This is a genomic window from Bradyrhizobium sp. HKCCYLRH1030 (genome assembly GCF_051168395.1).
Lineage (GTDB): Bacteria > Pseudomonadota > Alphaproteobacteria > Rhizobiales > Xanthobacteraceae > Bradyrhizobium.
In genome coordinates, this window is sequence record NZ_JBNPUY010000007.1 from 226,998 (window position 1) to 340,201 (window position 113,204).

A 113,204-nucleotide genomic window follows, 5' to 3' on the forward strand; every position below is an offset into this window, starting at 1 on the left:
GTCCGGCTGCGGCAAGACCACCACCCTGCGCATGATCGCCGGCTTCGACAGCCCAAGCGCCGGCGAGATCCGCCTCGACGGCGCCGACATCACCCACGTGCCGGCGCACAAGCGCGACATGGCGATGGTGTTCCAGAACTACGCCCTGTTCCCGCACCGGACCGTAGCCGAGAACGTCGCCTTCGGCCTGCGCATGCGCAAGATCGACAAGGCGACGATTGCCGCGAAGGTGAAGGCAGCGCTGGCGATGGTTGAACTCGGAGGCCTGGAGAACCGCAGGCCGGCGCAACTGTCCGGCGGCCAGCAGCAGCGCGTCGCGCTCGCCCGCGCCATCGTCATCTCGCCGCGCGTGCTGCTCTGCGACGAGCCGCTCGGCGCACTCGACAAGAAATTGCGCCAGCAGATGCAGTTCGAACTCAAGCGGCTGCAAAAGACGCTTGGCCTCACCCTCGTGTTCGTCACCCACGACCAGGAGGAGGCGCTGGCCATGTCGGACCGCATCGCGGTCATGAACGCCGGCCGCGTCGAGCAGATCGGCACCCCGCTCGAGATCTACGATCGGCCGCGGACGCGTTTCGTCGCCGATTTCATCGGCGACACCAACATTTTTCGTGGTCAGCGCGTGACCTTGGACAATGGCGTCGGGATAGCCGTCGGCAACGGTCTGGTACTGTCCCTGGCGGACACAGTTGCAGCAGCCGAGGCCGAGGTTCTGTCGGTCGCGCTGCGGCCGGAGAAGATCTCGGTATCGCCAGCCGAGGTGGCCGATGCCAAGCGGACAGGCATGTCCGCGCGCGGCACCGTCGAGAGCACCAATTTCCTCGGCGGCGCGGTGCTGTACCGCATCGCCCTGGAGAGCGGACAGCACGTGCTGGCGCAACAGCCGAATTCCGGAGCTGGTCCTCTCCATGCGCCGGGTCAAACGGTCACGCTCGACTGGCGTCCGGCCGATCTCGTCATCCTCGAGGATTGATATTGTGAGCGTTATATTCCTATTCCCGCAGCAGTACCGTGCGCCGCAGTCACAGAGCGACGTCGAAGAGCTTGTGCCGTGAGCGCAGCCGGCATGAAGACGATCAGCCTCGACGACATCGAGGCGCTCGCGGTCGGCGCCTGGATCCTCGGCACCGGCGGCGGCGGCAGTCCCTATCTCGGCCTGCTCAACCTGCGCCGGCTCTATGCGGAGGGGCATCGCGTGCAGATGATATCGCCGCTCGACCTCGCCGACGACGACTGGGTCGCGGTGGTCTCCAACATGGGCGCCCCCTTGGTCGGGCAGGAACGGCTGGCCGACAGCCGCAGCATCGCGCGTGCGGTGCGCATGCAGGAGGAGATCAACGGCATCACATTTCGCGCCGTGATGTCGGTCGAGATCGGCGGCGGCAACGGCATGCAGGCGCTGATGGCGGCGGCGCATCTGAACATCCCCGTGGTCGACGCCGACTGCATGGGCCGTGCCTTTCCCGAGGCACAGATGACGTCGGTCGCGATCGGCGACCTCAAGCCCTATCCCTGCACGCTCTACGATCCGCGCGGCATCGAGGCCGTCGTGACCAAGGTGCCGAGCTGGAAGTGGATGGAGCGCGCCAGCCGCAAGATCTGCGTCGAGATGGGCTCGATCGCCTCGACCAGCAAGGCGCCGCGCACGGGCCGCGAGGTCAAGGACTGGGGCATCCATTTCACGACCACCAAGGCGATCGCGATCGGCCGTGCGGTCGAGGCAGCGAACCGGAGCCACCAGGATCCGATCGCGGCGATCCTCGATTGCGAGGGCGGCCAGCGGCTGTTCAGCGGCAAGATCGTCGACGTCGAGCGCCGCACCACCGAGGGCTTTCTGCGCGGCAGCGCCGTCGTGGAGGGCAGCGACGACGATCGCGGCACCCGGCTCAAGCTGTCGTTCCAGAACGAATGGATCGTGGCTTGGCGCGATGGCGAAGCCATCGCGATGTCGCCAGACCTGATCTGCGTGCTCGACAGCGTCAACGGCCACGGCATCGGCACCGAGACGGCGCGCTACGGCCAGCGCGTCACCGTGATCGCGCTGCCCGCGCCCGCCGTATTGACCAGCCCGCGCGGGCTCGAATTCGTCGGCCCCCGCGCCTTCGGTTACGACCTCGATTTCCGGTCGCTGTTTGCGACCCCTGGAGCTCCCTGAGAATGAAGCGGATTGGCATTGACGTCGGTGGCACCAACACCGACGCCGTCCTGATTGCCGACGACCATGTCGTCCACTCCGTCAAGGCTGCGACCACCGCCGACGTCACCTCCGGCATCCTCGCGGCGCTGAAGGCGCTGCGAGAAAATCCCGCGGCGGCCGTGCCGGTCGACGCGGTGGTGATCGGCACCACGCATTTCATCAATGCGGTGGTGCAGCGGCGGCACCTGCAGAAGATCGGCGCCATCCGCATCGGGATGCCCGCCTCCGCCTCGCTGCCGCCGTTCTGCGACTGGCCGGGCGATCTCGCCGCGCTGGTCAGCGGCGAGACCTTCATGCTCGAAGGCGGCCACGATTATGATGGCCGCCCATTCATGCCGCTCGACATCGGCGGCCTGAAAGCCGCCGCGCGCGCGATCAAGGCCAAGGGCCTGCGCGCGGTCGCGGTCGCCTCGTCGTTCTCGCCGCTCGACCCGAGCTGTGAGATCGCGGCGCGGGAAATCCTCGCCGAGATCTGCCCTGATGTGGCCGTCACGCTCTCGCACGACCTCGGCCGCATCGGACTGCTGGAGCGCGAGAACGCCGCCCTGCTCAATGCCGCGCTCCACGACCTCGCGGTCACGACGGTCGCCGCCTTCCGCAAGGCGATCGCGGAGTCCGGCATCGATGCGCCGCTGTTCCTGACGCAGAACGACGGCACCGTGATGCAGGCGGAGATCGCGACCGCCTTCCCGGTCATGAGCTTCGCCTCCGGCGCCACCAACTCGATGCGCGGCGCCGCGTATCTCTCCGGCCTCGACGACGCCATGGTCGTCGACGTCGGCGGCACCACCAGCGACATCGGCCAGTTGCGCCACGGCTTTCCGCGCGAGGCCAACACCGTCGTCGAGGTCGGTGGCGTCCGCACCCTGTTCCGCATGCCCGATTTGCTCTCGATCGGGCTCGGCGGCGGCAGCCATGTCGAGCAGGATCCGGTCCGCGTCGGCCCGCTCAGCGTCGGATACCGGCTGACATCCGACGCGCTGGTGTTTGGCGGCGACCGCCTGACCGCGACCGACATCGCGGTCGCGGTGGGGCTGATCGACATCGGCGACCGATCGCGCGTCGCGCATCTGCCGAAAAGCCTGATCGACGCCGCGCTCGCCGACGCCCACCGCAAGCTCGAGGGCGACATCGACCGCATGAAGACCGAGGCCGGCGACGTGCCGCTGCTCGCGGTGGGCGGCGGCGCCTTCCTGGTGCCGGAGCGCCTTGCCGGCATCTCCACCATCGTGCGCGTCGACCATGGCGACTGCGCCAACGCGGTCGGCGCCGCCATCGCCCAGGTCTCCGGCGAGGCCGACCAGGTCTTCCGCGACCTGACCCGCGACGAGGCCATCGCGGCGGCGCGGGCCATCGCCGAGGAGCGCGCGGTGCAGGCCGGCGCCGACCGCGACACGCTCAAGACGGTCGATGTCGAGGACATGCCGATCGCCTACCTCCCCGGCAACGCGCTGCGCGTCCGCGTCCGCGTCGCCGGCGCCATCGCCGAGCCGACCATCGGCGCGGCGGCGTAGTCCATCGTCGCTACGCCAGCTCGGCGATCCGCTCGACCCCGGCCTCCGCGCCCTGCGCCTTGGCCGCCGCCATCGAGCCGCCGAGGTCGATGCCGCGGCAGGCGTTGTCGATGACGATGGCCGCGAAGCCGAGCCGCCGCGCATCGACCGCCGAATAGTGCACGCAGAAATCGGTGGCGAGACCGACCAGGAAAACCCGCTTCAGGCCGCGCTCGCGCAGGTAGCCGGCGAGGCCCGTGGGCGTGGTCTTGTCGTTCTCGAAGAACGCCGAGTAGGAATCGATCGCGGCACGAAAGCCCTTGCGGATGATGAGCTGCGCCTTGTCGGTCGCAAGCTCGGCATGGAAGGCGGCGCCCGGCGTGCCCTGGATGCAGTGGTCCGGCCACAAGGTCTGCGGCCCGTAGGGCATCGTGACGCTCTCGAACGGCGCCTTGCCGGGGTGGCTCGAGGCGAACGAGCTGTGTCCCGCCGGGTGCCAGTCCTGGGTCAGGACGACGTGATCGAACATCCCGCTCAGCCGGTTGATCGCCGGCACCACGGCATCGCCGTCGGCCACGGCGAGCGCGCCGCCGGGACAAAAATCGTTCTGCACATCGATGATGAGCAGCAAATCCTCGTTGGCCCTGATCTGCATTCCGGTCTGCATCCGTTTCACTCAAACTCCATCAAGGATGGCCCCAGCCCGCGGCGATCTCAAGCCGGGCCGCCGAATAATCCGCGGCAAGCCAGCCCCTCCATTTTGGAATCCCTGCCCTGCAGGACGGGCCTGGAAACGCCAGCCGATTCGTGGATTCTCCCGGCGGGAGAGCGTGGCCGATGCAGACTGCCGTCACACACCATTCCGCGAGCCAGCGCCTCGAGCGCTGGGCGGTCGCCACCCTGCGCGAGGCCGGCGCGATCGTTGAATGCGAACAGCACGGCTGGATGCGCGAGCGCGGCGACCCGCATGCGCTGGCGCGGGCGCTTCGCATCGCACGCGACGATCCGCCACGCGGCGTGTGTAGTTCGGACGCGCTCGCGGCGATCGAGGACGTCCTGGCCGCGACCGGCGACACCTGCCCTGATTGTTCACGGCACGGAGAGCCGGAATATCCGCCGTGATTCAAATAAGTGATTCCGTAGCTACCCCGAGATGCCCTAGCCTGAGGCCTCCACCGGGAGACGCAATCATGCCGAATCATCCGGTCCCGTGGCTGCTGCGCAAGCCATGCCCGACCTGCGGCCGTGCGCTCGCGGTTCGCGAGGGCAAGGGCGGGCGCCGCGAGCTTGCTTGTCCGACCTGCGATGGGCCCGATCCGCTGCACTCGCCCAAGGCGCTCCGCTGGGCGAGGGGATCGCTTCGGCCGCCGGAGCGGCCGAAGCAACATTGACGTCACTGGCGCGTCAGCTTGCGCTCGACTTTCTTGCGGCTGTTGCCGACCTTCTTGACCGCCTTCTTCACCGCGGACGCCGAGCGGCCGCTCTTCTTGGCTTCGTAGCGGACTTCGTGGTCCTGTCCACCCGCGACGCGGGCGCGATCCTGGTTGCGTCCGCGCGCTGACTTTGCGGTCGAGGCTTTCTTCTTCGTTGCCATGGTGCATCTCCTTATCAGCGCGCAACGCACGACGCAGCGAAGCGGTTCCGCCGATGAGAGAGCCCCGTCGCATCGATCAGCCGAGGTCGAACTTGACGCCCTGCGCCAGCGGCAGGCTGCGGCCGTAGTTCACGGTGTTGGTGGCCCGGCGCATATAGGCCTTCCATGAATCCGAGCCGGACTCGCGGCCGCCGCCGGTCTCCTTCTCGCCGCCGAACGCGCCGCCGATCTCGGCGCCCGAGGGGCCGATATTGACGTTGGCGATGCCGCAATCGGAGCCGCGCGACGACACGAACAGTTCGGCCTCGCGCAGATCATTGGTGAAGATCGACGACGACAGCCCCTGCGGCACCGCATTGTGCAGCTCGATCGCGGCATCGAGATCGCGATACGGCATCACATAGAGAATCGGCGCGAACGTCTCGCGCTCGACCGGACCGGATTGCGATTCGATCTCGACCAGGGCCGGCCGCACGTAGTACGCCTCCGCAAAGCCGCCGACCGCGACGCGCTCGCCGCCGAACACGCGGCCGCCGTGATCCCGCGCGGCGCTCAGCGCGTCCTGCATGGCGTCGTAGGCGCCGCGATCGATCAGCGGGCCGATCAAGGTGCCCTGCTCCAGCGGATTGCCGATCGCCACCGAGGCGTAGGCCTGCTTCAGCCGCGGCACGAGCTGGGTGTAGACGTCGGCATGCACGAACAGGCGGCGCAGGCTGGTGCAGCGCTGGCCCGCGGTGCCCATCGCCGCGAACGCCACGGCGCGCAGGGTGAGATCGAGATCGGCCGTGGGCGTGACGATCGCGGCATTGTTGCCGCCGAGCTCGAGGATGGCGCGGGCAAAGCGGCCGGCAAGACAGGCGCCGACGACGCGCCCCATGGCGGTCGATCCGGTCGCCGACACCAGCGGCACCCTGGCATCGTCGACCAGCATCTCGCCGACCGCGCGGCCGCCGAGCAGCAGGCCGGCGAGCCCCTCCGGCGCCTCGCCGCCCTCGCGGCGATAACGCTGCAGCGCACGCGCCAGCAGCGCGTCGGTCGCGAGCGCGGTGAGCGGCGTCTTCTCCGACGGCTTCCAGACGACGCTGTTGCCGCACACCAGCGCCAGCGCTGCATTCCAGGCCCACACCGCCACGGGGAAGTTGAAGGCGGAGATCACGCCGGTGACCCCCAGGGGATGCCAGGTCTCCATCATCCGGTGCTCGGCGCGCTCGGTGGCGATGGTCAGGCCATAGAGCTGGCGTGACAGGCCGACGGCGAAGTCGCAGATGTCGATCATCTCCTGGACCTCGCCGAGCCCCTCGGAGACGATCTTGCCGGCCTCGATCGAGACCAGGCGGCCGAGCGCGGCCTTGTGGGCGCGCAGCTCCTCGCCGAACAGCCGCACCAGTTCGCCGCGCTTCGGTGCCGGCTTGAGCCGCCACTGCAAGAACGCGGCATGCGCGCGCGCGATCACCGCGGTCGCATCCGCCCTGCTGTCGTCATGCACATGGGCCAACACCTCGCCGGTCACGGGCGAACGGGCGGCGCGCGTCCCACCGCGCAGCCGCTCCGGCGCGACGCCGAGCGAGGTCAGGATCTCGGCCGTTTCGACAACGAGTGTCAGGGGCGATGCTTGGCTGGGCGACATATGCAACTCCGGATTGTCCCACGCACCGGTGCACGCGAGACGTCATGAATGGTCCATCGTAAACGCCCCCGTGTAGATCAAATCCGGCTGCGGCGCGAGCACCCGCGCGCTGGGCAAACGGCCACTGGGCAGGTCGCTCGTCGGCGCACGGAGGCGTCCTCCCGCTCGTTCTGTTTCGCGCGCGCCGGCTGAGCCTTCTGGCGCGCATCGGCGAGATCCCGCGACGCAACGCGCCCGGGCTGATGGGATCGACGATCCCTCGTGAAACACGAGGGCGCAGGGAATGCCGGGAGCTGGCCGCCCCCATGGCCCGCCTGCGAAAAAAATGCAGGCGGCAGGAACCACAGGTTCAGCCGAGACATCCCGGCATTCCCCGCGCGATGGTCTTCACGCTTATACCGTGATCTCCCCGGTGTACGGCTCTTTAGCCACCGTCGCCCTCGGAATCATCGCCCGAAAGCTTAGCGCCAGCGTCGCGGCGCCAGGACCACACGACTTCACGTCCGCCAGCTGCCGTTCGTCCGCGTGCAAGCACGCTGCGGCAGATAAGCGGCCATCGCCTCCCCGCCTCACGTGTCGTGACGATCGCGATACGCCCCTCGTGGCGAAGCAGGATGGATACAGTAGAGCATATTTTCTGGAAAAGCGAAAGCGCTTTTTTTTGGAGCGCCGCAGCGACCGAAGGTCGTTCATGACACGTCTTGCGTTGGCAGACGGATTGTGATCGTCGAGGAAAACAGCAAAGCGGCCCTCGCAACAAAGATCATTGCGGCCCTATCCGCCTCGATATACCAACGTCGCATATGTCCTCGCGAGAGACGATCGGCATGACGATCGAGACTTGGTTCGCGTTTGCGGGAACGTCCATCATCCTCCTGGTGATCCCGGGGCCGACGGTTCTGCTGGTGGTCTCCTATGCGCTGGGCCAGGGGTGGCGAACCGCGCTGCCGACGGCCGTCGGCGTCGCGCTGGGCGACTTCACCGCCATGACCTTGTCCATGCTGGGCGTCGGTGCGTTGCTGGCGACCTCGGCGCTGCTGTTCACCGTGCTGAAATGGATCGGCGCGGCCTATCTCGTCTGGCTTGGGATCAAGCTGTGGCAGGCCGGCGGCGCGCTGAACGCCGTGCCGCGGACCGACAGGACCTCGGCGCTGAAGATGCTCGGTCACGCCTGGATCGTCACGGCGCTGAACCCGAAGAGCATCACCTTCTTCGTCGCGTTCCTGCCGCAGTTCCTCAGTCCGAACGGCAGCTTCCTCACGCAGATGGTGGTGTTCGAATCGACCTTCGTCGTGCTCGCCTTCGCCAACGCCGTCGGCTATGCGCTGATCGCCTCGCGCGCCCGCGCGCTCGTACGGAGCGCGAAGGTGATCAGCATCTTCAACAAGGCGGGCGGCACCCTTCTGATCGGTGCGGGCGTCGCCGCCGCGGCGGCGCGGACGGCGCAGAACTGAACGGACTGCGACCTTCGGCGTGGATCGTCGCCGGCCACATCGGATGACGACGCCCGCGAGGCGTCGTCCAGGTTTCTGCAACGCGCAGGTCAGGCTATATTGTCGCCGTCACCTGTTATCGAGCAGGCTTTGCCATGGCCGACACACACCCATCCAGTCCCGAGCTCTGGTCGTCGATCCAGCACGAGGCCCGGCGCATCGCCGCGGCCGATCCCGTGTTCAGCCGCGCCCTGTCGGCTGCAATCCTCGATCATTCTGATCTCGGCAGCGCCGTCGCGCAGCAGATTGGCATCCGCCTCGGCAGCGGCGATGCCGCGCGCGCCCGATTTGCCGCGGTCGCGCGCGAGGCGTATGCCGCCGCGCCTGAGCTCGTCGAGGCGGCGGGTCGCGACCTCGGGGCGATCGCGACGCAGGATCCAGCGACGACGGCGCTGCTGCCGCCGCTGCTGAACTACAAAGGCTACGTCGCGCTGCAGGCGCATCGCGTCGCGCACTGGCTCTGGAGCAACGGGCAACCCGACCTGGCGCTCCTGATGCAGGCGGACTCGTCAACATCCCTGCAGGTGAGCATCCATCCCTCGGCGCGGCTCGGGACCGCGGTGTTTCTCGATCATGCCACCGGCATCGTCATTGGCGCCCACAGCAGCATCGGCCACGACGTCACCATTCTGCAGAACGTTACGATCGGACGACACGACGCGCTGCCCGGCCGCGCCCCGCGGATCGGCCGCGGCGTGCTGCTCGCCTCGGGCGCGACCGTGCTGGGCGACGTCGCGATCGGTGATTTTGCCAAGATCGGCGCCGGTGCCGTCGTCACCACCGATGTGCCGTCGGGCTGCACCGCCGTGGGCGCGCCGGCGCGGCTGACGAACTGCCCGGAGCAGCCGGTCCCAGCCTGACCACGACTGCTCGGCCGGCAAGGCTCTACGGCAATTTTTCGAGCTTGCCCGCGGTGACGGAGATCAGGTCGCGGATCTTGTCGCACTCGGCAGCAAGCGATGCGAGGGCCGGATCCGACCTGATGCACCGCTCCAGATTGTCGACCGCGCTTCGCCAGGCTTCCAATTCGCGCCGCAGCCGTCCGATCTCGCTGGTAACCACCGCATCGCGCAGCCGTTCTGCTTTCGCGCCGATGATCCGCAACGGGGCCCGGGCGGGAAATGCGAGGATATCAGCCACGGATCGCCTCGATGAGAAAGGTGGAATTCGGCGAAGACGACAGGCGCATGACGTGCGGGGCGGCGGCATTGCCTGCAACGGCGCGGCGACCTGGATGGGCAGGCCGCCGCGCGATCAGTGCTTTTCGGTCCGACCTCAAGCCGCGGCGCGCTCGGCCAGAGCCTGAGCCTCTGCCGCGGCGCGCGCCATGCTGGACGACATCTCGCTCGTGACAGTGCTCTGCTCCTCGACGGCGGCGGCCGTCGACGTCACATACTCGCTGACGTTCTGGATCGCCTGCTTGATCGAGCCGAGAGACGTGACGACGCCCCCGGAAATATTGTTGAGGCTGTCGATCTCGGTCGCGATCTTGTCGGTGGCGGTCTTTGCCTGGGTGGCAAGGTTCTTGACCTCGGAGGCAACGACGGCAAAGCCCCTGCCAGCTTCGCCGGCCCTAGCGGACTCGATGGTGGCATTCAGCGCCAGCAGATTGATCTGGCCGGTGATGTTGTGGATCATCTCGACGATGCCGCTCATCGACTGAGCGGCATCGGAGAGCCGCTGCGCCTGCGCGTCGGCCGAGGTAACACGGTCCACCGCGCCCATGGCGGTCTCGCGCGACTTCGTCATGGCTTCGGAAATCTCGCGCACGGACGCGTTGAGCTCCTCCGCGCCCGCCGCCACCGATTCCATCATGGCGCGCACGCGCTCGTTGCCCATGCGAACGAAGACCTGCCGGGTGACGTCGGTCGCGTATTTGACCACCTTGAACGGCTTGCCGTTGAGGTCGAGGATCGGATTGTAGGAGGCCTGGATATAGACCTCCCGGCCGCCCTTGCCGATGCGCTTGTATTCGGCCGACTGGTACTGACCACGGTTCAGGCTGGCCCAGAAGTCGCGGTAGGCGGCGCTCTCCCGCTCGGACGGTTCGACGAACATGCTGTGATGCTTGCCCCGGATCTCGGCCAGCGTGTAGCCGAGCGCGTGCAGGAAATTGTCGTTCGCGGTGATGACCGTGCCGTCCATGTTGAACTCGATCACGGCCTGGGACTTGCCGATGGCCTCGATCTGGCCGGCGAGGTCGGCGTTCGTCAGCTTCTGCGCGGTGACATCGGTTGCGAACTTGACGACTCCGATCGGCCTGCCCGTCGCATCGAGCACCGGATTGTAGGTGGCGAGGATCCACACTTCCTTGCCGCCCTTGCCGATGCGCTTGTATTCGCCGCCCTGATATTCGCCGCGATTGAGAGCTGCCCAGAACTCGCGGTAGGCCGCGCTGTCGCGCAGCGCGGGTTCGACGAACATGCTGTGATGCTTGCCCTGGATCTCGTCGAGGCGATAGCCCAGCGCGTCCAGGAAATTCTTGTTGGCACTGACGATGGTGCCGTCGAGCTTGAATTCGATCATGGCCTGCGCGCGGTCGATGGCGGCAAGCTTGGAGCCGTCGGCCATGCTGCGCAGCTTCTTCTCGGTGATGTCGGTCGCGAACTTGACGACCTTCACCGGCTTGCCGGCGCTGTCGAGGACGGGATTATAGGACGCTTCGATCCAGATTTCGCGACCGCCCTTGCCGATGCGCTTGAACTCGGCGGCCTTGAGCTCGCCGCGGCTCAGCGCCGCCCAGAACTCGCGGTAGGCGGCACCGTCGCGTTCGGAAGGCTCCACGAACATGCTGTGATGCCTGCCCTGGATTTCCTCTAGCTGATAGCCGAGTGCGTTCAGGAAGTTCTTGTTCGCGGTGATGATCGTGCCGTCGAGCTGGAATTCGATCACGGCCATCGCGCGACTGATTGCTGCAAGCTGTGCTTCCGCGTCCGAGCGGCTGTTCGATCGAAACAACAAGGTAACCTCCAGATGAATAGTTCGTTTGCAGATGGTCGGCGGCGGTGACGATCGTCCCGCGCGCCCGGCGACATGTCTGCGCAAAAATTGATGCAACTTGTTCCACTCTCGTTAAAGCGCGTTGAGAATTCCGGCTTTTCCGTAGTTCTACCGCTGCGACATGACGTCCGACATACAATGACGTCACGCGGAAGCTGCGCTGCGGCCCCAGGATCGTCGACAATCGGGCGCGTGGCGCGGAGATCGTGGGGCGTCGCCTTGTTGGCGTGCAGCTCCTCTCCGAACAGCCGCACCAGCTCGCAGGACCTCGGCGCCGGGAGCAACCGCCACTGCAAGAACGCCTGATGCGCGCGGGCGATCACCGCGGTCCATCCGCCCTGGTGTCGTCATGCACCTGGGCCGGCGATCCTCCGATCAGCGGTGGTCCCGTTGGACGGCAGAGCTAGACCGCCTCGACCACCGCCTTCAAAGCGTCAGAGACCTTTGTGGCGAGCGTCGCGAGCGCCGCGTTCTCGATGGCCTGCATCGAGGCGACGGGATTCACGGCGGCGACCTCGACCCTCCCGCCGACATCCTGGACGATGACGTTGCAGGGAAGCATGGTGCCGATCCGGCTCTCCGCCTGCAATGCCTCATGCGCCAGCTTCGGATTGCAGGCGCCCAGGATGGTGTAGGGTCGAAAGTCGGCGCCAATCTTCTCGCGCAGCGTCGCCTGCACATCGATGCGGGTCAGAACGCCGAAGCCGCGTGCCTTCAGCTCGGCCGTCACCCGCTCGATCGCCGCGTCGAACGATAGATTTACCGCTTTGGCAAAATAGTAGGTCATGCTCGCCTCTTTCCGGCTGGTCTGCCGCCGCGTCGACGCAGTTCGTCGCACGCGGCGATGACGGCGGCACTGTTGCGCGTCCGTGCGGCGGGCACTTGATCGAGATCAGCGAAATGGCCGCACTTGCCGGACTCGCGCCGGCGCAGGCCCGGCCATCACGCCGGTTCGACGCCGGTCATTGCGGCCCGTGCATGAACGCCTGCATCTCTTCCGGGGTCAACTTGCCGTCCTTGTTGCTGTCCATGGCCTTGAAGATGCGCTCATGCGCCGCCTGGAATTCCTGCAGCGAGATCGTGCCGTCGCCGTCGGTGTCGACAAGTGCGAACACCATGCGCATCAACGCCGGGCCCATGACGCCGCCGCCCATCCCGCCGCGTCCCATCGGGCCGGGCATATGCCCCATCATGCCGCCGCCCATCATGCCGCCCATCGGCGAGCCGGTTCCCGGGGCCATCGCAGGCGGCATCTTCTGCTGATCCGGCGTGGTCTGGCTTTGCGCCAGCGCGGCGGCGGTGCCGCAGGCAAAAACCAGGGCTGATATCGTCAGTCGCAACATGGCTCGGCGCATGGAAGCCTCCTCGAATGCGTCATCACGCGCGACAAGTCCGCCGACCGGGCATCGATCCTATGAGGACCCTTCACGATTTCCTGTGTCCGCATGGCGGCACTGACGGCGCCGCGGATCACGCTGCGCTGATCCGCCCTACTCGTTTCGATCTACCGGCCGCAATGACAGTCTCGCGCGCCGCTTTCCTCATATTCATCGTGCAGGCGCACCCAATCGGAGAGGTTGCCGCGGCCGGTCTCGTTGCGGCCCTTGGGCGTGAGATCGAGATAGTGATAGGCGCCGATCAGGGGATCGCCGCCGCGGGAGCGGACCTGGAACGTGCAGAAGATGTTGCCGGCGTCGTCCTTGGTGAACACGGTCAGGCCCGGGAGCTCGGGCGACCTGCTCGTCAAGGGCGCGAAATTGTAGGCGGCCTTGCCCGTCGCGATCTGCTCGTCCGAGAACGAGACCTGAAAGTCGAAGTTGAAATCACTGCCCTCGGATGACACCCAGTCGAACGCCCAGCCCATGCGCGCCTTGAACGGCGCGATCTCGGCGAGCGGCGCACGCGACACGACGACCAGGCTGACGTCGTGGTGGCGGAGGTGCTGGTTGGCGCCGTCGATATGGTCGCACAGAAACGAGCAGCCGGGACAGCGGTGCGGATCGCCCGGCGCCATCATGAAATGATAGACGATCAGCTGGCTCCGTCCCTGAAACAGATCGCCCAGGCTCACGGGTCCGTCTGCCGCCTGGAAGACATAGTCCTTCTCGACCCGGACCCACGGCAGCGCCCGGCGGGCGGCAGCCAGCGCATCGCGCTGCCTGATGAAGGCCTTCTCCTGGGCGAGGTGGGCGCGATGCGCTTCGGTCCATTCGTCCGCAGTGACTATTCTGGGGGTCATGTCTGGAGTCCTCCGTGTCCTTCGCAGAGGACGATGCAAGGTTCGGCGGTCCGACACCGACGCCATCTATTTTCTCGGCGGGTCATCGCAGCGCGGCCGGGTGCGGGGAACCGCGGATCGACCAGAAAAGGCCAGCGTCGGGCGCCCCCACTCCCATCTCAGACCGGCGTGCGCGGTCGACCTGATCCACCGCCCGCTCTCGTCCGTTTCGGGGCAGCCATGGCAGACGTGTCGGATCAGAGCAGTGACTCCCACAGCGGTCGGACCGAGCCGGCGCGCTGCCGCGGCTGCGGACAACCGGCGCGCGCGGTTCAGAGCATCCTGAACCCACGAACCGGCGAAGCGGCGCGTCTGTTCAATTGTACCGCCTGCGGATCTGTCAATTGGATGGACGACCGGCGGTGAGCACCGGTTCGGTCGCGGCTGGCTGCCGGCAAAAAACTGATCCGCGAGGAACAGACCTCGCATTCGGCCGTTTTCGATGATCGCCTCCGGTCCTGCAGACCCTGCCTCAAGCCGATGGTCTCGAGCTTCGCCATCGCGAACGGGTCAGGCATCCCATGACGATCCTGATCGGCCGGTTGCGGAACGGCACGAGCTGAGCACCATCGACATCGCGGCACCTCGGCGTTCGCTCGGCAGCGGCACGCGTGGCGCATCTCGTCGCCGAGCTGCGACAACGCCTGGCGGAGGTCGGTCTCGTCGCCGACAACGTATCAGTTCCCGATTACGAGGCTGCGCTCGCCGAAGCCCTCCGTCTCAGCACGGTGCATGTGAAGCGGGTGCTTCAGGAGTTCCGCGTTCAGGGTGTTCCCGACACCCGCAGGAACCTTGTCACAATGTTCGATTTTGAGATGGTCGTGGCTGCTGGAGGGTTCGATCCCGCATATCTCCACCAGATCGACGGCTCCCGCCTTCGGGTGACGGCAGATCAGGACGAACGAGATGCGCTTCTATGTGACAAGTCCTGGCGAAATGCGCGGCGATGGCGTCGATTTCGATGATGTCGAGACGGTGCTGATGCAGACGGCGGACACCGCGCTTGCAATCGCGCGCGACCGGCTCGATCCCTCCTCCACGAACGTCCGCCTCAAGGTCAGCTCCGATGACGGCGAGGTCGGGCATGTCACGGTTTCGGTGCTGATCGAGCGCGGTTGATCGCGAACCGGAGAGGTCCAAGACCGCAGCTCGCTATCAGCTGCTCCCTATCAGCCCCCCGTATCACGAGATGCGCGCCTGCGACCAGACGTGGTCCATCTTCACCGCATCGAGTGCGGTCGCCAGTTCGTCGATGCGATATGGCTTCGACAGGATGCGGACGCCCGCCTCCTTGGCGGCATGAACGGCAGCGCCCGAATAGCCGCTGGTCAGCAGGATCGGCATGTCGCCGCGCCGTTTCTGAATCTCGCGCGCCAGCTCGACACCGTTCATGCCCCCCGGCATCATGACGTCGGAGAACACGAGATCGACGGCTCGTCCGTCGGCCAGCGCACCGAGCGCCGCGGCGGCGCTGGAGGCCCGGGTCACCTCATAGCCGAGCTGGCGGAGCATCTCGCCGACGAGCGCAGCGACCTCATCGTCATCCTCGACCAGCAGCACACGGCCTTCGTTGCGCCGGCGGGCCTGGGGCCGCTGCAGATCGAGGAGATGGTGCGGCTCCCTGGACGCCGCGTGCTCTGACCTCGGAAGGTAGAGGGCAATCGTCGTCCCCTTGCCCGGCTCCGAGTCGATGCGGACAGTGCCGCGTGACTGGGTGACGAATCCATAGACCTGGGCCAGCCCGAGGCCGGACCCTTTGCCGACGTCCTTGGTCGTGAAGAACGGCTCGAACACCCGGACGCGAACCTCCTCCGTCATGCCGGTGCCGGTGTCGATCACCGACAGGCGGACGTAGTCGCCGGCGATCTGATCGTCTTGCACATTGCGGAGGTTCTCGGCCCGAACCACGATCGTGCCGCCGGTCGGCATCGCGTCGCGAGCGTTGACGGCGAGATTCAGCACGACGAGCTCTAGCTCGCCGGGGTCGACCTCGACGGGCCAGAGCGCCTCGGGGAAATCGAACTCGACATGCACGTCGCCGCGCAGGCTGCGGTCGAGCAGCTCGCGCATGCCGCCGATCTGGCGGGCGATGTCGACCGGCTCGGGCCGCAGCTCCTGCCGGCGCGAGAACGCGAGCAGCTGGCGGGTCAGGCTGGCGCCGCGCTGCGCCGCCTGGATCATGCCGTCCATCAGGCGGCGACGCCGCGCCGGATCGCTCTGGCGGTCGAGCATGTCGAGCCCGCCGGAGATCACCATCAGCAGATTGTTGAAGTCGTGCGCGACGCCGCCGGTCAGCCGGCCGATGGCCTCGATCTTCTGCGTCTGGCGCAGCGTCTCCTCGACCCGCGCGCGCTCGGCCATCTCGATGCGAAGATGCTCGTTCGACTCCGCGAGCGCCCGCGTCCGCTCGACGACGAGTTGCTCGAGCTGCTGCGCCGCCTGCTCGCGCGCCTCGATGAGGGCGCGAATCTCGTATTGACGACGTCGCGCCCGCAGCGCGGATTGAACGGCGCTGGTGAGCGTGATCGGCTGGACCGGCCGTTCGAGCAGCGAGACATTGCGCAGCGCGCTTACCAGATTGCGCCGCCACGTGACGACGGCACTCTGCTCGCGGTGACTTGTGAGCACGATGAAGGGCAAATCGGACCAGGCCGGCTGCCGCTCGACCCATTGCGTGAGGGCGGCGGTGTCCTTTGCGAACAGCCCTTCCTCGGCAACGAAGACCGTGCCCACGCCTGCGCTCAACTCACTGAGCAGCTGCGTGAGGTCAGAGCAGACGGTCGTCTCGATTCTTGCACTGCGGAGCAGCTCTGCCGATGCCGGCCCGTCCCGCCCGATCGGCGCGAAGACGAGGACGCGGTGATCTCGCTCAATGCCCATCCCGCACGTCCATCTCGGGGATATCCGTTCCGGTGAAGCGCGGATTGCCGGAAAATATTCCGCTGAATTCCTTGAGCGGCGGGCCGAGGGTGATGCCGGAGCTGCTCAGGCGAAACTCGCGGATGCTGTGCTCGTGGTGACCGCTGCGCTTCTTGACCACCGACAATGCGCGGCGCACCGCCCCTCCCACCTCGAAATAGCGCAGCATCAGCACGGCATCGCTGAGATAGCTGATGTCCAGCGGCGTATCCAACGGCCCGACCAGGCCGTGCTGCGCGAGCACCAGGATGGTCAGCACACCCTGCTGGCCGAGATAGGTCAGCAGCTCATGCATCTGCAGGATGAGAAAGCGCTCGTCGGGCATCGCATTGAGATAGCCGTTGAGGCTGTCGATGACGACCAGGCGGGCACCGTCCTGCTCGACGCTCTGCCGAACGATGGCGCCGAACTCACCCGGCGACAGCTCGGCCGGGTCGATCTGCTGGAAATGGATGCGCCCGGATTCGATATGGCGCTCGAGCGGCAGGCCGAGCGTCCGGGCACGGGCTTCCACGGTGCCGCGGCCCTCGTCGAACGCGAAGAAGACGGCGTGCTCGCCGCGCTGGGCCGCCGCGATCGCGTAGATCAGCGCCACCGAGGATTTGCCGACGCCGGCCCCACCGATGAGAAGCGCATTGGTGCCGCGCTCCAGCCCGCCGCCCAGAAGCTGATCGAGCTCGGCGTTGCCGCTCGAGGTGAAATCGCCGGCAAAGGATCGGTGATGCTCCGCGGCGACCAGGCGCGGAAAGATCCTGAGCCCGCCCGAGGCGATCGTGAAATCATGGAAGCCGCCCCGGAACGAGATGCCGCGCATCTTGATCACGCGCAACCGGCGGCGCTCCGCGCCATATTCGATCGCGAGCTGCTCCAGCATCACGACACCATGCGCGACCGAGTGGAGCTGCAGGTCGTCCTGCGAGGATGACAGGTCGTCGAGCAGGACGACGGTGCAGTTGCGCTTGGTGAAGAAGTGCTTCAGCGCGAGCACCTGGCGGCGATAGCGCAGCGGGCTCTGGGCCAGCAGCCGGAGCTCCGACAGGCTGTCGATCACAACACGGCTGGGATTGATGCGCTCGACCTCGTTGAACATCAGACCGGTGGTCTCGCTGAGCTCCACCTCCGCCGGATGGAACACGGTGAGCTCGCGCTCCGGGTCGAGCGTCGTTTCCGGCGGCACCAGCTCGAACATGTCGACGCCGGCAAGCGACCAGCCATGGCGCCGCGCCACGACCTCCAGCTCGCGCCGGGTTTCCGACAGCGTGATGTACAGCACGCGCTCGCCACAACTTGCGCCCTTGAGCAGGAACTGCAGCGCGATGGTGGTTTTCCCGGTGCCGGGACGGCCTTCATACAGATACAGGCGATTGGGATCGAAGCCGCCGCCGAGAATGTCGTCGAGGCCTTCACTTCCGGTGGAAATGCGCGGCAGATCCCTGGGCCCACCCTCGTCGCTTCCGCGAACAGGCTGCTCCGTCATGCATAAGCTCCGTCGTGACAATCGAGACGACGCCGCAGCGAACCCGACAATTCGGGGCTTCGCGACGACCCGATAGGAACACGGCGGATCCGCCTCGGGTTCCCCGGTTCCGTTTCAGGCGGGCGGTTCCACGAGATCGCCGTGGCGCGGGCCCCGTGCGTTGCGATGCCCGTGCGGCATCTCGCACGGCCGAGCCGATCGCACCTGCATTCTCAGCCGACGGCAGATCAGCTCCCACGGCCCACCGTGTCAGCCATCGTGGCGCCGCGGGTGCCAAGTGGCTGTGCGGCGCCGGTGGTGGTGTCGCGCCGGGTCTGATGCTCCAATTCGGCATCGAGCTCGGCACCGATCAGGATCACGATGGCGGAGATCCAGATCCAGGTCATGAAGCCGATGGCGGCGCCGAGCGAGCCGTAGGTCGCGTTGAAGCTGCCGAAATTCGCCGCATACCAGGAAAACAGCGCCGAGCCCGCGAGCCACAGCGCCGCCGCCAGCGCGCTGCCCCAACTGATCCAGCGCCATCTGGGCTCCTCGCGGTCCGGCCCGTAGCGATAGATCAGGGCCAGTCCGAGCGCGACGCAGATGAAGATCGCCGGCCAGCGGCCGATCCGCAGCACCAGGTCGCCGGCCCCGGACATGCCGAGATAGTTCAGCAGCACCGGGAGCACGACGACGGCGCCGATCGCAAGCAGCGCGAACAGGATCGCGCCGCCGGTGAACAGCAGCGAAATCGCGTTCAGCTTGATGAAGCCGCGCCTCTCGGGCTCGCGATAGACGATGTTGAGTGTGTCGAACAGCGACTTCATCGCCGCATTCGCGCTCCACAGCGAGATCGCCAGGCTGACGAGGAAGGTGATGCCCAGCGCCTGACGGCCGTTGGCAGAGACGCGCGTCAACTGGTCGCGCGCGATGTCGATGGCGCCGCCGGGCATCACGCCCTGCAACTGTTCCAGATGTCCGGTGATTTTGGCCGGATCGGAGAACAGGCCGTAGATCGCCACCAACGCGGCCAGCGCCGGAAAGATCGCCAGCAGAGTGTAGAACGTCATGCCTGCGGCGAGCGCGACGATCCTGTGCTCGGTGACGTTTTCATAGACCCGGAACAGGACGTCCTTCCAGCCGCGCGCGGGAAGCTCCGCGGGCGAACGCGCCAGCCGGCCGTGTCCAGCGCCGGACCGGCGCGCGCCTCCCGAGCCTTCCGTCTGTTCGGGCCGCTGATCGAAATAGTGGATCAGGAACGCGAACCCGAGCAGAGCCAGCATCCCGCCGGTGCCAGGTGCGCGCGGGCGGCTCGCGAAAACGCTCGAAGAGTCGCGATGTGCGGCGTCTGACGTCTTGGATCGGCGAAACATGGGATCGGTCCATCACCAGCGGCCAAAAGCAACCGGAGCGGTGGACGAATGTTCCGGCATCACGCCATGACGCGCGTTGCCAAGCTCCGCAACGGTGGAGTCCTCTGATCTTCAAAAGGCCAACTCGGGCAAGCGCCAACATCCAGACAATTTCGTCGGCCTGTGAACGCGTCGCTGCGCCGCCGACACAAAACAGTTGATGTTGCGCGCGAGGAACGGGCCTGCGCCCCCTCGCGTTGCAATAGTACTTTTCAACGCAAGGATAAACGCATGCGCCGCCTGTTATTTGCCTCGCTGTCTGCCACCGCCGTCCTCGCGAGCTTCGCCGCGATCTCACCGGCTTCCGCCGCGCAAGACCGCTTCTGCCTGCAGGGCAGGATGTGGGGCTATCCGGGCAACTGTCAGTTCTCCACCTATCGTCAGTGCCAGGCGGCGGCCTCGGGGACCGATGCGGGCTGCGGCATCAACCCCGCTTACGCCTATGCCCGGCAGCGCGGCTACGACCCACGCTATTGACCGCGGGTCATTGCGTCAGCCCTCGCGCGGGGAATGAGCCGCGCGATCCATCCAAACCTGGCAACAATTGAAACATGGCTGGCGGCAACATCTCTGGCCGCCACGCCCCCCTGGCCCTGCTCTATTGCATCGCGCAACGGCACCATGATCCTTTGGCTCATGATCTGTTAGCTGTTGCGGCAAGTCCCATCCGAGGCCGGCGGTCACGCGTCCTCTCCTCCTCCGCTGATACGTGCACGGAACATTGCGCCTCGCTGTTGCTTATACGGCGACCAATGTCGAACCGGAGGAGGACCATCATGGACGGACTGATTTATCTCGTGGGATTGATCGTGGTCATCATGGCCGTTCTGTCGTTCTTCGGTCTGCGCTGAGACGACATCATGGCCATGGAAACTGCGCCGGTCGTCACATCACCCCTTTCAAGCGCGACGGCCGATAGCTGGACCCTGCAATGGACGCCGGTCGTTGCAGGAGCCCTGACCGCCGCCGCGGTCTCTTCGATCCTGATCAGCTTTGCCATGTCGGTCGGCCTCGGTGTCAGCTCCACCGCGCCGACATGGCGCGACGCCTCGGTGGCGCTCTGGCTCCTGTCCGGCCTCTATCTGGTGCTGCAGGCGCTGATCAGCTTCGGCTGCGGCGGCTACATGGCGGGCCGCTTGCGCGCAACGCACGGGCTTGCCGAAAGCGAAGAGATCGAAAAGCGCGACGGCCTGCATGGCGTCTCAGCCTGGGCGCTGGCAGTCGTGCTCGGCGCTACCCTGGCCGTGCTCGGCGCGTCCGCGGCGACGCGGACCAATCCGCTGACTGCGCCGGCGACGGCCAATGAACCATCGATCCTGAGCTATGAGCTCGACCATCTGTTCCGCGCGCCGCGGCGAGCACCCAGCCCGGATCTCGCCCCCGCACGCGGCGAGACCGGCCGCATCCTGCTCACGGCGTCGAGCCACAATGGCGTCAGCCCGGAGGATCGCAGCTATCTCGTGCAGCTCGTCAGCGGCACGACCGGTCTCGCTGCTCCCGATGCCGAGCGGCGGGTGGACAGCGTGATCGCAGAAGCCAAGAACGCGATCTCGCGCACGCGCGCCGGCACCGTCATCCTGGCGTTCTCGGTGGCCACCGCGCTGCTGCTCGGCGCCGTCGCCGCCTGGGCGGCTGCGGAGAGCGGTGGCCGTCACCGCGACGGCAAGCCTGTCACCGGATGGATGCTGCACGCCAATCGCTTCAGCCGGCGGCGCGACATGTGGCGGCGGCCGATGTCGATGCCGGAATAGAGCACGTCAAGAACAGCGAGCGGCCCGACCCATCGCCGGGCCGCTACGCATTGTACCCCCGCCGCGAAAGACGCTCGCGCAATTTAGGCGAGCCGCAGGATCATCAGGTTCGCGTCGCTGCCATAGCTGCCGGTCGGATCCGCGGCGGCCGCCTTGTCGACCACAAATCCTTGCCTCTCCCAGAATGGCGTCGAGCCGTTGACGGCGATCAGCGACAGCGACTCCAGGCCGAGCGCACGCGCGTGTCGGATCAGTTCCTCGACGATCACGGTCGCCGAGCCGCTGCCGCGAACCGCGGGCAGCAAAGCGAGATCGTGGATGTAGTAGGTCGATGCAGCCGACGGAATGCTTCCGATCAGCCGGTTCAAGGCCGGCGGCCGGCCGAGATGCCAGGGATGGCTGAGCACATAGCCGGCGATGCCGGCGCCGGTCCCACGCAGCACGCGGCATCCATCAGGGTGGAGACGCAGACGCTCCGCGAAAACACTCTTGTCCTCGGGATAGTTCGGGTGCACGCGGGCTGCGATTCCATCGACGTCAGCAAGATCGCTTGGCGCCATGGCACGCCAACTCATGCGGTCCGCACCGGTCTGGCTCGTCCTCACTCGCCCTTGCTCACTTGGCAAGCGCCAGCCAGCGTTCGCTGGCCGACAGCGCCGTCGGCCACAGCGCCTCCGTCGGCTGCCCGCGATGCAGTGCCTTGCCGACCTCGCAGATCGACATGAAGGCCGCGGAGCGCGCCTCCTCCACCTCGAGCGGCTGCTCCGCGCTCGGGCTGCGGACGAGGCCCATCAGGCCGTTCAACGTCTGCAGTGCCGCTTCCGGCGGGCTCGCCTCCGCCGCCCTCAGCGCAGCCACGATCTGCTGCGCCTTTTCCGATTCGGTCATCACGTCAGTCATCGTCTTATCGCTTGCCCGTGCCTCATGGGAGAACGCTAGCAGCCGGACGAAGGTCGGGCAATGCTGGGGCGGACGACACTCCGATGCCGAACACGCAGTGCCGACGTGCGATTTTCCGCCGGTCCCGGCTCGGCCATCTTGCGAGGCTGCTTCGCCAGCGTCTCAGCCAGCGTTGCATTGGCCTCGTGGTCGGCAAACTTGTTCTTCAGATGGCGCTATCATTGGCGATCACGACGCCCGGACAAGGCTGAGGCATCGTGGTCGCTCTGGCCCATGTCATTTCGCCAATGATTTCGCCATGTCGAGGTGCTTCTGCAGCACCGGCACGGTCTGCTGGGCGAAGTCCGACAGCGGTGAGTTTGCCGCGGCCTGCTTCTGATACTTCTTGATATCCTCCTGGTGATCGCGAACCATCGCCTGCGCGAACGCCTGGTCGAACCGACCGCCGGACATGCCTTCCAACCGGCTGTAGATGGCCTTCTGCTTCTTGCTCGGCTCGGACGGCATCTTCATCCCGTTCTGGCTCGCAAGCTGCTGCGCCTTCTGCAGATGCTCGCTATGGTCCTGCTGCAAGGCCTGCCCGAACTGCTTGACCTGATCGCTCTGCCCCTTCTGCTGCGGACCCGCGCCAGACAGCTCTCAGTGAGAACGTGCATCTCCTCCGAGCGCCCGAGCCAGCACGCGTCGAAGCAGGCCGGCCTGCGCCGCGCTCCCGCGCCAGGCCACGATCTGATCGGGACGGATCAACGCGAGGTCGGCCTCGTAGAGATCGCGCAGGGCCCGCGGCAAGGTGACGATCTCGACATCGGCACGCAGCGGCCCCATGGCCTCACGGAGTTGATCCTCATCGAGGTCGCTGCCCTCACACCGCAGCAGCGTCCATTCGAAGCCGAAGCGGTCGTACAGCGAGATACCTTGCTCCAGCCAGGCGTGCGGCGCGCGGCCGCCGGGACAGGCGCTCGGCACGTAGGCGTTGGCCGCATCCGGCGGCGGCCGGGTGCCATCGGGGACGATGATCGGTGAGCCATCATAGCGGCCGCCGAAGGTGACGCCGGGGATGTTGAACTCGGCGCGCGCATGCTGATCGAGATAGGCGCTGGCGATGCGCCGTGCCTCGTCGCCGGCCGCGGTCGCGTCCTCGATCTCGGGCACCGCGGCAAACAGGCCGAGCGAATCCGCAAAGCCGCGCGCGAAGCCGGTGTTGCGCAGCGCCACCGGACGGCGCTCGGCCTCGTAGCTGTCGAGCAGCGAGACGGGGCTCGTTCCCTTGACGACGCTCGCGAGCTTCCAGCCCAGATTGACCGCGTCCTCGATCGCGGTGTTGTAGCCGAGTCCGCCGGTCGGCGTGAACAGATGCGCCGCATCGCCGCCAAGGAAGACCCGGCCGCGCTGCAGGCGCTCGGCGACCAGCGCATGACCCGCGGTCCAGGTGAGGTGCGAAAGCACCTCGCAGGGAATGGGCGCACCGCAGGCGCGCTGGAACGCTGTCCTTGCATCATCGGCAGTGATCGCGCTTTCGTCCTCGCCGGGCCGCAGCTGGGTGTGGAAGGCAAACTCGTCGCGTCCGTTCACTGCGGCCATGAAGGCGCGGCGGTCTCGATTGAAGCAGACATACATCCAGGCCCGCGCATGCGGGACACTGGCGTAGAACTCCGGCGAGCGGAGATAGACCGCGAGCATGCGGCCGCCCATGAAATCGCGCCGTATTCCCGTCGTTCCGCCGTAGGAGATCCCGAGCGATTGTCGCACCGGGGAGCGCGGACCGTCGGCGCCGATCAGGAAATCGGCCGCGACCTCGCAGCGCGCGCCGTCGCTGACACGCTCGACGTCGGCGGCAATGCCGCCGTCATCCGCGACGTAGCCGATCAACCGATGTCCGTAGCGCAACTGAATGCCCGCAAGCTGCGCCGCGTGCCTACGCAGGATCGCCTCGACGAATTTCTGCGACACCCGGTGCGGCAGCTCTGCTGCGCTCCACGAGCCGGACAGACCCTTCACCAGTTCCGTCGCGCGTGCTGCGGACGGCAATTGAAAACGTGTCAGCTCATGCGCCGTGTAGCGCGTGAAATAGGCGACGTCGGTCGGGTAGTCCGCGGGCAGACCGGCGCGCCGGACCTCGTCGGCGAAGCCGAGCCGGCGGAAATGCTCCATCGTCCGCGCCTGCGTCGCGTTGGCCTGCGGGTTGAAGGCCGTTCCCGGCTTCTCGTCGACCAGGATTGCGGACACGCCGCGGCGGCCAAGCTCGTTGGCCAGCATCAGCCCGCACGGACCGCCGCCCACGATCAGCACCGAGGCGCTCAGACGTTCGATCACGGCGCTTCTCCTCGCAACGGAGGAAGGCTACCGCGCCCGGCAAAATAGTCAAGCAACCTGACTATCTGGTGTCGTCGAGCGTATCGAAGCGGGCGCCGTAGGCCGACAGCCCTTGCAGGATCGCGTCCATCACGGCCTTGCCGAGCTCCTTGCGCATCTCGGCTTCGGCCACGTCGACGGCGTCGCCGAACGCCTCCAGCCATTTCAGTCCGGCCGGCGTGAAGCGGACCAGTCGGGCGCGCCGGTCGCTCGGATCGGCCTCGCGCGACACCAGACCCAGCTCGACGCATTGATCGACCAGCTCGCCCATCGCCTGCTTGCTCATCGAGGCCCGCCGCGCGAGCTCGGTAAGCCGGGTGCCCTCGACATCGAGATTGCGGGTGAGGCTGACATGGGCGATCCGCGTCCCGCCGTGGCCGCCCTCGGCCATCAATTGGAGAACCCGGGATTCGAACCGGCGCACCGCATTGTTGAGCAGCCGGCCGACATTGGCGTGCCGCCATGCTGTTCCGATTCGTCGCGCAAGCGGCGCCTCGCGTGGAGATCGCGCTGTCATGTGGAAAACACCTCGTCGAATCCGGCTACGCTGGGCCAGGGTAGCAAGCGCACGCTCGTTTCACCCGATTCGCGGCGATTCGTTGCGGCGTTTCGTAAGAGCAGCTCCAACTTTTCCGATGATCTCGGCTTGAGGGCATACGCTCGCGAAGCCACCCTGAGAACAAAGTCGTTCAAGATGGCCGGCCTGGCTGTCTGCTTCTGAAATCGATCGATGCTTCGTCATTACCTGATCAGCGCACCAGCCGGTTGCCTGAGGCCTCGCAGAAAGCCAGCCCGAAGCGGATGCCCTGAACCGCGCCGCGACGATCGAGGCCAACGGTCCGCAGAGTCCATGCCGTCGTGACATGCAAATGCACGTCGTCGTGCTTCGGAGCGAAGCGCCCGATCGAGCAGCGCGGCTTCGACCGCCGACGGCGTCCCCTTACGTTAGTCCGGCTGACGCAGGCGGCCCGCATGGCGCGTTCATGCATTGCCGCGCATTGCGTCTTCCGCCGCAAGCAGTTCGTCGAAGAGATCCCATGCACTCGACGCTTCGGCTTCTGACATCTTCCGGATGGCGTAACCGACATGAACCACGACGTGATCGCCGGGATCGATCGTTTCATGCTGAAGCAAAAACAGACTCACCATGCGCTCGATGCCTTTGGCCTCGCATCGCGCCATGACTCCGTCACACTCCACGACCCGCATCGGGATGCCAAGGCACATGTCGGTTCCACGCAATTACTTGGGTGCTAAATCATAGCCCGCTCGATGAACTCGATTTGACGTGGATCAAGATAAGAGCATCATATTCGCTGCATAGAATATGAGGCGCCTGATCTCGCAGGAGTTCTCCTATGCGGACGCATGTCGCGGCGACCCACACGCTGGTGCTCGGAATCGGCAATATCCTGCTGAGCGATGACGGCATTGGCGTGCACGTCATTCGGGCCCTCGATGCACTGGAATGCACGGGCGAGATACCGCATCGTGTTGCTCTGCGGGATGGCGGGACGCTCGGGCTGTCCCTGTTTTCGGAGATCGAAGATTTCGGCTCGCTCATCGCCGTCGACGCTGTGGAACTGGGCGCGAAGCCCGGCACCGTAAGGATCTTTCAAGGTCCGGAGATGGACCGGCAGCTGACGGGAAAGAAGCGGACGGCTCATGAGGTCGCGCTTGCCGACCTGATGTCGGCGGCGCGGCTGACCGGCTGCGAGCCGGCGCGTCGGGCGCTCGTCGCGGTTCAACCCGAATCCACGCAATGGGGCCTGTCGCTGACGCCCGCGGTTGGCGCGGCCATTCCCACCGCATGTCAGCAGATCAAAGCGCTACTCAGCAGGTGGCACCATGACAGTTGAAGCGGATGCCGCAGCGGGGTTCCGCACCGGGATGATCGACAGCCTGCTCCGCGAGATCGCCCATCACCTCGATGTGCTTGCCAATACCGGCGCTTGCGCGGCGATCGATCTGTGCAGCCTGCCTCTCACGGTTGCGGACCGCAGCGAATTGGAGGAGCGGTTGGGCCATGGTGACCTGGAGGCCGTTTTGACCGCAGCCGGCATCAGCGAAATCTGGGAGACGCGCTATGCCGGCGTGTGGTGGGTTCGCCACCTGGGCGCCGGGGACAAGCTCGCCGCCGAACGCATCGAAATCACGGCGTCCCCGGAGATCCTGACAAGCCATGCGGCCGACATCGCTGCGGCCAGCAACAAACTGTCTGAAGATCTGATCGACCGCGTCTCTTCAGAGGATGCCGAAGATGCATGAAACCGAGACAATCGGCGAGCTCTTGACGCGCCGGGGCGTCTCCCGCCGCGCCCTGCTGAAATACACGACCTATCTTGCCAGCCTTCTGGCGTTGCCCCCGATGGCCGCGAAGGGCATGGCGGAGGCGTTGGCGAATACGCGGCGCCAATCCGTGATCTGGCTCTCGTTTCAGGAATGCACGGGCTGTACGGAATCGCTGACGCGTTCTTTCGGTCCAACCATCGAGGACATGATCTTCAATCTCATCTCGCTCGACTATCACGAAACGCTCATGGCGGTGTCGGGTGCTGCCGCGGAAGCGGCCCGTCTCGCTGCCATGAAGGAGAACAAGGGCAAATATGTCGTCGTGGTCGACGGCTCCGTTTCGACGAGAGATGGCGGGGTCTACTCCACCAACGCCGGCAAGACCAACCTCGAGGTGCTGAAGGAGACGGCCGCAGATGCAGCCGCCGTGATCTCAGTCGGGACCTGCGCGGCCTTTGGCGGCATCCCGCACGCAAATCCCAACCCCACCGGCGCAGTTGCCGTCAGCGACATCATCACCGACAAACCGGTGATCAATGTCTCCGGTTGCCCGCCCATTCCGGAAGCCATCGCGGGCACGGTTGCGTATTTCGTGACTTTCAACAAGCTTCCCGAGCTCGACGACAAGGGCAGGCCGAAAGCGTTTTTCGGCGATACGATTCATGACCGCTGCTATCGCCGACCGTTCTACGACAAGGGGCAGTTCGCCAAGCAGTTCGACGATGAGGGAGCACGCAAGGGCTGGTGCCTCTATGAAGTCGGTTGCAAGGGGCCCGTGACTTACAATGCGTGCGCGACCGTGAAATGGAATGGTGGCGTCTCCTTCCCGATCCAGTCCGGACACGGCTGTCTGGGGTGTTCCGAACCGAATTTCTGGGATCGCGGCAGCTTCTACCAGCCGCTTTCCTCAAACACGTTGAATGATCCGGAGATCATCGGCGGCGCCGCAGCTGCGGGCGCGGCGGTCGGGATTGCCAGCGCATGGCTGGCGCGCCGGCGCAAACAACGAGCGGAGAGGGAGACCCAGCCATGAGCCTGCTGGATTTCGTGCGCGGGCCCGCGATCGAGATTGCAATCGCGATATTCGTGGGCGGCGTGGTGTGGCGGCTCGCGTCACTGTTGCTCCTGCCCTGGACCAACGACAGATCGGCGAAGCGAGCCGGTGCACCGCATGCGGTGGTTGGCGCGTTCCGGGGCTTCGTGCGTCACCTATGGCCCGCGAACACCCATCTGCGCGCGTCGCTGTTCAGCACGGTGAACGGCTATGTCTTTCACGTCGGCCTTGCCATCGTCGTGTTCGGACTGGCGCAGCACATTCTATTCCTGCGCGGATTGTTCGGCTTTTCATGGCCGAATTTGCCCACCGGCGTGATCTCGGCCGCGTCGGTGCTCACGCTGGCGTCGCTGCTGGCTGCGCTGGCGCGGCGGATGACGAATCCCGTCTTAAGACTGCTTTCGACGCTTGACGACTACTTCAGCTGGCTGGTGACGTTCCTTCCGGTCGTGACAGGGCTGATCGCTGTGAGCCACCTGTGGGCGCCGTATGAAACGCTCTTGTCCGTGCACATCCTGACCGTGTGCCTGTTCCTGATCTGGTTCCCGTTCGGCAAGCTCATGCATGCCTTCCTCGTCTTCCTGACCAGAAGCGAGACCGGGATCTTCTACAGCCGCCGGGGAGTTGAGATATGAACCAGCGCATCGTGGTCGATCCCATCACGCGCATCGAAGGGCACCTGCGGATCGAGGCGGAAACAGATCCCCAGGGCGCCATCACCGGTGCGTACAGTTCCGGCACGATGGTGCGCGGCATCGAACTGATCCTCAAAGGACGCGATCCGCGCGAGGCCTGGGCTTTCGCGCAGCGAATATGCGGCGTGTGCACGCTGGTCCACGGCATCGCCAGCGTCCGTGCCGTGGAGAATGCGCTGGGATACGCCATTCCGCCGAACGCGCAACTCATCCGCAACCTGATGATTGCCGCACAATATGTGCACGACCATGTCATGCACTTCTATCATCTGCACGCGCTCGACTGGGTCGACGTGGTGTCGGCGTTGAAGGCCGATCCGGCGGCGACGTCGCAACTGGCGCAATCGATCTCGAGCTTTCCGAAGTCGAGTCCGGGCTATTTCGCAGACACGCAGAAGAGACTGAAAGCCTTCGTCGAAGGCGGCCAGCTCGGCATCTTTGCAGGTGGATTCTGGGGACATCCCGGATTCAAGCTGCCGGCCGAAGCAAACCTGATGGCGGTCGCGCACTATTTGGAAGCGCTCGCCTGGCAGCGCGAGGTGGTGCAGCTCCACACCGTCTTCGGCGGCAAGAATCCGCATCCGAATTTCCTGGTCGGCGGCGCCCCGTCGGCGATCAGCCTGAACACCGGCGGCACCGCCATCGGCATCGACGGCCTGCAGACGGTGAAGACTGTGATCGGCCGAATGGAAGATTTTGTCGAGCAGGTCTATCTGCCGGACACGCTGGCCATCGCATCCTTCTACAAGGACTGGTTCGCGCGCGGCGAAGGCGTGGGCAACTTCCTGACCTACGGCGACTTTCCCGAAAAGGGCATGGACGACCCGGCCAGTTGGCTGATCCCGGCGGGCGCCATCCTCAATCGCGACCTGACCACGATCCATCCCGTCGACATGAACAATTCGGAGGAAATCCAAGAGTTCGTCTCCCATTCCTGGTACGACTATGCAACCGGCAAGGACAAAGGCCTGCATCCCTACGAGGGCGAGACCCATCTGCATTACACCGGTCCCAAGCCTCCCTTCGAGCAGCTCGATGTCGGTGCGAGCTATTCCTGGCTGAAGGCGCCTCGCTGGAAGGGCCATGTCATGGAGGTCGGCCCGCTCGCGCGCGTGCTGACGCTCCATGCCAAAGGTCACGAGCCGACGCGCGAACTGGCCGGTTACGCGCTGGGCAAGCTCGAGCTGCCGCTGACGGCGATGTTCTCGACCATGGGACGCACTGCGGCGCGCGCCCTGGAAAGCAAAATCGTCGTCGACCAGATGTCGACCTGGTACGACCGTCTTCTTTCCAACATCCGCGCGGGTGATCTGAACGTTCACAATTCGAACAAGTGGGATCCCTCAACCTGGCCCGCCGAAGCCAAGGGTGTCGGCTTCATGGAAGCGCCGCGTGGGGCGCTGGCGCATTGGGTGGTGATCAAGAACAAGCGCATCGATAATTATCAGGCCGTGGTGCCCTCGACCTGGAACGCGGGACCGCGTGATTCCAAGGGCCAGCCCGGACCTTACGAAGCGGCATTGATGGATCGCCACACGCTCCAGGACCCTCGGCAGCCGCTCGAGATCCAGCGCACGATACACAGCTTCGATCCGTGCATTGCGTGCGCGGTGCATGTGATCGATCCGGAAGGCGAAGAGCTGATACAATTGCGGGTGAGGTAAGGCGATGGGCGGCGAAATCGACGTCGAAGCAGCCAGCAGAACGTTCCTGGCGCGGACCGAGGGACATCTGGTCAGCTATCTCGAGGCTTGCGTCCATTGCGGGAACTGTGCCGAAGCCTGCCACTTCTATCAGGCCTCCGGAGATCCGCGGCACACGCCCGCCTACAAGCTGTTTCCGATTGCCAAGGCCTATCGCCGGCAGAAATTCCCGCTCTCGCTCTTCGCCCCCCGCGTCACGGAAGAGGACCTCAGGGAATGGGAGGAACTGCTGTTCGATACCTGCACCATGTGCGGTCGCTGCACCACGATCTGTCCGATGGGGATCGACATCGCTTCCATCGTGGGCGGCGCGCGGCAGGCCTTCGTCAAGGCGGGACTCGGACCGAGGGACCTTCTGCAGGCCGCCGACAATTCGCGCGATCATGGAAGCCCGCTGGGCGTGACGGCCGAAAAGCTGCGCGATCGTATCGAATGGCTCGAAGATGAGCACGACGTGCCCATCGCGCTCGACAAGGACAAGGCCGACATTCTGCTGACGCTCTCGTCCGTCGAGACGATGAAATACCCCGATTCCGTGGTGGCCATGGCCAAGCTGCTCAACCACGCGGGCGTCGACTGGACGCTGAGCACGAAGGGCTATGAAGCCACGAATTTTGGCTATCTGGCCGGCAAGGCGGACGTCGCCAGGATCATGGTTCAGCGGATCACCGAGGCCGCCGAGGCGGTGGGAGCCAAGACGGTGGTGATTCCGGAGTGCGGCCACGCGTTCGGTGCGCTGCGCTGGTCGGGCGCCAACATGCTCGGCCGCCCCCTGCCCTTCGCAGTCGTGCACATTTCGGAATTCATGGCGCAACTCAAGCGGGACGGCAGGCTGAGGCTGAAGCCGATCGAGGAGTCGATCACCTATCACGATCCCTGTCAGATCTCCCGTCGTGGCGGCGCGACCGAAGATGCGCGATTCCTCCTGCAGGATTTCGCGAAGGACTTCCGCGAGATGACCCCGACCGGAAATCTCAACTGGTGCTGCGGTGGCGGGGGCGGCGTGCAGGCGATCGCGCGCGCTGCCGATCTTCGCCACAAGGTATTCAAGATCAAAATGGATCAGGTCGAGAAGACCGGTGCAAAGACGATGGTCTCGGCATGCTCGAACTGCCGGCTGACCATGGACGAGAGCAAGGCCCACTGGAAGTGGGAAGGCGGGCTCGCGAGCCTTGTGGAGATCATTGCGGACCATCTGATCGAGGACGCCCCAGCGAAGACGCAAGGGTGACGTTTCACGGTCGTACGCCTTGCAGCGTGGGCAAACGGCGGCGAAACGCCGGCGGCGGAGCGCGCAGACTGCACCGGTCCCCCTCCGTTGGTTGCGGTTCCGCTCTCGGTCAAACCGAAAGGCACTCCGGCGTGGCAGAGATTGCGTAGCGTCAGGACGTTCGCCTGATCAGGAACTCGAACTGCTTGCCTTCCGACTTGGATTCCAAGAGATCATTTCCGGTCGTGCGACAAAACGCCTCGAAGTCCTTCACAGCGCCGGGATCGGTGGCGAGCACTTGAAGCGTGCCACCGATCGGCACGTCCTTGAGTGCCTTCTTCGCGCGCAAGATCGGCAGCGGGCAGTTCAGTCCCTTGGCATCGAGAACCTGGTCAGCCATCCTGTCTCTCCGTAATTTCTGGTGCTGGCTTCGTGATACATTCAAATGAACAGGTTGATGTCGCTCTTGGTCGCCGTCTCGATGTAGGTCGCAGCGCCGCCGAGCACCGGCCCCTCGATCATGTCGTCCTTAGTGTACTCGAATAGATCCATGGTCATCTGGCAGGCGATCATCTTGACTTCGGCTTCGATGGCCATTGTGCGCAACTCCTCTATCGATGCGACCCCCTTTTTCTTGATCAGGTTCTTCATCATTGTCGTCGCCGCCGCGTCGACGCCGGGGATGGCCGATACGAGATTCGGCATGCCGATGTGCATTCCAAACATCGGCATCTCCATGGCCGGATTGCCGAGCGTCGAAATCTTCAGGTCGAGATTCTTCTTGAGCAGCGTCAAGCCGTAGAAGGTGAAGAACATGGTCACTTCGAGGCCCATGGCCGCCGCTGTCGTGGCCAGGATAAAGGGCGGATAGGCCCAATCCAGCGTGCCCTTGGTGACAATCATCGACATGCGCTTGGTATTGTTATCATCGGCCATTGCATCTCTCCGTTTGGTCTCTCGCAGGCGCAACCGCGCGCATCATTGGATTCCTGCTTTCCAACGCACGACCATCAGCACGAGGACTGCGAGGAACAACGTCTCGGCGACGATCAGCGCGATCGCCCGGCCGCCGACATCGGCCATCGCCTTGAGCGACGTCTTCATCCCGAGCGCTGCGATCGCCGTCACCAGGCACCACCTTGAAACGTCCTTGATGAGGGCAAGCAGGAATGCGGGAATGACGCCGGCGCTGTTGAGCATCACCAGAACGGCGAACACCACCAGGAACCCCGGCAATTGTCGCCCGGCCTTACCGACGTGATGGGCGCGGAACACGTAGGACAGCATCACCACGACAGGCAGCAGCATGGCAACCCGGAGCAGCTTGGTGAAGGTCGCGACGTTTCCGGTCTCCTCCGACACGCTGAAGCCGGCGCCAACCACTTGCGCAACGTCGTGAATGGTGCCGCCAAGAAACATGCCGACTGCAGCGTGATCGAGATGGAATCCTGCGATCACGAGCGGATAGACGATCATCGCGATCGTGCTGAGCGCGGTCACGCCGATCACGGTAAAGACCGTGTCGCGTTCGTGCTGCTCCCCCTTGGGCAACACCGACGAGATCGCGAGCGCCGCCGACGCTCCGCAAATCGCCACAGCCCCGGAGGTGAGGATTCCGAACCGCCGGCTCAAACCCATGGCACGGGAGGCCAGCGCGCCGAACAGGATGGTCAGGATCACCGCGCCGACGACCGTGATCACGGGCGTCGGACCGAGCTTCGTGATCTCGGCAATCGTGATCTGCGCCCCGAGCAGGCCGACGGCGACGCGCAGGATGTGCTTCGAGGCGAGTTCGATGCCGGCGACGCAGCGCCCCTCCTGCGACAGGAAATAGAAGGCCATCCCAAGCAGCAAGGCGAACAGCATGACCGGCCCGCCATAGTGCTCGGACAGGAAGGTTGCCGCGATCGCGATGATCAGACTGGCCAGGACACCCGGGAAATAGGTCGGCAGCGACATGAAGGCCGCGAGGCCGCGACTTATCATCGATGTCCTGATTGCGACGGTCTCAGTCACGGCCTATCCACTTCCTTACGCGCAGCCAGCGAAATTCTCGGCAGCCATCTTCGCTTCGTAAGGGGCGGCGGCCGCCGTGCCCGGCACGAGGCCGGCCTTGGCAGCAGCCCAGTCCTTCGGGCGCACCTTGACCATCCATCCCTCGCCATATGGGTCGGTATTGGCGAGCTTGGGCGCTGCGCTCATTGCATCGTTGACCTCGACGATTTCCGCATTGAAGGCGACCTTTGCCGGGCCGACCCACTTGCCGGATTCGATCGTGGCGCAGGACTTGCCCGCATCGACCGACCGGCCGGCCTTCTTTGGTGTGAAGGCGACAAGCTGACCGGCCATGGCCGCTGCCACAGCGGTCATCCCGAGCGTCACGGTGCCGTCGGCGTTCTCGCGATACCAGATGTTGTTTTCGACGTCGTAGAGGAGGTCGTCGGGAAGGTTGCAGCCGCGGACGATGGGCATCGTCTTCTCCTTGTCTCAAACAGTTTCGTTGGTCTGCATCGATGCATCGAGTTGACGTAGCGGCCGGGACGCGCAGCAGAAGTCGCCGAGCCCGGCCACCTCCAGCTTGCCGCCGATGAACAGCATGAGGTGCCGCGCGACCATGGCGCCCAGCCGCAGCCGCCGGGCGACCTCCGCGTGGCCTGGCTCGAGGCGCACGAGATTATAATGATAGACGAGCTCGCGGCATGTCTCGCGGCAGGCGTTGAAGCTTGCATCGCCGCGCGCACCCTGCCGATGCAGCGCCAGCAGGCGAAACGTCTCGACCTTGCGATCGGTCGGAATCTCGCCGTGCGCAGCGAGCCATGTTTCGAGAATCGTTTCGCCGAGTTGCAGCAACTCCTCGGCAAGCGGCGCGGCGTCCGCCGCGAGTGCAGCATCGGACGCGGCCAACATGCCGTCGAGCCGCATCGCGACGTTGTCGAGGCTCGTGATACCGATATCCGCCATCAGCCGAGCCCCCGCGCACGCAACAGACCCGTCGAATCCGAGAAATTCTCCTGCACGCCGACCTTGCGCGCCGACAGCCCGAGCGCCATGCCGAGGAGCTGGGTGAAGTACAGGATCTTGACGCTCGTCTTGCGGCCGAAGACCTTTTCGGCGCGCACCTGATGCATTTCGAGCCCGGTGTGGCAGGTCGGGCATTCGGTGGCGATCACGTCCGCGCCGCAGGCCTCGGCCGTCGTGAGCAGGTTGAGAACGAGCTTGGTCGAGGTGTCACTGTCGGACAGCGTGTGAGCGCCGCCACAGCATGCCGTCTTGAGGGGGTACTCGACATTTTCGGCCCCCGCCGCGGCCAGCAGGTCGTCCATGAAATGGGGCTTGGAGGTCGATTCCGAGCCGGGCCCCTTGTCCTTTTCCGGAAAGATGTGACGCGGCCGCGTGTACATGCAGCCGTAGTAGTTGGCGACCTTCAGGCCCTTGAGCGAGTTCTTCACGCGTGCCTTGAGGCCTTGTTCGCCGACCGATTCCTTGATCCAGTCGAGCGCGTGAATGGTCGTGACCTTGCCCGCTTCGTAGGTCGCGTGGCCGGCCTTGCGCGACAGTCGGTCCGTCACCTCGCGCGACGCGGGATCCTTGGCGAGGTCGTATTCGGCCTTCTTGAGATTGTGATAGCAGCCATTGCACGGCGCCATCACGGTATCGAACCCCATCGCATCGGCGATCGAGAGGTTGCGGGCCGACAGATAGGTCTGCAGCTTGGGATCGATGTTCTTGACCTCCATGGCCCCGCAGCAGTTCCAGTTCTTGAGCTCGACCAGGTCGAGGCCGAGTGCCTTGCCGACCTCCTTGGTCGAGCGGTTGTAGGCGTGCCCGGTGCCTTCGAGCGCGCAGCCCGGATAGTAGGCGACCTGCTTGTGTTTGTCGCTCATCACTCAGCTCCCTGAACGTCCAGCCGAAGCGCCTTGCGGGCAGCTGCTTCGCACTCACGGACATACTCGTCGATCGCGAGGCTGGCGCCCCGCCATCCGCGCGTGCGGGGACGGATCACGCTGGCAAGTCCCAACTTCACCAGGAGGCCGACCGGCAAGCGGCTGGCGAGACTGCGTATCAGTTCGACAAGCCAGCCCTGCGACAGGGACTGCCCGGTCCGCGCGAAGAACCGGCGCAACACGCGGCCTTCCTCGATCTTGCCGGTGGCGAAGACCTGCTCGGAGAAGACCTCATCGAACGCGGTGGACGGCTTCTTCTCCGTATAGCCCTTCAGCTCCAGCCAATGTGCCGTGGCCTTCATCACGCCTTCGGGACTGACGTCGCGCGGACAGGCATAGGTGCACTTGTTGCAGGAGACGCACTGCCAGATGATGTCCTTGTCACGCAGCAGCTCGCTTTCGAAGCCCATGCGGATCAGGTAGATCCAATAGCGCGGGTTGAAGTCGGGATTCACGGCGTTGATCGTGCAGGCGTTGGTGCATGAGCCGCATTGCCAGCAGCGGTGGATGAACTCGCCCCCCGGGAGCGCCGCGATCTCCTCCTGCATCTGCTCGTTGTAGTCGGTGATGGCGCGCGAGGTGATGAACGTGCTCCAGTGCCCGGAGACATCGACGCCATCGATTTCCAGGTGCTCATGCGTGACGAGATTCTCGGGCCGGATCAGCGATTTTTCGTGAATCGGCATGGATGTTCCCTCATTCGCTCAGCAGGCGAGGCTGCCCGAGCACATAGGCCCTGCCATCGATCAGCTTCAGGCGGGTGCGCCCCGACTCGGTATCGACCGCATCGAGTCCCAGGAGACGCCGAGTATGCGCCATCGCGTCTGCTTTGAAGCCGCCGCAGAAGTCCGCGTGCAGGAACTGGCCGCCCTTGTCGTTGATATAGTTTGCATAGGTGTGGGCGCAGAGCAGATCGACGTAGAAGGCCAGATCGCGGAAGACACCGTTCGCCTGCAGGAATCCTTCGAGCTCCTCGCGTAGCATCGTGAAAGTGGCGAGGCCGTCGCCGACGGCGATCGTACCGGCCTCGGCATCCTCGTCGTACCATATCTCGCGCAACACGCCGGTATTGACCCTGGCGTCCCACATCCAGCGCGTCATCAGCGGATAGCGGTCGGGCGCGGTGAAATGAAGGAGCTCGGCGGCAAGATCGCGCGACCAGCGGTGCTCGCGATCGGCTGGAAAGCTCGTGACGAACGCGGCGACGCGCTGGTCGGTGGTGCCGAGATCGGACCATCCGCACAGCAGGACCTCGAGCCTGCTGCGCATCGCCGCGAATCCGTTGCGGCCGAGCCACGCACCCACACGCCGGCGCACCGGCGTGATGAACGTGGCGAGGTCGCAGAATTCGGCCTCCGTCAGCTCGCTGACCCGCCCCTTGCCCAGCACCTCCTCGAACAGCGAGGCCTTGAGCGCGAGCGCTCCGACATAACGCTCGACGCCACCGGCGTCGTCGGCGGATTCCACGAGGTTCTCGAACGCCCGCCGCAGCCTGGGGCCGGACAGATCAAGCACCGGCCGCGTCGGCTCGGCCACCGCCTTGCCTCTATGGCTGGCGATCGGCCACATCACTCGGCCGCTTCCATCATGGCGCCGCGGACCAGGGTCAGCGCGGCCATCGCCGCCGATTGGCCCTGCGCGATGGAATCGTCGATGGTCTCGGGCCCGGTCGCCGCGCCGGCGACGAAGACGCCGGGCCGCGAGGTCGCCGATGTGTTGGAATAGACCGACGCCTTCTGGATATGGCCGTGCTTCTGCAGTTTGACGTCGAACACCGCCGACAACGTCATGTTGTCGACATTGGGATCCATGCCAATGGCGTGCACCACCATGTCGAACGGAATCGAGATCGGCCGCTTCACCAGCGTGTCCTCGCCCTTGACGATCAATCGCCTGCCGTCCGATGTCACTTCGGCGATCCGCGCCTTGATGTATTTGACCCGGTGCTTCTCCTGGCTTTCCCAGTAGTAGAGATCCTCGTAGAGGCCGAAGGTGCGGATATCCATGTAGTAGATATACACGTTGCACCGTGGCATCGCCTCGCGGATCTCCATGGCAATGTTGGCGGAGACCGTGCAGCAGATCTTAGAGCACCACTCGCGACCGATCTGGCGGTCGCGCGAGCCGACACATAGCAGGATCGCGACCCGCTCCGGCTCGCGTCCGTCGGACGGACAGCGCACGCCCCTGCCGGAGGAGAGCATCTGCTCGACCTGGGTCGTCGTGACCACATCAGGGTAGGTACCGAAACCCCATTCCGGCTTGTTGACGGAATCGAAATGCGTGAAGCCGGTGCACAGGATCGCCGCCCCCGCCTCCAGCACCGTGCCATCCGACAGCGTCACGCGAAAGTCGCCTGGGCCGCCCGAAAAGGCCTTCACCGTGGCGCGCCTTCGGATCTCGACACGGCTGTCGGTTTCGACCCGGCGCACCATGCCGCCGATGGCGTCCTTGGCCCATTCGCCGGACGGCACCAGCTTGGCATAGCCCGACTGGATCGGCGCGCCGCCGAGCTGCTCCGCCTTCTCGACGAGAACGACGCGCTGGCCGGCCGCGGCCAGCGCATGTGCGGCGGAAAGCCCCGACGGCCCACCGCCAACGATGAGAACGGGACGGGTCATGATGCGGCTCCTGACAAAGTCGCCGTCGGCTTGACATAGCCTGGGCCCGACGTAATCGCGCGTTTGGGGTCGTAGAGCGTCTCGATGCGGCCGGCCTTCACTTCATCGAGGTAGGCCTCGAATTCGGCTTTGGCTTTCTGCCAGTCGATGCCGAGCTTCTCGAGCAGCCCCTCGAACGGCGAGGCGTGCCAATGAAGCTGCGCGAGCTTGTATGGATGCGCACCGAGGGCGAGCGCCGCGAACTGGCAATCGGCCATGACTGGCAGCGCGTAGACCTTGTCGACGGCTTTGCCGATCCACTGGTTCTTGTCGAGCGTGGTGATGCAACCCGTGTCGTGGCCGATCATGACGTCCGCCCGCGCCTCCTCGACCGCGACCCTGATCTTGCGGTCGATGGCGAAGGAGCGGGTGAATTCACGCTCGCCAATGATATGACGAAAACCGAAGCCGCAGCAGTCGTACCAGGTGGAGTAGTCGATCACCTGTGCACCCAGCGCCTGCATCAGGCCGGTCGATACCGCGACGCGATTGCCGTCCATGACGGTGTCGTCATAGATCACGTCTTCCGGAACCATCTTGTAGACGTGACAAGCCGGATGAACGGTGGCGCGAAGGCTGCTCACGTCTATGACCTGCCGCTCCTGGATGCGGTGACGCATGACGTGCAGCCACTCGGAATAGTGCACGATCTCTTCGGGGATCAGCAGCTTGCCGTCGACCAGGCGGCCCAGCTTGCCGAGAATCTTCTTCACCTGCTCGCGCAGTTCAGCCGAATGCATCAAGAAGATGCGCATCTCCTTGTAATTGCCGAACGACGTGCCGCAGTGGACCAGCGGGAAGTAGGTTCCGACCGGCAGCCCCTGCGCCTTGGCCGACATGTATGCCTGGTGGAAGTTGCGCAGGAAGACGGCGGCCAGACTGACGACATTGCCGACCCCGGAGCCGTGATAATTCCAGGCGGTGCAAGAGGTTTGATCGGTCTCGTCGAGATAGCGTACACCGAGCTGGTTCATCAGCCACATCACGCTCGACGGATAGCCGGGGATATTGCCGCACTGTCCGCAGGATTTGTGCTGCCAGAGGTTGGTGGTGGGAATGCGCTTGTCCCAGCCGTACAGCGTGCGCGCCACCACCGGCTCGTGGCGCTCGTCGATCCGATGGACGACGATCTCGCCGTCCTTCTCCAACTCCCACATCGCGTCGCGGATGTCCTGGACACGGTCCTTGTTGGTCAGCATCGAGCGACGGTCGATCCGGGTTTCCACCCAGGCCGTCGCTGTCTGCGCCTCGCCCGGCGTCAGATTGGAAGGGCGCCACTCCGCGCCAAAGCCGGCGTAAGCCGACTGACTGTCACTGCGCTTTTCGTCCATCGTTTCCTCCGTCGTCCACCGCAGCGATTGATCTCGCCGTCTGTTGTGGTCGTCTCAACGGCCTATTCTTCCTGGTGCTCTTCAAGCCACTCGTTGTATTCCTCGCGCTTCTCATCCATCACGTCACTGACGACATCGAACAGATTCTCGTCGATCGTCTCGAGCTGATCGAGCACGCCGGTCGCCTCCCAAATGGTGTAGAGTTCGACGGACGTCTTCAGGTTGACCTCCCAGGCCGTGTCCATGGTGTGCATGGTCGGGACCGGAATGGCCTTGCGCAGGATATTGAGCGGGGCGTCGACCTTGGCGACGTTCGGGCCCCAGTCGGGAAACGCATCGCGCGTGATCATGTTCGGCGCGAGCTGGTTTCCCGTGGAAATGACCTTCAGAAGCACCCGCGAGAACGGCCGCAGTACATCCTTCGCCGACTGCATGCCGTGCTTGATCGCGACCTCACGCATGATCATGACGAGCCCGCCCGGCGAATTTTCGAACGGACAGCGGGCCGCACAGGTGTAGCACTGCGCGCAGGACCAGATCTTCTCCTGCATCGCGTCGTAGATGCCTTCGAGATTTTCGGTCCACAGCAGCTGGACGATCTCGCGGGGTGAATAATCGTAGTAGTGCGCCGAGGGACAGGTCGCGGTGCAGATGCCGCAATTGAGACAGCCATGCAGCTCATGATCGTAGAGGACGTGCGAGCGAATGTCGTCGAACACCTCTTCCAGCTTCTCGTAGGGAACGACCGGCGCCTCGGAGACCGGGTCGCCGATAGAGGTCAGCTCGATTGAAGCTCCGCTCGTCATCTGGCGGCTCTCCTCAGTAGGTCAGCACCTTGGCATTATCGTTTTCCATCACCTCTTCGATGACCTTTGCACCCCCGACGATACCCTCGCATTCAGGGATCAGGTCCTGCTCGGTCATGTCGAACAGATCGAGGTTCGGAGAGCAGCAATAGAACTTCACTCCCGCTCCGTGCGCATCCTTGATGAAGTCATAGACGGTTTTCGGAGACCCGGGCTTGACCACGAGCTTCTCTGCCACGCCCTTTTTCATGAGCTGCCCCGACGTCGCGGTACAGACGACCTCCACCTCGTAGTCCATCGCCGCGGCAACGGTGGCCTGGAAGAACGGCGCGCCCAGTTCCTCGCCGTTGCGAGGATCGGTATTGACCATGATGATGATGAGCTTTTTGGCCATTCTTACGATGTCCTCCCGATCATCTGCTATTGAGCGTGCGCAACGCACATCGACACACGAGCGTGCACAATAAGTTTATCTTGAGGCGCATCACCTTGGAGTTGATGAAGATCAACATGCCCAAGAACCGAAGTCCTGGGTGAACAACAAGCTCACATCGAATTCATCCAATCCGTCGGAAGAACGCACAAAACATATTCCATTTTTTGAATGACATCTATAGGCTGAAGAAAATAATTCGTTGCTCGGGAGAACGGTCCTACGGGAGCGGCCGCATCAAATGCGTCGACTCGATCAAACCAATCATCAGCGGTCCGAGCGCCGCAGCGATCTCGCGCTGCACCACGCGCAGGTCGGCGAGCGTTTCCGCCGTGCGATCAGGACATTCTTCGGATTCCATGATCAGATCCTCGATCATGGCCGACTTGATTCCGGGATGGCCGAGGAACCCGAAGCAGTTATCACGAAGCTGAAACACCGCCGGCTCCCCCGCAGCGTCGATCGCGAGAACACGGGCATCGGCCGGCAGCACCGGGCGATCGCGCATGTAGATCGCGACGGGAAAGGATTGCGGCAGATGACCGCCGAGCGCCGCGGGATCGACCCGTCGGGCCGTCTCCACAACGAAGCGGAGCGGAGCTTCCTGAGTGCCGCCGCCGCACGCGGTCGCAACTATGCAGCTGCCAGCTCCGATGCCGATGACGGGCAGGTCGCGCGCCAGGAAATCCTGTACCAACCGCAACTCGGGCCCAAGGCTCGGAAGCAGGTTGCCGCTGACGACTCCGAGCGGTCCGGCGCCAAGAACAACGAGGCCGTCAAAATCCCCGGCCGTCGCAGGTATCGATCCTCCGGCCGTAAACGGCCGGCAATAGCGAAAGCCGACGTTGCGTCCTTCGAACTGGTCTTCCATCAAGCCGAGATAGTCCGCCTCAAAATGCTGCAAGACGCAGAGTGTCTTCATGGCGAACCGCGACGACTGATGAGGCATCAATGACGGCCGAAGCCGACGGCGGACCGACAATATATATGTTTTTTCGCATATGAAAAGCGAGGAACGCAATGGCGTGGTATGAGAAGCTGCAGGAGATCGAACCGCTCGACGACCTGCGTTTTGATCGCGAGCTCGTCGACGCACTCGAGGCGGCAGCCCGCGAGCGCGCACTCGGACCGATGCGGTTCTACACGCCGACGTTCCGCGCCTATGCCAGCGAGGAGCTCAAGGGCTGCGGCAAAGCGAGTTTTCCCGCCTTTTCCATCACCGGCGGCGCCTGCGCGCTGAATTGCGATCACTGTCAGGCGAAGATCCTCGAACCGATGATCGCGGCAACGACACCGGACGAACTCGACCGCAAGGTGCGCGATCTCATTCTGCTCAAGGATCTGCGCGGGTTCCTGCTCTCAGGCGGATCCAACCGGCGCAACGAGGTTCCGTACGATCGCTTCTATCCGACCATCGAAAGGCTCAAGCGCGACTTTCCCCATCTGCGCATCGCCGTCCATTCCGCGTTGCTCGACGAACGGCGCGCCCGATCCATGGAGGCCGCCGGGGTCGACGTCGCGATGCTCGACGTGATCGGCTCGGAGCAGACGATCCGCGAAGTCTATCACCTCGACCGTCCCGTCGCGGATTTCGAGGCGACGCTCGCCGCGCTCTCGGGCACCAAGATGCAGGTCGTGCCACACATCGTCATCGGTCTGCACTATGGCCGGCTGCTCGGCGAAGCGACCGCACTGGACATCGTTTCGCGCCATGCGGTTGCCGCGTTGATCCTGGTGGTGGTGACTCCGATCTATGCGCCGCCGGATCGGCCCTTCGCCACGATATCCACCGACGACGTGGCGAAGGTGCTGGTCGCCGCGCGGCAACGCATCAGTCACGCGCCGGTTCAACTTGGCTGTATCCGCCCCGCGGGCCGCCATAAGCTGATGACCGACGCATACGCCGTCATGGCGGGATTTGACGGTATCGCCTATCCCGCGGACGGCATCGTGGCTCTCGCCCGCGCCATCGGCCGGCCGGTCGAGCAGGAGCATGCCTGCTGCTCGATCGCGCTTGACGGCCTCGCCGGACGGCGGGCTTGCGCAGCCTGAGGTGCACCATGAACGCCGAGGCAGCGGATATCGTCGTCGTCGGGCTTGGACCGGCCGGGAGCCGTGCGGCTGCAATTGCCGCGAAGGCCGGCTACCGCGTCGTCGCCGTGGATCGCCGGCTCGAGGCGGGTCGCCCGGTCCAGTGTGCCGAGTTCGTGCCCGCCATGATCGAGCGGGACGTTCCGAACATCACGGCCGTCGCCGAACAGAAGATCACGCGCATGCTGACCTTCACCGAAGCGACGGATTGCGAGGAAACGCGGGACTTCTGCGGCTGGATGATCGATCGCGCCGCCTTCGATCGAATGCTTGCTGATGAGGCGGCGAATGCGGGAACCGCGTGCCGATACGGCACCTCCGTCGTTGCCATCGATATCGACGGCACAGTTCATACGTCCGATGGTCTTGCCCTGAAACCGCGCGTCCTCATCGGCTGCGACGGCCCTCGCTCGCGGGTCGGCGCGGCCATCGGCCAGATCAATCGCGCGCTTGTCGATACGAGGCAACTGACCACGCCGCTGATCGTGCCGCACGATGCCACGGATATCTTCCTGAGCGCCGACTACCGCGGCGGCTATGGCTGGCTGTTTCCCAAGGGCGCCGTGGCCAATATCGGCGTCGGCGTCCTGATAGAGGACCGGCGGCGACTGAAACCGATGCTCGCCGCGCTCTTCGCCTCGCTGTCGGCATCGCGCCGCATCGGAACGCGCCCGTTCGCGTTGACGGGCGGGGCGATACCCGTGGGCGGCAGGGTGGGTTCGACAGGCCGGCTCGGCGCAACCCAGGTGTTGCTGGCCGGCGATGCGGCAGGCCTGACCAACCCCGTGACCGGCGCCGGCATCGCCTCTGCCGTGCAATCGGGGGCACTCGCCGGGCACGCCGCGGCAGACATGCTGTCCGGCCGCAGCGGCGCCCTCGATGACTATGACGAAGAGCTCGGCGACATTTTCGATGCAGCCTTGAGCCGGGCATTGCTGCGACGACGGCAAGTGCTGGCGCACTATGGCGACGGCCGTCGCCCCGACGCGACTGCGCTCGCCGAGGGATGGATCAGTTCGCCGAACTATTGGGCGTGAAGATGCAGGATCAGGGGAGGACGTCATGAGCTGTCTCGAAGGACCGACGCATCCGGTACCGGATTTCCTCACCGGGGAGACGCGCACCTTCAACGCGGCAGAAGCCATGCGGCCGCGCGCGCCGGGCGCCGTGCCGGCGGAAGCGCGCAACGGCGGGCGCGTGAGGGCGCAGGATGTGCGGCCGGTCGGCACGTACCTGCCGAACGACAATGTTCTGACGCCGAACATGCGGTCGCCCGAGTACGTGCAAATGTCGACGGCAGCGGCGATCACCCTCGGCATCATGAACGGCTACATGCATCGCACCAGTTGCACCCGTTGCCTGAACCTGCTGCTGACCTACCCGGAGGGCTGCCGCGCCAACTGCGCCTATTGCGGGCTTGCGCGCCATCGCGAAGCGGAGCGCAACTATGCCGACCGCAACTTCATTCGGGTCGACTGGCCTGCGGTGCCCTACGACCAGGTGATTGACATCGTCGCATCGGGCGGCGACGGCGGGCGCTTCCATCGCATGTGTATCAGCATGATCACGCATCCGCGGTCGGACCAGGACACCCGCATTGTCCTGCGGAAATGGGTTGAACGCATCAGGCACGTACCCGTGTCCATCCTGTCCAACCCGACGACGATGACCCGACTGGATGTGCAGGAGCTCAAGGATCTCGGCGCCGAGATATTTACGGTCGCGCTCGATGCAGCCAACCCGGTCATCTTTGACCGCACCCGCGGCCGCGGGGTTCAATCGCCGCATAGCTGGGACAAATATTGGGAGATCCTGCTGGCCGCCGCCGAGATATTTGGCCCGGAACGTTTCGGCGCCCATCTCATCGTCGGGATGGGCGAGAGCGACCACGACGTTCTCTCGCAGGTGCAGAGAATTCGCGACCTCGGCGGCCACAGCCACCTGTTCGCGTTCTTTCCCGAACAGGGCTCGTTGATGGATCATCTCCCGCCGGCGCCGCGCCCGCAATGGCGACGCATCCAGCTCGCCCGCTATCTCATCGACTATCGAAGCCATTCCCTGCAGCACATGCGTTTCGACGAGCGCGGCCAACTCGTCGATTTTGGTCTGCCGCAGGACGAAGTCGACGCGATCGTCGACGCGGGCGTGGCCTTTCGCACGTCCGGCTGCCCGGGCAAGGAGGCCGCCGATGTGTCCGCCTGCGACCGCCCCTATGGCGACTCGCCGCCGCGCGACATTGCTTCCTACCCTTTCAAGCCCGATCGCCGCGACATTCGCCACGTGCGCAGCCAACTCCGGCGCGGACTACCCAAATAACCGGGAGGAAGATGCGATGGCCAGCAGCGCCAAGTCATTTCGGGTCATCGACACAGGGATTCGGGGCGGACGCGCCAATATCGCCTTCGACCAGGCGCTCATCGACGCTCACAAGGCACGGCAGATTCCCGATACCATCCGCTTCCTGCGGTTTCGTCCGTCGGCGCTGGTCGGAATCCATCAGATCCTGAGCCATGAGGTCCGGCTCGACTATTGCCGGAGCAAGGGAATCGAGATCGGCCGGCGGATCACGGGAGGCGGAGGTCTCTATCTCGACGAGGGTCAGATCGGATGGGAGCTCGTGTTCGGCCGCTCCAGCCTCGGCGCCATGAATCTCACCGAAACGACACGCCGGATCTGCGAAAGCGTCGCACTCGGGCTCAACAAGCTCGGCGTCCCCGCGCGCTACCGCCCGCGCAACGACATCGACGTCGACGGCCGCAAGATCAGCGGCACCGGCGGCTTCTTTGACGGCGATACGCTGTTCTACCAGGGAACACTGCTGATCGACTTCGACCCCGAGCAGATGATCGCTGCGCTCAAAGTGCCGGTGGAAAAGCTCGCCAAGCGCGACCTCGCCTCGGCCCACCAGCGCGTCGTCAGCATGCGCGAGATCCTCGGTGACAAGCTCCCTGATCTGGCCACCATCCAGCGAGGCTTGCTCGACGGCCTGGCGGAAGGCCTCGGCATTGTTCCGCAATGGGGCCAGGCGTCGATGCACGAAGAAGAGCTCGCCGACCAGTTGTATCGCGACGAGATCGGCCGCGACGACTTCGTCGAGATGGTCGACGCTCCCGAGGTGGACGGCTCGCTGGTCAGTGCCACTCTGACGCGGCGCGGCGGCAGCCTGCGCGCCGATATCCGCCTCGAGGGGCCAGACCGCAGGCGAATTCGCGAAGCCCTGATCACGGGCGATTTCTTCGTTACGCCGCCACGCGTCATCTTTGATCTCGAGGCGGCGCTGCGCGGCGCCGAACTGGCCGATGCCGGATCCCTCGTTGAGGACTTCTTCTCGCGCACGTCGGCCGACTTCGTCAATCTCGGCCCGTCGGACATTCGCGACGTGGTCGTCGCGGCGGCGCGGCAGCTGAGCTTCGTTGCGGCCGGCCGGAGGCTTCGCGGCCATTGGCTCGTGGCGACGCGACCGGAACGTCCGCCGCTCGTCCTGCTGCATGACGCCTTGGGCTGCGCCCGGCTCTGGCGCGATTTTCCCGAGCGGCTTGCGGCCGCGACCGGCTGCTCCGTCCTGGTGTTCGACCGCTGGGGCTCGGGTGACTCGGAGCCGCTCGAGCCGCCCCATTCGCGGCAATATCTGCTCGCCGAGGCTCTGGATGCCCTGCCCGAAGTGCTACGGACGACCGGAGCGCGGCGCCCGATCCTGGTCGGACACTCCGACGGTGCTGCGATCGCGTTGACGTTTGCCGGCGCGTTTCCCGATGAGGTCAGCGGGGTCGTCGCGATCGCCCCTCACCTCTTCCGCGAACAGCGGACGGTTGACGGCATCGCAGCCCAGATCAGGGACTTCGAGCACGGCGACCTGAGGGCGCGGCTCGCACGGTATCATGGCAGCAGAACCGATCATCTTTTTGGCCGGCTGGTCGATGCTTGGACTGGGGAAGAAGCGCGCGACTGGGGGATCAAGCCCTACGTTGGACGGGTTCGCGCCCCGGTGCTGGCTGTTCAGGGCAGCGAAGACGAGTTCTTCACGCATATTCAGCTTGAGACGCTCCGCGCCCTCGTGCCAGCCCGGATCGAGACCTGCGTGCTGGAAGGCTGTGGACATGCGCCCCACCAACAGGCGACCTCCGCGGTGATAGCCGCGGCAGCCGGGTTCATCGATCGAGTGACCGCAGGAAACACAGTCGCCGCCGTCCCCGGCTCCGCCTGACGGACGATCTCCGCGGGCAGCGAGACTCCATCAGCACCACTTAGCAGAAAGCGCGATAGAGAGCGGACATGACCTCGATCACTTCCGGCCGCGAGACCGAATAATACACGTTCCTGCCGTCCCGGCGCACCTTGACGAGATCGTCCGCGCGCAGCCGGGCAAGTTGCTGCGACACCGTCGGCTGGCGGAGCTGCAGCGAATCCTCAATGCTGCTGACGGACTTCTCTCCGTCAAGCAGCAGACACAGAATGGCAAGCCGCGCTTCGTGCGACAGCGCCTTGAGGAATTCGCTTGCCTTGTGAGCCTTCTCGAGCAACGCGTCAGGCTCGAGCGAAGACCTGCTGCGTGCACGCTTGGTTGCCATATTCGTCCGCGTGTTCCTCAATCGACCGATTCGGTCTGCTACATCGGCGGCCACGGCGTCATGCCGCAAGGCCGCCCCGTGTTGCTATCACTTTCGCGAGACGATAACAAACAGGCGGTCGAGCCTGTCCCAGCGCGGTTCGTGCGAGACGGTATCGAACCGCCGGGGCGATCGTCGCCTGCTCACGCGCCTGCCGCGTCTGACGGGCTGATGAACTACGATCCGGCTTCCAGTTCACCTAACTTGCGATCAAGGTTCGCAAGCTGATACCGAGGAGCTCGCAAGCTCCTTGCGGCTGCCAACAAACACGCTTGTCATCTTCAAAGTGGGACTGCCGATGGTCACGAACGTACCGCCAGACGCCGACGCCGGCCGCTGGAACCGACGATTCGAAGGCGATGATTTCGTTTTCGGAACCGAACCCAATCAATGGCTGCGCCGCCATGTCGGCACGTTCCCGTACCGCAGTCGCATTCTCTGCGTCGCCGACGGAGAAGGCCGCAACAGCGTCTGGCTCGCCCGGCAGGGATTTCAGGTCGACGCCTTCGACATCTCGGAGGTGGGTCTGGCGAAAGCAAGCAAACTTGCCGCGTCAGCCGGAGTCAGCGTGAACTACCAGCTTGCCGATTGCGACGGCTTCGCGTGGCCAAGCGCGGCGTATGACGGCATCGCGGCGATTTTTGTGCAGTTCGCCGCCCCGGGTCTAAGGAAACGGCTGTTCGCGCGCATGATCGCAAGCCTGAAGCCGGGCGGGACGCTGATCCTGCAGGGCTATACGCCCAAGCAGTTGGAGTACAAGACGGGCGGCCCTTCCGCCCTCTCGCACCTCTATACGGAAACCATGCTCCGAGAGGCGTTCCGTGAGCTGGAAATCATCGAACTGCGCGAATACGAGACCGAGCTCAGCGAAGGCAGCGGCCATCACGGTCGCTCTGCGCTGATCGGAATGGTCGCGCACCGGCCTTCCTGATCGCGCTCTGCTGGTCCCCGGAATTGATCGCGCGCACGCGTCTCGCATTGTCGAGAAGCGATCTTTACGACCGACTGTCGACCTTTCCGATCCTTCTGCCGGCATTGCGCGAGCGCGCCGCTGATCGACCGCTTCTCGCCGCAGCGCTGCTTGCCCGCGTGGCGCCGGAGCGAAGGCCCACCTTGTCCCAGCCGGCACTCGAGCGGCTCGAGGGCTACGCCTTTCCGGGCAATGTTCGCGAGTTGCGCAACGTGTTGGAGCGCGCGGCCCTGCTCTGCGATGACGATGTCATCTCAGCCGCGACGATCGAGCGTGCTCTGACGCTGCGATCGCCGGACATTGAGGGACGCGACCGGGTGCAGCGAACCGCAACAAAGCTGGCGCCTGCTGACGGTGAGAACCCGCCGTCATCGAAGGAGCGCGAGGCGCGAGCGCTTCGGACCGCCCTGTTGACGCATCGCGGCAATCGAGAATCGCTTGCAGAATCCCTCGGCATCAGCCTGCGCACGCTTTACCGGAAGCTGAAGGAATTGGACGCTTGATGAAGCGCTGTCGTCTGCCGCGGCGAAATGCTCACGAATAGCCGGATGGTGCAGGGTGGCGCCGTGTGATTTCGTTGCGCTTCTCGGGAGATGAAAAGCTAGGCGCCTGAAAAAATGGTCGGAGCGGCAGGATTCGAACCTGCGACCCCTGCGTCCCGAACGTAAGTAGCATGCGAAAAGATCAACAAAAACAATGAAGTTTGCTCGCGATTGACGTCCTTTATCGCCGTTTGTTCACGGGGTTTCGGTGGTCAACCGGTGGCCAGCTTCGGCTTGCACCTGAGCAATTCGCTGCAACGACATCTGCGCCCGTCAACAGCATTGGCAGCTCCCGGCAGAGCTAGTCGATCGCACCAGGGCTTTGGCCGGAGAAGTTCAAATAGCTGCTCCGACCCGATGGACCGCCCGCCTCCTCTCAAGCTGCCAACCGGGGAAACAAGCGGAGCGACACCCCCTTCAGTACTGCGATCACTATTACGGCAAATCACACGCAGCACTCGATGGTGGGTACGACAGGGGAGAAAGCCAAGAGCAAGATCAATGACTTATGGCCCCCTACCTACTTTTAAGGCGCCTTGATTTCAAATGAGAATTTTTGGCGGCGCCCGCACCCTCCAAAGGTGGGGCTCGGCTGGGACGACCTCGAAGGCCTGCCAGAGTGACGGCCTCGGATCACACCCACGCTCACGGGGAAGGCGCGGAACCATCTCAAATGCCGTGCCATAGATGCCACAAGCATCAGAGGGCTCAACGCCTAGCGCGACGGCCAGGGCTTGGATGTTGTCGAGTGTGAGGTTAATCAGCCCGGCCTCAATCTCCTAGAGCCTCAAGGCTTGCGATCCTCGACCTTCAAGCTCGATCGTCCCGTCCTTTCGGAGCAGCGCAAGCGGCAGGAATTTCTCCATAGCGCGGGGTTCAAGACGCTTGGCCAAGTTGAGCTGTTCAAGTCGAACAGCGACTTCCACGAGGCGCTCGCCCTTATGTCGGGTAACAGGTTCTTGGCCCAGACCGTCGCCCGTCAGAACGAATTGCGGCGCCTGATCGAATACCGTCAGACGCTCGACCGCGATCGGGTATGGCGGCAACCAGGCGAGCACCTAGCCATCATCGATCTGCTGGAGAAGGGCTCGCTCGAAGGCGCCGCCAAGCTTCTCGACAAGCATATCGGCGGAGCCTTGAAGGAGAAGGCCCCGCCTGAGCTTTTCGGATCGTAGCTCAGGATTCGGCACGAATGAGCGCGGCCATCGAAAATAACGCATGCGAATAGCCAGACCTTGTGCTCCCGATGTCCCGCGGGACGTCAGCTCTTGTGAAGGATTGCGGATGCCGGCCGCAGCGGTGACGGTGTGGAATATGCGGGCGGCTTGCGCCCGAAAGCCTCCAAGGGAGGAAACCGCGCATGATTGGCAGGTCACCCGTCCGAGTGCCGGATGCTTGCTTGCCAAGACCTCAGCGTACGGATCCTTGTAGAGAACCGAGCGCCCTGGCCTATAAGCTACGAACATCGGCTCGCTTGATCCCAGGATAATTTGGACAAGCGTTGTCAGCCGAGGAGACCAATTCCCCAGAGACCCGACTCTCAAGCCTGGTCGCGAGATCGGCCTCCATCTGCCGCATCAAATCGCGGGTAAACGCTCTGAGGTTCTCCATGTCGGCTGCGTCCTAGGGAGAGACAATGAACCGGAAATGATGCCGGTCACCCCTGCCCAGCGCCTCGAACGCAGCCTCATTCGCCTGATCGCCCGCGGCGTCGAACATCCGTGCCGGCTGGCCATCGCGAGTGACCCCGTCCCTCTTGAGATAGGTGAGATGCGCCGCCAGGGGCGCTGACCTGGACGCCCGGCCCTTGTGCCTAGCGATCCGCGCCTTCACCGTGACGCGCCGCACCGGGGCGAACAGCCGTTCACCAGAAACCGGTCAAGCTCGTCACTCCAGAGGCTCATCTTCGGAAGCGGCTGCGTCTCTCGCTCGTATCGGACTTCGTTGCCTCGGAACCGATGACCTCGCGTACTACTTTGCACGATACGCCAAGCTCGCGGCAGATCGCCTTGACCGGTTGACCATGAACAAAATAGGCGCGACGGATCTTCGCAATCGTCGACACCACCAGCACCCCAACCGCGGCTTCCATCACTTGTTCGAAGCCGCGGCGGCCCTTGCCGCGGAGGGCATCGATCCGAAACAGATGTTTGTTGGAAGGAAACAATACGCCTTGATCAGATGGACAGGCGCATCGGCCACGGCAGCGCAGCTCGCGAAAACAAAACTGGCGTCTTATGAAGCCACCTCACTTGAAACTCTTGATTCCATCTTAAGATTGTATTCTATTACCACACAATTGAAAGGTGAGGGCACTCGCCGTACAATGGACTCCAACGGAAACTGAACCGTGAGTCAACGCTGGCGCCCATCGCTAGAGCCAAGCAATAGAGCCCGTTTCTGCAGCGGGCTTTCGATCTGCGTTGAGTTTTGGACGAGCCTTCTCGGAATGGTCTGGCAGATGCGCCCTCGCCTCCCCCCGTTGAACGCGCTTCGCGCCTTCGAAGCAGCAGCTCGCAACCTCAGTGTCACGAAAGCAGCCGACGAGCTCTGCGTAACGCCAGCTGCGGTGACGCAGCAGCTCAAGATTCTGGAAGACGCACTTGGTCGTCGCCTGATCCGCCGCGTTGGCCGCGGCGTAGAGTTGACAGAAAACGGCCAGCAACTCTTTCCCGTACTTTGCCGAACATTTTCAGATATTTCGTCGGCAGTCACAGGGCTGACGTCGCATAGCGCGTTGAAACTTAGAACCAGCTTTCTGGCGACCGTCGCACAGAGATGGCTGGCGCCGAGGTTGATCGGCTTTCGGCAACAGTTTCCGGATATCGCCGTCGCCGTCTCAACGTCGTTCCGCCTGGTCGATTTTACGAGAGAGGATATCGATGTCGCCTTGCGGCTAGGCTACGGATCCTGGCCGGGGCTCCATTCGACGTTCGTGATGAACGAAGAGCTGTTCCCCGTTTGCTCGCCCACCCTGTTTCGCGAAGCCGCACTTCCTGCTGGATCAGACCTGCTTCGTCGCCATTCACTGGTCCATACCATCGTTCGGCCGACGGACTGGCAAGCTTGGCAGGTCGAGGCCGGACTCGAGGATTTCGATACCACTTCAGGATTTCATTGCGAAAATTCTGCGCTCGCGCTCGAGATGGCCGAATATGGGTTGGGACTTGCCATCGGCCGAACGCCGCTGGTCATCTCTGCACTCGCATCAGGACGACTGATGGCGCCATTTGCGGCGCGCCTCTCGAATCCAATGTCCTACTATCTGGTCTGTCAGGACACCGCCGCGCGGCGCCCCGAGATCGCACGCTTTCGCGACTGGATCGTAAATGAAGGTATCGAAACGATGGAGGCGATCAAGAAATACATCCGGCGATCCCATCCCTAGGTCAACGGCGCTATTCAATCACTTGTTTTCAGAGCTGCACAAGAAGAGCCGTGCCGTAGTCCGCCATCGCGCGATCCCAATTCACATCCATGTGTGCAGCCATGACCTGGAGATCGCACCAGTGGCGCTGCACCGGGTGCGTCTGCGCGATGACGGAAGTTCCAAGCTGGGACATCAGCTGTTGCACGGCGTTCATGCATAAGCGGGTCAGCCTGGCCCGGTCGCGCTTGATCGCTGCGTAGTCTCTATCGGAGAGATCGCGGCCGTTGCAGCCCGCCTCATGCAGTCTCGATAAAATGCTGCGATACAAAAGCCGTGCGCATTCGATATCGGCGATGATCTCGCCGGCGCGCATGGCAAACGCCCATTGGTTCCCGTTTGGCTGCCGTCCATGCCGCTCTCGCATGATCGCAAGTCCCGCCGCCACCGCTCCCTCCGCACAGCCGAGCAGAGGACCGACGATCACGCTGGTCAGATAGGGAATAAGAGAAACCGACTGCAAGTAGTGACCGCCGCGTTCCGCCGAACGCCCGAGAACATTGTCCAGCGGCTGCGCCCAGCTTTCTGAAAGCGAACGATCGCGGATAATGATGTCGCGCGACCCGGTCCCTGCCATTCCGATGGCCTGCCAATCATCGCCGATCTCGATGTCGATGGCTGGCAGCAGCGCCATAACCGTCCGGGCGTCGCGTCGAGACGGATGCAGGCATGAGCCGGACACGATCACCCATGTCGCATAGTCCACGCCGGAGCCGAGCCGCCAGCGACCATCGACCCGATATGCGCCACCGTCCCGCGATATTCCGCCGGCCGCCGTCGCCGATCCTGTCGTGACAAGTTGACGAGCTCCGCCGCGGAAGACCGCGTTCAACGCCTCCGCTGGAAATCGCGATACGATCTGAATGTGTCCTCCAACGAGGCCCACGATCCATGCTGTCGAAGGGCACGCGCGCGCCGCGAGCCTTGCAACTTCTGCAAGGACAGGCCAATCCAATTCAAGGCCGCCGAAACGCTTCGGCATCGCGAGCTGAAGCAATCCGGCGTCGAACAGCTCATCGACGGACTCGCGCGGCAGCTTCCCAAGCCTGCGGGCTTCCTCCGCACGTTTGTGCCATCGTGGCAACAACGCCTCGACGCTCGCATAGAGCGTCGCGAGCGACGGCTGGTCCGCTCCCCAATAGACCGTCCCGTCCAGCCTATCCATGCGCACGCTCCAGCACCTTTCGCAACATTGGCCGCTCGAAGACGAACTGATCTTCAATCAAGGGCGGGCCGAGAAGGCGGACGAACTCCTCGATGCGCTGCCCGTCGTTCGAGGCGACGAACTCGTAGAAATTCGTGCTATTCCACAACAGATAGCAGTGCGAGAAGTGTCGTCCAATCGAGCTCACGAGCTCGTCGAGGAGAACCTCGCCCTCATACATGCGCAGCAGCATCTGCTGCCGTTTCCACTCGATCTCTTCGGGCGTAAAATAGTGCGCCTTGTGCTGCTCGTCCTTGACGCGCTCCCGTCGTTCGTACTCGAGGCGGTCGGTGTGATCGAGCTTTTCGAGAAAGAAGACCAGCCCGTCGTCCCTGAGCATGCGACAGCCCTGCTCGATCTGGAAATCGCGGTCCTTGCCGTAAAACTGAAAGGCGGCCGTTTCGTAGATATAGTCAAAGCCGCCATGGAAATCCTCGTCGTCCACCAGCGTGCGAAGTACGTCCCCGTCGAGCTTGAGGAACGACGTCGGAATGAATCTCGACAGGGCCGGATCGGCAAAGCGCTCAAAATGCTCTTCGTTCGCCCTGTTCGGAGAACAAGTCAGTGTCTTGACCGCGCCGCCGGAAAACGCAGCAAGCGTGCGTCCGTTGGAACCGTCGAAGGCATCGATCTCATAAAGCAGGCAGGGCCGACCGCTGCTTTCGGCCCGCTGCCTCGACAGACGGCTCAGCGCCACGCCCACGCGCGACACTTCCTCGAGGATGCCTGGAATGCTGGCGAGGAAATGCGAGAACAGTGGTCCCGCCTTCGGTACCAGCCGGTCGTGATACTCCAGCACGTCGGTATCCGCTATCCGGTTGCGGATCCGCGTCAGCACTGGCTGCCGCGGCACCTGTGCCGCTCCGGTCGCCAACTGCTCGAATTGCTGCGCCAATCTGATCATCGAAGATTGCTGAAGATAGGCGTCGACGTCGGTCGCAGGTCGATTGGTCATGCCCGAAGACCTCCACTGATGCTGGGCCGAGGATGAGAATGAGGATGAGGATGGGGATCAGGACAATGCGCGGGTCGCGGTCTTTCCCGACGCGGTCCGCGGCAGCGCCGGTACGAACTCCACGAAGGCGGGCACCATGTGCCAATCGAGATGCATCGTGCAGTACTCGACCAGTTCGTGGCTCGTGATGGACGTCGCCTGCTCCGCAACGATCAATGCCTTGGGGAGATGTCCGACGGATTCGTCGGCGACGGGGACTACAGCCGCTTCCGAAACCGCGGGGTGGGCCATCAGCAATTGCTCGATCTCTCGCGGATTGACCTTGAACCCGCTCCGCGCAAAAGCGTCGTCCTTCCTTGCGACGTAGTAGAGATACCCCTGGCCATCGACGCGGAATAGGTCGCCCGTCAGGAACACCCGAGCTTCACCGGCCGCCCCCTCAATCATTCGGGCGGAGGTTTCGTCCGGCATGTTCCAATATTTCTGCATCAGCAGGTCGCCGGCAACACCGAGCTCGCCGACCTGCCCCGGCTCGGTCACGAGGGAGCGATCCTCGGCAAACAGATAGGTCCGCACGCCGGGAATGGCCCGGCCGACCGACTGCGGCCGTTGATCGATCTCGTCGGGCGGCAGAAACGAGACGCGCTTGCACTCCGTGAGCCCATAATTCGAGAAGATCTGGACGCCCGGCCACGCCTCTCGCAAGCGGCGGATATGCTTCACCGGCAGGGCCTGCCCGCTCGTGGAGATATAACGCAGCGATCTCGGCGCGCGCCTTCCCAGCGCGCTCGCCTTTAACAGATGGAAGATGAAGGGAGGAAACACCTGCAGCCCAGTCACGCCGTGGGCATCGATGAGATCGATGATCTCATCGGGATCGTCCGGCAACGCGCGCTCGACGAGCGCGGTCCCTCCGAACATGAGCGGCATCATCACATTATAGAAGCCGTAGTCGGAGCCCAAGGTCGAATAGCTCAGAACCACATCCTCGGACGTGTTCCTGAGATAGCCGGTCACCGATTCGAACGCCGCAATCATATTCTTGTGATTGACGGCGACGCCCTTCGGGCGCGACGTCGAGCCCGACGTATAGAAGATGACTGAAATATCCTCTTCCCGCACCTCCCGGAAAAACGAGCAGTCGCGTTCTGGCACGGCAGCAGAAAAATCATCGTTACAACTATAGATTGTATAATCTAACTGGCGCTCCCGCAATTCGGCCGCCCGATCGGTGATCACCGCACAAGCACCGGAGTCCCGAAGCTCGAACATCAGCTTTCGGAGCCCGAAGGTGTGATGAACTCCCACGAGGACTGCACCGGCCTTGAAGATGCCGAGAACAACACCGAGCAAACGGATGGAAATCACGCCATAGATCGCGACCCTGTCTCCAGCACGGATGCCGTCATCGACGAGACGACCGGCGACCTGATTGCCGATATCATCCAGCTCGCGATAGGTCGCGCACGCGCCATCGATCTTCACCGCGATCTTCTCTGGGCAGTCTCGAACACTGCGTTCAATATAGTGATGGAAAAGGCACACTCGGAAGCTCCCGCAACCTCTGGATGAGTTTTTATAACAAAGAGTCGCAGCTCATGGTAGGAGAATTCCGTTACACGTCGTGTTGTGCAAAATGACTGAGGAAACATGTTTGTACGCGATCTCGAAGAAGTCGAAAAAACAGGCCGGTTCGTCGAGTGGGGAAATGGCACGAGCCACCGGCTATTGACGGCGAGCGATGGAATGGGTTTCGCCGTATGCCATACCGTGGTTCGCGCCGGCACAGTATCAAGGTTGCAATACCGATCTCACCTGGAAGCATGCTATTGCATCGCGGGGGAAGGTGAAGTCGAGGACATGCAAGGCAATGTGTATCGGCTCCGCCCGGGCAGCATCTATGTTCTCAACGAACATGACGAACACTATCTGCGCGGCGGCCCGACGCAGGATCTGGTGCTGGTGAGCGTGTTCAATCCGCCCCTTGCCGGTCACGAGCAGCACAATCTCGACGCCGACAGCGGATCGTCTTACTAAGGCGGTTCATCAGCTGGTTGGGGTTGCTCGTTGGAACTGAAGCATCAAGCCTTCTTCTACTCTCTCTTCCTCTCACGGCTCGCGGACCAGATCCTTCTGTTTCTGGTCCCGCTCGTCATCTTCCAGTTGACCGGCAGCGTCGCCTGGTCGGGAGCGGCATTCCTGCTCGAGACATTGCCGCGCTATTTGTCGTTTCCGATCTGCGGGGTGCTGTGCGATCGAAAATCCCCTTTGGCGCTGTTGCACATTAGTCAGCAGCTTCGTGCCGTGGCCTGCTTCGCAGGCATGATCGCCTACGCGGGCTTCGGCGGAATCGGCTGGCTGATCGGGATATCTGTGGCCTGCGGCGTTCTGACGACGCAGGGGCTGATGGCGCGCGAGGTTCTGCTGCCTCAAGTCTTTCATCGGCACAGGTTCGAGAAGGTCGCCTCCTACACCCAGATTGCCGATCAGCTCGGCATGGTGCTCGGGCCGCTGGTCGCCGCCGGTCTTCTCAAGCTATGGTCCTGGGAATACGTGGTGATCTCGACGACCGCCCTGTTCATGGCGGCTGACGGCGCCATGATCATCTGGCAGCGATTCGTCCGGCCGACATTGGCCGAACCGACGCCGGCGCCAAGCGGCTGGACACTGCCGCTGAAAACCGCACTTCGGCACGTCATCGGACGACCGGGCCTGGTCGAGACCGTCCTTCTCGCAGCCGCCGTCAACCTCATCATTGGCGTGACCCTCGCAACGTCAGCGGCAATGGTGACCGGTGTCCACGGAGAAACAGACTCCTACTATGCCGTTCTTCAGGCCGCAGGCGCGATCGCGACCGTGGTCATCTTGTTCGCCACCGCGCATGCGCCTGCGTCCCTGCAGGTCTTGGGCGTCATCAGCTATGCGATGATCTTTGCCGGCGGCGCCGTCTCCGGACTGGCTTCCCACGCCCACGTCTACGCGCTCGGCTTCGTTCTCGTTGTCGGTTTCGACAAGATGTTCAGTGTCTTCATTCGCAGCCTGCGCATGAAGATCATTCCCCGGGAAGATCTCGGCAAGACGACGGGCCTGATCATCATGCTGAACAACCTGTCCCAACCTCTCGCCGGCCTCCTGGTCAGCGTATTCGCCGGCCGTTACGGCGCCGGCACGGTCATTGTCGCGCTGTCGCTCTTCATGGGCCTGCTCGGCCCGCTCGTCGCGGCGATCTGGCTTCGCCGGACCGCCCCGACGGTCAGGCTGGACCAACGATGATGTCCCCGCCGCGTCATCGACCGTGGCGGGGGCTCGGCGCCGACACCGAAGCTGCCGCCGTTGACGCAGGCGCGCGATTGCCGCCCGATTGCGCCAGATGCTCAACGAGCATCTTGGTCACGGTCGAGAGCCCGGCGGGATCGCGGGTCACGATCTTCAATTCCCGATAGGCCCAGTCGTCCCTGAGCGGAATCGCCTTGATGCCCATGCCCGAAGCCAGCACTTCGAATGCCCGATCCGGGATCAACCCGACACCCAGGCCACACTGCACCATCCGACAAATGGCATCAAAGCTCGGTACGTTGATCCGCAGATTGACCGCCTTTCCAGCCTCCGCGGCTGCCGCGCGCGAACGGGTGTAGATCGCGCTATCGGCGTGAAAGCCGATATGATCAAAATCCAGGCTTTCCACGAAATCGATCGATGCCCGATCGGCCAGCGGATGATCTTGCGGCACCGCCAGCGCAAGCCGGTCGCTGCGATAGGGACGCGCAAACAGGTCACGGCTGTTGGTCGTGGACACACAGATGCCCACTTCCGCATACCCTTCCTCGACGGCCTTGACGACACCCGCACTCAGTCTTTCCTCAAGGTGGATCTTGACCAGACTGTGGGTCGCGAAGAAGGCCGGCAGGTCGTCGGGAAGGAATTCGACGATGGCCGATACGTTCGCGAGCATCCGGATGTGGCCCCTGATGCCCATGCGGTATTCGTCGAGCTCCGCGCCCATCTTCTCGACGCTCGTCAGCATCGATCGCGCGTGATGCAGCAGGGATTCCCCGGCGGGAGCCAGCATCATGCCCTTGGAGTGCCGGACAAAGAGGTCGGTTCCAAGCGCCTCTTCAAGCTCCGCAAGGCGCTTGCTCACCGCGCTCATGGCAATGTTTTCCCGCGACGCCGCGCGCGTCAGCGTCCCCTCCTCGCACACCGCGACGAAGAGCTGGAGCGACGTCAGATCGATACGCCGGATGAGATTGTTGATTTGTCGCATCAGTCCTTCAATTCCCGTGGGCCATGAGCGATCCTCCCGACGATCTCCGCCCCCCGCGCAGCCAGTGCGCGGCACTACCGTAAGTAAGCCTGACCCACCACACCCCGGTCAAGGTCGAAAGAGACCGTAAATCCCTCCTGGGCGTGAGTGATCTTCGATGTCCGATGTCTCGCCGTAGCGGCCGGCGGACCTTCGTCGAACGCGAAGGGTGCCTTGCCTAAAAAGCGTTGGCGCTCTCCGGCAGGGCTCATCATCCTGCCGCCACCTGGGAGTCAGTGAGACGGACTATGGCCGGAATCTCCGAAAGACATGACCTCGCAATCTCGCGGCCGCTCGGGCCTGCGCCGGAGGCGCTCGGCCCCGGCGCGTCAACGACGACCGTGTCCAGGACACACAATATTGTCGGCGTAGCGCTGGCGGCGATCGGGGCGGTGGCGTTTTCCCTTCGCGCGATATTCGTCAAGCTCGCCTATGAGGACATGAGCGATCCTGTGACGCTGCTGGCCCTGAGAATGATCTTCTCACTGCCCTTCTTCGTCATTGCGGTTGTCCTGTATCGGGGGCCTTCCGGCGGCCGGACGCTTCCGTCAATCACCGCACACGACGCGATGGCGCTCGCCGCCCTGGGCTTCGTCGGCTACTATCTGTCAAGCTTCCTCGACATGATCGGGCTGCAATATGTCGCCGCCGGCGTCGGCCGGCTGATCCTGTTCGTGTATCCGACCATCGTGGTGGTGATCTCCTCGGTCGTCCTCAGGAAGCCGATTACCCGGCGCGAGCTGATCGCGCTGGCGATTACATATATCGGTGTCGCGCTGGTTCTTTCGGGGCAGCTCGACAAGAGCAGTGAAAATTTCTGGCTCGGTGCGCTGCTCGTCATGCTGAGCGCGGTGAGTTTCTCGGTCTATCTCGTTGGAAGCGGCGAAGTCGTGCCGAGGCTCGGTTCGATACGCTTCACGGCCTATGCCACGACCACGGCCAGCGTGTATTGCATCGTTCAGTTCATGGCACTCCGCCCGCTGAGCGCGCTCGTGCTGCCCACCCGGGTCTACCTGCTCGCCCTCTGCATGGCGCTGTTCAGTACCGTGATGCCGGTCTTCATGATGGCCGAGGCGCTGCGCCGGATCGGCGCAAGCCGCGTCGCGATGATCAGCGCCCTCGGCCCTGTGGCCACCGTCGTTTCAGGATATCTAGGGCTGGACGAGAGGATGTCGCCGATTCAGTCGGCCGGCGGCCTGCTGGTCGTGATCGGCGTGCTCATCGTTGCCGCCCAGGCCCGTGCCATGGACAGGAAATAGCCGATCATCCGGCAAGGGCCGCGGCAGATGCTGCTCAGGGGATGAGAAGCGTCTTTCCGACCGTCTTGCGGCTGTGAAGATCACGGTGCGCCTGGGCCGCCTCCATCAAGGGAAGGGTCTGGCTGATCCTCGGCTTGATGGTTCCTCGCGAGACGGCAGCCATCAGCTCCGAAGCAGACGCCACGAGATCCTCGCGACGTGCGATGTACGTCCAAAGCGTCGGCCGCGTCAGGTATAGCGAGCCCTTTTCGGCGAGAATTCGCGTCTCGAAGGGCCCGATCGCCCCGGAGGATTGGCCGAACGAGACCAGCAGCCCGAACGGCTGAAGGCAATCCATCGAGCTCACGAAAGTATCGCGGCCAACCGAGTCGTAAACGACGCGTAGCTTCGCACCCTTGGTGAGGTCGCAGACACGCTCGACCAGATTCTCGCTCCGATACAGGATCGTATGGGTGCATCCGTTGGCGCGCGCGAGCTCGGCCTTCTCTTCCGTGCCTACGGTTCCAATGACGGTCGCACCGAGACTTGCCGCCCACTGGCAGAGAATGAGACCGACACCGCCGGCGGCAGCGTGCACCAGGATCGTGTCGCCGGGCTGCACGGAATAGGCGCGCCGAAGCAGATAGTGCGCGGTCATGCCCTGAAGCGCGATGGCGGCGGCTTGATGATCGGTGATGTCATCGGGCACCTTCACCAGCCGCTCAGCGGGAACGTTGCGCAGTCGGGCGTAGGCGCCCAGGCTTGCAATCGCGTAGACGACGCGATCTCCGGGCCGCAGACCGGCCACCCCTTCTCCGAGGCATTCGACGATCCCCGCGGCTTCGAAGCCGATGCCGCTGGGCAGCGGCGTCTTGTAGAGCCCGGTGCGGTAGTAAGTATCGACATAGTTCAGGCCGATGGCGGTCTGCCGCAATCTCACCTGGCCCGGCCCTGGCGGATCGAGCCTCGACTGCTCCACGGAGAGCACCTCCGGTCCCCCGGTTTGACGAATGAGGACGACCTCCGTGTCCTCGGCGAGCGCGTCGGTGCGGCCCGCAATCTTCGACGGCATCGCGGTCATCGGTACTCCCCTGTCCCGTACTGCAGATTCGTGTCGCCGCCAGGCCAGGCCTGCTGCGCCGACTGGCGCCGAAATCGTTCGCGCCAGCGGAGCAGCGCGGCCGGATTGCGGATGTGCAGCGGATCCCGCCCCTGGATCACGCGCATGACGTTCTCAACCGCGGTCGGCGCGAGCGAGGCGAACAGCTCCCGCGTACAGCCGACCGTATGCTCGGTGAGGATGACATTCTCCAGCCCGCGAAGCGGATGATCCACAGGGGGAGGCTCCGTCTCAAAGACGTCGATGGCCGCGCCAGCGATCCGTCCGGCGGAAAGCGCCTGCGCCAACGCCGCCTCGTCGACGATGCCACCGCGCGAGGTGTTGATGACGCAGGCCTCGCGCTTCATGCGCGCGAACTCCGCAGCTCCGAGCAGCCCGCGCGTCTCGGCGGTCAGCGGCAAGTGAACGCTGACGACGTCGCTGCGCGCCAGCAGTTCGTCAAGCTCGACGAAACGCACGCCGGCGACCGGCGTCTCATCCGGATGTCTGTCATAAGCCAGAATCTCGGTGCCCCAGCCTTGCAACCGTCGCGTGACGGAGCGCGCGATGCGGCCGAACCCGATCAGCCCGATGGTCTTGCCGGACACCATGCGCGCCGACAGTTCATCCGCCCGCGCACGGGCGGACCGCAACGCGAACTGGCGCTGCTTGCGCGGCAGGTCCAGCAGGAGAGCCGCAATGAGCATCACGGTTGCCTCCGCCAGGCTTTCGACGTTTTCGGCCGTCGCGCCGTTTGCGACGATGATGCCGCGATCGGTCGCCGCCGGCAGATCGATCGAATCCGTGCCTATCGAGGCAAAGACAACAGCGTGTAGCCGAGGCGCGACCTCGAGCATCGCCGCGTCGATGATGGTCCGCGAGCTGATCAGGAGCACTGATGCCGCCTCGAAGTATCGTCGGGCGGTCGAAAGCGCGTAGCGCGTGCGGTGTGGCGGCGGTTCGGCGTGGCCGCGGATAACATTGCAACCTGCCGCTCCCAAGGCTGCGGCCGCGTGGTCCAAGGTGTCGCCGAGAACCCGGTCGCTGCCGACGAACACCGTGGCGCCAGCTACTCGGGCTTGCGCCGGCTCAGACAACACGACGGACACGCGAGTCGTCTCCACGAATGGCAAAATCGACCGCGGCACCGACAAACGCCTCCAGCGCCTCCTCGCTCATCCATGCCATGTGCGGCGACAGCAGGACGTTGTCGGTCTGGAGCCAGGGCGATCCCGGTCCGATCGGCTCATCCTCAAAAACGTCGAGTGCCGCACCGGCGATCCGACGCGCGTTCAACGCCTGCCGCAATGCTTCCCCATCCACGAGACCGGCGCGGGCGGTGTTGATCAGAAACGCCGTGGGTCGCATCAGATCGATCAATCGCGCATCGAACAGGCCTTTGGTCGTCGGGCTCAATCTCATATGCAGACTGATCACGTCACTGCTGGCTGCGAGCTCGTCCAGCTCTGTTCGCCGGACACCTAGTTCCGCGGCTCGTCCATCCGTCAGCGACGGACTCCAGGCGACAACCCGCGCGGAGAACGCCTTACACAGTTCAGCGACACGGCCGCCGACGCGGCCCAGCCCGACGATACCGACCGTCTTGCCGAACAGCCCTCGGCCGAAGCTCGCATGCCATCGTCCGGATCTCAGCTCCAGGCACCCATCCGTCATCCGCCTGCCAATGGCGAGCGCCAGCGCGATCGTGTACTCGGCAACCGAGGCTGACGCCAGCCCGGGGGTCTCGTACACCGCCATGTTCCTGCGTCCGGCCGCATCGAGATCGACGCTCGCGCCGATCGGGCCCGCCACAATGATCCGCTTGGCCGACGACGCCTCGAGCACCCCGGCAGACAGCGGGCGCGCCGAGAAGAACTGGAGCACCGTTGTCACGTCGCCGATCCGCCGTGCCAGCGCATCGGCGTCCTCCGGACGGTCGTGATGTATGAGCACGCCGGCCTGCCCCTGCAGGTGTCGCCGGAAAGCTGCTTCAATGACCGGGTTGCCGCCGCAATCCGGAACGGCGATGTCGACGCGGCGATCGTGCAGAGGCGACCCGGATACGGCAAGATGTCCTCCGTCGGTCATCTCTGCAACTCCTCGACTGGAATCGCGCAAGCCGCAAGCCAGTCCCAATAGCTCTCTTGTTGCCGGCTGAACTCGATATAGTGATGCCTCGTTGCGAACACCGTTTCACGATAGGGCCCGATCAGCCTGCCGAGCCAACGGCGCGCAACGGCGAGATCGATGATCGGATCACGCTCCGGCGCCGCGAGGAACGTGGGTACCCTCAGCGTCGCTCCGGTCTCCGCGTATGCGTCTTCGAGATGCACCAGCGTCGACCGCGTGCTGTCCGTAACCTCGCGAAGCATCAGGGCATCCGCCGACATGAAGCGCAGATAGACCTCCTCCTCCGTGTAGTCCTCGTCCTTGAGCGTGACCGCGACTCGGCCAAGACCTCTGCACGCGCGGAAGCGGCCGAGCTTCTCCGGATCATGGCGAGCCCGCTGCTGCCCCAGTGCCGGCGCGCAGAAAATCAATGCCTCCGCGCGCAACTGCCCACTGGTGCATAATCCAGCGAGAACGCTGCCGCCCAGGCTCTGGCCCAGCACCGCCAGCGGCGCATCCGGCACCACTTCCCGCGCGGCCTTTATACCCATCAGATAGTCCGACAGCAGAAGCTCGAGCGTGGCGACGTGACCACGCTCGCCGCCACTCCGTCCCGATCCGCGACGGTCCAGCGCGACAACTGCCACGTCCCTGGCCGCCAGTTGCGGCCCGGTCTCGAACAACCATCCGGCATGGCTCTGGATGCCGTGGATGTAGAACAGGGCAGCTCGGGGCTCGGCAGGCGCCCAGTAATGTAGGGCAAGCTCGGTGCCATCCACCGCCCGTATCCACTTGATCGCCGTCCCCTCCATCTCAGACGCCTCAGGCTGCGGGAGTCGAAGCTGCGGCAACGTCCTTCACTGGAAAGCTCGGATATTCGCCGGCCTCCCACCGCCGAATCATTCCGTCCGCGACGACCTGTGCGAACTCACGCCGCCCTGGTAGCGGCAGCTTCTGACCCGCAAGCATCGCGCGGGCATCCTCCCAGGATTTCCGCCATGCTCCTGCGTCGACCACAGCAGAACCGGGATCTGCCTTGCTGCGCACGCGGATATTCGGGAACCACGGCCGATCGGTCGGTTGATGCGCCGGGTAGTAGCGGAAGTCGAAGCTCCAGCGCACCTGTGCCGTCTTGTTCAACCTGGAGCCATGCGGCGCCTTCTTGTGCAACAGCACGATATCGCCGAACTTGACCGGCAACGGGATGCTGTTCCTCTCAAGGCGATCGATCAGCGCGGCATCCATCGGCCAAGGCAGCAACGTGTCGTCATTGTGCTCGCCTCCCACGACCGCCAGGCATCCGTTTTCCTCGTCGACGTCGGTCGTCGGAATCCAGACCGTCAGCACGGTCGTTTCGTTCGACTGCGGGAGCTGGCCCATCGCGTCCTGGTGCCAGAGGGTCGGCGCGTAGATCGTCTCGCCCTTCCGGCCGCCGAACTGCTGGACCTCTCGCGCCGGCAGCTTGATCCGGCAATGCTGATTCGGGCTTGCGTTGATCTCGGATCCGAGAATGCACTCGACGACATCCAACACCTTCGGATTCTGGAGTAGCGACAACACGCCGGGGCCGACATGAAACTCGCTGTCATCCTGGATGAACGAGAACGGCATGTGCGGCAACGTGATATCGAGCTCGGCAAGCAGCGTAAGCGGAAATCCCGGAAGCTCGACCAGCCGCCTGAGGTGCTCCTGGAACGGCAGCCCGCCATGATCCTCACCGCCCGAGAACAGTCCCTTTGCGCGCCATGTCCTGACTCGCTCCCGCAGCAGCTCGTCGTACTCACGTCTCACGGGAACGAAATCCGCCTCATCCAGAACACCTCGGACAACCAGATATCCCTGCTCTTGGAAGCGAGCGACGTCGGCTGCGTCGAGCGCAGGCGTGCGCGAACCTGATACGGTCATGGTGGCCAACTCCATCTATGGATCGATTCACGTCGATGACGGGATGAACGAGCCTGCCCCGTCGAGCAGCATGCCAATATCGCGAAGGATCTTCAGCCCCGAGGCGTCGCGCTGAAGCCAATGATGCTTGACCTGCGCCGAAGCCACTCCACCGCTGATCTTGTGCTCGGCAAGCCTGGCGAAGGCGCCGGGGACCAGCTTGACTATCGTCAGCGGCGCCAGCCGGCCGCTGGACAGCTTGTCGGCATATTCCAGATTGACCCTGCTGAGCGCTGCATCGATGCGCGTTGCCAGTGTCGCTTGCATCAGCTCGAGCTTCGGCGACCACTCGAGCGCGACAGCGTAGTGAGGCGGCGTGCCCCAGACCGGGAAGCAGCAGAAGTTCGGCGTCCCGGCCGACCCAGATTCGATCGTACGCGACACCGCCGAGAACACATCAGCTTCGGTCAGCTTTTCGCCGGTGAACGAACTACATGCGCCGCTTCTTCCGATGAATTCGAGCCTTGGCACCGCCCCAACCCAGCCCACGACGCGATACACGTCGCCGACGTCATACCGATAGAGACCGTTGGCCTGGGTCATCACGAGCCTGTAGCAGCGCCCGACCTCCAGTTCCTCGAAAGTCAGCGTTTCGGCACTTTCCGATGGAGCGACGTTCTCCAAAATATCATCGACCGGAACGAACTCGTAGAGTCCCTGGGTCACCGCGAGAGGGCCGGCACTGCGGTGCATGTCGACCGGGAGCGTAACGATGCCTTCGGTGCCCGTCGTGCTGAAGGGAAGCCGCGTGGCATCGGGGACCAGGCGATCAAGCCAATTCTCGTAGAGTTGCGCCGACGCGCTGTTCCAGCAGACGATGAGCGACAGATTGGGCCACAGATCCGAGAGAAGCAACTCACCGCCGCGCAATTTGAGCTGCCCTTCCAGGCGGCGCGCGAGGTCCTGGCCGCCCGCAGCCGAGGCGCTGCCCCTGACGTCACGGATCAGCCGCGTTGCGAATTGCCGCAACGTCTCTGCCAACATGATGATCTTGCTCGGGTTCACCGAAACAATCAGCCGCACGTCACAGAATGCCTGCATGCACAGCCGCTGATAGAGCCGCTCGGCATATCCGTCGGGATCGCTCTCGCATGAGAACCAGGGCGCGCCGTACCATGGCGGCAACCAGTCGGATTCCCCGAGCGGCTCCGGCCGCTGTGTAATGCTGTAGACGGGAAATCCATGAATGCTCTGCCTCGCCGTCTGCGGCTCCCATGACAGATCCAGCACGTTCTCAACCTTCGGCGTATCGAGCCGGAGCATCCTGAAATAGAGGCCCCATTGCGCGTAAAGCGCCGGTCCGCGATAGGCGAGCCGCCAATGCCGTGTCGTCGGAACCAGCTTTGCTTGGCCGGTGGTTCCTGACGTCTTCAGGAACGCATAGGGATCGTCCCGCGTCAGTACCTTTCGCTCTCGGGCAAGCTGTCGATCGATATACCCCCTGAGCTGGCCGTAACTGCGGATCGGCACTGCCCGCCTGAATTCATCGAAGCTGCACACACCTGCGAGCGCGTGCTCCCGCTCGAATGCCGTTCCAGTCAGTTCGCGCAACACATCGTGGAAGACGGTCCCAACGGTCGCATGCGGAGATTGACAGATCAGGCGCTGACGATCGAGCGCCGCCTCACTCTGTGCGCAAAAGCGGGCCATGCGGCTCACGTCGTCGGCGGCGCCTCCGACGCTCGTCGTTCGGACGCCGGCCGTTCCACCATGCTGGATGCGGGAAACTCGACTCTGTTCTGTGGAGAGGTCCTGCATGATGTCCGACCTATCTTCATTTGTAGATCACCGCCGTCTCGCAGGGATTGATACTGACGGCTCGCGCAAAGCGTCAATTTAGATTTCCTGTCCCGGTTCTAGAAATTCTAAAACGACCTTCGCTTCGCAGTTTGGCAATGTCCTGATCTCAGCAGATCGGACGGATGCAATGATACAATTGATGGACGTCTACGCGATTGCGATGCCGATGCGCCGGACATTCGTTCATGCAACCATGGCACGCCACGAGAGCGACGGCATTCTTGTCTGCGTCGACGTCGATGGCGTAACCGGCTATGGCGAAGCAGCTCCTCGTCCCTATGTCACTGGCGAAACCACCGCGACCGTTCTGAAGGCCCTCGCCTCTTGCGCATTGAACGAACTCGATGCGCAGATCGACTGGCGTTCGCTTCAGACCGTCGTCGCAAGCCTGAAGGCTCTGGCGCTGCCGAAGATGCTATCCGTCGGTGGTCGGCTGTCGCCCGCTGCAGCCTGCGCCTTGGAGACCGCCCTTCTCGACGTGGCCTGCCGACTCCACGGCCGACCGATGGCTTCTGCATTGCACGCCGCGGGCCTCGGCGAAGACATGTTACGACCCGTGCCTTGCGCCGTTTCAGCCGCTCTGGTCGTCGACCTCTCGACCTCTCCGGAGGAGATGGTCGCGCGCGAGTTTGCGCTCGCGAACGGCATCAAGCACGTCAAGCTGAAAGTCGGAGCGGATGGCGATCAGGCAGTGGAACGCGTGAGACGGTTTCGCGACCTGATTGCGCCATCGATCTCGCTTTCGGTGGATGTGAACGCGGCTTGGACCCTGCCACAGGCGATTGCCGCCTGCCGGCAGTTGCAGGGTCATGGCGTGGCATGGCTCGAGGAACCGCTGCGGCCCAGGGACTGGGCGGGCCTCCGGCAATTGCGCGAAGAGGCTGGGATCCCTTTGATGCTGGATGAATCATTCGTGGACGAGAACGATCTCGCCACGGCGATCGACCAGCGCGCCTGCGACCTCGTCAATATCCGCGTGTCGAAATGTGGTGGCCCACTTCGAGCGGCAGGCCTGGCCGATACGGCGTTTCATTCCGGCCTCGGCTATCAGATCGGCGTCCAGGTTGGCGAACATGGTCCGCTCTGGGCCGCGGGACGCGCGCTCGCGACATCGCTACGCAACGCCAGCGCGTGCGAGGTTGGGCGCGCAGACGAATGGTTTCCTCGCGACACGACGATCCCACCCTTCCCGATCGATCGCAAAACCTATCTTGCGCCGCCACTGTATGGCCACGGACACGGTCTCGTTCCGGGACCGGCGTTGTGGGCGCACGCAAGGCACGCCTTTTCGCATGTCGCGACAACACCTCGTTCCGCTCTCGTCGAGGCAGAACGGCGCGTCACAACTTGGAACGCTGAGGCTCGGGGATGACGACATCGTTGATCGAACACAAAATGGCCCTGGTCACCGGTGCGGGCGCCGGCATCGGCGCAGAGGTCGCGCGCCGCCTTGCAGATGCGGGAGCGCGGCTCCTGCTGGTCGACAAGGACACGACCGCACTCAACTCCATTCGCCGTCAAATCGGCGATCACCGTGCCGCGTGCCTGCCGATCGACGTCACCGATATCGCAGCCGTCAGCGACGCCATCCAATGTCTCTCGGACGCACAGCGTCCGGACATCCTCGTGAATGCCGTCGGAGGAGATGCGAACTCCATCCTGCTTGCGGACCTCGATGAAACGTACCTGGAGACCTCGATGAGACACAATCTGACGAGCGCCTTCACCATGACGCGTCTATGTGCGCCAGCGATGCGTCAGCGACGGTGGGGTCGCATCGTCAACTTTGCATCGATCGCCGGCCGCACCTACTCCTACTTCAGCAACGCCGCCTATGTCGCGGCAAAGGCGGCCGTCATCGGGCTCACCAAGCAAACGGCCTATGAGCTTGCCCCCGACGGCGTCTGCGTCAATGCAGTCGCGCACGGCCCGATCGCCACCGACCGCATCCAGGCAGCCTGGGCGAAGCATAGCCCTGAACGGCGGCGAGCGATTACCGAACGCATTCCGATCGGGCGACTGGGCACTGTGGACGAGGCAGCTGCCGTTGTGATCCATCTGTGTTCGCATGAGGCGGGTTACACCACCGGGACGGTGATCGACATCAATGGGGGGCTGTTCATATGAACTGGACGACCACGGAACGAACGACGACGGCCGAGCGGGTCGCCGGCCCATCAGCGGACTACGGGTTGGGCGGCAAGGTCATCATCGTCACCGGCGCCAGCCAAGGCATCGGCCGCGCCGCCGCGCTGGCATTCGCGGCCTGCGGAGCTCGTGTCGTCCTGGCGGGACGGCAGACCGGCTCCTGCGAACAGGCGTTGGCCGCGCTACCGCCAGATCAAACGATGATCGTGCCGACCGACGTGCGAGACGAGCAGAGCGTCGCGCGTCTCGTCGACATGACCGTCCGCCGGTTTGGTCGGCTGGACGCTGCGTTCAACAACGCAGGCACGTTCGGCAATTTCGTTCCGCTGCACGAGGACGATAGCGACAATTTCGATCAGGTCGTCGGGACCAATCTGCGCGGAACATGGCTTTGCACCAAGCATGAGATTCGCGCGATGCTGGAGTCAGGCGGTGGCGCGATCGTCAATTGCGCATCGGTCGCGGGGCATATCGGACACGCCCAGAGTGCCATTTACAGCGCAACCAAACATGGCGTCATCGGCCTCAGCAAGTCGGCCGCACTTCAATACGCGCGCCGCGGCATTCGGGTCAACGCAGTGAGCCCTGGCAGCACGGACACGCCGATGCTCAGGAGCATCTACCCGACCGAGGAGCAACTGAGCGCTCGCGGATCACGCGCGCCACTCGGCCGGATCGGACAACCGGACGAGATCGCACAGGCTGTTCTCTGGCTCTGCTCTCCCATGGCTTCCTATGTGACAGGGCAGACCGTGGTGGTCGATGGCGGCGTAACGGCCGGCCAGGCCTTGGTGGCCGAACGCAAATAGCAGCCGGGAACGCATATCAATGGAGGAAGCACCGAATGTCAGTCATCCTGGGCAGCGGCGATTTCCGCTACATGGTCACCGAGGGGTGGGGCGAACTGCCGGACGGCTGGTCTTATGGCGACGTAGCCGCGGTCGGCGTCGACCAGAAGGATCACGTCTACGTCTTCAACCGCGGCGCGCATCCCGTGATCGTCTATGATCAGGACGGCCGGTTTCTCCGGTCCTGGGGTGAAGGCCTGTTCTCGCGTCCGCATGGGCTGCACATGGGACCGGACGACACGATTTTCCTGACCGACGACGGCGATCATACCATCAGACAGTGCACGTTGGATGGGAAGGTTATGCTCACGATCGGAATTCCGATGCGGCCGTCCCCTTACATGAGTGGAGAGCCGTTCCATCGTTGTACGCACACGGCTCACTCGCCGAACGGCGACATCTACGTGTCCGACGGCTACGGCAACGCATGCTGCCACAAGTTCTCGCCATCGGGGAAACACCTCATGTCATGGGGAGAATCCGGCAGCGACCCGGGTCAGTTCAACATCGTGCACAACATCTGCTGCGACGCGGAGGGATGGGTCTATGTTGCGGATCGGGAGAATCACCGAATCCAAGTGTTCGATGCGAACGGTCGCTACGAGACTCAATGGAACAATCTCCATCGCCCATGCGGACTTTACATGCCGCCGGGAAAGAAGCAGCTCTGCTACGTTGGTGAGCTCGGCCCCTCGCTTCCTGTCAACAAGAATGCTCCGAATCTCGGACCCCGCGTGACCATCGTCGACAACCGTGGCGGGACTGTCGTCCGGCTCGGCCATTTGCATGCCGGCGAAGCGCCCGGTCAGTTCATCGCACCGCATGGTGTTGCGGTCGATTCTCACGGAGACATCTACGTTGCCGAGGTGTCGAATGCGGTCTGGCCGTCCATCAAGCCGCCACTCGAGCCGCCGCGGGAGCTGCGCTGCCTGCAGAAGCTGACCAAGCTTTCCTCTTAGCTGGAATGCGTGCAGTTTTCTCCTCCATTGAGGCACAGCGGCTATTTTGCCGGTTGGCAAACAAGCGCGCTCCGCACAGATGGGCGATATCAGCCGCTGCCGGCAACTCAGGTCAAGGTGCCGGCTGTCTGCGAAGGGGCACGTCTCCGCATTTGAATCTGTGAGTTCATCGTGAGTCCCCGGCGACGGCCGCCTTGCGCCGGAGCTGACGCTTGTTGAAGCCATAGGACTAGTCCCGGAACTAGTCCTATGGCCAAAGCGGAAGTGGAAGTGATCACGTCGGAGCGGCGACGGCGGCATTGGTCGCGGGCCGACAAGGAGCGTGTCGTTGCTGCAGCGCTTCAGCCGGGCGCGACGATCCTACGAGTGGCGCGAGCGTTCGGGGTGCATTCCAGCCAAGTGTTCCGCTGGCGCCAGCAGCTGTGCGGGAAGGAGACGCCGCCGCCCGGCTTTGCCGCCGTGACGATCACTGCCGATCCGCACGCGCCGGCTGCCCGTACGCAGGGGCTGATCGAGGTCGAGATCGGGGCGGAGGCGAAGATCCGGATCAGCGACGCGGCGGATGCCGCGACGGTGACGGCGGTGATCGCGGCGCTTCGGGCGGGCTCGCGATGACGATCCCGATCCTCTCCGGCACCCAGGTCTGGCTGGCGACCGGCCATACCGACATGCGCAAGAGCTTCGACGGTCTTGCGCTGCTGGTCCAGGAGACGCTGAATCGCGATCCGCATGGCGGCCATCTGTTCGTGTTCCGTGGCCGCAGCGGCGGGCTGATCAAGATGCTGTGGCACGACGGCCAGGGCATGTGCCTGTTCGCCAAGCGGCTGGAGCGCGGCCGATTCATCTGGCCACAGCCCGTGGATGGAGCGGTGGCGATCACGCCGGCACAGCTCGGCTATCTGCTCGAAGGTATCGAATGGCGTCATCCGCAGCGGACGTGGCGGCCGGAAGCCGTTGGCTGAGCGCTTGAACGTGACGAGGCTGATGCACGCAGGACGGAGCTGTGATTCCATCTCCTGCGATGATCACAGCCGATTCACTCCCCGATGATGTCGCGACGCTGAAGGCGCTGGTGCTCGCTGGCCAGGCCGCGCTCACCGAGGCGACGACGGCCCAACTCGCGGCAGAAGCCAAGGCGCGCAATCTGGAAGCCGAGGTCCGTGCCCGGGCGCTGCTGATCGAGCAGATGAAGTTCACGATCGCCAAGCTCAGGCACGAGCTGTACGGGCCGTCGTCGGAGCGCGCGTCGGTGCTCGAGCAGCTCGAGCTCGAACTCGCCGATCTCGAGGAGGCCGAGGATGAGGCTGCGGCGCAGATGGCAGCCGAGCGGGCCAAGGCCGAGAGGGTCGACGTACGTCCGTTCGAGCGGCGGCGCCCGGCACGGCGGCCGTTGCCCGAGCACTTGCCGCGCGAGCGCATCGTGCATCCTGCGCCGGCCTATTGCCCGTGCTGCGGCGGCGACAGGCTGCGCAAGATCCGCGAGGACGTGAGCGAGACGCTGGAGCTCGTGCCACGGCAGTGGAAGGTGATCCAGCATGTCCGTGAGAAGTTCTCCTGCCGCGCCTGCGAGGCGATCACGCAGCCGCCGGCACCGTTCCATCCGATCGCGCGCGGACGCGCGGGACCGCGCCTGCTGGCGCACATCCTGTTCGCCAAATACGGGCCGCACCTGCCGCTCACCCGACAGAGCACGACCTTTGCGCATGAGGGTGTGGCGCTCGACGTCTCCACGCTCGCCGACTGGCTCGGTGCAGCGGCTGCGACCTTGATGCCGCTGGTCGATGCGATCAAGGTGCACCTGCTCGCAGGTGAGCGCATCCATGCCGACGACACCACGGTGCCAGTTCTCGCCAAGGACAAGACGCGCACCGGCTGGGTGTGGACCTATGTCCGCGACGATCGTCCCTTTGCCGGGCACGCGCCGCCAGCAGCTGTATTCTACCGTACCGGCGCACATCCCGAGACGCATCTTGCCGGCTATGCCGGGCTGATGCAGGCTGCATCGGCCAAGGCTCCGAGATACGACGGCGCAACACGATTGATCGGTCAACCCACACTCCGAGTCGCAGATCCTGCACTCGCGCGTAGCTCAACCGAGTTCTTCGCCGGAGTTCGCTAGACTACGATCAGTGCCGAAATCGCCTTTGACTTTGCTGACAAAAAGCTCGATTGCGGCACTCAGCTCGACTGACCGGCACGGTTGAACGTAAGCCATGTCAATGGCTTGGTGTTCAACCGGCGAGCCGCTTTTATCTTGCAGCTTTAATCGGCCGGATGTAACCGTCCGGTCTGCACACCTTCCCCCTCGTGTGTTGTCGTTCCATTTCGAGTTCTCTGCTGCTGTGGAGAATCTCCGGTGGGATCCAAACATTTCGAGAACAGAGCTCGCCGCGAATGGTGGTCGCTGCACATCGAAGCGTGGCGTCGGAGCGGTCTCGGGATCCGCAAATACTGCCAGCAACAACGTCTGACCGAGAACACGTTGCGGCGTTGGCTGAAGCGGCTGGCCGGCAACGAGACTGCGCTTAAGCTTGAGAAATATCAGACGGAATTGCGCCGCGAGCGCGCCCGGGAAGAGCGCGAAAAGGCGCTCCGAAAGCAGAAGCAGCGCAGGTTCACGATCACCTCGGATGTACGCAATCGAGCGTCCCCGGCGTTCTGGGCGATGCATGTCGAGGCGCTGAACTGGAGCGGGATGGAACTCCGCGCCTACGCCGCGGCGATGCAGCTGTCGCCGCATTCGCTGCACAAATGGCGCGACCGACTGGCCACCGGCGAGGTCACGATCGACTGGCGCGCCCATCTTCATCCCTCCGCCCGTCCGCCCGTTAGCACTAGTGCTAGGAACTCACAGCCCGAACGCCGCTTGACAGCCGCTGAAATCGGCGATCCGGCCGCGACCAAAACGCCGGCCCGCCGCTTCTTCAGCGACGAAGAGAAGCTCGCGATCGCCAGGGAAACCGAGCTACCAGGCGCCAAAGTCTCTGCCGTCGCTCGCAAGCATGGGATTGTCACCGGGCTGCTGTTCCGCTGGCGCGCGCAGTTCGGCATCGCGCAAAAGAAGCGCTCCAAGCTCGCCCGTGTTGTGCTGCCCGACGACATGCCCGCCGCACGCGCCCTGCGCGATCTCGTGCGTCCACCGGAGGGCATGATGGCCGTCGACCTCGCTGACGGACGGCGTGTCTTCGCTCCCGCCGGCAGCGATCCGGATGCGGTGCGGGCGCGGATCGAAAGCGGAGAGACAGCATCATGATGTTCGTTCCTGCAGGCGTGAAGGTGCACCTGGCCCTCGGCTACACCGACATGCGGAAGGGCATGGACGGCCTCGCAATGCTGGTGCAGGACACGCTGAAGAAGGATCCGTTCTCCGGTCATCTGTTTGCCTTCCGCGGCAAAAAGGCATCGATCCTGAAGGTCCTGTTCTGGGACGGCAACGGGCTTTGTCTGTTCACCAAACGCATCGACCAGGGCGGCTTCGTGTGGCCGGTGATGGCGGGTTATGATGGCTCGATCACGCTCACGCCGGCGCAGCTCGCGATGCTGATCGAAGGCATCGACTGGCGCGCGCCAGAGCGCATCTGGAAACCGGCGATTGCAGGATGATCGACAAAAACTGGTGATGAACTGAGCTACGATTCTTCTACGAATCAGCATGTTCGAGTACCATCGGACATGCAGCTCGATCTCACCAATCTCCCATCCGATCCTGAGCTTCTGCAGCGCCTGGTGCGTGACATCGCGGCAGCCATCGATCACCGCGACACCGAGATCGATCGTCTCAAGTCCATCATCAAACAGCTGCAGCGAATGCAGTTCGGCCGCAGCTCCGAGCGCATCGACCCCGACCAGCTTGCACTCGGTCTGGAGGATCTCGACAGCGACGTTGGCCGCGTCGAGGCAGCGCAGCCGAAGTTCACACCGGAAGCCAACTCTTCGCCGCGACGCCGTCCGCTGCCCGATCATCTGCCACGCGAGGACGTTCTGCTCGACGTGCAAGACCGGGTTTGTGGCTGCTGTGGTGGAGCTCTCCATCTGATCGGCGAGAGCGTCAGCGAGATGCTGGATTGGGTACCGGCGCAGCTTCGCGTCGTGCGCACAACCAGACCCAAATACGCCTGCCGAGCCTGCAACAAGGTCGTGCAAGCCGGCGCGCCGGAGCGGTTGATCGCTGGCGGTCTGGCGACGCCGGCGTTGCTCGCGCAGGTGTTGATTAGCAAGTACTGCGATCACCTTCCGCTCTATCGGCAGTCGCAGATCTTCGACCGTCATGGCGCCGATCTCTGCCGCTCGACGCTTGCAGGCTGGGTTGGCGGCGCATGCTGGTGGCTCGAAGCCTTGCACGAACGGTTGTGCAAGAACGTGTTCGCCTCCAACCATCTCTTTGCCGATGACACGCCGATCCCGGTACTCGATCCTGGCCGTGGGCGAACCAAGACGGGACGGCTCTGGGTGTACGCGCGCGAGCAACGGCCGTGGAGCGGACCCGAACCTCCGGCGGCCATCTACCTGTTCGCACCCGACCGCAAGGCCGAGCGACCGGTCGCACATCTTGCCGCCTTCAAGGGCATCCTGCATGTCGACGGATATGCCGGCTTCGAGCAATTGGCCGACAAGGAGGGCATCACGCTCGCGGCGTGTTGGAGCCATTCGCGACGCAAGTTCTACGATGTGGCCGAAGCCACCGCGTCTCCCGTGGCAACAGAAGCCCTGCGCCGGATCGGCGAGCTCTATGCGATCGAGGCGCGCATCCGCGGCCAATCGCCTGACTACCGTCTTGCCGAACGCAGGACCTTCTCCAAACCGATCGTCGACGCGCTGAACGTCTGGCTCGATGCGCAGCTCCGCCTGGTCTCCGGCCGCAGCACGCTCGCTGAAGCGATCCGCTATGCGCTCTCGCGCTGGCACGGCCTGACTCGCTTCCTGAACGATGGCCGCGTCGAGCTCGACACCAATCCGGTCGAGCGCGCCATCCGCCCCGTCACCCTCGGCCGCAAGAACCACCTGTTCGCCGGTAGCGATGGTGGCGGCCAACGATGGGCAGTGGTCAGCTCGCTGATCACGACGTGCAAGCTGAACGACGTCGAGCCCTATGCTTACATCTCCGCGAGTCGGCCCAGGGATGGATCGTCGAGGCCGCGTCGAAGAAGCGCAACCGAAGGTCACACCGGAAGCCAACTCTTCGCCGCGACGCCGTCCGCTGCCCGATCATCTGCCACGCGAAGACGTTCTGCTCGACGTGCAATCATGCGAGCGGACATGACGGCGGCGTACTTGGACTACGGTGACACGAAAGAGCTCGCACGTGCTGTGCTCCGAGGAGAAGCCCCTCGTCCGACGGGCTACCACGGCACTGGAAGAGCTCGCGAGCCAATCTGGTCAAAGACAGCTATTGACAATTTCATCAAGCCGGATTCCGATTCGCCTAGTCGAGAAGACTTGGCATCCCTTGTATGAAACCACCTCGCATCACGTTGAAGTTGCCGCGCTATTGCCGGCGCAAGCCGTTGAAGAATGGGCGATGGGCTTACTTTTTCGAGCCACCGACCTGGTCGCGCAAGCAGGGCTGCGAGATCAAAGCTGAGGCATTAGGCGAGGATTACACGGCTGCAGTAGAGCGAGCCGAAACGGTCTTGCTTCCAGCATTCGACAGCTGGCGCTCGCGAGGACTGACCGACCTTGGTCCGCCTTCGCTTGTCCCAGGGACGTTTGATTGGCTGGTGAGCATCTTCAAGTCGCACCAGAAATGGAAAGAGATCGATCACAAGACCCAACGACTTTATGATCAAGGCTTGTCGCTCTTCGCCAACCATATGCTCAAGGATGGGACTCGAGCGGGCTCAAAGCAGATCGGTCAATTCACGAAGGGCTTCGTGGACGCTGTCTATGCAAAGCTGCTCGTTGTTGAAGAAAGAGACAAGGACGGCAATATCATTCATCGCGAACGTCGGCGTTTTGCGAACGCCGCCATGGTCGCTTGTCGGCGAGCCTGGTTCGTTGGCCACCGCGCCAGGGAGAAGGACGTCCCAGCCATCAACCCGTTCTCTCGCATGGGCCTGAAAGCTCGTGCGCCAAACCAAGCAGCACGAGAGACGCCAACCGCCACATGGGAAGAACTCGTCGCCTTTCGTCGAAAGGCGAACGAGATGGGTTATCGTTCGGTTGCGACCGCCGCTCTTCTCAGCTGGGAATGGCTGCAACGCGAGGAGCACGTCTTCGGCGCGTTCGAGATTTCCCACTACCGGCCAAAGGAGCGTCCGAACAGTGTCAAGGTCGTCCACCCCAAGAATGGGGAGGAGGCTTGGTGGCCTCTGTTCGACGACGCAGGCGAGACGCTGTTCCCCGAGTTGATGGCCGAGCTCGATGAGATCAAATCGAGAATGGCGGCGGGCCTGATGTTTCGGCGCGATCACCAAAGTCGCCGAGGGAGCGCGCTCGTGCCCTGGATCACCCAGCGGCGAGATCTGCGGTATCTGCGGGCCGTGGTCAAAAAGATCATCAGAGCCGCGTCTCTGCGAAGCGAATTGTCCTTCACTTCATTCCGCCACGGCGGCTTCACGGAAGGGGCAGACAGCGACCTGACAGACGCTGAGTTGCGTGCCGCAGGCCGACACAGGTCGAGTCGACAACTGCCAACCTATGCGAAGCGGACCCGCAAACAGTTGATCTCGGGGTCAAAAAAGCGCCGGGAGGAGCGAACAAAAGCAGCCGGTTTGTCGGAATAGCCGCTGACCGCTTGTCGGAATGACTTGGCCGACTCTATCATAAGTCCTTGAAAGGCTTGGTGGGCGCACTAGGGCTCGAACCTAGGACCCGCTGATTAAGAGACACGCTATCGCGATTGATTTCTCAAGAGATTTTTTCCAACTGCGCCAGTTTCCGGCCATTGCAGATCAATAGCTTACGGGAAGAATTCCAACTGCGAGTGCGGCTAGAGGTCCAGAACGAGCGTGCGCGTCCTGGAGCCTGAGCAGCAGATCATGATCGCCTTGTTGGAGGCCTGCTCTTCCTCGCTCAGATATTGGTCGCGATGGTCCGGTATTCCTTCCAGCACCCGCGTCTCGCAGGTGCCACAGACACCCTCGCGGCAGGCGTAGTTGGGTGCAAGGCCGGCTTCGAGGAGCGAATCCAGAATGGTTTTACCCGCTTCCACTGCGATGGTGCGATTGCTTCTGGCCAATCTGACCTCGAAGCCACCCTCGAGCACCGGGGTCTCCCTGGCCTGGAAATACTCGACGTGGACGCTATTTTGGGGACGGTCGGCAGCGGCGGCCTCGAACGCCTTCAGCATCGGCGCGGGGCCACAGCAGTACAGATGAGCTTGCGCGGGGACTCGTTCGACGATCGACGCTAGGTCGAACATCCGCCCCGATCGCTCGTCGTCGACGTCGACATGCAGATTGAGATGGACGTTGGGCCGCAAGCTGCCGATTTCATCGAGAAACGCCGCGGCAGCACGCGTCCTCGCGGCATAGAACAGGTCCCAGCGGCGTCCCAGACATTCGAGCCGGCGGACCATCGACAGCAACGGCGTGATGCCGATGCCCCCGGCGATCAGGACCGATGAATCCGCATCTTCGTGGAGCGGAAAATTGTTCTTGGGAACCGAAACCGTCAAAACGTCTCCGACCCTGACATGATCGTGGAGGAAGCTCGACCCGCCCCTGCTCGCGGCGTCCTTGTTGACCGCGATCACGTAACGATGCCGCTCGCGCTGGTCGTTCAACAGCGAATAGCTCCGGATCATCTTGTCCGGCAGGTGCAGATCGATGTGACTGCCGGCCGTGAACGGATCGAGCTCGCCGCCGTCCGGCGGCACCAGCTCGTAGGAATTGATGCGTTCGGCCTCGTAGGTGATCCGCTTGACGCGAACCGGGATGACACGCTCGGTCATGGCGTCATCCTCCGCCAGTTGAGAGGACGTCCTACTCACATCTCGTATCCGAAATCGGCGCCGAGCCTGGCCTGCATGAACGGCGCGCCGACGTCGACCCAGGAATCCTCCGGAGGAAGTCGCAAGGACACGGCTCGCACCATGAACACGTCGGGGTCAGCCACGCCCTTTGGCTTGGTGCCATGATCGCGATAGGCGCCCAACGCTTCGAGGATGAAGCGGCGCGTCATCGCGATGCCGGTATCGCTCGAGCAAAGATTTTCTTTTGTCCGGTCGAAGATCGGTGAAACGCCGCTCTGGCAGGCACCGTCCTGCACCCACAGCCCGGGCAAGCCCGAGAACCAGGTCGAGCGCTGGGACTCGTAGTCGAATTGGAAGCCGTTCTGCGGATTGTACCTGGTCCAGTATCCGGCATAGGGGACCGTCACGGGATGCTGAACGAGCGCGTTGCGACTGGCGTGTCCGCTTTCGCGGCCATTGTGCCCTTCCGTGAAGATCTGCCGTGTCTTGGGGCGGAGCGGCTCGGAAGGATGGTATGAGAACATGATGCAGAGCGTGTTCTCGTCGTCGATCGGCACCCAGGCATGCCCGCTGAGATCCGGGAACGGAGACAGCGGCGGGACAAGCGTGTAGAACGGGAGCATGAACTGGTTCACGCGCCAGTAGAGCGTGTTGGCGTCGTAGTTGCGACGCGCAGCGATGCTCATCCCGAAATCCTGCTTGATGCATTCGAAGGTTGGGCGAAGGTCCCGCTTCTGGATCCACGCACTCGTCGTGCCTTGGGCGTCCAGGCGGCCATGGAGCAACGGCGCGTGCGCCGAATCGATCTCGCCTTCCACGGCCTGCAGCCAGTTGCACTCCTGGACGCGCAGGCTGACATGCACCTGCTCCTGCGGCAGGAGGTTCCATTCCACGTTCGGAAGCGGCGGCGGATCGGCCTGGTCGGGGCCCATATAGGTCCAGATCATGCCGTTGCGCTCGCGGCATTGGTACGCCTTGATGCGCACCCGCTCCTTGAGACGGCTACGCACCGGCTCTGCCGGCATGTCCGTGACGGCCCCCGTCACGTCGAACTTCCAGCCGTGATAGACGCATCGCAGCCCGCAATCCTCGTTGCGGCCGAAGATCAGGGGAGCGCCCCGATGCGGGCAGGCCTGGTCGACAAGGCCCACGCGCCCCTCGGAATCCCTGAAAGCGACCAGATCCTCGCCGAGCAACCGGATCCGCCGCGGCTGGCCGTCCTGCGTCAGATCGGCCGAAGGCAGAAACGGAATCCAGTAGAGACGGAAGAGTTCGCCAAGCGGCGTGCCCTTTCCGACTCTCACCAGCCGCTCATTGTCTTCTTGTGAGAGCATGACAGTTCTCCATTCGAATCGATGGCATCAGGTCGCCGTTATGGGTTTGCCGCGGTGAGCAACGGAGTCACGCGCTCCAACAGGCCAAGATCGTGTACGGTCCAGAGTGGATCGCATGTCGCGAGCGGTTGGCGCGGTATCGGAGGTTGCTGGCCCTGCTCGACCAGGCTGACGATGATTTCGATCCGTCGCCGTTCGAGATCCCGGAGCGCATGTTCGACCACCGCGCCTTCCGCCGCGCAGCCCGGAAGTTCCGGGTAAGCGAGGCGGATCAGCCATTGTCCGGGCTCCCTCTCCACGGCTTCCGCTTCGAGGAGATAAGGGATCGCCAGCAATTCGCGCAGATGCAAAGTGACCTCCCTGGTTTGCGGCCACGCGCCTTTCAATTGATACGTATACGTACTAAATATCCGATCTCTCTGCAATGGTGTGAATTTCAAAACCTGCGCTGCATTGCGGCAGGGTTGAGCTCATTGGAACAAGCTGTTAACCGCTGGATCACGGCCGGGTGCCATAGCGAGATCGAAACCGGATGAGCGTAGGCAAACGCATGGAAAAGGATTCGGCGGGGGAGCTTGCGCGCACCTGGCAATTGGAAGGCGGCATCGGCTTTCTGTTGCGGCTGCTTGAGGCCCGGTATGACGGTCTTTATCAGAGCCTGACCCGGCAGAGCGACATCACGCCGCGGCAGTTCGGCGTGCTCATGGCGCTCTATCAACAGGGGCCGATGACGGCGTCGGTTCTCGCCGACCGCATCAGTTGCGACCGGAATACCCTCAGCGAGATGCTCAAGCGCATGGCCGGGCGGCGGCTGGTCTCGAAGAAGACCAATCCGGAAGATCGCCGTTCTATTCAGATCCAGATTACCGCCAAGGGTGAGGAAGCTTTGCTTGCGGTCGTCCCGGCGGCGGCCGAGCTGCAGGACATCGTGCTTGCGCCTCTGAGCAAGAAAGACCGCGCACACTTCCTGAAATGCATGCTGGCCATTGCCAAAGTTCAGGCGCCTGCCTGTTCGTCGACGTCGGATGATTGAGTTTTGCACGCATACACCGCGTGCGTCAGGCTACAGCGACGCGTTCGCGAGGAGGCCCGCCTGCGATGATCGGCAAACCGGTCTGCTCACGTAACAAGGATGACTCACCACCCGCTGCTCCGGCTTTGAGCATGACGTTTATGCGTGGTTGGGTGCATGCCGGATCCGGGCCGACATCGAGCATCGCCGGACGTCCGCTCGACAGGGCGCGCCGTACGGCCTGCCCGTCGTCCGCAGCGCGTGTGATGGTCTCGCGCTCCAGCAGGTGTCAACGGTGGCCGTGCCGCTGCGAGTGATCAGGAGAAGCACCGCAGGTGAGCCTTTTCCGGGCAATGCGTGCGCATTCGGAAAACTTTGGAGAGCGCAGAGCCGCCGACGTTCCGGCTTTGGCTCCCGGTCTGCAGGCTGCAAGTTGGCAATATAATGCACGTTATGTGAGCTTGGCGCCTAACCAGCGGCCCACCTCCTCCTAGACAATGCATCATTGTGCAGCTATTATGGTCCAACCATTGATTCAATGCGTAGGGAGCGTCTATGGCGGCCATCACCCGAAAGCTTGCGAACGGAAAGGATTTCATCGATTTCCAGACGGAGCCGTCCCGGTACCGCCATTGGAAGCTTTCGGTGGACGGCGAAGTCGCGACGCTTGCGATGGATGTCGATGAGAATGCGGGCCTCTACGAGGGCTATCAACTCAAGCTGAACTCCTATGATCTCGGGGTCGATATCGAGTTGGCCGACGCTCTGACACGGCTGCGGTTCGAGCATCCCAATGTCAGGGTCGTGCTGCTTCGCTCGGCCAAGGACCGGGTTTTCTGCGCCGGCGCAAACATCCGGATGCTGGCCGGCTCGGAGCACGCGCACAAGGTCAATTTCTGCAAGTTCACGAACGAGACCCGCAACGCAATGGAGGATGCGAGCGAGCACTCGGGCCAGCGCTTCATCACCGTCATCAATGGCACGGCGGCAGGGGGCGGCTACGAGCTCGCACTGGCGACCGACCGCATCATTATGGTCGACGACGGCTCGACCGCGGTGTCGCTGCCGGAGGTGCCGCTGCTGGCGGTATTGCCGGGCACCGGCGGGCTCACCCGTGTCATCGACAAGCGCATGGTTCGCCGCGACCACGCAGATGTCTTTTGCACCATCGAAGAAGGCATCAAGGGCCGCCGCGCGGTACAATGGCGACTCATCGATGAGCTTGTCTCGCCGTCGAAGCTCGAAGAACGCGTGCAAGCGGCGGCCATGGAGCTCGCCGCGCAATCGCCCCGGCCAAACCCCACTCAGGGCGGCGTGAAGCTGGTCGCGCTGGAGCGTAAGTTTCGCGCCGACGGCATCGACTACGGTCACATCAAGCTCGACATCGACGCTGCCCAGCGAATCGCGACCATCACGATCCGCGCGCCCGACGGGACGCCGCCGTCCGCGGCCGAGGAGACGGTCGAGCTCGGCGCGCGCTTCTGGCCAATGCAGATCGCGCGCGAGCTGGATGATGCGATCCTGCACTTGCGCAACAACGCCTATGAGGTCGGCACGATCATCTTTAAGACGGAAGGTGATCCCGCCGCGGTCCGCGCGTATGACGCCCTTCTCAACGCATACCACGAGCATTGGTACGCTCACGAGATACGCCACTACTGGAAGCGCGTGCTCAAGCGGATCGATCTGACCTCGCGCACGTTGGTCACGCTGATCGAGCCTGGATCCTGCTTCGTCGGCACGCTGGCCGAACTGGTCTTCGCGGCTGATCGCTCATACATGCTGGCGGGCCGGGTTCAAGGCAACAACCGGACGTCCGCCAAGGTAGAGCTCACCGCCGCGAATTTCGGCTGCTATCCGATGTCGCACGGTCTGACACGCCTGCAATCGCGCTTCCTCTCCGAGCCGGGCAAGATCTGCGAACTCAAGCAGAAGTCCGGCTGCCCAATCGAGGCAGACGAGGCTGAAGCACTCGGGCTCGTAACCTTTGCGCTCGACGACATCGACTGGAGCGACGAACTGCGCGTGTTCCGGGAAGAACGCGCGAGCTTTTCGCCGGACGCGCTCACCGGGCTGGAAGCGAACCTGCGCTTTGCCGGTCCAGAGACGATGGAATCGAAGATCTTCGCTCGCCTGACCGCTTGGCAGAACTGGATCTTCCAACGCCCCAACGCGGTCGGCGAAGACGGTGCACTTGCGCGTTACGGCACCGGGATCCGGCCGGCCTTCAGCATGCAGCGCGTCTGACCCGCCCGCTTTCATCAACCAAAAAGGAGACGTTCGTGCTCGAAAACCTCAACGTGGACTATTCCACCCGTATTCCCAACAACGTCGGACTTGTCGAGGACAGGACTGTGCTGCGCGCCCTCGAAGGCTGGCATCCTGGCTATATCGATTGGTGGAAAGATATGGGTCCGACCGGCTTCCAGGAGTCGCTGGTCTATCTCCGGACCGCGATCTCGGTCGACCCGAAAGGCTGGGCCAAGTTCGACTATGTAAAAATGCCGGAATATCGTTGGGGCATCCTGCTCGCGCCGAAGGAGGAGGGGCGGCAGGTCAACTTCGGCCAGCATAAGGGGGAATCGGCCTGGCAGGAGGTGCCTGGGGAATACCGAGCGATGCTGCGGCGCCTCATCGTGATTCAGGGTGACACCGAGCCGGCTTCCGTCGAGCAGCAGCGTCACCTGGGCGCAACCGCTCCCTCGCTCTACGACATGCGCAATCTGTTTCAAGTCAACGTCGAAGAGGGCCGACACCTCTGGGCGATGGTCTACCTTCTGCACAAATATTTCGGCCGCGACGGGCGCGAGGAGGCCGATGAGTTGCTGCGCCGCCGCTCCGGCGACGACAACAGTCCGCGCATGCTGGGTGCATTCAATGAGACAACACCCGACTGGCTGTCGTTCTTCATGTTCACCTTCTTCACTGATCGTGACGGCAAGATGCAGCTCGAAAGCCTCGCGCAATCCGGCTTCGATCCGCTGTCCCGCACCTGCCGCTTCATGCTCACGGAAGAGGCCCATCACATGTTCGTCGGCGAGACAGGTGTCGGCCGCACGATCCAGCGCACCTGCGAAGCCATGAAGAGTGCCGGCATCCAAGATCCCCATGACATCACCAAGATTCGGAGGCTCGGCGTCATCGACCTGCCCACGATCCAGAAGAAGCTCAACCTGCACTACTCGCTTACGCTGGATCTGTTCGGCGCCGAGATATCGACTAATTCGGCCAATTTCTACAATGCCGGGCTGAAGGGCCGCTTCCAGGAGACGAGGATTGACGACGATCACCAGCTCACGAACGCAACCTACCCGGTGCTGAAGCTGGTCGACGGGCGGATCTCCAACGTGGACGAGGCCGCGCTCACCGCGCTCAACATGCGGCTGCGTGACGACTACAGCCGGGATTGCGCCGGCGGCGTCGGGCGCTGGAACAAGATCATGGAGAAGGAAGGCATCAAGTTCCGTCTCGAACTGCCGCACGTGGCATTCCATCGCAAGATCGGCGAGTTCCGCGACGTCCATGTCTCGCCCAGAGGGGTGATCATGTCGGACGCAGATTGGGCGAAGGCACACAAGGAGTATCTGCCCTCGGACTCAGACGGCGCGTTCATCGCGTCGCTGATGGAGCCTGCCTTTGAGCCAGGCCAGTTCGCAAGCTGGATCGCGCCGCCGAAGGTTGGCATCGACAACAAGCCGGGCGACTTCGAATACGTCCAGATCGCCGCTTGATCCGTTCAACCCGGCCGTCCCGCGCCATGCGGACGGTCCTATTTCCTGCTCGGGCCACCATGAATGCGCCGCTCAAACAGCATTTGATCGATCCGGAAATCTGCATTCGCTGCAACACCTGCGAAGAGACCTGTCCGGAAGACGCGATCACTCATGACAACAACAACTACGTGGTTGATGCGACGAAGTGCAATTTGTGCATGGATTGCATCCAGCCGTGTCCGACCGGCTCGATCGACAATTGGCGCATCGTCAGGTCGCCCTACTCGCTCGATGAGCAATATTCATGGGGCGAGCTGCCGAAGCAAGGGGAGCTGACCGGCGGCGACGACGGCGAGGCAATCGACTCCGAGGTGTTGGCCCTGCTCGACCAGGCCCATACTGGCGTTGGCGGCAAGTCCGTCCCTCCCGCAAGCGCAGCCAAGCCCGCGGTCAATCTTTACCAGAGGAACCACGCTGCTGTTGCGACCGTCACGGGCAATTTTCGCCTTACGCACCAGGATTCCGATGTCGACGTCCATCACGTGATCCTCGACTTCGGCGAGGTGGCGTTTTCGGTTCTGGAAGGTCAATCGATCGGTATCGTGCCTCCAGGCGTGGATGAAGAAGGCAAGCCACATCGCGTGCGGCTCTATTCCATCGCGAGCCCGCGGCACGGCGAGCGGCCGAACACCAACAATCTCGCGCTGACCGTCAAGCGCGAGCCGAATGGGCTCTGCTCGAATTACATCAGCGATCTCAAGAAGGGCGATCAGGTCAACGTGACTGGACCGTTCGGCGCAACCTTCCTCATGCCGAACGATCCCTCCGCCAACATCATCATGATCTGCACCGGCACCGGCTCGGCCCCGTTTCGCGGCTTCACGGAGTGGCGGCGCCGATCCATGCCCAGCGCTCCTGGCCGCATGCTGCTGTTCTTCGGAGCGCGGCGGCCGCAGGACCTGCCGTATTTCGGCCCATTGCAGAACGTGCCGGAGAGCCTGCTAGGCAAGCGCTTCGCATATTCGCGCATTCCGAGTGAAGAGAAGGTCTATGTGCAGGATCTCATCCGGCAGGAAGGAGCGTCTCTGGTAGCCCTGCTCTGCTCAACCGCGACCCATATCTATGTCTGCGGTCTCAAGGGCATGGAACAGGGCGTCGATGCCGCGCTCGACGACATCTGCCGCACCGCCAATCTGCGCTGGCGCGAGTTGCGCGACGCGATGCGTACCGAGGGGCGTTATCACGTCGAGACCTATTAGTTGGCCTCCTCTGTTCGAGCAGCAAGGAGCAATGATGACTGAAAATCTCCAGAGTTACCTCGGCGGACGTTGGCGGAGCGGCAGCCAAGGCGGAGCGTCACTGTACGATCCGATCCGGGGTACCGAGCTTGCGCGGGTCGGCAATACTGGACTTGACGTCGCTGACGGCTTTCAATTTGCCCGCGACACCGGTGCCGCCGCACTGCGCAGCCTCACCTATCGCGAACGCGGCGGATTGCTCGAAGGCATCGTCAATACGCTTCAGCGCAATCGAGACGCATATTACGAGATCGCACAAGCCAACAGCGGCACGGTAAGAAGCGATTCGGCAATTGACATCGATGGAGCGATCTACACGGTCTCGACCTATGCGAAGCTGGCAGCATCCCTCGGTGATGAAAGATTTCTGCTTGATGGGGACGCTGCCTCGCTCGCCAAAGATGCGACCTTCCAGAGCCGTCACATCCTCGTGCCAACACGGGGACTCGCTCTCCTCATCAATGCGTTCAACTTTCCGGCCTGGGGTATGTGGGAGAAGGCTGCTCCCGCCCTTCTCTCAGGCGTCCCCGTCGTCGTGAAGCCGGCCACCGCGACGGCATGGCTCGCACAGGTGATGGTGAAGGACGTCGTTGAAGCCAATATCCTCCCGCCGGGAGCGCTCTCGATCATTTGCGGTGGATCTACAGGGCTCCTGGACGCAGTCGATCCGTTCGATATCGTCTCTTTCACGGGATCGGCGGAGACTGCGTCTGTCATTCGCTTGCATCCGGCAATCTCAGAGCGGTCGGTCCGGATCAACGTCGAGGCGGACAGCGTCAATTCCGCCGTCCTCGCCGAAGGAGGCGCATGCGGAGATGCCGCATTCGATCTTCTGGTCAAGGAGGTCGTTCGGGAGATGACCCAGAAGTCGGGACAGAAATGCACGGCGATTCGTCGCATTTTTGTGCCAGAGCGGCAATATAAGCCCGCGGCTGACGCCATTTCGCAACGATTGAGCAAGATTACTGTTGGCAATCCCCGCAACGCTTCGGTACGGATGGGCGCGCTTGTCAGCCGAACCCAACTTGCTGCTGTGCGGCACGGGCTTGATCGTTTGCGCCAGGAAGCCAAGGTGCTGTACGACGGGGAGACTCACGAGCTGATCGATGTCGATCCGGCCGTGGCATGCTGCGTCGGCCCGACCTTGCTAGGCTCAGGCGATGCGGACGCGGCCAATCTCGTGCATGAGCTCGAGGTGTTCGGACCGGTGGCGACCTTGATACCTTACCGAGACGAGGCTCACGCCTTGAGCCTCGTGCGGAGAGGGCAAGGCTCCCTGGTCGTTTCTTTGTATGGCTCCGACGTGACCAGACTGTCGTGTCTTGCGACCGAGCTCGCAGACAGCCACGGCCGTGTTCACGTCGTCAGTCCGGACGTCGCCGAGGCTCACACAGGCCACGGAAACGTCATGCCTCAATCCCTGCATGGCGGCCCAGGGCGCGCTGGAGGCGGCGAAGAGCTCGGCGGCGCGCGTGCGCTCAACTTCTACCACAGGCGCTCCGCAATACAGGGCTCCAAAGCAGTGGTTGCCACCCTGAGCCGCTGAGCCGCAGATCACTTTCGGAGCGACCATTGCCGTGCCGGCTGCTCAGATTGCGGTGGCTGCGCCTCTCCGCGCTGATGTGTACGCTCGGCTTAGGATATTGACGTGCCCCCGCGACAATCGCCGGCATGGGTCTGGCGCCGTTTGTGGTGACTCGGGTCTCCTGAGCTTCTTGCGGGCGGGGACGCGTCGCTACGGCACAACCTGCCGAGCCCCAAGCGTCCGCTCCACGGTCCGACTTGTCATAATGACGTCTGGTGGATATATTGGTCCAACCATTGAGTTTAACCTGAGGGAGAACCGCTATCGTGACCTTCACCGAGGAGCAGGTCGCCTTTCGCGACAGCGTGCAGAAAGTCGTTGCCAGGCATGTGGCCCCGATCGCGGCCGAGATCGACGAGACCGATCGCTTCCCCGAGGAGATCGTCAAGATTTTTGGTGAAATGGGGCTGATGCAGCTCTGGGTGCCCGAGCAGTATGGCGGTCCCAACGGCAATCTCACCATGATGTGCATCGCACGGGAGGAGATCGCGAAAGTCTCGCCGGCCTGCGCGTCGATTGCCGGCCTCAACACGATGTTCATCATGCCGTTGCTGCACTTCGGCTCAGAAGAGCAGCGCAAGCGATTCCTCCCCATCATTGCGGAGGGCGGCGTCGTCACGGCCATCGCCATTTCCGAGCCCCAGGCGGGATCGGACGTCTCCGCCCTCAATACGCGGGCTCGCAAGGACGGCGACAGCTACGTCATTAACGGCAGGAAACAGTGGTGTAGCTACGGCGTTGCCGCCGACTACATCGTGCTGATGGCGCGCACCAGCGACAGCCCCGGCTCGGACGGCATCAGCGCATTCATTCTCGAGCCGAAGAAAATGCCGGGCATCAGCTTCGGTCGCCATGAACGCAAGATGGGTTTCCGCGGGGCGCCAAATACGCCGATCTTCCTGGACAACGTCCGCGTACCCGTCGAAAACCTCGTCGGCGAGGAAGGCAAGGGCTTCAAGGCCTCGATGCGCGCGCTCGACCTCAATCGGCCGACGATCGGCGCCCAATGCGTCGGCCTTGCGCAAGGCGCATTCGAAGCGAGCCTCGCCTACGCCAAGGAACGAAAGCAGTTCAAGAAGAGCATCTCCGAATTCCAGGGCGTCCAGTTCATCCTGGCAGACATGGCCATGCAGATCGAGGCGGCGCGTGCGCTGGTCTACGAATGCGCCCGCGCCGGAGACGCCGGCGACTGGAAACGCCTCAACGTGCTCGCGAGCATGGCCAAGTGCTTCAGCAGCGACATGGCGATGAAGGTGACGACCGACGCGGTGCAGGTCTTCGGCGGCTATGGCTACACCATGGATTATCCGGTCGAACGGATGATGCGTGATGCCAAGCTGACCCAGATCTTCGAGGGAACGAACCAGATCCAGCGCCTCGTGATCGCGCGCGAACTGCTTCGATAGCCGCCAAATTAGGAAACGCAGACCTGGAGGAACACCCTTGAGCCGCGCATCGGTCCTGACATCGTGCTCTCTGATCGTAGTCACTCTCCTGTCGCTCTCTGCCGCGCATGCCCAGAAGACTTATGATCCGGGAGCCAGCGACACCGAGATCAAGCTCGGTCAATCGACGCCGCTCAGCGGCCCGGCCTCCGCGTTTGGCGCAGGGGCTGGACGGGCGGTGCTCGGCTATTTCGAGATGCTCAATGAGCGTGGCGGGATCAATGGACGCAAGATCAGCTTCACCCAACTCGACAACGCCTACAGTGCGCCGAAAGCCGTCGAGCAATCCCGAAAGTTGATCGAGGATATCGGCGTCCTTGCCGAGGTCGGTACGATCGGGACCGCGCCGAACGTCGCCATCCAGAAATATCTCAACTCCAAGAAGGTGCCGCAACTCTTCATCACGGCGGGCGGACGCCGCTTCAACGATCCGAATCAATTTCCCTGGACCGTTCCGCTCTATCCAGACTTCGAGACCGAAGGCCGCGTCATGGCCAAATACATCCTCACAGCGAAGCCGGAGGCAAAGATCGGCGTTCTCTACCAGAACGACGATTTCGGGAGGGACTATCTCAAGGGTCTGCGCGCGGGACTCGGCGCAAAGGCGTCTCTGATCGTTACCCAGGTGTCCTACGAAGTTTCCGACCCAACCATCGATTCCCAGGTCGTTCAGTTGAAATCCGCCGGCGTCGACACGCTGATCGAACAGTCGTCGGCCAAGGCCGCGGCGCAGTCGATCCGCAAGGTGCATGAACTGGACTGGCATCCGCTGCACATCATCGGTGGCTCGACAGCCTCAGTCGAGACCGTGCTGAAGCCGGCCGGCCTCGACGCCTCCCGCGGTCTGGTCACCACGCAATTTCTCAAGCAGCCGGGCGATCCGGCTTGGACAGACGACGATGAGGTCAAGGCCTATAAGAATTTCCTGAAGAAGTATGCGCCGTCCGTCAATCCCGACGATTACTCGGTGCTCGTCGCCTACATGAACGTCAACGCGCTAGAGGCCGTCCTGAAGGCATGCGGCGACCAGTTGACCCGGGAAAATCTGATCAGGCAGGCAACATCCCTGCACGGCGAACGGTTGCCGATGATGCTGCCGGGCATCACCATCGGCACCAAGCCCGGCGACTACACGCCGTTCAGGACTCTGCGCATCGCCGTTTTCGATGGGACCAGTTGGACCTTGTCCGGCGAGCCGATGACGGCGGATTAAAAGCCGGTGGGTCGCGTCTCGTGCGCGCCCCACCGCAAGTTTCGCCTTCGTCTTTCGGCCCCCCTGAATGCAGAGACGCCAAGGGAGCGACGAAGGCGTAAGGTCAAAGACTGATGTGGAAGCCGCCGTTGACTCCGATGTGCTGGCCTGTCGTGTACGAGGACGCATCGGAGAGCAGGAAGCATACGGTCCGCACCACTTCGTCCGGTGTTGCCCAGCGTGCAAGCGGGATCTGCCCCAAGATACCATCGCGGAATTTCTCGCCGCGCACGACCTCGGTCATCGGCGTTTCGACCACGCCAAAGCAGATCGAATTGGCCCGGATGTTGTATTTGCCCCACTCCCGGGCTGCGGTCATGGTCATGGCGAGCAGTCCGGCCTTGGCGGCGGCATAGTTGATCTGGCCCACCGATCCCTTTCGCCCCGCGTCAGACGAGACGTTGACGATGGCTCCTCCCGAGGCGTCGCCGTCCTTCGCGCGCTGCACCAGATGGCGTCCCACCGCCTGCAACCAGAGGAACGCGCCGGTGAGATGAACGTCGATGACCTCCTGCCATTGATGCATGCTCATCTTTTCGATCAGCGCGGGGCGAATGATGCCGGCATTGTTGACCAGTCCGTTCACCGAACCGAACCTGTCGACGGCATCTGCGACGGTGCTTGCCGCCAGCTCAGCGTCGGTGACGCTGCCGACGACCTTCATCACCCGCTCCGCAGGAAAGCCCGCCAAAGCCGGCCCTAGCGCCTCGCCGTTGAGATCGACGGCCACGACATTTGCCCCAAGTTCGATGGCCAAGTCTGTCGTTGCCTTGCCGATCCCCTGCGCGGCGCCGGTGACGACGATCGTCCGGCCTTGTAGCGACACCATGTTCTTCGTCATTCGCAGTTCCTTAGTCTCCGGTGAAGTCCATCATCTTGTACGTGCCGTCCGGCCGTATCAGGTCGTGGCCCAGCCATGGCTGAGGACCAGCGCGTCGCGCTCGACGACCCGCGCCTGAAATGCGATGCGGTCGTCGAGGCGCCAGCATTCGAGCCGGATCGTGTCCCCAGGAAAGACCGGCGCAGACATGCGCGCCCGGATCGTCTTCAGCCGTGCGGGATCTCCGTCGCAGAAGCTCTCCACCAGGCCGCGACAGGCAAATCCATAGCTCGCAAGCCCGTGCAGGATGGGCTTCTGGAAACCGGCCTTGCTGGCAACCGCGGGGTCTATATGCAGAGGGTTGAGGTCTCCCGACAGACGATAAAGTACCGCCTGGTCCGGGCGCGTAGGCAAGGTGACGACGCGGTCCGGCGTACGATCCGGGACGGGCGGCGGAGCGGCGGCGGGTTCATCGCCGCCGGAAACTTGTGAGAAGCCGCCATCGCCGCGCAGCAAGAGCACCTGCTCACTGACGGCCACCAATCGTTTGTCCGTTTCGTCCCACAGTTCCTTCTCGACGTACATGATGGCGCCCTTGCCCTCGCCCTTGTCGACGAGCCGCGCGACACGACTCTTGCCGACCAGAATTCCGCTCGAAGGAAGCGCAGCATGCATCTGCACGGATTGCTCGCCATGCACCATTTTCGCGAAATTGATTCCGAGCTCCGCATTGTCCCTCATCCAGGCACCCGGCGAGGCTAGAACGGTCGCCATGGTCGGAAGTGGCACGAGATCCTTCTCGTAGACGAGGCGCAGTTGCCGCTCGTCCAATGGGCCGCTCGCGGCACCGACACCGAGCGCGTAGAGAATGGTGTCTCTCGCCGTGTAGACGTGGCGGACCTCGCTGGAACGCCAAGCCCGCGTCTTTGCATAATCAACCATCGCTCCCCCGGGTCTGGTCCCCCGCCAAGAAACAGATACAGCCTTGGTCTTTGGTTGAACCAATGATATACAGCCCGCCGGTCGTGGTCAACGATGCCCTATGCAGATGAGCGGCCACGGGCTGACGCGAGCGCGAGAGACCTGATGAGTATTCGAAGAAAGGCCTGCATAGCAGGCGCCTATGAGCACCCGACCCGAAAAGCACCGGATAAGACGGTCGCCCAGTTGCACGCTGAATGTGCGCGCGGAGCCCTGGAAGATGCTGGCCTGCGCCTCGAGGATGTCGATGGCTATTTCTGCGCAGGCGACGCGCCAGGACTCGGCGCGAACAGCATGGCGGATTATCTGGGACTGCGGCCCCGCCATGTGGACAGCACCGACACCGGCGGGTCCGCCTATTTGATTCACGTCTCGCATGCCGCCCAGGCGATTGCCATGGGCAAGTGTAACGTGGCTCTGATCACGCTCGCGGGGCGGCCGCGAAGCGAGGGATCAAGCGGCGTAGCGCCACGACTCGTCGGCGCGGGAACACCCGACGTGCCCTGGGAGGCGCCTTATGCTCCCGTGACGGTCAACATGTATGCGCTGGCGGCGGCCCGGCACATGTACGAGTACGGCACGACCAGCGAACAGCTGGCATGGATCAAGGTCGCGGCCGCAACCCACGCGCAGTATAATCCGAATGCGATGTTGCGCGATCAGGTCTCGGTCGACGATGTCCTCGCCTCGCCGATGATTTCCGATCCCTTGCATCGCCTCGACTGCTGCGTCGTCAGTGACGGCGGTGGTGCCCTGGTCGTCGTCCGCCCGGAGATCGCGCGCTCGCTCAAGCGACCCGTCGTCAATATTCTCGGCGCTGGCGAAGCGATCAAGGGTCAGTTGAACGGGCAGGTCGACTTGACGTTTTCGGGAGCAGCATGGTCCGGTCCTCGCGCGTTCGAGGAAGCCGGTGTCAAGCCTTCCGACATCGACTATGCCTCGATCTACGACAGCTTCACCATCACCGTGCTGATGCAGATCGAAGATCTCGGGTTCTGTGAGAAAGGCAAGGGCGGAGCTTTCGTTGCGGATGGCAATCTGATTTCCGGAGTAGGCAAGCTGCCGTTCAACACCGACGGCGGCGGACTTTGCAACAACCATCCCGCCAATCGCGGGGGCATCACCAAGGTCATCGAGGCCGTCCGCCAACTGCGCGGCGAAACCCACGCCAAAGTGCAGGTCCCGGATTGCAACCTTGCCCTCGCCCAAGGCACAGGCGGCTTGCTCGGCTCGCGCCATGGCAGTGCCACCCTGATCATGGAGCGCGCGTGAGATGACGACGATGTATCAGGACCGCCCGCTCGGCCTAGCGGTGCACGACCCCGCAACCGCGCCATTCTTTGCCGCAACGGCAGTCGGGGCGTTCCGCGTGAAGGTCTGCGTTTCCTGCCGCAAGCCGCATTGGTATCCGCGGCCGCTTTGTCCCTATTGTCTCGGAGACACCGAATGGAGCGATGTCACCGGCAAGGGTGAGATCTATAGCGTCAGCGTCACCCGCCGTGCCGGCCCCACACCCTACGCGATCGCCTATGTGCGGCTCGACGAGGGCATCACGATGTTGAGCAATATCGTCGATTGCAATCTCGATTCGCTGCGCATCGGGCAACGTGTCCACGTCGTATTCAAGCCCGCGGAGGACGGGACGATGATCCCGATGTTCGCCCCGGAACAGGGCTGACGAACGGCCCAGGAGCAGCTTCATGGCGCTTGACCCAAAGCTTCGGCGAACGCTTTCGTTGCCCGCCGTTTGCGCACCGATGTTCCTTGTCAGCGGCCCTGATCTCGTCCGCGAGGCCTGCAAGGCGGGCGTGATTGGCGCCCTGCCACGCCAAAACGCCCGCTCGTTCGACGAATTCGCTGAGTGGCTGCGCACGATCTCCGCGGATTTGCGCGAACACGCCGCGCAGGCGCCGGGACCGGTCGGTCCGCTCGCCGTGAACCTGTCTGCAAAGACGCCGGAAGACCAGATCGGGAGTCACCTCGATCTGTGCGTCGAACAAAATGTCGACATCGTCATCACCGTCGGCGGCAATCCCAAGATCATCGTGCAACAGGCGCATGATCGTGGGATAAAGGTCTTCCACGACATCACCAGCATCCCGTTCGCCGAGCGCGCCATGGCCGCCGGCGTCGATGGCCTGATCTGCATCGGCGCTGGAGGCGGTGGCCACTCCGGCACGATCAGCCACCTCGCATTGGTCCGCAAGGTCCGCTCGATCTTCAACGGAACGATCGTCATGGCCGGCGCCATTTCCGACGGCGCCACCATACGCGCGGCAGAAGTGCTCGGTGCCGACCTAGCTTATCTCGGGACCAGGTTCATCGCTACGAAGGAGTCGCTGGCGCCCGACGAATACAAGCGCATGATCGTATCGCAGACGTCCGCAGACCTGATTTATACGGAGAAGGTTGCCGGCGTCGCCGCGAACTGGCTGGCCGCGTCGTTGCGCGCTGCGGGCCTCGATCCGGACGCCTTGCCCGACCCGATGGGCAAGGGCATGCGGCACGACCATCTGCCTGAGAGCGCAAAGCCCTGGAAGAACCTGTGGAGCGCAGGTCAAGGAATCGATTTGATCGACGAGATTCCGACCGTCGCGGATCTGATTGTGAAGCTGAAGCGGGAATATGCGGAAGCTTGCCAGATCCCCGCCATGGTCTGAGGTACCTTGCAGGACGATCTCCGGGCGGCCGCATCACCTCTTATGGTGATTTCCTCAAAGCCCGAGCACCTGCTTGGCGATGATGTCGCGCTGGATTTCCGAACTCCCGCCGAAGATCGTGTTGGCGCGGCCGTTGAGATGACGTGCCACCACGCTTAGCAATTCTTCTGGGATGATCGGCTCGTCATTGAGAGCATGGAGAGGACGGCGCCTTTCCTCCACCAGTGCATTTTGCCCGATCATTTCAACTCCCACGCGCGAGATGGCCTGGTGGATCTCGCTCGCACGCAGCTTGAGGACCGACGACACCGGTCCTGGATTTTCGCCTCTCTGCAAGGCTGACAACACCCGCAGCTCGAGGAACTCCAATGTCTGGACGTCGAGTTCGATGTCCGACAGTTTGGTCGCGATCTCCGGGTGCGATATCGCCTTGCAAGACAGGTCGGAGTTGGCCAGTTCCCGCACCTTCTCAAGCGCATGTCTCAGTTTCGGCGAGTTGATTCCGCCGCCCCGCTCGAATTCCAGCAGATACTTGCCGCACGTCCAGCCCCGTCCCTCCTCGCCGACGAGATTGGTCACCGGAACTTCCACACCGTCGAAGAACACCTGATTGACGTCATGGTCGCCGCTGATCATCGTGATCGGGCGAATCGTGATGCCGGGCGACGCCATGTCGATGAGCAGGAAGCTGATGCCGTCCTGTTGCCGCGGTTCATCGCTGGTTCGAACCAGCGCGAACATGCGGTTTGCGAAGTGCGCGTGCGTTGTCCAAATCTTGGTGCCGTTGACGATGTAATGATCGCCATGGCGAACGGCGCGTGTCGTCAGCGAGGCAAGGTCAGATCCCGAGCCAGGCTCCGAATAGCCCTGGCACCATCGATCTTCGCCGCTGAGGATGCGGGGCAGGTAGAACTTCTTTTGCTCCGGGGTCCCGAAGCGCATCAAGACGGGTCCGACCATCTTGATGCCCATGGGAGATAGCTGCGGCGCGCCTGCTGCGGCACACTCGGATTCGAAGATCCATCGCTGCCTCGCGGTCCAGCCGGGGCCGCCATGCTCCTTAGGCCAACCGGGTGCGACCCAGCCCCGCTCGTGCAAAGCCGTTTGCCATGGCGCGACGATGTCGGGATCGGAGAAGAAGGAGACATTGAGAGAACTGGCCCGCCGCAGTTCGGGCGAAAGACGGGCCGCGATGAATGCCCGCACCTCATCTCTGAAGCACAACTCATCGGGCTTGAGCAATATCGACATGACTGATCTCATTCAGATCGGGAGTTGCCAAACAGCTTGGCGTGACGCTGCAGATGGTAGTCCACGCTGCCAAAAAGCGCTTCGAACGCCAACAGCCGTTTGAAATAGAGTCCGAGGTCGAGCTCGTCCGTGACGCCCATCGCACCGTGAAGTTGCACCGCCTGCTCCGCGACACTCCGTGCGCAGCGGCCGATTTTGGCCTTGGCTCCGGATGCGGCGAGCGATCGCTGCGTCGGACCGGCATCGGCACCCACGAAAAGAGCCGCGCGCGACGCCATCGCTCGGGCTTCCTCGCATTGCACATACATGTCGGCCAGCCTGTGACGGATCACCTGGTTGGCCCCGAGCGGCCGACCGAATTGCTTGCGCACCTTCGTGTAGTCGAGCGTGGCGTCGAACATGCTTCGCATCATGCCGACGGCCTCGGCGCAGAGTGCGGCAATCGCCCGATCGACGACACCTTCGATCGCCGGCAGCGCATCCCCGCCCCCTCCAAGCCGCGCATCCGGCGGAAGCCGAGCCTGTTCGAATGTCAGCTCCGCGACGCGGCCCCCACCTAGCCGTGGTGCATCGCGCAGCCTCAGCCCCGCGGCATCCTTCGGCACCAGGAACAGAACAATTCCAGCCCCCTGCGCATCGGGCAAGCGCGCCGACACGATATGGGCGTCCGCAGACGCTGCGTCGAGCACGGCGATCTTGCGGCCGTGGAGCATCCAACCCTGCTTGTCGGTCTGCGCCACAGTGTGGACCTCGGAAAGGCCTGCCCTTGCATCCGACTCGTAGTGAGCGAACGATAGTAGACGCTCGCCGTTGATGATGGACGGCAGCAGGCTTGTCCGCTGCCCGTCCGTGCCGCATTCCGCAATCAGGGTCCCAGCCAGCAGCACCGTCGAGAGATAAGGCTCGGTCGCAAGCCCGCGGCCGAACTCCTCCATCAGGATCGCGACCTCGACGGGTCCTGCGCCAAAGCCGCCAACCTCCTCCGCAAACGGAAGCCCGAGCCAGCCCAGATCGGCGAACTTGCGCCAGTTCTCGCGCTTGAATCCCATAGGATCCTGCATCGCATAGCGACGTGCCGCCTGGTCGTACTGTTCAGCGATAAACCGCTCGGCGCTATGGCGCAGCATCTGCTGCGCTTCGCTCGGCGTCAGATCCATCCTTGAGCTCCATTCATGTCGCCCGCCAATCTCGGTTTCCGGGCGCGCAGATCGACCATCGCCTAATAAAGTCGCGAGAAGCGGATCGGAAGCCGCTTCAAACCGCCGACGAAGGATGTCTCGGTCCAGGCCGGCTCGCCAGCAAGTTCGATCCCGTCGACGCGCGAGAGCAGTTCGCGCATGAAGGCGATCATTTCGACCTTGGCGAGATATAGTCCGAGGCAGGCGTGAATGCCGAAACCGAAGCCGACGTGGCGGTTCGGGGTCCGGTCGGCGACGAATGCGAAGGGAGACTCGAAGGCATCCTCATCCCGATTTGCAGAGGGATAGGCCAGCAGCAGATGATCGCCTTGTTTGATGGTCCTGCCGCGCAACGTATAGGTCTCCGTCGCGGTCCGGAAGAAATGCTTCACCGGAGATACCCAGCGCACCATTTCCTCGACAGCGGCAGGAATAAGATCGGGATTTTGCTTCAGCTTTCGCATTTCTCCGGGATTCTCGATCAAGGCGAGCAGACCGCCGGAGAGAGTTGCGCTGATCGTGTCGTGACCAGCACTGGCGAGCGCCACATAATAGGACGAGGTCTCGAACTCGCCTATCGGCTCGCCGTCGACCTCGGCCGTCGCAATGATGCTCGCGAGGTCGTCGGTGGGGTTCCGCCGTCGTTCCCGCGCCACTTCCTTGAAGAAGTTCACATAGGCGAAGGTGGCATCGATCAGGTCGTTGCCGCGCTGCACCTCCGCATCGCCACCGCCGAAATAAGCTCGAGTGATATCGAGCAATCGCGGGCCATGCTCATCCGGGATTCCGAGAATCAGCATGATGACCCTGAGCGGATACCACCCTGCGACATCTTTATAGAAGTCGCACTCGGTCCCCTTTCCAAGCATCTGGTCGACACTGGTCCGTGCGATCACGGCGATCCTGTCTTCCAGATGGCGCACTTCACGCGGCTGAAACCAGGCATGCGTAATCTTCTTGTACTTGGCATGGTCCGGATTATCCATCTGATTGATCGCGCGGACCAGCATTGGTCGGCCTGCCATCGCGTCCCGGACCTTTGTCTCGAAATCGATGGACAACAGCTTGGTGCGGGGCGCGTTGATGAACTTCTCGTTCTGCCGTTCGATCTCGATGACGTCCTGATGCTTGCTGATGGTCCAGAACGGACGGAAGCCCGGAGGTTCAGTCCAATGTACGGGATCCTGCTTGCGAAGGGTCGAGAACAGGGCATGCTGCCTGTCGAGAGCCCCGTAGGTTTCGTGGTCGACGATCGCTTGGTCTAAACTCGTTTCTTGCATCGCGTCCTCCCCTCGCTTCTTGTTCAGTTCATCCGCAGCACTGGCTTGACGGTTGCGCCGGCTTCCATGTCTTCGACCGCCTGGTTTATCTTTTCGAACGGATAGAAGCTGACGATCCTGTCGAGCGGCAGCCGCCCCTGGCGGAAAAAATCAACGAGCCTCGGCAGGAAGATCGTGGGCACGGCATCACCCTCGACGACGCCCCGGACCGTCAGACCTCCGCCGACCAGAACGCTTGCCTCCACGGGAAACCGCGTCCCGCGCGGCGGCGCGGCCACCTGGGCGGATGAGCCCCGCTGCCGCAGGCACGCGATCGAAGCGGCGACCACCTCGGGCACGCCCGTGGTGTCGAGCGAGTGATCGACGCCGCGGCCACGGCCGAGCGCGGCAACGGCCTTGGCCAGATCGGGTGTCCGGCCATCCACGATGTGGGTTGCTCCGATGTCACGCGCACGGGCAAGACGTTCATCGCGGATGTCGACGGCAACGATCGTGCCGCAGCCCGCCAGCTTGGCGGCCATGATCGCCGCCATCCCGACCGCGCCGACGCCGAACACGGCGATCGACGCACCAGCCCGAGGGGTCAGCACGTTCATTACCGCACCCGCGCCGGTCTGGATCCCGCAGCCCATCGGCGCGAGCAGCGCGAGCGGCAGATCGTTGCCGACCTTCACCACGTTTCGGGCCGTGGCAATGGCATGGGTTGCGAACGCCGATTGCGCAAAGAAGTAGCCGCTAAGCTCAGCGCCGCGGTAGCGGAGGCCTGAGCCACCGCGCCGCTGACCGAACAGGTTGATCATCCCGAACTCATCACAATAGCCGGGCGCGCCGAGTTGGCACTGTCCGCATGCGCCGCACGAGCCAAAGCTCATCAGCACGTGATCGCCCTCGGCCAGCCCGACCACGCCCGGACCGACGCGTTCGATCACGCCCGCGCCCTCATGACCGAGAATTTTGGGGAGCGGCACGGGGAGGTGCTGCAGTTTCACCGCGAGATCGGTATGGCAGATGCCGCAAGCCTCGACCCGTACGAGCAGCTCTCCGGGCGCAAGATCATCCGACAGATCGCAGCTGATCAGTTCGAACGGTCGCTCCGGCGCAACTGCAACTGCGGCTGTGATCTTCATGCTCGTCTTCTCCGTTACAGATTGCGCAGTGCCGTCAAATCATGCGGAAGCGAGATGTAGGGGATGGATCAACGGAGTTGGAAGCGGATCGGGAGGCGCTTGGGCCCGTTGACGAACCAGGACACGGTCGTTGCTCCTTCGCCGTCGAGCTCAACGCAGGAAATCCGCTGCAACAATTCTTCGAAGAGGATCCGCATCTCGAGCTTGGCAAGATATTGCCCCAGACACAGATGGGCTCCGTAGCCGAAGGCGAGATGGCGGTTCGGCGAGCGATCGATCCGAAACGTGTCGGGATCCTGGAAGACGGCCTCGTCGCGATTCGCAGAGGCGTAGCACAGCATGAGCCAATCGCCGCGCCTGATGGAGCGGCCGTCCAGTTCGGTGTCCTCGGCGGCCGTGCGCATGAAATGCTTGACCGGCGTGGTCCAGCGGATCGCCTCGTCGACGAAGCCGGGGATCAGGCCAGGATCGGCTTTCAGCCTTTCGAACTGCTGCGGATGTTCGCAAAGCGCCCACATCCCGCCTGCACTCGAGGACGATGTGGTGTCGTGGCCGGCGGTCGCGATGGTCACGAAATAGCTGAGCGCATCCAGGTCCGAGATCGATTCGCCGTCGATCTGCGCGTTGGCGATGACGCTTGCAAGATCATCGGACGGGTTGGCGCGCCGGTCCGCAACCACAGACGAGAAGAACTCGCCGAACTCCAATACGACATCCGATAGAGCCGTGGCACCGTCGTTTCGACCCTTGCGCGCGTTATCCGGGTCCTTGGTGCCGAAGAACTCCTGCGTCAAGCGCAACATCTTGGGCTCATGATCCGGATCGACGCCCAGAATCGCCATGACCACCCGCAGCGGAAACCCGAGCGCGATTTCGGACACGAAGTCGCAATGCTGGCCGGACGCGGTGAGGCGGTCCGCATAGCTTCTTGCGATGTCGCGAATCCTGCCTTCGATCGAACGCAGATTACCCGGCGTGAACCATTTCTGCGTCAATGCACGGAACTTGGGATGATCGGGAGCATCCATCTGCACCAGGGTGCGGAGGAGGCCGTTGCCCCCCGTCGCCGCCTCGATCTTGGCTTCGGCTTTGCTGCTCAGCAACGCCACCGGGCGATCACTGCTGCGAAACAGCTGGCTCTGCTGGCTAATGGTCTGAATGTCCGCGTGGCGCGTCACGACCCAGAAAGGGTTGAACCCGCGCGGACTGGCCTTCCCGAGCGGTTGATTGACGCGCAGCCAGCGATAGGCATCGAAGATGCGTTGAGTGCCGTAGGCTGAAGGGTCCGTCAGCACGGCGACGATGTTGTCGGGGATTGGAAAATTCGCAGCGCTCAACCCCGGTCCCTCCTTCATGTCGCAGTGCTCGCGGGTTCAGGAAGGAAGCCCAGCGGCAGGCGATCGACGACTTCGACATTCCTGATGCGCCGTCGCGGCTACTCGGCTGCCGCGACGATCCTCTCTTCCGCGCCTCGAAGAACTTTGCCCTCGCGCAGCGCCGCGATCTCCTGCGGGCTCAGTCCCAAAAGGCTCTGCAACAACCTTGGCCCATCCTCGCCGAGCGCAGGCACCTTGTTCCGGACATTGGCCGCGCTCTGCGCGAACCGGAATGCGGGGTTTGGAATGAGCAGCGGCCCGGCGCCGTCATCGATCTCCTCAAAGACGCCGCGCTCCTGGATAGGCGGCAGCGCCATCGTCTCACGGATGGTCCGGTATTGAGAACACGGCACGCCGGCTTCGGTTAGGGTCGCCTCGCATTCCGCTGAAGCTCGCGATGCCGCCCAGCCGTCGAGCAGGTTCATCAATTCGGACCAGTGATGCTCGCGGGCGCTGCTGGTTGCGAAGCGCGCATCGGTGATCCATTCCGGATGACCGACGCCGCGCGCCAAAGCCTCGAAGTTGTTCTGGCTCACGGGGGCGACGAGCAGGAAGCCATCGCTCGCCTGCGTGGGTCGATAGACCGGCCGGCGGCGCTCGGCCGGGAATTGCGCTTCCTGGCACTCGTACACCAGCATGCCGACCATGGCGTCGAGCAGCGATACGTCGATATAGTCGCCCTGCCCGGTCTTGAGCGTCCGAAACAGTGCGGCTTGAATGGCTCCGAATGCCGTCGAGCCACCGAGAACATCAGCGATGAAGATTCCGTTCTTCAGCGGACGCTCGACATTCCCCTCCTGATAGTCGAGGTTCGCCATGTCGTAGCCCGAGGTTGCGTGCAGCACCGGCGCATACGCGCTCCGTCCGGACCACGAGCCCTCCTGGCCGAACCCCGAGATCGAGCAGTACACGAGCTTGGGATTGATCTTCGCAAGGGTTTCGTAGTCCAGCGCGAGCCGCTGCATGACGCCGGGGCGGTAGTTCTCCACGAGCACATCGCACCGGGGCACCAGATCGTAGATCAGCTTGCGGGCCGCGGGCTGCTTGAGATCCAGGGCGATGCTGCTCTTGCCGGCATTGAGCTGGGAGAAATAGGCGCTTCGCCCATCCCGCAGCGGCGGACGCAACCGGATGTGATCGCCCTCCGGGGGCTCCACCTTGATTACTTCTGCGCCCATGTCCGCCATCAACCGCGTGCAATAAGGGCCGGACATCATCGCGGTGAAGTCGAGGACGCGGATTCCGTCGAGGATTCCTGGCCGGGCCGGTCCGATTGCCATATCGACGCTCATTTCAGATTGGTTTCTGATACGGCAAGCGCCGCCAGCCGGCTGCCACCGATCGTATCGAGATAAACGCTGGACGAGGCGCTCCGCACGTAGCGATCGAGATAGGCGCTGAATGTCTCGGCACTGGCGCTGCTCTTCACATAGTCCTTCAGATGCGCTTCATCGGAGCGATAGAGCGAAGGTGAAGCGGTCGGATGCGCGCCGAATGGCGCCTCGACGACCGCGTCGACCATGGCGCTCGGCAGCTTGGTCAGATGATTGCTGCGCCTGATCGTGTCGGTCGACACGATGCGATCGACCGAGACGATGACCCGCCGGGACGCCTGGGCGATCATCGCGTCGAAGAACGGCGGCCCAAGGTGCTGAACGTTGCCGTGCTCGTCGGCTTGCTGCGCGTGCAGCAGGCAGACATCCGGCTTGACGGCCGCGACGGCGAGCATCCTGCGCTCGCCAGGCTTGGACGGGAGCGGCCAATAATGCTCCGGCGCAAATTTCGGCAGGTCGGTGCAGAGGTCCGGCACGGGCATGTAGGGCAAATCGCAAATTCCCGCGCGCAATCCGCCCGCAATAGCAGGACCGTCCAGATCGTAGACCTTGAGCGTGCCGTTCTCCGATTGACGACGGAAATGCGGCGCCAGACCGAACTGCTCAAAGCTGATGAAGACGCAGACGGTGGAGGCAACACATCCCGCACCGATCAGCATGTCCGGCGCGATCGAGCCGGGCGCAGGGATCAAATGCAGGTCGCGAGCTCCTTTGCGGATCAACGCGCGTACGAGCGCCATCGGCTGCGAATTGAATATCCAACCGCCAAGGGCAACTTTGGCTCCGTCCGGGATCTCGGCTACGGCCTCATCGACGGAAACGATCTTGCTCTTTGTCATGGGACTTCGGCTTGCCTGTCAGTCTGATGGAAGGAGATCCGCCGCACGGTCAGGGAAACTTGCGCCGGAGATCGCCGCGCCGATCGACATGTTCGCGCAGCAGCGCGAGCTCCTGATCGGTGGGCATGGTCGTCACAGGGGGCATGCCCTCGACGACGATGTCGAAGGCCGTGGAGTCGCGGATCTGCTCGAGCGTCACGCCGGGGCTGATCGACCTCACGCGCATGGCCTTGCTGTCCGGCACGAAATCGAAAACTCCAAGCGGGGACAGCACCAGTCTGGGGCCGCCAGGCGGCAATCCCGTGCGCTCGCGGGAATCACCGCCTTCCATGTGACCGGCTCCGCACAGGAAATCGACCCGCGGCACGAACGCGCTGCGGTCGTGACGCGTCAGGCACACATAGAACCGCTTGGCGAGACCGCAAAGCGCACTGATGCCGACGGTTCCCGGCCCGCGTACGCGCGGCTTACGCTGATCACCGACCACCACCGTGTTGATGTTGCCGAAGCGGTCGACCTGCAGCGCCGACAGGATGGCGAAATCGAAGAAGTGGATCTTCCAGTCGATGAAGTCGATCATGACCGGCAGATCCATCCAGGACTCCGCCGACTCGAGGTTCTCGTAGTCGGCCGTCGACAGCAGATGATCGCGCGTCGGATTGACCATTCCGCCCGGACCGGAGATCCACCACAAGCGCGGCGCCTGCAGGCGGCGCGCGAGATTGCAGGCGGCAAGCTGAATGTCGGAATTGGTTCCGATGATGACCTTCTCGCCATCGGCGATATCGCGCGCCAGCAACACCGCCAGCGTCTCTCCGAGGGAGGGATTTGCAGCCATTTGTCCGCGACCTATTGGTTGAACCATTGGCAATTTAGCGAGGGTCGGATGCCGTGTCAACGGACCCACGGCCGGCGGCGACGAGACCGCGCGGATTCGTGCCGGACAATTCGGACGTGATCGGGGGTCGGCCAGCCACGCGTGTCCGCATGCCATCCGGAGTGGACGCATCGGCTGCTCGACAGACGAGGGTCGCGTTGCGCAGTAAGTGGATTTAGCGCTGGGCGGCCGGCGGAGACCGGCGGGCGCGTGGAGCGGCCTTGGTAGCCGACACACCTGACACACCTTCCGCGGCCTGAATGCGCGACATATAGCTTCGCTGCAGCCGCTTCAGGCAGGATTCCATCTCGGCCACGGCAGCTTCAGCGTCGCCTGCAGCAAAATGATCCATGAAGCGGCGCCGCGACGGCAACACGAAGCTGTTGTCATACTCGCCGATCCGCTGCACGAAATGAGTGAGCACATCGAGCACCCCGTTCATGACGATGACCATGATCGGATTGTCCGTGAGACGCGCTAGCATTCTGTGGAATTCGATGTGCCTCTCCGCGCGGCCTGCGAAGTCGCCCCGGCGGCGCGCTTCCTGCGCTTCATCGATATTACGGTTCAGCATCTCGATGTCTGCGGCCGTTGCGCGCCGGCACGCTTCTCGGACAACGACCGATTCGAGCCAGATGCGGGCCTCGGTCAACTGTGCGGGCTGGATGGTACCGACGTGGTACATGTCCATCAACCCGGTCGCGATGGCTTCGCCGCTGTGCTGGCTGATGAATGCGCCCCCGCGGGCGCCCTTCTGCAGGCGGATGAGACCGGCATGCTCGAGCGAACGCAAGGCCTCACGAAGGGTATTGCGAGAGACGCCAAATTGCTCCGACAGCGCACGCTCGGAAGGCAGACGGTTGCCGACCGTAAGTCTGCCGGAGGAAAGCTCCGTTCGGATCTGAGCGGCAATCTCATCGAACGCGCGGGACGATTTAATTCGTTGGAACTGCGCAATCGGCGCAGCCTCTGCGTTGGATTTGGCCGGCAATTGTGAAGCGCTCATATCCACCCGATGGTTCGAAGCTGCAAGGAAATATAGGCGAAGCTGACGATTCTCGCCATAGCGCGTTGGCGTTGACCCAGACTTCTCACAAATGTAGAATGGTAGGACCAAACGGGGAGTAGCCACCAGAATGCTGCGGGAGTTGCCGTCGGACGAGGATCGCCGGATCCTGCAAGAAGCCGTCCGGGGATTCTTCGAGGACTTGTGGGACAAGGCTGCTCAGGTGCCCCCAAGGCTCTGGAAGCAACTGGCCGCTCAGGGCTTGACCCAGATTGCGGCCTCTCCCGCCGAAGGCGGCTTGCGCGAGATCGTGCTGGTCCAGGAAGAGGCCGGCCGTGCCAGCTGCCGTGCACCGCTCGCGGATGCAGCCTTGATCAACCTCATGCAGCTTCGAGCCCGCGGCGATGCCCACGCTCTCAGTTCGCTTGTAGATGACCTCCGTAGCGGTGACGCGGTAGTCGCCGTGTCTTTCGCAGGCTTCGATCATGAGGGAGCCGCAGGTTGGGCGAAAATGGAAGCAGGCCGCCTGATTGCGGACTTGGGCTTCGTCGAATCCGCCGACATCGTTACGCATCTGGCCATATTCGTGCCCGGCCCAGCTCTGGCCATCATCAACACCAGCGAAGGTGTCGCCGCTGAGCCGAGCCCGATGATGGGAAAGGCTGGTTGGTGGCGGGTACGGATCGATGCGGTTCCAGTCGTCCTGGTGCCGTCCACGGCTGCCGAGGTCCGAGACCTGCTCACAGTCGCGGCCGTGGCGGAGACCGCGCGGGCGTTCGGTGCAGCCCAGCGCGCATTCGAGCAGGCCGTTGCCTATGCCGGCGAACGTCGGCAGTTCGGGCAACCCATCGGGCGCTTCCAGGCCATTCAGCACAAGCTCGCGAACTGCCACATCGCCTTGCGCGCGGTTCAGCTCACGATCGCGAATGCCGCAGCTCAATATGACTTGGAAGCCGCGCAATGGCGCTGGTTCGCAGCCGCAGCCCTGGCGACGGCTAGCGGTTCTCTTCGCCAGGTGTCGCTCGAGACCCAGCACGCCTTCGGCGCGATTGGCTATAGCGAGGAGCATGAGGCTCCGCGGCACTTCCGACAGGTCCATGTCAGCATGCTTCGCCATGGCGGCCAACGCCCGCCGGCCGAACGACTCGCGAGCCATTTTCTCGACGGGGACGGGAAAATCCGGTTTCCGGACTACGATCTGGGACCGGCCGGCAATGCCTTCCGCCGTGAGGTGCGAGCCTGGCTCGACGCGTATTGGTCGGGCGAGCGCCGTGCGCGGCACGAGCAGCTCTCCTTTCGCGAACGCGAATATGACCGCGAGTTCGCCAGGGCGCTCGGCATGACCGGCTGGATCGGACTGAATTGGCCGAAGCGGTTCGGCGGACAGGAGCGTGGCGCCTTCGAGCAGATCGCCTTCATGGAGGAGATGGAGCACGCCGAAGCCCCGCGTGCCGGCGCGCCCGTGCAGGCGGCCATGCTTCAGGTCTACGGCACGCCGGAGCAGCAGCAGCGCTACCTGCCGGAAATCCTGCGCGGGGAGGCCATCTACGGCATGGGCTACAGCGAGCCCCAGGCTGGCTCCGATCTCGCGTCGCTGAAGACGCGCGCGGTCCGCGACGGCGAGCACTATGTGATCAACGGACAGAAGATCTGGACCACGACCTATTGGGGCGAGTATATGCTGCTCGCGACCCGGACCGATCCGAACGCGACCCCGCCTCATGCGGGCATCACGATGTTCATCGTTCCGATGACGACGCCCGGGATTGCGATCCGCCCCTCAGAGACGATGTATGGCGGCACCTTCGCCAACATCTTCTATGACGACGTGCGGGTACCTGCCGAAAATCGGATCGGTGCCGAGGGGGAAGGATGGAAGGTCCTGACCGGGGCATTGGCGACCGAACGCGGCTTCATCGGCGGCGGCATCGTCTTGAAGGTCGCCCACATGTTCGAACTGCTGTGCGAGCATCTCCGGACCGCCAAGCGCCACGGCATCCCGATGCGGCACGATCCGCTCGTGCGCGCCAGGATCGGCGCGCTCGCGGCCGAGATCGAAGCCGGGCGGCGCATGATGGTCTATTGTGCCGAGCAGGTGGACAAGGGCGAGACGCCCCCGGACGAGGCTGCCGTTAGCAAGGTCTATTCCGGCGAACTGATGGAGCGTTTCGGCGAGACCGCGCTGGACCTGCTGGGGCCGGAGGCGCTGCTCAGCGAACACAGCCCAGGCGCGGTCCTGCGCGGGCGCATTGAACAGATGCTCCGGCATTCGCTGATGTGGGTCATCAGCATCGGCACCAACGAAATCCAGCGCAGCCTGATCGCCCAACGCGGGCTGGGACTGCCGCGATAGCTGTTTGCCCCGGGAGGTGACATGACCACGACAGGCCGTCCGCAGCTTCCGCCGCCGCGCCCGAGAACGCCTGGCGCGCCCTCCGCGCTTCAAGGATTGCGTGTCATCGACTTCTCGCACTTCATCGCGGGACCCATGTGCACGCTCTTTCTAGCGGATATGGGCGCCGACGTGATCAAGATCGAGAACGCGGCGAACGGGGACGATTTTCGTCGTTTCCAACCTCACCTCGGCGGTGAAGGCGTGCCGTTCCTCTGGGTCAATCGGAACAAGAAAGGCATTGCGCTCGATCTTGCGAGCCAAGCTGCGCAAAAAATCGCAATTGAACTCGTCGCATCAGCCGATATCCTGGTGGAGAATTTCTCGTGCGGGGTGATGGAACGGTTCGGCCTCGGCTACGATGCGATGCATCAGCTCAACCCTCGCCTGATTTATTGCAGCGTCTCGGCCTATGGCCGCGACGGCGCAATGGCTGATCGTCTGGGCTTCGATCCGGTGATCCAGGCCGAGACCGGCTTCATGTCGATGAACGGTTTTTCGGACCAGCCAGGTGTCCGCACCGGCCCCGCGATCATGGACATCTCCACTGGCATGACGGCCGCGATTGCCGTGCTCGGCGCCTTGACCGCACGCCAGAACACTGGGCTGGGGCAGCGTGTCGAGACAGCGTTGTTCGATACCGCTGCGCTGATGCTGGGCTTTCACGCGATGAACTATCTTGCGACGGGTCGCAATCCGACTCGCGCCGGCAACCGCAGCGCCGATAGCACGCCGACGGGCACCTTCCAGACGGCAGACGGCCCGCTCTATGTCACCTGCGCGAATGATCGAACCTTTCGTCGCCTTGTCACGAACGTGCTGGAGCGGCCTGACCTGGCCGAGGATCCTCGCTTCGTAAGCAACCGCGACCGGATGGCGCATCGCGACGAGTTGACCGCCATCATCGAAGGGATTCTTGCCGGCCACTCCAGCGAACGGTGGGCTGCCAAGATGCAGGCCGCGGGCGTGCCGGCCGGCGTCGTCAGAACGATCGAAGACGCTTTCAGCTCTTTCGAAATGGCCGAGCGTGCGCTCGCGTCGTCCATTCCGCATCCGACAGCAGGCGACATACCGAACATCGGATCCCCATTGCGTTTCAGCGAAACGCCTGTTCTCGACCCGATCGCTGCCCCGACTCTCGGGCAGCATACGACCGAGGTGCTGGAGCACGTTCTCGGTTATGGGCCCGAACGCATTGCTGAACTGAGAACGGCGGGCGCATTCGGATCGTCAGGCTGACCCGCTCTCGCCGACGCGCGATGACGTCCGCTCACATCCGGCCGAAACGTCAATATCCAAGAAAGGGATTGCCGCCGCAGCGTGCTGCGCCCCCGCGCGCGACGGAAAAATAGCGGTCAGATGCGCCGGCCCGTGTCCTTCCAGAAGGGCTCCTTGAGCCGACGCTTGAAGATCTTCCCGCTTTCCTCGCGCGGAAGCGCTCCATGGAAATCGATCCGGCGCGGCACCTTGTATTTCGCGATACGTTCGGCCAAATAGGCGCGAACCTGCTCGGTCGTGAGTTCGCTTCCCGGTTCAGGCTCGATCGCGGCAGCCAGCGACTCGCCGAACTCATCGTCGGGAATGCCGAACACAGCACAATCGCGCACTCCAGGACATTGAATCAGAGCCGATTCGATCTCCGCCGGATAGATATTGACGCCCGCCGAAATCACCATGTCCGACCGCCGATCGCACAGATACAGCCGATCGTTCTTGAGATAGCCGACGTCGCCGACACTGATCAGCCCGTCGCGCTCGACCGATTTTCGCTTGGCCTCGTCGTTGAGGTAGACGAAATCCGCCAGCGAGTCCTGACGAACGTAGATCTCGCCCACCTCGCCCGGCGCGACCGGCTTACCGTTTTCTCCGTACAGCGCAATCCGGGCGCCCGGCGTGAGCCGCCCGACGCTGCCGGGGTGAGCCAGCCAATCGTCCGGCGTGCTCAGCATCACCGCTCCGACCTCCGTTCCGCCATAGGTCTCGTAGATGACCGGCCCCCACCAGTCCATCAGGGCCTGCTTGATCTCCGGCGCACAGGGCGCGCCCGTGTGGATCACCCATCGCAGAGAGCTCACATCGTATCGGCGGCGGGTCTGTTCCGGCAGACGCATCAGGCGGACGAACATGGTGGGAACCATCACCGCATGCGTGATCCTTTCCCGCTCGATCAGCGCCAGCGTTTCTTCCGGCTCGAATTTGGATTGGAACGCGATGATCTCGGCCTGTGCGATGGCCTGACGCAAACAGGCGTTCGGTGACGCATGGTAGAGTGGACCCCCGATCAACACGCGCACGCCGGGCGCGATGCCGTAGACGGCGCGCATCAGCTCTCCATACGCCTTGGCCTGCTCAACCGTCGCAGGCTCGCGCTTCACGCCTTTCGGGTTCCCCGTCGTACCGGACGTGTAGATCAGCGTCGCGCGGCTGCGCGGCGGGGCACCGCTCCAGGGCTGGAAATCCGCCAGCCAAGCCGGCCAGCAGCGGTCCGATCCCACCGGCTCCTCGGCACCTGGTGGAACGCCGAATTGCCGAACGAGCTCGGGCGGCGTCGGTACGCTCAGCACCAGAATGCCGCGCAAGGCCTCCCCGAGTTCGCTGCGCACCGCCGCGAGCAGATCGGCATGAGCCACCAGGACCTTGGGCTTCGCATCCCTGAGGATATAACCGACCTCCTGCGCCCGGCCGTGCCAATTGATCGGCACGCAATAGGCGCCGATCAACGCAGCGGCGTGGGTCGCCTCGACAAAAGCGAAGTCGTTGCGCAGCAGGACCGCAACAGTGTCGCCCTCGGAGACTCCGCAAGCATGCAGCCCGCTGGCCGCACGTGCGGCATTGCTCAGCACCTCTTCGCGCGCGCGAGCCGTTCCATCGAGAAAAATCAGTGGCGATGTCATCATCCCTCTAACAATGTTCTGTCCGGGGCGTGGGAGCACGTTTGGTGAAGCGCTCGACTTCTCGCGGCCGCCTGCCCGATCGTTCTGGAAACCGATCGGCTACTGCGTTGCCGGTTTGCAGTCCGGATTGGGCGCCTCCGGCATCAACTCTTCGGCTTTCATGCGCCGGACGATCTTGAAATAGTCCCACGGGGCCTTTGATTCCTCCGGCGATTTGACCTGGACCAGCAGCATGTCGCGCATCACGCGGCCATCTGCCCGGATCCTGGCCGAAGGGGTCGTGAGGTCCGAGATCGGCAGCTCGTGCATCTTCTTTGCGACCTCCGGTCCGGATGTCGAGCCCGCAGCCTTGACGGCCTTCAGGTAGTGCGTGACCGAGCTATAGACTCCGGCCTGAAGGGCGGACGGCGGTCGTCCCATTTTCTCGCTGAACCGCTTCGCAAAGCTGCGGGTGTTGTCGTCCGTATCCCAGTAAAATGCTGTCGTCGTATAGATGCCTTTCATGCGGTCCAAGCCGAGGCTGTGCACGTCGGAGTCGAACAACATCAGGCTCGCTATGCGCATTCCCTTCTGCAGCAGGCCGAATTCAACAGCGTTCTCGATGAGAAGGACGCCGTCGTGGCCGGCAAAGGACGAGGCAATCGCGTCCGGTCGCGCTTCCTGCGCCGCCAGGAGGAGCGAGGCATAATCCGACGTACCTATCGCCGCGCGCCGCGTGCCGACCAGTTGTCCCCCGGTCTCCTTCACGACGTCGGCAACCGCCCGCTCCATCTGGTGTCCGAAGGAATAGTCGGGCCCGACTACGAACCACTTCTTCACGCCGGACTCGGCTGCGCTCAGAACGGTGGCGCGCGGCAAAACGCTGGTATCGAATGTCCACACGAAGCCTGTCGGCGAGCACGATTTGCCATAGAGATCGATTGTCCCGGCGCCCGAGATGAGGGCGATCTTTCCCTTCGCATGGGCGAGATTCTGGATTCCGAGAGCGATGGTGGACACGGGAACGTCGGCAATCGCGTCAACATGCTCCTCGTCGAACCACCGTCGGGCGATGGTCAGGCCAACGTCCGGCTTCAATTGGTGGTCGGCCGAAACGATCTCGATCGGTCGGCCAAGGACGGTGCCGCCGGCGTCGCTGACCGCCAGCTCCGCGGCAAGGACCGAGCCGCGACCGACCGTATCGGCGATGACGCCCGACATGTCAGTCAAGACACCGATCTTCAGCGGCTCGCCAACCGCCAAACCGCTGCACAGGAACAAGCCCAGTACCGCGGCGACAACTCGTCCTGCCATGACCACTGCCCTCCCCTTTATTGGTTGGACCATTGATACATTGTGACTGTGATGGCCGCAAGCCCTGTTCGGTCCAACGAGTCCTTTGCCAGCCTCCGCCGGACGAGAAGGGAAGAGAGACTCGCTCGCAATCGGCCTATTCCCGGCCTTTGGGCAGGCCGCACCCACAATCGATACGACGCAAGGTTCTCCGCTCCCGGCCCGCCCTCGTCAGGCGCAGAATCGGCGGTCACCGTCGGCCATCTGAACCAGCATGCGCGGTGGAAGAAAGCGGTCGCCGTATTTCGTAGCGAGTTCGGAGGCACGTAGAGCGAACGCCTTCGGGCCAATCATGTCGATGTATTGAAGAGGTCCGCCGGTCCACCGTGGATAACCGATGCCTAGCACCGCACCGATGTTTGCGTCCCGGGAAGATTCGATGACGTTTTCCTCGAGGCAGCGCACGGCTTCGACGGCTTGGATAAAGAGAAAACGGTCGGACAACTCTTCGAGAGGAATTTGTGCCGAACGCGGCGGAAAGTGGTCACGCAAGCCGGGCCAGATTCGTTTCTTGCCACCGGCGGGATATTCATAGAAGCCGCCGCCACCGGCTCGACCGGGCCGCTTCAACCCGTTGACCATTCTGTCGACAACGGCCCAATGTGGATGGGCAGGCGCAGACTTACCCGCGGCCTGGAGGTCAGCGACGGTCTGGAGGCGAACACTCCAAGCCAGCGCAAGAGAGGTTTCATCCATGACGGCGAGAGGGCCGACGGGCATTCCGGCCCAGATCGCCGCGTTTTCGATTGCTGCAGGATCCACGCCCTCGGCCAGCATCGCGCCTGCCTCGCGTGTGAAGGTTCCGAACACGCGGCTCGTGAAGAAGCCGCGGCTGTCATTCACCACGATCGGCGTCTTGTTGATCTGCCGCACGAAGTCGTAGGCCCGGGCCAAGGTCTCCGCCGAGGTCGCTGCTCCCTTGATGATCTCGACGAGCGGCATCCGATCGACCGGCGAGAAGAAATGCAATCCGACGTAGTTCGCCGGTCTAGCCGAGGCTTGTGCGAGCCCCGTGATCGGAAGCGTCGACGTGTTGGACGCAAAAATTCCCCCGTGCGCCAAATATGGCTCGGCCTCCTGAGTGACGCTTCGCTTGAGGTCACGATCTTCTAACACCGCCTCGATGATCAATTCCGATCCTGCGAGATCGCTCGGGCTCCCGGTCGGCTTGATCAAGGCCAGCGCAGCGCTCATGCGATCCGCGGACAGTCGGCCTTTCTCGACCTGTCTCTCAAGTCCGCTCTGGATCTGCGATTTTGCCTTTTCCGCCTGCTCCCGGGTAACGTCCTTCAACACGACGGAGATGTCCCGTTGAGCGGCGACCTGGGCGATGCCACGGCCCATCAGTCCGGCACCCAACACTCCGATTCGCGCGAAACTGGCGTCGGGAATGCCTTCCGGCCGGCTCTTCCTGGCCTTGATTTCGTTCATCTGGAAGAAGGACGTCCGGATCATGTTCTTG

The 113,204-nt window shown here is 63.5% G+C and carries 107 protein-coding genes and 5 pseudogenes (2 of these 112 cut by a window edge); 52 read left to right on the forward strand and 60 right to left on the reverse strand.

The annotated features are described in order from the left end of the window. The 3 genes from ACQR1E_RS21665 to ACQR1E_RS21675 form a co-directional block, all read left to right on the forward strand. Positions 1-973: the 3' portion of an ABC transporter ATP-binding protein gene (locus ACQR1E_RS21665; RefSeq protein WP_434897539.1), read on the forward strand. It extends 116 nt beyond the left edge of the window; only the last 973 of its 1,089 coding nucleotides appear in the window; its start codon lies beyond the left edge, outside the window; its stop codon occupies positions 971-973. 78 nt (positions 974-1,051) lie between these two features. Beyond that, entirely contained in the window at positions 1,052-2,155 is a 1,104-nt protein-coding gene (locus ACQR1E_RS21670) for a DUF917 domain-containing protein (RefSeq protein ID WP_315715492.1), read from the forward strand. A 2-nt stretch (positions 2,156-2,157) separates the two neighbouring features. Further along, positions 2,158-3,711 (forward strand): hydantoinase/oxoprolinase family protein, encoded by a 1,554-nt coding sequence (locus ACQR1E_RS21675; protein ID WP_316171881.1) that lies wholly within the window; start codon positions 2,158-2,160, stop codon positions 3,709-3,711. 10 nt (positions 3,712-3,721) lie between these two features. Here the strand turns inward: ACQR1E_RS21675 and pncA are convergent, their stop codons facing one another. Continuing rightward, positions 3,722-4,357 (reverse strand): bifunctional nicotinamidase/pyrazinamidase, encoded by a 636-nt coding sequence (pncA, locus tag ACQR1E_RS21680; protein WP_315752148.1) that lies wholly within the window; start codon positions 4,355-4,357, stop codon positions 3,722-3,724. A gap of 170 nt (positions 4,358-4,527) precedes the next feature. On the opposite strand from pncA, the gene ACQR1E_RS21685 reads away from it, so the two are divergent. Together ACQR1E_RS21685 and ACQR1E_RS21690 are read left to right on the forward strand one after the other, a co-directional pair. Next, on the forward strand, positions 4,528-4,812 hold the full coding sequence (locus tag ACQR1E_RS21685) for a hypothetical protein (RefSeq protein ID WP_434897540.1): 285 nt from the start codon (positions 4,528-4,530) through the stop codon (positions 4,810-4,812). A gap of 68 nt (positions 4,813-4,880) precedes the next feature. Beyond that, positions 4,881-5,081: a hypothetical protein gene (locus tag ACQR1E_RS21690; RefSeq protein ID WP_315715489.1), complete on the forward strand. Its 201-nt coding sequence runs from the start codon at positions 4,881-4,883 to the stop codon at positions 5,079-5,081. A gap of 2 nt (positions 5,082-5,083) precedes the next feature. On the opposite strand, the gene ACQR1E_RS21695 is transcribed toward ACQR1E_RS21690, so the two are convergent. Together ACQR1E_RS21695 and amaB are read right to left on the reverse strand one after the other, a co-directional pair. After that, positions 5,084-5,284: a DUF3606 domain-containing protein gene (locus tag ACQR1E_RS21695; RefSeq protein ID WP_315715488.1), complete on the reverse strand. Its 201-nt coding sequence runs from the start codon at positions 5,282-5,284 to the stop codon at positions 5,084-5,086. 76 nt (positions 5,285-5,360) lie between these two features. After that, entirely contained in the window at positions 5,361-6,911 is a 1,551-nt protein-coding gene (amaB, locus tag ACQR1E_RS21700) for an L-piperidine-6-carboxylate dehydrogenase (RefSeq protein WP_315752091.1), read from the reverse strand. Positions 6,912-7,738: 827 nt separating this feature from the next. On the opposite strand from amaB, the gene ACQR1E_RS21705 reads away from it, so the two are divergent. Together ACQR1E_RS21705 and ACQR1E_RS21710 are read left to right on the forward strand one after the other, a co-directional pair. Next, complete coding sequence (locus ACQR1E_RS21705) at positions 7,739-8,365, forward strand: LysE family translocator (RefSeq protein ID WP_315715486.1); 627 nt, start codon at positions 7,739-7,741, stop codon at positions 8,363-8,365. 134 nt (positions 8,366-8,499) lie between these two features. Next, on the forward strand, positions 8,500-9,264 hold the full coding sequence (locus ACQR1E_RS21710) for a serine O-acetyltransferase (RefSeq protein ID WP_316202487.1): 765 nt from the start codon (positions 8,500-8,502) through the stop codon (positions 9,262-9,264). Positions 9,265-9,289: 25 nt separating this feature from the next. Here ACQR1E_RS21710 and ACQR1E_RS21715 read toward each other — a convergent pair whose 3' ends face one another. From ACQR1E_RS21715 to ACQR1E_RS21735, 5 genes are all read right to left on the reverse strand, one after another. Beyond that, on the reverse strand, positions 9,290-9,544 hold the full coding sequence (locus ACQR1E_RS21715) for a hypothetical protein (protein WP_434897541.1): 255 nt from the start codon (positions 9,542-9,544) through the stop codon (positions 9,290-9,292). Positions 9,545-9,679: 135 nt separating this feature from the next. Continuing rightward, complete coding sequence (locus tag ACQR1E_RS21720; RefSeq protein WP_315715483.1) at positions 9,680-11,302, reverse strand: methyl-accepting chemotaxis protein; 1,623 nt, start codon at positions 11,300-11,302, stop codon at positions 9,680-9,682. Positions 11,303-11,807: 505 nt separating this feature from the next. Next, on the reverse strand, positions 11,808-12,191 hold the full coding sequence (locus ACQR1E_RS21725; protein WP_316164228.1) for a DUF302 domain-containing protein: 384 nt from the start codon (positions 12,189-12,191) through the stop codon (positions 11,808-11,810). A gap of 175 nt (positions 12,192-12,366) precedes the next feature. Then, positions 12,367-12,759, reverse strand: a complete 393-nt coding sequence (locus ACQR1E_RS21730; protein WP_316174768.1) for an EF-hand domain-containing protein — start codon at positions 12,757-12,759, stop codon at positions 12,367-12,369. Positions 12,760-12,908: 149 nt separating this feature from the next. Further along, a complete protein-coding gene (locus ACQR1E_RS21735) occupies positions 12,909-13,643 on the reverse strand; it encodes a DUF899 domain-containing protein (protein WP_315715480.1) in 735 nt (244 codons plus the stop codon). Positions 13,644-14,293: 650 nt separating this feature from the next. Here ACQR1E_RS21735 and ACQR1E_RS21740 point away from each other — a divergent pair. Both ACQR1E_RS21740 and ACQR1E_RS21745 read left to right on the forward strand, forming a co-directional pair. Beyond that, positions 14,294-14,647 (forward strand): hypothetical protein, encoded by a 354-nt coding sequence (locus tag ACQR1E_RS21740; protein WP_434897542.1) that lies wholly within the window; start codon positions 14,294-14,296, stop codon positions 14,645-14,647. After that, on the forward strand, positions 14,619-14,801 hold the full coding sequence (locus ACQR1E_RS21745; protein WP_315715478.1) for a hypothetical protein: 183 nt from the start codon (positions 14,619-14,621) through the stop codon (positions 14,799-14,801). The genes ACQR1E_RS21740 and ACQR1E_RS21745 overlap by 29 nt, the downstream gene beginning before the upstream one ends. A 63-nt stretch (positions 14,802-14,864) precedes the next feature. On the opposite strand, the gene ACQR1E_RS21750 is transcribed toward ACQR1E_RS21745, so the two are convergent. The 3 genes from ACQR1E_RS21750 to ACQR1E_RS21760 form a co-directional block, all read right to left on the reverse strand. Continuing rightward, a complete protein-coding gene (locus tag ACQR1E_RS21750; protein WP_434897543.1) occupies positions 14,865-16,562 on the reverse strand; it encodes a response regulator in 1,698 nt (565 codons plus the stop codon). Next, positions 16,552-18,078, reverse strand: coding sequence for an ATPase domain-containing protein (locus ACQR1E_RS21755; RefSeq protein WP_434897544.1), 1,527 nt, complete (start codon positions 18,076-18,078; stop codon positions 16,552-16,554). Before ACQR1E_RS21755 ends, ACQR1E_RS21750 begins: the two co-directional genes overlap by 11 nt. A 227-nt stretch (positions 18,079-18,305) precedes the next feature. Further along, positions 18,306-19,340, reverse strand: a complete 1,035-nt coding sequence (locus ACQR1E_RS21760) for a YihY/virulence factor BrkB family protein (protein ID WP_316164223.1) — start codon at positions 19,338-19,340, stop codon at positions 18,306-18,308. 360 nt (positions 19,341-19,700) lie between these two features. Between ACQR1E_RS21760 and ACQR1E_RS21765 the strand changes: the two genes are divergently transcribed. Then, positions 19,701-19,946: a DUF3551 domain-containing protein gene (locus ACQR1E_RS21765; protein ID WP_315715474.1), complete on the forward strand. Its 246-nt coding sequence runs from the start codon at positions 19,701-19,703 to the stop codon at positions 19,944-19,946. A 383-nt stretch (positions 19,947-20,329) separates the two neighbouring features. Further along, complete coding sequence (locus ACQR1E_RS21770; RefSeq protein WP_434897545.1) at positions 20,330-21,220, forward strand: hypothetical protein; 891 nt, start codon at positions 20,330-20,332, stop codon at positions 21,218-21,220. An 83-nt stretch (positions 21,221-21,303) separates the two neighbouring features. On the opposite strand, the gene ACQR1E_RS21775 is transcribed toward ACQR1E_RS21770, so the two are convergent. The 7 genes and pseudogenes from ACQR1E_RS21775 to ACQR1E_RS21805 form a co-directional block, all read right to left on the reverse strand. Next, positions 21,304-21,795 (reverse strand): GNAT family N-acetyltransferase, encoded by a 492-nt coding sequence (locus ACQR1E_RS21775; protein WP_316171952.1) that lies wholly within the window; start codon positions 21,793-21,795, stop codon positions 21,304-21,306. Between the two features lie 40 nt (positions 21,796-21,835). Next, entirely contained in the window at positions 21,836-22,108 is a 273-nt protein-coding gene (locus ACQR1E_RS21780) for a hypothetical protein (protein WP_315715796.1), read from the reverse strand. Between the two features lie 288 nt (positions 22,109-22,396). Then, a complete protein-coding gene (locus ACQR1E_RS21785; protein WP_434897599.1) occupies positions 22,397-22,756 on the reverse strand; it encodes a DUF4142 domain-containing protein in 360 nt (119 codons plus the stop codon). 3 nt (positions 22,757-22,759) lie between these two features. After that, positions 22,760-24,376, reverse strand: a complete 1,617-nt coding sequence (locus ACQR1E_RS21790; RefSeq protein WP_434897600.1) for an FAD-dependent oxidoreductase — start codon at positions 24,374-24,376, stop codon at positions 22,760-22,762. Positions 24,377-24,494: 118 nt separating this feature from the next. Beyond that, entirely contained in the window at positions 24,495-24,989 is a 495-nt protein-coding gene (locus tag ACQR1E_RS21795) for a MarR family winged helix-turn-helix transcriptional regulator (RefSeq protein WP_434897546.1), read from the reverse strand. A gap of 235 nt (positions 24,990-25,224) precedes the next feature. Beyond that, positions 25,225-25,290, reverse strand: a pseudogene (locus ACQR1E_RS21800) (adenosine-specific kinase); the annotation flags it as partial. Positions 25,291-25,453: 163 nt separating this feature from the next. Next, entirely contained in the window at positions 25,454-25,699 is a 246-nt protein-coding gene (locus ACQR1E_RS21805; RefSeq protein ID WP_315752106.1) for a HypC/HybG/HupF family hydrogenase formation chaperone, read from the reverse strand. Between the two features lie 131 nt (positions 25,700-25,830). Between ACQR1E_RS21805 and ACQR1E_RS21810 the strand changes: the two genes are divergently transcribed. The 6 genes from ACQR1E_RS21810 to ACQR1E_RS21835 are packed head-to-tail and all read left to right on the forward strand — an operon-like array spanning position 25,831 to position 31,447. Beyond that, positions 25,831-26,331 (forward strand): HyaD/HybD family hydrogenase maturation endopeptidase, encoded by a 501-nt coding sequence (locus ACQR1E_RS21810; RefSeq protein WP_316164219.1) that lies wholly within the window; start codon positions 25,831-25,833, stop codon positions 26,329-26,331. Beyond that, positions 26,321-26,740, forward strand: a complete 420-nt coding sequence (locus ACQR1E_RS21815; RefSeq protein WP_316174786.1) for a hydrogenase expression/formation C-terminal domain-containing protein — start codon at positions 26,321-26,323, stop codon at positions 26,738-26,740. The genes ACQR1E_RS21810 and ACQR1E_RS21815 overlap by 11 nt, the downstream gene beginning before the upstream one ends. Continuing rightward, entirely contained in the window at positions 26,733-27,797 is a 1,065-nt protein-coding gene (locus ACQR1E_RS21820) for a hydrogenase small subunit (protein ID WP_315828047.1), read from the forward strand. Before ACQR1E_RS21815 ends, ACQR1E_RS21820 begins: the two co-directional genes overlap by 8 nt. Further along, positions 27,794-28,453 (forward strand): hypothetical protein, encoded by a 660-nt coding sequence (locus ACQR1E_RS21825; RefSeq protein WP_315828046.1) that lies wholly within the window; start codon positions 27,794-27,796, stop codon positions 28,451-28,453. The genes ACQR1E_RS21820 and ACQR1E_RS21825 overlap by 4 nt, the downstream gene beginning before the upstream one ends. After that, complete coding sequence (locus tag ACQR1E_RS21830; protein WP_434897547.1) at positions 28,450-30,177, forward strand: nickel-dependent hydrogenase large subunit; 1,728 nt, start codon at positions 28,450-28,452, stop codon at positions 30,175-30,177. The genes ACQR1E_RS21825 and ACQR1E_RS21830 overlap by 4 nt, the downstream gene beginning before the upstream one ends. A 4-nt stretch (positions 30,178-30,181) precedes the next feature. After that, entirely contained in the window at positions 30,182-31,447 is a 1,266-nt protein-coding gene (locus tag ACQR1E_RS21835; protein ID WP_315715463.1) for a (Fe-S)-binding protein, read from the forward strand. A gap of 151 nt (positions 31,448-31,598) precedes the next feature. On the opposite strand, the gene ACQR1E_RS21840 is transcribed toward ACQR1E_RS21835, so the two are convergent. From ACQR1E_RS21840 to ACQR1E_RS21900, 13 genes are all read right to left on the reverse strand, one after another. After that, a complete protein-coding gene (locus ACQR1E_RS21840) occupies positions 31,599-31,826 on the reverse strand; it encodes a sulfurtransferase TusA family protein (protein ID WP_315715462.1) in 228 nt (75 codons plus the stop codon). Positions 31,827-31,867: 41 nt separating this feature from the next. Beyond that, positions 31,868-32,362: a sulfur carrier protein DsrE2 gene (gene dsrE2 / locus ACQR1E_RS21845; protein WP_315715461.1), complete on the reverse strand. Its 495-nt coding sequence runs from the start codon at positions 32,360-32,362 to the stop codon at positions 31,868-31,870. A gap of 42 nt (positions 32,363-32,404) precedes the next feature. Continuing rightward, positions 32,405-33,442, reverse strand: a complete 1,038-nt coding sequence (locus ACQR1E_RS21850) for a YeiH family protein (RefSeq protein WP_434897548.1) — start codon at positions 33,440-33,442, stop codon at positions 32,405-32,407. Positions 33,443-33,457: 15 nt separating this feature from the next. Then, on the reverse strand, positions 33,458-33,898 hold the full coding sequence (locus ACQR1E_RS21855; protein WP_315715458.1) for a glycine cleavage system protein H: 441 nt from the start codon (positions 33,896-33,898) through the stop codon (positions 33,458-33,460). 15 nt (positions 33,899-33,913) lie between these two features. Beyond that, positions 33,914-34,348 carry a hypothetical protein gene (locus tag ACQR1E_RS21860; RefSeq protein ID WP_434897549.1) on the reverse strand — a complete coding sequence of 145 codons (435 nt, stop codon included), beginning with the start codon at positions 34,346-34,348 and terminating at the stop codon, positions 33,914-33,916. A gap of 38 nt (positions 34,349-34,386) precedes the next feature. Next, positions 34,387-35,310 carry a CoB--CoM heterodisulfide reductase iron-sulfur subunit B family protein gene (locus ACQR1E_RS21865; protein ID WP_316164211.1) on the reverse strand — a complete coding sequence of 308 codons (924 nt, stop codon included), beginning with the start codon at positions 35,308-35,310 and terminating at the stop codon, positions 34,387-34,389. Beyond that, positions 35,310-36,056 (reverse strand): 4Fe-4S dicluster domain-containing protein, encoded by a 747-nt coding sequence (locus ACQR1E_RS21870; RefSeq protein WP_315752118.1) that lies wholly within the window; start codon positions 36,054-36,056, stop codon positions 35,310-35,312. Before ACQR1E_RS21870 ends, ACQR1E_RS21865 begins: the two co-directional genes overlap by 1 nt. 10 nt (positions 36,057-36,066) lie before the next feature. Further along, positions 36,067-36,942: a hypothetical protein gene (locus ACQR1E_RS21875; protein WP_434844820.1), complete on the reverse strand. Its 876-nt coding sequence runs from the start codon at positions 36,940-36,942 to the stop codon at positions 36,067-36,069. After that, positions 36,939-37,991: an FAD-dependent oxidoreductase gene (locus ACQR1E_RS21880; protein ID WP_434844821.1), complete on the reverse strand. Its 1,053-nt coding sequence runs from the start codon at positions 37,989-37,991 to the stop codon at positions 36,939-36,941. The genes ACQR1E_RS21875 and ACQR1E_RS21880 overlap by 4 nt, the downstream gene beginning before the upstream one ends. Next, complete coding sequence (locus tag ACQR1E_RS21885; RefSeq protein WP_434897550.1) at positions 37,988-39,361, reverse strand: heterodisulfide reductase-related iron-sulfur binding cluster; 1,374 nt, start codon at positions 39,359-39,361, stop codon at positions 37,988-37,990. Before ACQR1E_RS21885 ends, ACQR1E_RS21880 begins: the two co-directional genes overlap by 4 nt. Before the next feature lie 62 nt (positions 39,362-39,423). Then, positions 39,424-40,167, reverse strand: coding sequence for a 4Fe-4S dicluster domain-containing protein (locus tag ACQR1E_RS21890; protein WP_315828036.1), 744 nt, complete (start codon positions 40,165-40,167; stop codon positions 39,424-39,426). 13 nt (positions 40,168-40,180) lie between these two features. Continuing rightward, on the reverse strand, positions 40,181-40,561 hold the full coding sequence (locus ACQR1E_RS21895) for a DsrE/DsrF/DrsH-like family protein (protein WP_315752123.1): 381 nt from the start codon (positions 40,559-40,561) through the stop codon (positions 40,181-40,183). A gap of 259 nt (positions 40,562-40,820) precedes the next feature. Next, complete coding sequence (locus ACQR1E_RS21900; protein ID WP_434897551.1) at positions 40,821-41,621, reverse strand: type 1 glutamine amidotransferase; 801 nt, start codon at positions 41,619-41,621, stop codon at positions 40,821-40,823. Between ACQR1E_RS21900 and ACQR1E_RS21905 the strand changes: the two genes are divergently transcribed. The 4 genes from ACQR1E_RS21905 (at position 41,621) to ACQR1E_RS21920 (ending at position 46,895) form a co-directional block, all read left to right on the forward strand. Then, positions 41,621-42,652 carry a radical SAM protein gene (locus tag ACQR1E_RS21905; RefSeq protein ID WP_315715446.1) on the forward strand — a complete coding sequence of 344 codons (1,032 nt, stop codon included), beginning with the start codon at positions 41,621-41,623 and terminating at the stop codon, positions 42,650-42,652. The two genes, ACQR1E_RS21900 and ACQR1E_RS21905, sit on opposite strands and share 1 nt — an antisense overlap. A gap of 8 nt (positions 42,653-42,660) precedes the next feature. Further along, positions 42,661-43,728, forward strand: coding sequence for a geranylgeranyl reductase family protein (locus ACQR1E_RS21910; protein WP_434897552.1), 1,068 nt, complete (start codon positions 42,661-42,663; stop codon positions 43,726-43,728). Positions 43,729-43,834: 106 nt separating this feature from the next. Next, the gene (locus ACQR1E_RS21915; protein ID WP_434897553.1) at positions 43,835-45,007 is read left to right on the forward strand and encodes a radical SAM protein; all 1,173 of its coding nucleotides are present in this window, start codon (positions 43,835-43,837) and stop codon (positions 45,005-45,007) included. A 16-nt stretch (positions 45,008-45,023) separates the two neighbouring features. Then, on the forward strand, positions 45,024-46,895 hold the full coding sequence (locus tag ACQR1E_RS21920; protein ID WP_434897554.1) for an alpha/beta fold hydrolase: 1,872 nt from the start codon (positions 45,024-45,026) through the stop codon (positions 46,893-46,895). A 40-nt stretch (positions 46,896-46,935) separates the two neighbouring features. On the opposite strand, the gene ACQR1E_RS21925 is transcribed toward ACQR1E_RS21920, so the two are convergent. Then, on the reverse strand, positions 46,936-47,259 hold the full coding sequence (locus ACQR1E_RS21925) for an ArsR/SmtB family transcription factor (RefSeq protein WP_315715794.1): 324 nt from the start codon (positions 47,257-47,259) through the stop codon (positions 46,936-46,938). Between the two features lie 289 nt (positions 47,260-47,548). Between ACQR1E_RS21925 and ACQR1E_RS21930 the strand changes: the two genes are divergently transcribed. From ACQR1E_RS21930 to ACQR1E_RS21940, 3 genes are all read left to right on the forward strand, one after another. Then, on the forward strand, positions 47,549-48,229 hold the full coding sequence (locus tag ACQR1E_RS21930) for a class I SAM-dependent methyltransferase (RefSeq protein WP_434897555.1): 681 nt from the start codon (positions 47,549-47,551) through the stop codon (positions 48,227-48,229). A gap of 23 nt (positions 48,230-48,252) precedes the next feature. Next, positions 48,253-48,771 carry a helix-turn-helix domain-containing protein gene (locus ACQR1E_RS21935; RefSeq protein ID WP_434897556.1) on the forward strand — a complete coding sequence of 173 codons (519 nt, stop codon included), beginning with the start codon at positions 48,253-48,255 and terminating at the stop codon, positions 48,769-48,771. A 773-nt stretch (positions 48,772-49,544) separates the two neighbouring features. Continuing rightward, a complete protein-coding gene (locus ACQR1E_RS21940; RefSeq protein WP_315715441.1) occupies positions 49,545-49,985 on the forward strand; it encodes an FCD domain-containing protein in 441 nt (146 codons plus the stop codon). Positions 49,986-50,349: 364 nt separating this feature from the next. Here ACQR1E_RS21940 and ACQR1E_RS21945 read toward each other — a convergent pair. Beyond that, positions 50,350-50,682 (reverse strand): annotated as a pseudogene (locus ACQR1E_RS21945) (type VI secretion protein); the annotation flags it as partial. After that, positions 50,679-50,884: pseudogene (locus tag ACQR1E_RS21950) on the reverse strand (IS21 family transposase); the annotation flags it as partial. The pseudogenes ACQR1E_RS21950 and ACQR1E_RS21945, both read right to left, overlap by 4 nt. 375 nt (positions 50,885-51,259) lie before the next feature. On the opposite strand from ACQR1E_RS21950, the gene gcvA reads away from it, so the two are divergent. Further along, positions 51,260-52,198, forward strand: coding sequence for a transcriptional regulator GcvA (gcvA, locus tag ACQR1E_RS21955; RefSeq protein ID WP_172179974.1), 939 nt, complete (start codon positions 51,260-51,262; stop codon positions 52,196-52,198). A gap of 28 nt (positions 52,199-52,226) precedes the next feature. Here the strand turns inward: gcvA and ACQR1E_RS21960 are convergent, their stop codons facing one another. Genes ACQR1E_RS21960 through ACQR1E_RS21970 form a run of 3 tightly spaced genes read right to left on the reverse strand, consistent with a single transcriptional unit; the run spans position 52,227 to position 55,941 of the window. Further along, entirely contained in the window at positions 52,227-53,402 is a 1,176-nt protein-coding gene (locus ACQR1E_RS21960) for an acyl-CoA dehydrogenase family protein (protein WP_172179972.1), read from the reverse strand. Next, a complete protein-coding gene (locus tag ACQR1E_RS21965; protein ID WP_315752130.1) occupies positions 53,395-54,396 on the reverse strand; it encodes a hypothetical protein in 1,002 nt (333 codons plus the stop codon). Before ACQR1E_RS21965 ends, ACQR1E_RS21960 begins: the two co-directional genes overlap by 8 nt. Positions 54,397-54,453: 57 nt before the next feature. After that, positions 54,454-55,941: a class I adenylate-forming enzyme family protein gene (locus tag ACQR1E_RS21970; RefSeq protein ID WP_315752131.1), complete on the reverse strand. Its 1,488-nt coding sequence runs from the start codon at positions 55,939-55,941 to the stop codon at positions 54,454-54,456. 105 nt (positions 55,942-56,046) lie between these two features. Between ACQR1E_RS21970 and ACQR1E_RS21975 the strand changes: the two genes are divergently transcribed. Both ACQR1E_RS21975 and ACQR1E_RS21980 read left to right on the forward strand, forming a co-directional pair. Next, positions 56,047-56,433, forward strand: coding sequence for an ectoine synthase (locus tag ACQR1E_RS21975; protein ID WP_172179966.1), 387 nt, complete (start codon positions 56,047-56,049; stop codon positions 56,431-56,433). Positions 56,434-56,463: 30 nt separating this feature from the next. Beyond that, positions 56,464-57,669 carry an MFS transporter gene (locus ACQR1E_RS21980; protein WP_172179964.1) on the forward strand — a complete coding sequence of 402 codons (1,206 nt, stop codon included), beginning with the start codon at positions 56,464-56,466 and terminating at the stop codon, positions 57,667-57,669. A gap of 13 nt (positions 57,670-57,682) precedes the next feature. On the opposite strand, the gene ACQR1E_RS21985 is transcribed toward ACQR1E_RS21980, so the two are convergent. After that, the gene (locus tag ACQR1E_RS21985) at positions 57,683-58,660 is read right to left on the reverse strand and encodes a LysR family transcriptional regulator (protein ID WP_315752132.1); all 978 of its coding nucleotides are present in this window, start codon (positions 58,658-58,660) and stop codon (positions 57,683-57,685) included. 287 nt (positions 58,661-58,947) lie between these two features. Here ACQR1E_RS21985 and ACQR1E_RS21990 point away from each other — a divergent pair, with 287 nt between their 5' ends. Continuing rightward, on the forward strand, positions 58,948-59,958 hold the full coding sequence (locus tag ACQR1E_RS21990; protein WP_172179960.1) for a DMT family transporter: 1,011 nt from the start codon (positions 58,948-58,950) through the stop codon (positions 59,956-59,958). 34 nt (positions 59,959-59,992) lie between these two features. Here the strand turns inward: ACQR1E_RS21990 and ACQR1E_RS21995 are convergent, their stop codons facing one another. From ACQR1E_RS21995 to ACQR1E_RS22020, 6 genes are read right to left on the reverse strand one after another with little or no spacing between them, the layout of a single operon-like run. Beyond that, entirely contained in the window at positions 59,993-61,009 is a 1,017-nt protein-coding gene (locus tag ACQR1E_RS21995; protein WP_172180200.1) for a quinone oxidoreductase family protein, read from the reverse strand. A 5-nt stretch (positions 61,010-61,014) separates the two neighbouring features. Further along, positions 61,015-62,145 carry a 2-hydroxyacid dehydrogenase gene (locus tag ACQR1E_RS22000; RefSeq protein WP_172179958.1) on the reverse strand — a complete coding sequence of 377 codons (1,131 nt, stop codon included), beginning with the start codon at positions 62,143-62,145 and terminating at the stop codon, positions 61,015-61,017. Next, complete coding sequence (locus ACQR1E_RS22005; protein WP_172179956.1) at positions 62,126-63,124, reverse strand: NAD(P)-dependent oxidoreductase; 999 nt, start codon at positions 63,122-63,124, stop codon at positions 62,126-62,128. Before ACQR1E_RS22005 ends, ACQR1E_RS22000 begins: the two co-directional genes overlap by 20 nt. Further along, on the reverse strand, positions 63,121-63,957 hold the full coding sequence (locus ACQR1E_RS22010) for an alpha/beta hydrolase (RefSeq protein ID WP_172179954.1): 837 nt from the start codon (positions 63,955-63,957) through the stop codon (positions 63,121-63,123). The genes ACQR1E_RS22005 and ACQR1E_RS22010 overlap by 4 nt, the downstream gene beginning before the upstream one ends. A 10-nt stretch (positions 63,958-63,967) precedes the next feature. After that, positions 63,968-65,050: a phytanoyl-CoA dioxygenase family protein gene (locus ACQR1E_RS22015; RefSeq protein WP_315752133.1), complete on the reverse strand. Its 1,083-nt coding sequence runs from the start codon at positions 65,048-65,050 to the stop codon at positions 63,968-63,970. Between the two features lie 27 nt (positions 65,051-65,077). Then, on the reverse strand, positions 65,078-66,847 hold the full coding sequence (locus ACQR1E_RS22020) for a GH3 auxin-responsive promoter family protein (RefSeq protein WP_210261705.1): 1,770 nt from the start codon (positions 66,845-66,847) through the stop codon (positions 65,078-65,080). Between the two features lie 181 nt (positions 66,848-67,028). Between ACQR1E_RS22020 and ACQR1E_RS22025 the strand changes: the two genes are divergently transcribed. The 11 genes and pseudogenes from ACQR1E_RS22025 to ACQR1E_RS22075 all read left to right on the forward strand — a co-directional run bounded on the left by ACQR1E_RS22025 (position 67,029) and on the right by ACQR1E_RS22075 (position 77,566). Continuing rightward, positions 67,029-68,261, forward strand: a complete 1,233-nt coding sequence (locus ACQR1E_RS22025; protein WP_315752134.1) for an enolase C-terminal domain-like protein — start codon at positions 67,029-67,031, stop codon at positions 68,259-68,261. Next, entirely contained in the window at positions 68,258-69,016 is a 759-nt protein-coding gene (locus ACQR1E_RS22030; protein WP_172179948.1) for an SDR family NAD(P)-dependent oxidoreductase, read from the forward strand. Before ACQR1E_RS22025 ends, ACQR1E_RS22030 begins: the two co-directional genes overlap by 4 nt. Further along, complete coding sequence (locus ACQR1E_RS22035; RefSeq protein ID WP_172179946.1) at positions 69,013-69,846, forward strand: SDR family NAD(P)-dependent oxidoreductase; 834 nt, start codon at positions 69,013-69,015, stop codon at positions 69,844-69,846. The genes ACQR1E_RS22030 and ACQR1E_RS22035 overlap by 4 nt, the downstream gene beginning before the upstream one ends. Before the next feature lie 35 nt (positions 69,847-69,881). Continuing rightward, positions 69,882-70,844 (forward strand): peptidyl-alpha-hydroxyglycine alpha-amidating lyase family protein, encoded by a 963-nt coding sequence (locus ACQR1E_RS22040; RefSeq protein WP_172179944.1) that lies wholly within the window; start codon positions 69,882-69,884, stop codon positions 70,842-70,844. Positions 70,845-71,093: 249 nt separating this feature from the next. Then, positions 71,094-71,459, forward strand: coding sequence for an IS66-like element accessory protein TnpA (gene tnpA / locus ACQR1E_RS22045; protein ID WP_172179942.1), 366 nt, complete (start codon positions 71,094-71,096; stop codon positions 71,457-71,459). After that, entirely contained in the window at positions 71,456-71,806 is a 351-nt protein-coding gene (gene tnpB, locus ACQR1E_RS22050) for an IS66 family insertion sequence element accessory protein TnpB (RefSeq protein WP_434897557.1), read from the forward strand. The genes tnpA (ACQR1E_RS22045) and tnpB (ACQR1E_RS22050) overlap by 4 nt, the downstream gene beginning before the upstream one ends. Positions 71,807-71,865: 59 nt before the next feature. After that, positions 71,866-72,885: pseudogene (gene tnpC, locus ACQR1E_RS22055) on the forward strand (IS66 family transposase); the annotation flags it as partial. A 315-nt stretch (positions 72,886-73,200) separates the two neighbouring features. Then, a complete protein-coding gene (gene tnpA, locus ACQR1E_RS22060) occupies positions 73,201-74,097 on the forward strand; it encodes an IS66-like element accessory protein TnpA (RefSeq protein ID WP_315752136.1) in 897 nt (298 codons plus the stop codon). Continuing rightward, complete coding sequence (gene tnpB, locus ACQR1E_RS22065; RefSeq protein WP_315752137.1) at positions 74,094-74,447, forward strand: IS66 family insertion sequence element accessory protein TnpB; 354 nt, start codon at positions 74,094-74,096, stop codon at positions 74,445-74,447. The genes tnpA (ACQR1E_RS22060) and tnpB (ACQR1E_RS22065) overlap by 4 nt, the downstream gene beginning before the upstream one ends. A 69-nt stretch (positions 74,448-74,516) precedes the next feature. Continuing rightward, positions 74,517-75,989: pseudogene (tnpC, locus tag ACQR1E_RS22070) on the forward strand (IS66 family transposase); the annotation flags it as partial. Positions 75,990-76,294: 305 nt separating this feature from the next. After that, entirely contained in the window at positions 76,295-77,566 is a 1,272-nt protein-coding gene (locus tag ACQR1E_RS22075) for a hypothetical protein (protein ID WP_434897558.1), read from the forward strand. A gap of 206 nt (positions 77,567-77,772) precedes the next feature. Here ACQR1E_RS22075 and ACQR1E_RS22080 read toward each other — a convergent pair whose 3' ends face one another. Further along, a complete protein-coding gene (locus ACQR1E_RS22080) occupies positions 77,773-78,735 on the reverse strand; it encodes a PDR/VanB family oxidoreductase (protein ID WP_315754150.1) in 963 nt (320 codons plus the stop codon). 35 nt (positions 78,736-78,770) lie between these two features. After that, positions 78,771-80,090 carry a Rieske 2Fe-2S domain-containing protein gene (locus tag ACQR1E_RS22085; RefSeq protein WP_315754148.1) on the reverse strand — a complete coding sequence of 440 codons (1,320 nt, stop codon included), beginning with the start codon at positions 80,088-80,090 and terminating at the stop codon, positions 78,771-78,773. A 146-nt stretch (positions 80,091-80,236) separates the two neighbouring features. Between ACQR1E_RS22085 and ACQR1E_RS22090 the strand changes: the two genes are divergently transcribed. The 8 genes from ACQR1E_RS22090 (at position 80,237) to ACQR1E_RS22125 (ending at position 90,356) form a co-directional block, all read left to right on the forward strand. Then, positions 80,237-80,626: a hypothetical protein gene (locus ACQR1E_RS22090; RefSeq protein WP_315754146.1), complete on the forward strand. Its 390-nt coding sequence runs from the start codon at positions 80,237-80,239 to the stop codon at positions 80,624-80,626. A 14-nt stretch (positions 80,627-80,640) separates the two neighbouring features. After that, on the forward strand, positions 80,641-81,123 hold the full coding sequence (locus tag ACQR1E_RS22095) for a MarR family winged helix-turn-helix transcriptional regulator (RefSeq protein WP_315828355.1): 483 nt from the start codon (positions 80,641-80,643) through the stop codon (positions 81,121-81,123). 534 nt (positions 81,124-81,657) lie between these two features. Continuing rightward, complete coding sequence (boxC, locus tag ACQR1E_RS22100; RefSeq protein WP_315754144.1) at positions 81,658-83,349, forward strand: 2,3-epoxybenzoyl-CoA dihydrolase; 1,692 nt, start codon at positions 81,658-81,660, stop codon at positions 83,347-83,349. A 35-nt stretch (positions 83,350-83,384) separates the two neighbouring features. Continuing rightward, the gene (gene boxB, locus ACQR1E_RS22105) at positions 83,385-84,833 is read left to right on the forward strand and encodes a benzoyl-CoA 2,3-epoxidase subunit BoxB (RefSeq protein ID WP_315754142.1); all 1,449 of its coding nucleotides are present in this window, start codon (positions 83,385-83,387) and stop codon (positions 84,831-84,833) included. A 59-nt stretch (positions 84,834-84,892) separates the two neighbouring features. Continuing rightward, complete coding sequence (boxA, locus tag ACQR1E_RS22110) at positions 84,893-86,074, forward strand: benzoyl-CoA 2,3-epoxidase subunit BoxA (RefSeq protein WP_434897559.1); 1,182 nt, start codon at positions 84,893-84,895, stop codon at positions 86,072-86,074. 34 nt (positions 86,075-86,108) lie between these two features. Then, positions 86,109-87,659 (forward strand): 3,4-dehydroadipyl-CoA semialdehyde dehydrogenase, encoded by a 1,551-nt coding sequence (locus ACQR1E_RS22115; protein WP_315754139.1) that lies wholly within the window; start codon positions 86,109-86,111, stop codon positions 87,657-87,659. 305 nt (positions 87,660-87,964) lie between these two features. After that, entirely contained in the window at positions 87,965-89,104 is a 1,140-nt protein-coding gene (locus ACQR1E_RS22120; RefSeq protein WP_315754137.1) for an acyl-CoA dehydrogenase family protein, read from the forward strand. 37 nt (positions 89,105-89,141) lie between these two features. After that, positions 89,142-90,356, forward strand: a complete 1,215-nt coding sequence (locus tag ACQR1E_RS22125) for an ABC transporter substrate-binding protein (protein WP_316168097.1) — start codon at positions 89,142-89,144, stop codon at positions 90,354-90,356. A 103-nt stretch (positions 90,357-90,459) separates the two neighbouring features. Here ACQR1E_RS22125 and ACQR1E_RS22130 read toward each other — a convergent pair whose 3' ends face one another. Continuing rightward, entirely contained in the window at positions 90,460-91,236 is a 777-nt protein-coding gene (locus ACQR1E_RS22130) for an SDR family NAD(P)-dependent oxidoreductase (protein WP_015665278.1), read from the reverse strand. A 57-nt stretch (positions 91,237-91,293) separates the two neighbouring features. Continuing rightward, entirely contained in the window at positions 91,294-92,157 is an 864-nt protein-coding gene (locus ACQR1E_RS22135; protein ID WP_316171388.1) for a MaoC/PaaZ C-terminal domain-containing protein, read from the reverse strand. A 144-nt stretch (positions 92,158-92,301) separates the two neighbouring features. Here ACQR1E_RS22135 and ACQR1E_RS22140 point away from each other — a divergent pair, with 144 nt between their 5' ends. From ACQR1E_RS22140 to ACQR1E_RS22150, 3 genes are read left to right on the forward strand one after another with little or no spacing between them, the layout of a single operon-like run. Further along, positions 92,302-93,468, forward strand: a complete 1,167-nt coding sequence (locus ACQR1E_RS22140) for a thiolase domain-containing protein (protein WP_042339184.1) — start codon at positions 92,302-92,304, stop codon at positions 93,466-93,468. A 1-nt stretch (position 93,469) separates the two neighbouring features. Then, positions 93,470-93,874 (forward strand): Zn-ribbon domain-containing OB-fold protein, encoded by a 405-nt coding sequence (locus ACQR1E_RS22145; RefSeq protein WP_015665275.1) that lies wholly within the window; start codon positions 93,470-93,472, stop codon positions 93,872-93,874. 22 nt (positions 93,875-93,896) lie between these two features. Beyond that, positions 93,897-94,856: an NAD(P)H-dependent flavin oxidoreductase gene (locus ACQR1E_RS22150; RefSeq protein ID WP_315754131.1), complete on the forward strand. Its 960-nt coding sequence runs from the start codon at positions 93,897-93,899 to the stop codon at positions 94,854-94,856. A 54-nt stretch (positions 94,857-94,910) separates the two neighbouring features. Here ACQR1E_RS22150 and ACQR1E_RS22155 read toward each other — a convergent pair whose 3' ends face one another. From ACQR1E_RS22155 to ACQR1E_RS22195, 9 genes are all read right to left on the reverse strand, one after another. Then, positions 94,911-96,107, reverse strand: coding sequence for an acyl-CoA dehydrogenase family protein (locus tag ACQR1E_RS22155; protein WP_315828353.1), 1,197 nt, complete (start codon positions 96,105-96,107; stop codon positions 94,911-94,913). 8 nt (positions 96,108-96,115) lie between these two features. Further along, entirely contained in the window at positions 96,116-97,264 is a 1,149-nt protein-coding gene (locus ACQR1E_RS22160) for an acyl-CoA dehydrogenase family protein (RefSeq protein ID WP_315754127.1), read from the reverse strand. Positions 97,265-97,326: 62 nt separating this feature from the next. Continuing rightward, a complete protein-coding gene (locus ACQR1E_RS22165) occupies positions 97,327-98,565 on the reverse strand; it encodes a cytochrome P450 (RefSeq protein WP_315754124.1) in 1,239 nt (412 codons plus the stop codon). 23 nt (positions 98,566-98,588) lie between these two features. Next, the gene (locus tag ACQR1E_RS22170; RefSeq protein ID WP_315754121.1) at positions 98,589-99,692 is read right to left on the reverse strand and encodes an NAD(P)-dependent alcohol dehydrogenase; all 1,104 of its coding nucleotides are present in this window, start codon (positions 99,690-99,692) and stop codon (positions 98,589-98,591) included. Positions 99,693-99,760: 68 nt separating this feature from the next. Next, the gene (locus tag ACQR1E_RS22175) at positions 99,761-101,047 is read right to left on the reverse strand and encodes a cytochrome P450 (protein ID WP_315754119.1); all 1,287 of its coding nucleotides are present in this window, start codon (positions 101,045-101,047) and stop codon (positions 99,761-99,763) included. 80 nt (positions 101,048-101,127) lie between these two features. Beyond that, entirely contained in the window at positions 101,128-102,360 is a 1,233-nt protein-coding gene (locus ACQR1E_RS22180; protein WP_315754117.1) for a CaiB/BaiF CoA transferase family protein, read from the reverse strand. After that, positions 102,357-103,241, reverse strand: coding sequence for a CoA transferase subunit A (locus ACQR1E_RS22185; protein WP_315754114.1), 885 nt, complete (start codon positions 103,239-103,241; stop codon positions 102,357-102,359). The genes ACQR1E_RS22180 and ACQR1E_RS22185 overlap by 4 nt, the downstream gene beginning before the upstream one ends. A gap of 49 nt (positions 103,242-103,290) precedes the next feature. Beyond that, the gene (locus ACQR1E_RS22190) at positions 103,291-104,079 is read right to left on the reverse strand and encodes a CoA-transferase subunit beta (RefSeq protein WP_315754112.1); all 789 of its coding nucleotides are present in this window, start codon (positions 104,077-104,079) and stop codon (positions 103,291-103,293) included. A 214-nt stretch (positions 104,080-104,293) separates the two neighbouring features. After that, complete coding sequence (locus ACQR1E_RS22195; RefSeq protein WP_315754159.1) at positions 104,294-105,124, reverse strand: FadR/GntR family transcriptional regulator; 831 nt, start codon at positions 105,122-105,124, stop codon at positions 104,294-104,296. A 130-nt stretch (positions 105,125-105,254) separates the two neighbouring features. Here ACQR1E_RS22195 and ACQR1E_RS22200 point away from each other — a divergent pair, with 130 nt between their 5' ends. Together ACQR1E_RS22200 and ACQR1E_RS22205 are read left to right on the forward strand one after the other, a co-directional pair. Further along, positions 105,255-107,477 carry an acyl-CoA dehydrogenase gene (locus ACQR1E_RS22200; RefSeq protein ID WP_315754109.1) on the forward strand — a complete coding sequence of 741 codons (2,223 nt, stop codon included), beginning with the start codon at positions 105,255-105,257 and terminating at the stop codon, positions 107,475-107,477. A 21-nt stretch (positions 107,478-107,498) separates the two neighbouring features. Next, the gene (locus ACQR1E_RS22205) at positions 107,499-108,755 is read left to right on the forward strand and encodes a CaiB/BaiF CoA transferase family protein (RefSeq protein WP_315754106.1); all 1,257 of its coding nucleotides are present in this window, start codon (positions 107,499-107,501) and stop codon (positions 108,753-108,755) included. 116 nt (positions 108,756-108,871) lie between these two features. Here ACQR1E_RS22205 and ACQR1E_RS22210 read toward each other — a convergent pair whose 3' ends face one another. The 3 genes from ACQR1E_RS22210 to ACQR1E_RS22220 all read right to left on the reverse strand — a co-directional run. After that, positions 108,872-110,410, reverse strand: a complete 1,539-nt coding sequence (locus ACQR1E_RS22210; protein WP_315754104.1) for an acyl-CoA synthetase — start codon at positions 110,408-110,410, stop codon at positions 108,872-108,874. A gap of 99 nt (positions 110,411-110,509) precedes the next feature. Next, complete coding sequence (locus ACQR1E_RS22215; RefSeq protein ID WP_434897560.1) at positions 110,510-111,703, reverse strand: ABC transporter substrate-binding protein; 1,194 nt, start codon at positions 111,701-111,703, stop codon at positions 110,510-110,512. Between the two features lie 210 nt (positions 111,704-111,913). Beyond that, positions 111,914-113,204 carry the 3' portion of a 3-hydroxyacyl-CoA dehydrogenase NAD-binding domain-containing protein gene (locus ACQR1E_RS22220; RefSeq protein WP_315754100.1) on the reverse strand. The gene runs 851 nt beyond the window's last position, so only the last 1,291 of its 2,142 coding nucleotides appear in the window; the start codon falls outside the window, past its right edge; its stop codon occupies positions 111,914-111,916.

Bases quoted from the DNA above. Each gene is read 5' to 3' on its own strand.
- ACQR1E_RS21885 (WP_434897550.1), bottom strand. From the start codon at position 39,361: ATGGACGAAAAGCGCAGTGACAGTCAGTCGGCTTACGCCGGCTTTGGC.
- ACQR1E_RS22180 (WP_315754117.1), bottom strand. From the start codon at position 102,360: ATGAGCGTCGATATGGCAATCGGACCGGCCCGGCCAGGAATCCTCGAC.
- ACQR1E_RS21865 (WP_316164211.1), bottom strand. From the start codon at position 35,310: ATGAGCGACAAACACAAGCAGGTCGCCTACTATCCGGGCTGCGCGCTC.
- ACQR1E_RS22200 (WP_315754109.1), top strand. From the start codon at position 105,255: ATGCTGCGGGAGTTGCCGTCGGACGAGGATCGCCGGATCCTGCAAGAA.
- ACQR1E_RS22155 (WP_315828353.1), bottom strand. From the start codon at position 96,107: ATGTCGATATTGCTCAAGCCCGATGAGTTGTGCTTCAGAGATGAGGTG.
- ACQR1E_RS21710 (WP_316202487.1), top strand. From the start codon at position 8,500: ATGGCCGACACACACCCATCCAGTCCCGAGCTCTGGTCGTCGATCCAG.
- ACQR1E_RS22035 (WP_172179946.1), top strand. From the start codon at position 69,013: ATGAACTGGACGACCACGGAACGAACGACGACGGCCGAGCGGGTCGCC.
- ACQR1E_RS22185 (WP_315754114.1), bottom strand. From the start codon at position 103,241: ATGACAAAGAGCAAGATCGTTTCCGTCGATGAGGCCGTAGCCGAGATC.
- ACQR1E_RS22020 (WP_210261705.1), bottom strand. From the start codon at position 66,847: ATGCAGGACCTCTCCACAGAACAGAGTCGAGTTTCCCGCATCCAGCAT.
- ACQR1E_RS21690 (WP_315715489.1), top strand. From the start codon at position 4,881: ATGCCGAATCATCCGGTCCCGTGGCTGCTGCGCAAGCCATGCCCGACC.
- ACQR1E_RS21860 (WP_434897549.1), bottom strand. From the start codon at position 34,348: ATGCGGCTCGACGGCATGTTGGCCGCGTCCGATGCTGCACTCGCGGCG.
- ACQR1E_RS21770 (WP_434897545.1), top strand. From the start codon at position 20,330: ATGGCCATGGAAACTGCGCCGGTCGTCACATCACCCCTTTCAAGCGCG.
- ACQR1E_RS22195 (WP_315754159.1), bottom strand. From the start codon at position 105,124: ATGAGCGCTTCACAATTGCCGGCCAAATCCAACGCAGAGGCTGCGCCG.
- ACQR1E_RS22005 (WP_172179956.1), bottom strand. From the start codon at position 63,124: ATGACCGACGGAGGACATCTTGCCGTATCCGGGTCGCCTCTGCACGAT.
- ACQR1E_RS21975 (WP_172179966.1), top strand. From the start codon at position 56,047: ATGTTTGTACGCGATCTCGAAGAAGTCGAAAAAACAGGCCGGTTCGTC.
- ACQR1E_RS22040 (WP_172179944.1), top strand. From the start codon at position 69,882: ATGTCAGTCATCCTGGGCAGCGGCGATTTCCGCTACATGGTCACCGAG.
- ACQR1E_RS21685 (WP_434897540.1), top strand. From the start codon at position 4,528: ATGCAGACTGCCGTCACACACCATTCCGCGAGCCAGCGCCTCGAGCGC.
- ACQR1E_RS21750 (WP_434897543.1), bottom strand. From the start codon at position 16,562: ATGGGCATTGAGCGAGATCACCGCGTCCTCGTCTTCGCGCCGATCGGG.
- ACQR1E_RS21810 (WP_316164219.1), top strand. From the start codon at position 25,831: ATGCGGACGCATGTCGCGGCGACCCACACGCTGGTGCTCGGAATCGGC.
- boxA (WP_434897559.1), top strand. From the start codon at position 84,893: ATGAATGCGCCGCTCAAACAGCATTTGATCGATCCGGAAATCTGCATT.
- ACQR1E_RS21920 (WP_434897554.1), top strand. From the start codon at position 45,024: ATGGCCAGCAGCGCCAAGTCATTTCGGGTCATCGACACAGGGATTCGG.
- ACQR1E_RS22085 (WP_315754148.1), bottom strand. From the start codon at position 80,090: ATGCTCTCACAAGAAGACAATGAGCGGCTGGTGAGAGTCGGAAAGGGC.
- ACQR1E_RS22165 (WP_315754124.1), bottom strand. From the start codon at position 98,565: ATGCAAGAAACGAGTTTAGACCAAGCGATCGTCGACCACGAAACCTAC.
- ACQR1E_RS22080 (WP_315754150.1), bottom strand. From the start codon at position 78,735: ATGACCGAGCGTGTCATCCCGGTTCGCGTCAAGCGGATCACCTACGAG.
- ACQR1E_RS21890 (WP_315828036.1), bottom strand. From the start codon at position 40,167: ATGACGAGCGGAGCTTCAATCGAGCTGACCTCTATCGGCGACCCGGTC.
- ACQR1E_RS22150 (WP_315754131.1), top strand. From the start codon at position 93,897: ATGGCGCTTGACCCAAAGCTTCGGCGAACGCTTTCGTTGCCCGCCGTT.
- ACQR1E_RS21960 (WP_172179972.1), bottom strand. From the start codon at position 53,402: ATGGATAGGCTGGACGGGACGGTCTATTGGGGAGCGGACCAGCCGTCG.
- ACQR1E_RS22160 (WP_315754127.1), bottom strand. From the start codon at position 97,264: ATGGATCTGACGCCGAGCGAAGCGCAGCAGATGCTGCGCCATAGCGCC.
- ACQR1E_RS21990 (WP_172179960.1), top strand. From the start codon at position 58,948: ATGGCCGGAATCTCCGAAAGACATGACCTCGCAATCTCGCGGCCGCTC.
- ACQR1E_RS22015 (WP_315752133.1), bottom strand. From the start codon at position 65,050: ATGACCGTATCAGGTTCGCGCACGCCTGCGCTCGACGCAGCCGACGTC.
- ACQR1E_RS22175 (WP_315754119.1), bottom strand. From the start codon at position 101,047: ATGAAGGAGGGACCGGGGTTGAGCGCTGCGAATTTTCCAATCCCCGAC.
- ACQR1E_RS21835 (WP_315715463.1), top strand. From the start codon at position 30,182: ATGGGCGGCGAAATCGACGTCGAAGCAGCCAGCAGAACGTTCCTGGCG.
- ACQR1E_RS21855 (WP_315715458.1), bottom strand. From the start codon at position 33,898: ATGCCCATCGTCCGCGGCTGCAACCTTCCCGACGACCTCCTCTACGAC.
- ACQR1E_RS22210 (WP_315754104.1), bottom strand. From the start codon at position 110,410: ATGACATCGCCACTGATTTTTCTCGATGGAACGGCTCGCGCGCGCGAA.
- ACQR1E_RS21925 (WP_315715794.1), bottom strand. From the start codon at position 47,259: ATGGCAACCAAGCGTGCACGCAGCAGGTCTTCGCTCGAGCCTGACGCG.
- ACQR1E_RS21755 (WP_434897544.1), bottom strand. From the start codon at position 18,078: ATGACGGAGCAGCCTGTTCGCGGAAGCGACGAGGGTGGGCCCAGGGAT.
- ACQR1E_RS22135 (WP_316171388.1), bottom strand. From the start codon at position 92,157: ATGGTTGATTATGCAAAGACGCGGGCTTGGCGTTCCAGCGAGGTCCGC.
- ACQR1E_RS21830 (WP_434897547.1), top strand. From the start codon at position 28,450: ATGAACCAGCGCATCGTGGTCGATCCCATCACGCGCATCGAAGGGCAC.
- ACQR1E_RS21735 (WP_315715480.1), bottom strand. From the start codon at position 13,643: ATGACCCCCAGAATAGTCACTGCGGACGAATGGACCGAAGCGCATCGC.
- ACQR1E_RS21910 (WP_434897552.1), top strand. From the start codon at position 42,661: ATGAACGCCGAGGCAGCGGATATCGTCGTCGTCGGGCTTGGACCGGCC.
- ACQR1E_RS21725 (WP_316164228.1), bottom strand. From the start codon at position 12,191: ATGACCTACTATTTTGCCAAAGCGGTAAATCTATCGTTCGACGCGGCG.
- ACQR1E_RS21795 (WP_434897546.1), bottom strand. From the start codon at position 24,989: ATGACAGCGCGATCTCCACGCGAGGCGCCGCTTGCGCGACGAATCGGA.
- gcvA (WP_172179974.1), top strand. From the start codon at position 51,260: ATGGTCTGGCAGATGCGCCCTCGCCTCCCCCCGTTGAACGCGCTTCGC.
- ACQR1E_RS21820 (WP_315828047.1), top strand. From the start codon at position 26,733: ATGCATGAAACCGAGACAATCGGCGAGCTCTTGACGCGCCGGGGCGTC.
- ACQR1E_RS22010 (WP_172179954.1), bottom strand. From the start codon at position 63,957: ATGGAGGGGACGGCGATCAAGTGGATACGGGCGGTGGATGGCACCGAG.
- ACQR1E_RS21880 (WP_434844821.1), bottom strand. From the start codon at position 37,991: ATGACCCGTCCCGTTCTCATCGTTGGCGGTGGGCCGTCGGGGCTTTCC.
- ACQR1E_RS21730 (WP_316174768.1), bottom strand. From the start codon at position 12,759: ATGCGCCGAGCCATGTTGCGACTGACGATATCAGCCCTGGTTTTTGCC.
- ACQR1E_RS21760 (WP_316164223.1), bottom strand. From the start codon at position 19,340: ATGCTGGCTCTGCTCGGGTTCGCGTTCCTGATCCACTATTTCGATCAG.
- ACQR1E_RS21765 (WP_315715474.1), top strand. From the start codon at position 19,701: ATGCGCCGCCTGTTATTTGCCTCGCTGTCTGCCACCGCCGTCCTCGCG.
- ACQR1E_RS21775 (WP_316171952.1), bottom strand. From the start codon at position 21,795: ATGAGTTGGCGTGCCATGGCGCCAAGCGATCTTGCTGACGTCGATGGA.
- ACQR1E_RS21790 (WP_434897600.1), bottom strand. From the start codon at position 24,376: ATGCTGGCCAACGAGCTTGGCCGCCGCGGCGTGTCCGCAATCCTGGTC.
- ACQR1E_RS21780 (WP_315715796.1), bottom strand. From the start codon at position 22,108: ATGACCGAATCGGAAAAGGCGCAGCAGATCGTGGCTGCGCTGAGGGCG.
- ACQR1E_RS21915 (WP_434897553.1), top strand. From the start codon at position 43,835: ATGCGGCCGCGCGCGCCGGGCGCCGTGCCGGCGGAAGCGCGCAACGGC.
- ACQR1E_RS21985 (WP_315752132.1), bottom strand. From the start codon at position 58,660: ATGCGACAAATCAACAATCTCATCCGGCGTATCGATCTGACGTCGCTC.
- ACQR1E_RS21675 (WP_316171881.1), top strand. From the start codon at position 2,158: ATGAAGCGGATTGGCATTGACGTCGGTGGCACCAACACCGACGCCGTC.
- ACQR1E_RS21870 (WP_315752118.1), bottom strand. From the start codon at position 36,056: ATGCCGATTCACGAAAAATCGCTGATCCGGCCCGAGAATCTCGTCACG.
- tnpB (WP_434897557.1), top strand. From the start codon at position 71,456: ATGACGATCCCGATCCTCTCCGGCACCCAGGTCTGGCTGGCGACCGGC.
- ACQR1E_RS21965 (WP_315752130.1), bottom strand. From the start codon at position 54,396: ATGACCAATCGACCTGCGACCGACGTCGACGCCTATCTTCAGCAATCT.
- ACQR1E_RS22025 (WP_315752134.1), top strand. From the start codon at position 67,029: ATGGACGTCTACGCGATTGCGATGCCGATGCGCCGGACATTCGTTCAT.
- ACQR1E_RS21815 (WP_316174786.1), top strand. From the start codon at position 26,321: ATGACAGTTGAAGCGGATGCCGCAGCGGGGTTCCGCACCGGGATGATC.
- ACQR1E_RS21745 (WP_315715478.1), top strand. From the start codon at position 14,619: ATGCGCGGCGATGGCGTCGATTTCGATGATGTCGAGACGGTGCTGATG.
- ACQR1E_RS21805 (WP_315752106.1), bottom strand. From the start codon at position 25,699: ATGTGCCTTGGCATCCCGATGCGGGTCGTGGAGTGTGACGGAGTCATG.
- ACQR1E_RS21825 (WP_315828046.1), top strand. From the start codon at position 27,794: ATGAGCCTGCTGGATTTCGTGCGCGGGCCCGCGATCGAGATTGCAATC.
- ACQR1E_RS21720 (WP_315715483.1), bottom strand. From the start codon at position 11,302: ATGGCCGTGATCGAATTCCAGCTCGACGGCACGATCATCACCGCGAAC.
- tnpA (WP_172179942.1), top strand. From the start codon at position 71,094: ATGGCCAAAGCGGAAGTGGAAGTGATCACGTCGGAGCGGCGACGGCGG.
- ACQR1E_RS22115 (WP_315754139.1), top strand. From the start codon at position 86,109: ATGACTGAAAATCTCCAGAGTTACCTCGGCGGACGTTGGCGGAGCGGC.
- ACQR1E_RS22145 (WP_015665275.1), top strand. From the start codon at position 93,470: ATGACGACGATGTATCAGGACCGCCCGCTCGGCCTAGCGGTGCACGAC.
- ACQR1E_RS22130 (WP_015665278.1), bottom strand. From the start codon at position 91,236: ATGACGAAGAACATGGTGTCGCTACAAGGCCGGACGATCGTCGTCACC.
- dsrE2 (WP_315715461.1), bottom strand. From the start codon at position 32,362: ATGGCCGATGATAACAATACCAAGCGCATGTCGATGATTGTCACCAAG.
- ACQR1E_RS22140 (WP_042339184.1), top strand. From the start codon at position 92,302: ATGAGTATTCGAAGAAAGGCCTGCATAGCAGGCGCCTATGAGCACCCG.
- ACQR1E_RS22205 (WP_315754106.1), top strand. From the start codon at position 107,499: ATGACCACGACAGGCCGTCCGCAGCTTCCGCCGCCGCGCCCGAGAACG.
- ACQR1E_RS22075 (WP_434897558.1), top strand. From the start codon at position 76,295: ATGAAACCACCTCGCATCACGTTGAAGTTGCCGCGCTATTGCCGGCGC.
- tnpB (WP_315752137.1), top strand. From the start codon at position 74,094: ATGATGTTCGTTCCTGCAGGCGTGAAGGTGCACCTGGCCCTCGGCTAC.
- ACQR1E_RS22095 (WP_315828355.1), top strand. From the start codon at position 80,641: ATGGAAAAGGATTCGGCGGGGGAGCTTGCGCGCACCTGGCAATTGGAA.
- ACQR1E_RS21895 (WP_315752123.1), bottom strand. From the start codon at position 40,561: ATGGCCAAAAAGCTCATCATCATCATGGTCAATACCGATCCTCGCAAC.
- amaB (WP_315752091.1), bottom strand. From the start codon at position 6,911: ATGTCGCCCAGCCAAGCATCGCCCCTGACACTCGTTGTCGAAACGGCC.
- ACQR1E_RS22215 (WP_434897560.1), bottom strand. From the start codon at position 111,703: ATGGCAGGACGAGTTGTCGCCGCGGTACTGGGCTTGTTCCTGTGCAGC.
- ACQR1E_RS21905 (WP_315715446.1), top strand. From the start codon at position 41,621: ATGGCGTGGTATGAGAAGCTGCAGGAGATCGAACCGCTCGACGACCTG.
- ACQR1E_RS21695 (WP_315715488.1), bottom strand. From the start codon at position 5,284: ATGGCAACGAAGAAGAAAGCCTCGACCGCAAAGTCAGCGCGCGGACGC.
- ACQR1E_RS21840 (WP_315715462.1), bottom strand. From the start codon at position 31,826: ATGGCTGACCAGGTTCTCGATGCCAAGGGACTGAACTGCCCGCTGCCG.
- ACQR1E_RS22030 (WP_172179948.1), top strand. From the start codon at position 68,258: ATGACGACATCGTTGATCGAACACAAAATGGCCCTGGTCACCGGTGCG.
- ACQR1E_RS21995 (WP_172180200.1), bottom strand. From the start codon at position 61,009: ATGCCGTCGAAGATTGCGGGCCGCACCGACGCGCTCGCCGAGGACACG.
- ACQR1E_RS21705 (WP_315715486.1), top strand. From the start codon at position 7,739: ATGACGATCGAGACTTGGTTCGCGTTTGCGGGAACGTCCATCATCCTC.
- ACQR1E_RS22190 (WP_315754112.1), bottom strand. From the start codon at position 104,079: ATGGCTGCAAATCCCTCCCTCGGAGAGACGCTGGCGGTGTTGCTGGCG.
- pncA (WP_315752148.1), bottom strand. From the start codon at position 4,357: ATGCAGACCGGAATGCAGATCAGGGCCAACGAGGATTTGCTGCTCATC.
- ACQR1E_RS22170 (WP_315754121.1), bottom strand. From the start codon at position 99,692: ATGAAGATCACAGCCGCAGTTGCAGTTGCGCCGGAGCGACCGTTCGAA.
- boxC (WP_315754144.1), top strand. From the start codon at position 81,658: ATGGCGGCCATCACCCGAAAGCTTGCGAACGGAAAGGATTTCATCGAT.